This is a genomic window from Pseudomonas sp. R1-43-08 (genome assembly GCF_003852255.1).
GTDB lineage: Bacteria > Pseudomonadota > Gammaproteobacteria > Pseudomonadales > Pseudomonadaceae > Aquipseudomonas.
The window spans coordinates 5,430,095-5,544,108 of sequence record NZ_CP027734.1 but is presented as its reverse complement, the minus strand read 5'-3'; the positions used below and the strand labels follow the sequence as shown (position 1 = coordinate 5,544,108).

General features: G+C 61.8%; 100 protein-coding genes and 3 pseudogenes (2 of these 103 running past the window's edge). 47 read left to right on the top strand and 56 right to left on the bottom strand.

What is annotated here, in order from left to right; all coding sequences use genetic code 11:
• On the bottom strand, positions 1-894 hold the 5' portion of the coding sequence (locus tag C4J87_RS25605; RefSeq protein WP_124368858.1) for a D-hexose-6-phosphate mutarotase. The gene continues 6 nt to the left of window position 1, outside the view; 894 of the gene's 900 nt are visible here — the first part of the coding sequence; the start codon lies at positions 892-894; the stop codon falls past the left edge of the window.
• A gap of 58 nt (positions 895-952) precedes the next feature.
• Complete coding sequence (locus C4J87_RS25600; protein WP_003176975.1) at positions 953-1,357, bottom strand: acyl-CoA thioesterase; 405 nt, start codon at positions 1,355-1,357, stop codon at positions 953-955.
• Positions 1,358-1,762: 405 nt separating this feature from the next.
• Here C4J87_RS25600 and C4J87_RS25595 point away from each other — a divergent pair, with 405 nt between their 5' ends.
• Entirely contained in the window at positions 1,763-3,052 is a 1,290-nt protein-coding gene (locus C4J87_RS25595) for an MFS transporter (RefSeq protein ID WP_124365020.1), read from the top strand.
• A 48-nt stretch (positions 3,053-3,100) separates the two neighbouring features.
• On the opposite strand, the gene C4J87_RS25590 is transcribed toward C4J87_RS25595, so the two are convergent.
• Together C4J87_RS25590 and C4J87_RS25585 are read right to left on the bottom strand one after the other, a co-directional pair.
• Entirely contained in the window at positions 3,101-3,592 is a 492-nt protein-coding gene (locus C4J87_RS25590) for a type II toxin-antitoxin system VapC family toxin (RefSeq protein WP_124368857.1), read from the bottom strand.
• Entirely contained in the window at positions 3,589-4,647 is a 1,059-nt protein-coding gene (locus C4J87_RS25585; protein ID WP_124368856.1) for a helix-turn-helix domain-containing protein, read from the bottom strand. Before C4J87_RS25585 ends, C4J87_RS25590 begins: the two co-directional genes overlap by 4 nt.
• Before the next feature lie 372 nt (positions 4,648-5,019).
• Between C4J87_RS25585 and C4J87_RS25580 the strand changes: the two genes are divergently transcribed.
• From C4J87_RS25580 to C4J87_RS25550, 6 genes are all read left to right on the top strand, one after another.
• Complete coding sequence (locus tag C4J87_RS25580; protein ID WP_124365019.1) at positions 5,020-6,006, top strand: phosphate ABC transporter substrate-binding protein PstS; 987 nt, start codon at positions 5,020-5,022, stop codon at positions 6,004-6,006.
• Positions 6,007-6,489: 483 nt separating this feature from the next.
• Positions 6,490-8,523 carry an ABC transporter permease subunit gene (locus C4J87_RS25570; protein WP_164487700.1) on the top strand — a complete coding sequence of 678 codons (2,034 nt, stop codon included), beginning with the start codon at positions 6,490-6,492 and terminating at the stop codon, positions 8,521-8,523.
• Positions 8,524-8,538: 15 nt separating this feature from the next.
• The gene (pstA, locus tag C4J87_RS25565; protein WP_124368854.1) at positions 8,539-10,209 is read left to right on the top strand and encodes a phosphate ABC transporter permease PstA; all 1,671 of its coding nucleotides are present in this window, start codon (positions 8,539-8,541) and stop codon (positions 10,207-10,209) included.
• Positions 10,210-10,328: 119 nt separating this feature from the next.
• Positions 10,329-11,162 carry a phosphate ABC transporter ATP-binding protein PstB gene (pstB, locus tag C4J87_RS25560; RefSeq protein ID WP_048723523.1) on the top strand — a complete coding sequence of 278 codons (834 nt, stop codon included), beginning with the start codon at positions 10,329-10,331 and terminating at the stop codon, positions 11,160-11,162.
• 70 nt (positions 11,163-11,232) lie between these two features.
• On the top strand, positions 11,233-11,994 hold the full coding sequence (phoU, locus tag C4J87_RS25555; protein ID WP_065953276.1) for a phosphate signaling complex protein PhoU: 762 nt from the start codon (positions 11,233-11,235) through the stop codon (positions 11,992-11,994).
• Positions 11,995-12,161: 167 nt separating this feature from the next.
• Positions 12,162-13,064: a response regulator gene (locus C4J87_RS25550; protein ID WP_124368853.1), complete on the top strand. Its 903-nt coding sequence runs from the start codon at positions 12,162-12,164 to the stop codon at positions 13,062-13,064.
• Positions 13,065-13,185: 121 nt separating this feature from the next.
• Here C4J87_RS25550 and C4J87_RS25545 read toward each other — a convergent pair whose 3' ends face one another.
• The 3 genes from C4J87_RS25545 to phoB form a co-directional block, all read right to left on the bottom strand.
• Positions 13,186-14,526 (bottom strand): hemolysin family protein, encoded by a 1,341-nt coding sequence (locus C4J87_RS25545; protein ID WP_124365015.1) that lies wholly within the window; start codon positions 14,524-14,526, stop codon positions 13,186-13,188.
• A gap of 266 nt (positions 14,527-14,792) precedes the next feature.
• Positions 14,793-16,079, bottom strand: a complete 1,287-nt coding sequence (gene phoR, locus C4J87_RS25540; protein ID WP_256680104.1) for a phosphate regulon sensor histidine kinase PhoR — start codon at positions 16,077-16,079, stop codon at positions 14,793-14,795.
• Positions 16,080-16,164: 85 nt separating this feature from the next.
• Complete coding sequence (gene phoB, locus C4J87_RS25535; RefSeq protein ID WP_003195617.1) at positions 16,165-16,854, bottom strand: phosphate regulon transcriptional regulator PhoB; 690 nt, start codon at positions 16,852-16,854, stop codon at positions 16,165-16,167.
• A gap of 154 nt (positions 16,855-17,008) precedes the next feature.
• Here phoB and C4J87_RS25530 point away from each other — a divergent pair, with 154 nt between their 5' ends.
• On the top strand, positions 17,009-17,386 hold the full coding sequence (locus C4J87_RS25530; RefSeq protein WP_124368851.1) for a hypothetical protein: 378 nt from the start codon (positions 17,009-17,011) through the stop codon (positions 17,384-17,386).
• A gap of 119 nt (positions 17,387-17,505) precedes the next feature.
• Here C4J87_RS25530 and ubiA read toward each other — a convergent pair whose 3' ends face one another.
• Together ubiA and C4J87_RS25520 are read right to left on the bottom strand one after the other, a co-directional pair.
• Complete coding sequence (gene ubiA / locus C4J87_RS25525) at positions 17,506-18,396, bottom strand: 4-hydroxybenzoate octaprenyltransferase (RefSeq protein ID WP_124365012.1); 891 nt, start codon at positions 18,394-18,396, stop codon at positions 17,506-17,508.
• Positions 18,396-18,959 (bottom strand): chorismate lyase, encoded by a 564-nt coding sequence (locus C4J87_RS25520; RefSeq protein WP_124368850.1) that lies wholly within the window; start codon positions 18,957-18,959, stop codon positions 18,396-18,398. The genes ubiA and C4J87_RS25520 overlap by 1 nt, the downstream gene beginning before the upstream one ends.
• A gap of 195 nt (positions 18,960-19,154) precedes the next feature.
• On the opposite strand from C4J87_RS25520, the gene C4J87_RS25515 reads away from it, so the two are divergent.
• The 3 genes from C4J87_RS25515 to C4J87_RS25505 all read left to right on the top strand — a co-directional run bounded on the left by C4J87_RS25515 (position 19,155) and on the right by C4J87_RS25505 (position 20,973).
• Positions 19,155-19,322 (top strand): rubredoxin, encoded by a 168-nt coding sequence (locus tag C4J87_RS25515; protein WP_002555879.1) that lies wholly within the window; start codon positions 19,155-19,157, stop codon positions 19,320-19,322.
• 36 nt (positions 19,323-19,358) lie between these two features.
• Positions 19,359-20,507: an NAD(P)/FAD-dependent oxidoreductase gene (locus tag C4J87_RS25510; RefSeq protein WP_124368849.1), complete on the top strand. Its 1,149-nt coding sequence runs from the start codon at positions 19,359-19,361 to the stop codon at positions 20,505-20,507.
• A 190-nt stretch (positions 20,508-20,697) separates the two neighbouring features.
• Positions 20,698-20,973, top strand: coding sequence for an HU family DNA-binding protein (locus C4J87_RS25505; RefSeq protein ID WP_003195589.1), 276 nt, complete (start codon positions 20,698-20,700; stop codon positions 20,971-20,973).
• Positions 20,974-21,153: 180 nt separating this feature from the next.
• Here the strand turns inward: C4J87_RS25505 and C4J87_RS25500 are convergent, their stop codons facing one another.
• From C4J87_RS25500 to tssA, 12 genes are all read right to left on the bottom strand, one after another.
• The gene (locus tag C4J87_RS25500) at positions 21,154-21,594 is read right to left on the bottom strand and encodes a hypothetical protein (protein WP_124368848.1); all 441 of its coding nucleotides are present in this window, start codon (positions 21,592-21,594) and stop codon (positions 21,154-21,156) included.
• The gene (locus C4J87_RS25495; protein ID WP_164487675.1) at positions 21,591-25,976 is read right to left on the bottom strand and encodes an RHS repeat-associated core domain-containing protein; all 4,386 of its coding nucleotides are present in this window, start codon (positions 25,974-25,976) and stop codon (positions 21,591-21,593) included. The genes C4J87_RS25500 and C4J87_RS25495 overlap by 4 nt, the downstream gene beginning before the upstream one ends.
• Before the next feature lie 12 nt (positions 25,977-25,988).
• The gene (locus C4J87_RS25490; RefSeq protein ID WP_124368847.1) at positions 25,989-26,423 is read right to left on the bottom strand and encodes a DcrB-related protein; all 435 of its coding nucleotides are present in this window, start codon (positions 26,421-26,423) and stop codon (positions 25,989-25,991) included.
• A 14-nt stretch (positions 26,424-26,437) separates the two neighbouring features.
• On the bottom strand, positions 26,438-28,378 hold the full coding sequence (locus tag C4J87_RS25485) for a type VI secretion system Vgr family protein (protein WP_124365006.1): 1,941 nt from the start codon (positions 28,376-28,378) through the stop codon (positions 26,438-26,440).
• Between the two features lie 158 nt (positions 28,379-28,536).
• Positions 28,537-31,191, bottom strand: a complete 2,655-nt coding sequence (gene tssH / locus C4J87_RS25480) for a type VI secretion system ATPase TssH (RefSeq protein WP_124368846.1) — start codon at positions 31,189-31,191, stop codon at positions 28,537-28,539.
• Positions 31,184-32,227: a type VI secretion system baseplate subunit TssG gene (gene tssG / locus C4J87_RS25475; RefSeq protein WP_124365004.1), complete on the bottom strand. Its 1,044-nt coding sequence runs from the start codon at positions 32,225-32,227 to the stop codon at positions 31,184-31,186. Before tssG ends, tssH begins: the two co-directional genes overlap by 8 nt.
• Entirely contained in the window at positions 32,191-34,050 is a 1,860-nt protein-coding gene (gene tssF / locus C4J87_RS25470; RefSeq protein WP_124368845.1) for a type VI secretion system baseplate subunit TssF, read from the bottom strand. Before tssF ends, tssG begins: the two co-directional genes overlap by 37 nt.
• Entirely contained in the window at positions 34,047-34,562 is a 516-nt protein-coding gene (gene tssE, locus C4J87_RS25465; protein WP_042945974.1) for a type VI secretion system baseplate subunit TssE, read from the bottom strand. Before tssE ends, tssF begins: the two co-directional genes overlap by 4 nt.
• Positions 34,563-34,640: 78 nt before the next feature.
• Positions 34,641-35,129, bottom strand: coding sequence for a type VI secretion system tube protein Hcp (locus C4J87_RS25460; RefSeq protein WP_124368844.1), 489 nt, complete (start codon positions 35,127-35,129; stop codon positions 34,641-34,643).
• Between the two features lie 148 nt (positions 35,130-35,277).
• Complete coding sequence (tssC, locus tag C4J87_RS25455) at positions 35,278-36,774, bottom strand: type VI secretion system contractile sheath large subunit (protein WP_065953261.1); 1,497 nt, start codon at positions 36,772-36,774, stop codon at positions 35,278-35,280.
• 2 nt (positions 36,775-36,776) lie between these two features.
• The gene (gene tssB, locus C4J87_RS25450; protein ID WP_003195557.1) at positions 36,777-37,283 is read right to left on the bottom strand and encodes a type VI secretion system contractile sheath small subunit; all 507 of its coding nucleotides are present in this window, start codon (positions 37,281-37,283) and stop codon (positions 36,777-36,779) included.
• Between the two features lie 54 nt (positions 37,284-37,337).
• Complete coding sequence (tssA, locus tag C4J87_RS25445) at positions 37,338-38,357, bottom strand: type VI secretion system protein TssA (RefSeq protein ID WP_124368843.1); 1,020 nt, start codon at positions 38,355-38,357, stop codon at positions 37,338-37,340.
• 389 nt (positions 38,358-38,746) lie between these two features.
• Between tssA and tagH the strand changes: the two genes are divergently transcribed.
• The 13 genes from tagH (at position 38,747) to C4J87_RS25380 (ending at position 56,232) form a co-directional block, all read left to right on the top strand.
• Positions 38,747-40,075, top strand: coding sequence for a type VI secretion system-associated FHA domain protein TagH (tagH, locus tag C4J87_RS25440; RefSeq protein ID WP_124368842.1), 1,329 nt, complete (start codon positions 38,747-38,749; stop codon positions 40,073-40,075).
• A gap of 56 nt (positions 40,076-40,131) precedes the next feature.
• Entirely contained in the window at positions 40,132-40,641 is a 510-nt protein-coding gene (tssJ, locus tag C4J87_RS25435) for a type VI secretion system lipoprotein TssJ (protein WP_124368841.1), read from the top strand.
• Positions 40,642-40,659: 18 nt separating this feature from the next.
• Positions 40,660-41,994: a type VI secretion system baseplate subunit TssK gene (gene tssK, locus C4J87_RS25430; protein WP_124368840.1), complete on the top strand. Its 1,335-nt coding sequence runs from the start codon at positions 40,660-40,662 to the stop codon at positions 41,992-41,994.
• 6 nt (positions 41,995-42,000) lie between these two features.
• The gene (locus tag C4J87_RS25425) at positions 42,001-43,290 is read left to right on the top strand and encodes a DotU family type VI secretion system protein (RefSeq protein ID WP_124368839.1); all 1,290 of its coding nucleotides are present in this window, start codon (positions 42,001-42,003) and stop codon (positions 43,288-43,290) included.
• Positions 43,287-46,787: a type VI secretion system membrane subunit TssM gene (tssM, locus tag C4J87_RS25420; protein ID WP_124368838.1), complete on the top strand. Its 3,501-nt coding sequence runs from the start codon at positions 43,287-43,289 to the stop codon at positions 46,785-46,787. Before C4J87_RS25425 ends, tssM begins: the two co-directional genes overlap by 4 nt.
• Positions 46,784-47,437: a type VI secretion system-associated protein TagF gene (gene tagF / locus C4J87_RS25415; protein WP_124368837.1), complete on the top strand. Its 654-nt coding sequence runs from the start codon at positions 46,784-46,786 to the stop codon at positions 47,435-47,437. The genes tssM and tagF overlap by 4 nt, the downstream gene beginning before the upstream one ends.
• Positions 47,438-48,157, top strand: a complete 720-nt coding sequence (locus C4J87_RS25410) for a PP2C family serine/threonine-protein phosphatase (protein ID WP_124364994.1) — start codon at positions 47,438-47,440, stop codon at positions 48,155-48,157.
• Positions 48,154-51,132, top strand: coding sequence for a serine/threonine-protein kinase (locus C4J87_RS25405; RefSeq protein ID WP_124368836.1), 2,979 nt, complete (start codon positions 48,154-48,156; stop codon positions 51,130-51,132). Before C4J87_RS25410 ends, C4J87_RS25405 begins: the two co-directional genes overlap by 4 nt.
• A complete protein-coding gene (locus C4J87_RS25400) occupies positions 51,132-51,836 on the top strand; it encodes an ABC transporter ATP-binding protein (protein ID WP_124368835.1) in 705 nt (234 codons plus the stop codon). Before C4J87_RS25405 ends, C4J87_RS25400 begins: the two co-directional genes overlap by 1 nt.
• Positions 51,836-53,020 (top strand): ABC transporter permease, encoded by a 1,185-nt coding sequence (locus C4J87_RS25395; protein ID WP_124368834.1) that lies wholly within the window; start codon positions 51,836-51,838, stop codon positions 53,018-53,020. The genes C4J87_RS25400 and C4J87_RS25395 overlap by 1 nt, the downstream gene beginning before the upstream one ends.
• Positions 53,013-54,725, top strand: a complete 1,713-nt coding sequence (locus C4J87_RS25390; RefSeq protein ID WP_124368833.1) for an SUMF1/EgtB/PvdO family nonheme iron enzyme — start codon at positions 53,013-53,015, stop codon at positions 54,723-54,725. Before C4J87_RS25395 ends, C4J87_RS25390 begins: the two co-directional genes overlap by 8 nt.
• 84 nt (positions 54,726-54,809) lie before the next feature.
• Entirely contained in the window at positions 54,810-55,733 is a 924-nt protein-coding gene (gene tagQ / locus C4J87_RS25385) for a type VI secretion system-associated lipoprotein TagQ (RefSeq protein WP_124368832.1), read from the top strand.
• Positions 55,734-55,857: 124 nt separating this feature from the next.
• Positions 55,858-56,232 (top strand): hypothetical protein, encoded by a 375-nt coding sequence (locus C4J87_RS25380; protein WP_032803751.1) that lies wholly within the window; start codon positions 55,858-55,860, stop codon positions 56,230-56,232.
• Between the two features lie 120 nt (positions 56,233-56,352).
• On the opposite strand, the pseudogene C4J87_RS25375 reads toward C4J87_RS25380, so the two are convergent.
• The 8 genes and pseudogenes from C4J87_RS25375 to exbB form a co-directional block, all read right to left on the bottom strand.
• Positions 56,353-56,562 (bottom strand): annotated as a pseudogene (locus C4J87_RS25375) (histidine kinase); the annotation flags it as partial.
• A gap of 6 nt (positions 56,563-56,568) precedes the next feature.
• Positions 56,569-56,826, bottom strand: coding sequence for a DUF6124 family protein (locus C4J87_RS25370; protein ID WP_124368831.1), 258 nt, complete (start codon positions 56,824-56,826; stop codon positions 56,569-56,571).
• A gap of 493 nt (positions 56,827-57,319) precedes the next feature.
• Positions 57,320-58,720, bottom strand: a complete 1,401-nt coding sequence (locus C4J87_RS25360; RefSeq protein ID WP_124368829.1) for an aminoacyl-tRNA deacylase and HDOD domain-containing protein — start codon at positions 58,718-58,720, stop codon at positions 57,320-57,322.
• Between the two features lie 77 nt (positions 58,721-58,797).
• Positions 58,798-60,873 carry an ATP-dependent DNA helicase RecG gene (gene recG / locus C4J87_RS25355; protein ID WP_124368828.1) on the bottom strand — a complete coding sequence of 692 codons (2,076 nt, stop codon included), beginning with the start codon at positions 60,871-60,873 and terminating at the stop codon, positions 58,798-58,800.
• An 8-nt stretch (positions 60,874-60,881) separates the two neighbouring features.
• Positions 60,882-61,802, bottom strand: coding sequence for a hydrogen peroxide-inducible genes activator (locus tag C4J87_RS25350; protein ID WP_124368827.1), 921 nt, complete (start codon positions 61,800-61,802; stop codon positions 60,882-60,884).
• Positions 61,803-61,961: 159 nt separating this feature from the next.
• Positions 61,962-62,708 (bottom strand): energy transducer TonB, encoded by a 747-nt coding sequence (locus tag C4J87_RS25345; protein ID WP_124364984.1) that lies wholly within the window; start codon positions 62,706-62,708, stop codon positions 61,962-61,964.
• A complete protein-coding gene (exbD, locus tag C4J87_RS25340) occupies positions 62,705-63,130 on the bottom strand; it encodes a TonB system transport protein ExbD (RefSeq protein WP_003195519.1) in 426 nt (141 codons plus the stop codon). The genes C4J87_RS25345 and exbD overlap by 4 nt, the downstream gene beginning before the upstream one ends.
• A gap of 6 nt (positions 63,131-63,136) precedes the next feature.
• Entirely contained in the window at positions 63,137-64,093 is a 957-nt protein-coding gene (exbB, locus tag C4J87_RS25335) for a tonB-system energizer ExbB (protein WP_124368826.1), read from the bottom strand.
• Positions 64,094-64,282: 189 nt separating this feature from the next.
• Here exbB and C4J87_RS25330 point away from each other — a divergent pair, with 189 nt between their 5' ends.
• Positions 64,283-65,134, top strand: coding sequence for an SDR family oxidoreductase (locus tag C4J87_RS25330; RefSeq protein ID WP_124368825.1), 852 nt, complete (start codon positions 64,283-64,285; stop codon positions 65,132-65,134).
• 62 nt (positions 65,135-65,196) lie between these two features.
• Here C4J87_RS25330 and C4J87_RS25325 read toward each other — a convergent pair whose 3' ends face one another.
• The 6 genes from C4J87_RS25325 to C4J87_RS25300 form a co-directional block, all read right to left on the bottom strand.
• Positions 65,197-65,940 carry a hypothetical protein gene (locus C4J87_RS25325; protein WP_124368824.1) on the bottom strand — a complete coding sequence of 248 codons (744 nt, stop codon included), beginning with the start codon at positions 65,938-65,940 and terminating at the stop codon, positions 65,197-65,199.
• A gap of 56 nt (positions 65,941-65,996) precedes the next feature.
• On the bottom strand, positions 65,997-66,377 hold the full coding sequence (locus C4J87_RS25320) for a RidA family protein (RefSeq protein ID WP_003176922.1): 381 nt from the start codon (positions 66,375-66,377) through the stop codon (positions 65,997-65,999).
• 39 nt (positions 66,378-66,416) lie between these two features.
• Entirely contained in the window at positions 66,417-68,522 is a 2,106-nt protein-coding gene (gene spoT / locus C4J87_RS25315; RefSeq protein WP_124368823.1) for a bifunctional GTP diphosphokinase/guanosine-3',5'-bis pyrophosphate 3'-pyrophosphohydrolase, read from the bottom strand.
• 60 nt (positions 68,523-68,582) lie between these two features.
• Positions 68,583-68,846, bottom strand: coding sequence for a DNA-directed RNA polymerase subunit omega (gene rpoZ, locus C4J87_RS25310; RefSeq protein ID WP_003176920.1), 264 nt, complete (start codon positions 68,844-68,846; stop codon positions 68,583-68,585).
• Between the two features lie 167 nt (positions 68,847-69,013).
• Positions 69,014-69,634, bottom strand: a complete 621-nt coding sequence (gmk, locus tag C4J87_RS25305; protein WP_003213284.1) for a guanylate kinase — start codon at positions 69,632-69,634, stop codon at positions 69,014-69,016.
• Between the two features lie 10 nt (positions 69,635-69,644).
• On the bottom strand, positions 69,645-70,508 hold the full coding sequence (locus C4J87_RS25300; RefSeq protein WP_124368822.1) for a YicC/YloC family endoribonuclease: 864 nt from the start codon (positions 70,506-70,508) through the stop codon (positions 69,645-69,647).
• A 184-nt stretch (positions 70,509-70,692) separates the two neighbouring features.
• On the opposite strand from C4J87_RS25300, the gene rph reads away from it, so the two are divergent.
• On the top strand, positions 70,693-71,415 hold the full coding sequence (gene rph / locus C4J87_RS25295) for a ribonuclease PH (protein ID WP_124368821.1): 723 nt from the start codon (positions 70,693-70,695) through the stop codon (positions 71,413-71,415).
• 22 nt (positions 71,416-71,437) lie between these two features.
• A complete protein-coding gene (locus C4J87_RS25290) occupies positions 71,438-71,809 on the top strand; it encodes a DUF4870 domain-containing protein (RefSeq protein WP_124364976.1) in 372 nt (123 codons plus the stop codon).
• A 58-nt stretch (positions 71,810-71,867) separates the two neighbouring features.
• Here C4J87_RS25290 and C4J87_RS25285 read toward each other — a convergent pair whose 3' ends face one another.
• A complete protein-coding gene (locus C4J87_RS25285; RefSeq protein WP_003195493.1) occupies positions 71,868-72,647 on the bottom strand; it encodes an exodeoxyribonuclease III in 780 nt (259 codons plus the stop codon).
• Between the two features lie 82 nt (positions 72,648-72,729).
• Here C4J87_RS25285 and pyrE point away from each other — a divergent pair, with 82 nt between their 5' ends.
• The gene (gene pyrE, locus C4J87_RS25280; protein ID WP_003195489.1) at positions 72,730-73,374 is read left to right on the top strand and encodes an orotate phosphoribosyltransferase; all 645 of its coding nucleotides are present in this window, start codon (positions 72,730-72,732) and stop codon (positions 73,372-73,374) included.
• 204 nt (positions 73,375-73,578) lie between these two features.
• On the opposite strand, the gene argB is transcribed toward pyrE, so the two are convergent.
• From argB to coaBC, 4 genes and pseudogenes are all read right to left on the bottom strand, one after another.
• Complete coding sequence (gene argB / locus C4J87_RS25275) at positions 73,579-74,484, bottom strand: acetylglutamate kinase (RefSeq protein ID WP_124368820.1); 906 nt, start codon at positions 74,482-74,484, stop codon at positions 73,579-73,581.
• 19 nt (positions 74,485-74,503) lie between these two features.
• Positions 74,504-75,907 (bottom strand): annotated as a pseudogene (locus tag C4J87_RS25270) (phosphomannomutase/phosphoglucomutase); the annotation flags it as partial.
• A 257-nt stretch (positions 75,908-76,164) separates the two neighbouring features.
• Entirely contained in the window at positions 76,165-76,620 is a 456-nt protein-coding gene (gene dut / locus C4J87_RS25260) for a dUTP diphosphatase (protein WP_124368818.1), read from the bottom strand.
• A gap of 5 nt (positions 76,621-76,625) precedes the next feature.
• Positions 76,626-77,834 carry a bifunctional phosphopantothenoylcysteine decarboxylase/phosphopantothenate--cysteine ligase CoaBC gene (gene coaBC, locus C4J87_RS25255; RefSeq protein WP_048723622.1) on the bottom strand — a complete coding sequence of 403 codons (1,209 nt, stop codon included), beginning with the start codon at positions 77,832-77,834 and terminating at the stop codon, positions 76,626-76,628.
• A gap of 153 nt (positions 77,835-77,987) precedes the next feature.
• Here coaBC and radC point away from each other — a divergent pair, with 153 nt between their 5' ends.
• Positions 77,988-78,662: a DNA repair protein RadC gene (radC, locus tag C4J87_RS25250; RefSeq protein WP_124368817.1), complete on the top strand. Its 675-nt coding sequence runs from the start codon at positions 77,988-77,990 to the stop codon at positions 78,660-78,662.
• A gap of 48 nt (positions 78,663-78,710) precedes the next feature.
• Here radC and C4J87_RS25245 read toward each other — a convergent pair whose 3' ends face one another.
• Entirely contained in the window at positions 78,711-80,306 is a 1,596-nt protein-coding gene (locus C4J87_RS25245; protein ID WP_124364969.1) for an ABC transporter substrate-binding protein, read from the bottom strand.
• 458 nt (positions 80,307-80,764) lie between these two features.
• Between C4J87_RS25245 and rpmB the strand changes: the two genes are divergently transcribed.
• Together rpmB and rpmG are read left to right on the top strand one after the other, a co-directional pair.
• Entirely contained in the window at positions 80,765-80,998 is a 234-nt protein-coding gene (gene rpmB, locus C4J87_RS25240) for a 50S ribosomal protein L28 (protein ID WP_003176907.1), read from the top strand.
• Between the two features lie 11 nt (positions 80,999-81,009).
• Positions 81,010-81,165 carry a 50S ribosomal protein L33 gene (gene rpmG, locus C4J87_RS25235; RefSeq protein ID WP_003176906.1) on the top strand — a complete coding sequence of 52 codons (156 nt, stop codon included), beginning with the start codon at positions 81,010-81,012 and terminating at the stop codon, positions 81,163-81,165.
• A 127-nt stretch (positions 81,166-81,292) separates the two neighbouring features.
• Here the strand turns inward: rpmG and C4J87_RS25230 are convergent, their stop codons facing one another.
• Positions 81,293-81,655: a cupin domain-containing protein gene (locus C4J87_RS25230; RefSeq protein ID WP_124368816.1), complete on the bottom strand. Its 363-nt coding sequence runs from the start codon at positions 81,653-81,655 to the stop codon at positions 81,293-81,295.
• A gap of 232 nt (positions 81,656-81,887) precedes the next feature.
• On the opposite strand from C4J87_RS25230, the gene C4J87_RS25225 reads away from it, so the two are divergent.
• Positions 81,888-83,381, top strand: a complete 1,494-nt coding sequence (locus tag C4J87_RS25225; RefSeq protein ID WP_124368815.1) for an aldehyde dehydrogenase — start codon at positions 81,888-81,890, stop codon at positions 83,379-83,381.
• 97 nt (positions 83,382-83,478) lie between these two features.
• Here the strand turns inward: C4J87_RS25225 and C4J87_RS25215 are convergent, their stop codons facing one another.
• Together C4J87_RS25215 and C4J87_RS25210 are read right to left on the bottom strand one after the other, a co-directional pair.
• Positions 83,479-85,047, bottom strand: coding sequence for a phospholipase D family protein (locus C4J87_RS25215; RefSeq protein ID WP_124368813.1), 1,569 nt, complete (start codon positions 85,045-85,047; stop codon positions 83,479-83,481).
• Between the two features lie 62 nt (positions 85,048-85,109).
• Complete coding sequence (locus tag C4J87_RS25210; RefSeq protein WP_124368812.1) at positions 85,110-86,534, bottom strand: PLP-dependent aminotransferase family protein; 1,425 nt, start codon at positions 86,532-86,534, stop codon at positions 85,110-85,112.
• A 165-nt stretch (positions 86,535-86,699) separates the two neighbouring features.
• On the opposite strand from C4J87_RS25210, the gene C4J87_RS25205 reads away from it, so the two are divergent.
• Positions 86,700-86,924 carry a DUF1127 domain-containing protein gene (locus C4J87_RS25205; RefSeq protein WP_124368811.1) on the top strand — a complete coding sequence of 75 codons (225 nt, stop codon included), beginning with the start codon at positions 86,700-86,702 and terminating at the stop codon, positions 86,922-86,924.
• On the opposite strand, the pseudogene C4J87_RS25200 reads toward C4J87_RS25205, so the two are convergent.
• A pseudogene (locus C4J87_RS25200) lies at positions 86,925-88,216 on the bottom strand (NAD(P)/FAD-dependent oxidoreductase).
• A 114-nt stretch (positions 88,217-88,330) separates the two neighbouring features.
• Between C4J87_RS25200 and C4J87_RS25195 the strand changes: the two are divergent.
• Entirely contained in the window at positions 88,331-88,684 is a 354-nt protein-coding gene (locus tag C4J87_RS25195; protein WP_124364962.1) for a YkgJ family cysteine cluster protein, read from the top strand.
• Positions 88,685-88,808: 124 nt separating this feature from the next.
• Here C4J87_RS25195 and C4J87_RS25190 read toward each other — a convergent pair whose 3' ends face one another.
• Positions 88,809-89,297, bottom strand: coding sequence for an Lrp/AsnC ligand binding domain-containing protein (locus C4J87_RS25190; RefSeq protein ID WP_003176896.1), 489 nt, complete (start codon positions 89,295-89,297; stop codon positions 88,809-88,811).
• A 156-nt stretch (positions 89,298-89,453) separates the two neighbouring features.
• Between C4J87_RS25190 and dadA the strand changes: the two genes are divergently transcribed.
• From dadA to C4J87_RS25160, 6 genes are all read left to right on the top strand, one after another.
• Positions 89,454-90,755 carry a D-amino acid dehydrogenase gene (dadA, locus tag C4J87_RS25185; RefSeq protein ID WP_124368810.1) on the top strand — a complete coding sequence of 434 codons (1,302 nt, stop codon included), beginning with the start codon at positions 89,454-89,456 and terminating at the stop codon, positions 90,753-90,755.
• On the top strand, positions 90,727-91,080 hold the full coding sequence (locus C4J87_RS25180) for a RidA family protein (protein ID WP_124368809.1): 354 nt from the start codon (positions 90,727-90,729) through the stop codon (positions 91,078-91,080). Before dadA ends, C4J87_RS25180 begins: the two co-directional genes overlap by 29 nt.
• Before the next feature lie 76 nt (positions 91,081-91,156).
• Positions 91,157-92,230 (top strand): alanine racemase, encoded by a 1,074-nt coding sequence (gene alr, locus C4J87_RS25175; RefSeq protein WP_124368808.1) that lies wholly within the window; start codon positions 91,157-91,159, stop codon positions 92,228-92,230.
• Positions 92,231-92,346: 116 nt separating this feature from the next.
• On the top strand, positions 92,347-92,895 hold the full coding sequence (locus C4J87_RS25170; protein ID WP_003176893.1) for a cupin domain-containing protein: 549 nt from the start codon (positions 92,347-92,349) through the stop codon (positions 92,893-92,895).
• A gap of 181 nt (positions 92,896-93,076) precedes the next feature.
• Positions 93,077-93,487 carry a cytochrome c5 family protein gene (locus C4J87_RS25165; RefSeq protein ID WP_124369032.1) on the top strand — a complete coding sequence of 137 codons (411 nt, stop codon included), beginning with the start codon at positions 93,077-93,079 and terminating at the stop codon, positions 93,485-93,487.
• A gap of 138 nt (positions 93,488-93,625) precedes the next feature.
• Complete coding sequence (locus tag C4J87_RS25160; RefSeq protein ID WP_124368807.1) at positions 93,626-95,548, top strand: acetyl-CoA hydrolase/transferase C-terminal domain-containing protein; 1,923 nt, start codon at positions 93,626-93,628, stop codon at positions 95,546-95,548.
• Between the two features lie 108 nt (positions 95,549-95,656).
• On the opposite strand, the gene C4J87_RS25155 is transcribed toward C4J87_RS25160, so the two are convergent.
• A complete protein-coding gene (locus tag C4J87_RS25155) occupies positions 95,657-96,226 on the bottom strand; it encodes a xanthine phosphoribosyltransferase (protein WP_003176890.1) in 570 nt (189 codons plus the stop codon).
• A gap of 58 nt (positions 96,227-96,284) precedes the next feature.
• Positions 96,285-98,294, bottom strand: coding sequence for a DNA helicase Rep (gene rep / locus C4J87_RS25150; protein ID WP_124364957.1), 2,010 nt, complete (start codon positions 98,292-98,294; stop codon positions 96,285-96,287).
• A 265-nt stretch (positions 98,295-98,559) separates the two neighbouring features.
• Between rep and C4J87_RS25145 the strand changes: the two genes are divergently transcribed.
• The gene (locus tag C4J87_RS25145; protein WP_124368806.1) at positions 98,560-100,224 is read left to right on the top strand and encodes a bifunctional diguanylate cyclase/phosphodiesterase; all 1,665 of its coding nucleotides are present in this window, start codon (positions 98,560-98,562) and stop codon (positions 100,222-100,224) included.
• Between the two features lie 126 nt (positions 100,225-100,350).
• Here the strand turns inward: C4J87_RS25145 and C4J87_RS25140 are convergent, their stop codons facing one another.
• A complete protein-coding gene (locus C4J87_RS25140; RefSeq protein WP_124368805.1) occupies positions 100,351-101,754 on the bottom strand; it encodes a NorM family multidrug efflux MATE transporter in 1,404 nt (467 codons plus the stop codon).
• A gap of 151 nt (positions 101,755-101,905) precedes the next feature.
• On the opposite strand from C4J87_RS25140, the gene C4J87_RS25135 reads away from it, so the two are divergent.
• The gene (locus C4J87_RS25135) at positions 101,906-102,826 is read left to right on the top strand and encodes a LysR substrate-binding domain-containing protein (protein WP_124368804.1); all 921 of its coding nucleotides are present in this window, start codon (positions 101,906-101,908) and stop codon (positions 102,824-102,826) included.
• A gap of 178 nt (positions 102,827-103,004) precedes the next feature.
• Complete coding sequence (locus tag C4J87_RS25130; RefSeq protein WP_124368803.1) at positions 103,005-104,981, top strand: methyl-accepting chemotaxis protein; 1,977 nt, start codon at positions 103,005-103,007, stop codon at positions 104,979-104,981.
• Positions 104,982-105,014: 33 nt separating this feature from the next.
• On the opposite strand, the gene C4J87_RS25125 is transcribed toward C4J87_RS25130, so the two are convergent.
• Both C4J87_RS25125 and C4J87_RS25120 read right to left on the bottom strand, forming a co-directional pair.
• Entirely contained in the window at positions 105,015-106,511 is a 1,497-nt protein-coding gene (locus C4J87_RS25125) for a YifB family Mg chelatase-like AAA ATPase (protein ID WP_124368802.1), read from the bottom strand.
• A gap of 316 nt (positions 106,512-106,827) precedes the next feature.
• Complete coding sequence (locus C4J87_RS25120) at positions 106,828-107,091, bottom strand: accessory factor UbiK family protein (RefSeq protein ID WP_124368801.1); 264 nt, start codon at positions 107,089-107,091, stop codon at positions 106,828-106,830.
• 422 nt (positions 107,092-107,513) lie between these two features.
• Between C4J87_RS25120 and glnK the strand changes: the two genes are divergently transcribed.
• The 4 genes from glnK (at position 107,514) to sutA (ending at position 110,298) form a co-directional block, all read left to right on the top strand.
• Positions 107,514-107,852 carry a P-II family nitrogen regulator gene (gene glnK / locus C4J87_RS25115; RefSeq protein ID WP_002555808.1) on the top strand — a complete coding sequence of 113 codons (339 nt, stop codon included), beginning with the start codon at positions 107,514-107,516 and terminating at the stop codon, positions 107,850-107,852.
• Positions 107,853-107,886: 34 nt separating this feature from the next.
• Positions 107,887-109,227 (top strand): ammonium transporter, encoded by a 1,341-nt coding sequence (locus C4J87_RS25110; RefSeq protein WP_124364950.1) that lies wholly within the window; start codon positions 107,887-107,889, stop codon positions 109,225-109,227.
• A gap of 210 nt (positions 109,228-109,437) precedes the next feature.
• Entirely contained in the window at positions 109,438-109,863 is a 426-nt protein-coding gene (locus tag C4J87_RS25105) for a secondary thiamine-phosphate synthase enzyme YjbQ (RefSeq protein WP_124368800.1), read from the top strand.
• Between the two features lie 102 nt (positions 109,864-109,965).
• Positions 109,966-110,298 carry a transcriptional regulator SutA gene (gene sutA, locus C4J87_RS25100; RefSeq protein WP_124364948.1) on the top strand — a complete coding sequence of 111 codons (333 nt, stop codon included), beginning with the start codon at positions 109,966-109,968 and terminating at the stop codon, positions 110,296-110,298.
• A 272-nt stretch (positions 110,299-110,570) separates the two neighbouring features.
• Here the strand turns inward: sutA and C4J87_RS25095 are convergent, their stop codons facing one another.
• The 5 genes in view from C4J87_RS25095 to lysA are tightly spaced (at most 13 nt apart) and all read right to left on the bottom strand, a layout consistent with a single transcriptional unit that may run on beyond the window.
• Positions 110,571-111,266: an HAD family hydrolase gene (locus tag C4J87_RS25095; protein ID WP_124368799.1), complete on the bottom strand. Its 696-nt coding sequence runs from the start codon at positions 111,264-111,266 to the stop codon at positions 110,571-110,573.
• Positions 111,263-112,162, bottom strand: coding sequence for a tyrosine recombinase XerC (gene xerC, locus C4J87_RS25090; RefSeq protein ID WP_124368798.1), 900 nt, complete (start codon positions 112,160-112,162; stop codon positions 111,263-111,265). Before xerC ends, C4J87_RS25095 begins: the two co-directional genes overlap by 4 nt.
• Before the next feature lie 2 nt (positions 112,163-112,164).
• Complete coding sequence (locus C4J87_RS25085; protein ID WP_124368797.1) at positions 112,165-112,881, bottom strand: DUF484 family protein; 717 nt, start codon at positions 112,879-112,881, stop codon at positions 112,165-112,167.
• A gap of 13 nt (positions 112,882-112,894) precedes the next feature.
• A complete protein-coding gene (gene dapF / locus C4J87_RS25080; protein WP_124368796.1) occupies positions 112,895-113,725 on the bottom strand; it encodes a diaminopimelate epimerase in 831 nt (276 codons plus the stop codon).
• Between the two features lie 3 nt (positions 113,726-113,728).
• A protein-coding gene (gene lysA, locus C4J87_RS25075) for a diaminopimelate decarboxylase (protein ID WP_124368795.1) crosses the window boundary here: on the bottom strand, positions 113,729-114,014 show its end. The gene runs 962 nt beyond the window's last position; the window shows 286 of its 1,248 coding nt (coding positions 963-1,248); the start codon falls outside the window, past its right edge; it ends in the stop codon at positions 113,729-113,731.

The window sequence follows — 114,014 nt, the reverse complement described above, 5'->3', positions numbered from 1 at the left end:
GGCGATAGCATTGATGCTCACGCCGAGAGTGTGGCTTTCACCGGGTGCCAAAGTCACCACATCTTCCAGCACATTCGCCGTCTCGATGCACAGCATCCCCTGCCAGCCGTCGTCGGCCATGTCATCGAAGGCCTTGGCGCGTTCGGTCCAGGGGTTCCAGACCACCGTCGACTTCGAACCCTGGCTGGTGAGTTGCACACGGCGTCCCCAGTCTTTATCGACAATGCTCAGTTCAGCCGGCGTATCCAGATAGATGCGGTCGGTCTCGGCGGTGAAGTGCAGCAGGCCGGATTGTTGTTTCTCGGACCAGCCAGCGGCGGTGTCGATGTACGCCGACCCGTCCAGGCCTTCGACCTGCACGTTGCGCACATTGCTGACGGCGAAGTAGGTGTGCAGCGCCTGGCTGAGCGTCACCGTGTCAGTGCCACGGTTATGGCTGGTCAGGTGGATATGCAACTGATCGTCCAGCACCAGGCTCAGCTTCAAATCGACCGGATGGGGCCAACCAGGAAAGCCGCCGGCGGGTACCGGCAGCACAAGGTCTACCCGCAGCGCTTGGCCTTGCAACTCGGTCGCGGCTAATTCCCACAGCGCCGTACGCACAAAACCGTGGGCACCGGCCGGCTGATCGCTGTGGCGCATGGCCTTAACACTCTGCGGGTTGCGGTCGAATACGCCAAACCATGGCCAGCAAACCGGTACGCCGGTGCGGATGCCTTTGCCTTTTTTGAACACCGCTTCAGGATTCGGCCAGATCAGCGGCTGCTCGCCGTCGCGCTGGTAGCTGAAGAGATGCGCGCCCTGTTGGGCCACCATCAATTCGGCGCCGTTGTGGCGGATGCGCCAGCAGTCCAGCTCGTCGATTGTCACGGTTTCAACGTGGGGCGTCGGCATAACAAAGCACTCTCAGTGGCAGGCAATGGGGCAATTGACCGTCAAAACCCGGTGAGGTTTAACGCGCGCGCGACGGAACCGAGCGCGTGCGGCCACTGCCATCGATGGCGACGAACACGAATACCGCCTCGGTGACCTTGCGCCATTCGCTGGACAGCGGGTCGTCGCTCCACACTTCGACCATCATCTGGATCGAGCTGCGACCGATTTCCAGGGCCTGGGTATAGAAGGACAACTGCGCGCCCACCGCGACCGGTACCAGGAAGGCCATGCGATCAATCGCCACGGTCGCCACGCGCCCGCCCGCGACCTTGCTGGCCATGGCAGTGCCGGCCAGGTCCATCTGCGCGACCAGCCAGCCACCGAAAATATCGCCAAAACCATTGGTTTCACGCGGAAGCGCGGTGATTTGCAAGGCGAGATCGCCTTGCGGGATAGGATCTTCTTGTTCGAGTTCGATCATGCCGAGGGTGCCTCTGACCCGTGACGCTTCATGGGTATTTCAAGTGGATAGCCGTCTTCTGGAAAAACGTTTCAGCACCAACATACACCGCTCGATGCGTTTCTCGTAAGGCGAACTAAAGGGAAACTCTGCCAAATCGGCTGGATGGCGCCCAACAACGTTTTGGCACAGCAGCCCCTCAAGGCTGGGGTTTCTGCGCTTGCACGGGCGAGTATATCGAGACGCTGGCGCGACGACGACCACCTGAGGCTCATTTGGTCGGTAAATAGACGCTGTATCGGGGCTTTTGCGCGCAACTGTTCTCATGGCGCTGTGCTTTTTCAAGCGATTTGCTATCTTGCCAAACCCGCCGCAAGTCACAGGCGCGCAGTCCTTTACGATGACTACTATAAGAGAAGCCTTGCCATGTCCTCCGTGCCCGCAAGCAGCGCGCAACCTTCGCGCCCGCTGACCCGCAACGACTACAAAACCCTGTCGCTGTCTGCCTTGGGCGGGGCGCTGGAGTTCTACGACTTCATCATTTTCGTGTTTTTCGCCACGGTGGTCGGAAAACTGTTCTTCCCCGTCGACATGCCCGAATGGCTGCGCATGATGCAGACGTTCGGCATCTTCGCCGCCGGCTACCTGGCTCGCCCCCTGGGCGGGATTATCATGGCGCACTTCGGCGACCTGCTGGGCCGCAAGAAAATGTTCACCCTGAGCATCTTCATGATGGCCGTGCCGACCTTGATCATGGGCCTGCTGCCGACCTACGCGCAGATCGGCTTGTGGGCACCGCTCCTGCTCCTGCTGATGCGTATCATCCAGGGCGCGGCGATTGGCGGTGAGGTTCCCGGCGCCTGGGTGTTCGTCTCCGAACACGTGCCGCCACGCCATATCGGCTACGCCTGCGGCACGCTGACCAGCGGCCTCACCGCCGGTATATTGCTGGGTTCGCTGGTGGCCACGGCGATCAACTCGATCTACAGCCCGGAGCAGGTTTCAGAGTTTGCCTGGCGTATTCCGTTCCTGCTCGGCGGCGTGTTCGGCTTACTGTCGGTGTACCTGCGCCGCTGGCTGCATGAAACGCCGATCTTCGCCGAAATGCAGCAACGCAAGACCCTGGCCGCCGAGCTGCCGTTGCGCGCGGTACTGCGCGACCATCGTGGCGCCATCGTGTTGTCGATGCTGCTGACCTGGCTGCTGTCGGCGGGCGTCGTGGTGGTCATCCTGATGACCCCGACCGTGCTGCAGACCGTCTACCACTTCAGCCCCACGGTGGCGTTGCAGGCCAACAGCTTGGCCATTGTCACCCTGAGCCTGGGTTGCATCGCCGCCGGCGCACTGGCAGACCGCTTCGGCGCCGGCCGGGTGCTGATCAGCGGTTGCGCCTTACTGCTGGCCACGTCCTGGACGCTTTATCACAGCCTGATGGCCCATCCGGACTGGCTGTTCCCGCTGTACGCCTTGACCGGCCTGTTTGTAGGCACCATCGGCGTGGTGCCTTACGTGATGGTGAAAGCTTTCCCGCCGGTGGTGCGCTTCAGTGGCTTGTCGTTTTCCTACAACGTCGCCTACGCCGTGTTCGGCGGGCTGACGCCGCTGGCGGTGTCACTGCTGATGAAGGAGAGCCCGATGGGGCCGGCGTACTATGTGGCGGTACTGTGTGTGATGGGGATGGTGGTGGGTGGGTACCTGTGGAAACGCGGGCGTTGAGCGAGTAGGAAGCCTTCTATGTACACGGCTGTAGCTTCCAGTTGGGTTTTACAGGGGGCGCCATGTGGAGAGCCTTGTCTGGCACTCTGATGCTGGTAAACGAGCTCCTCCCGTGAGCATGTTATCCAGGGCCATTGCTGCGTCGCGGGTGTTGATTACTTGGTAGTCGACCATAAGATCGAGCAACCAAAGTGCACCGTGCACTTGCAGGCCGTCTCGAATTGCCTGGCGGCGGAGCTTCCCATCACCCGTCAGTAACGGCCTGCCGGTTGCTTGTGCCAGTAGGTAGCAGGAAACGTCAGCCAATGAGCTGTTGTTGTGTTCGACTTTGAGTTCTACGAGCTTTCTTACGCCTTTGTCATCGAATGATTCGACAAGCAGGCCCCGCGCGAGCAGCTCGTCACGGGGAAAGTCCTCCAGTTCGTGCATGACGAAATCAGTGCAACAAAGAGTGAATGGCAGTCTGAACATATGATCCAGCAATCCAGCGTTTCTGAAGTCAATCCAGATGTTGGTGTCGCTGATATAGATCAGGCTCATGCACTCTCCAGTGAGCCCAGAAAATTGGGATCCAGAGCTTTCACTGGACGACGCAGTAACTCAGCCGCTCGTGACTTGGTAATAAGACCCTCTGCCAACCCCCAAAATACCAGTGATTCGAAACGCTGAGGGGGGTTGCAAGGCAGCGGTTCAGGCTCCGCCTTTCGCCAGCCATTGCTGCTGAATTGAATAGTCAGGGACTTATAGCCACCTTCACCCAACAGGTTGAGGTCTTTCAAACGACGGAGCGCCGCATGCATGGAGAGCCCGTATTGCCGTTTGACGATCAAAAGCTCACGGGGGTGAACACGTGATCGCTGATGGCTGCCAAAGTCTCCGGTGACACTTTTAGCAGGATAAAGAAAAGCCCCTGCAAAGCGGTGGCAGCAGTTTTCCTTATCGCGCTCGGACATATCATCTGGCAGGCGCATCACCCAATGTCCCAATTCATGGGCTGCAGTGAAGCGAATGCGCTCACCGGGTCGTTGCGCATTCAATGCAATCAACACGTGTTGGCCGTCATGAGTAGCTGCACAGGCGCCATCAAAATCATCAGGGCCGTTCAGCATCACTACCTTGATGCCGTGCTCTTCCAACTGCTCGGTCAGATGGGCGATAGGATCTTCACCGATGTCCCAATATCGGCGGAGCTCATCTGCCGCCCGTTCAGCTTCGCCAATAGACGATACCGACAACATCTGCGCAGGCGTTTTAGCAGTTTGGATGTCCACCGGGTCGAAGCACTCTTCAAGGGCGATATAACGCTCCAGATGCTCTCGAATCTGCTCCTCGACTTGGACCTGACGGTATCGCGGCATCTTCGCCAGCTTACGAAATTCCAGCGGAGCGAGTGGCAATGCCTGGGTACGGAAAAAATACTCCGGGCTCACCTCCAGCGCCTTTGCCAATTGCAAAAGGCGCTGGGAGTTGGGGGTACTCGACCCTTTTTCATATTTGCTCAGACCTTGCTTGGTTATATCGCCAAGACTGAGCGCGAGCGCTTCCAGCGACATACCACGCAATAACCTTGCGCGGCGAATTCGATCATTAATCATGTGAGATCTCCTTAGGTTGACAAGGCTATGCTTTTGTATTTGTTTGTCAACCTAAGGCCTATGTTGGCTGTTCGAATCCCGGCGGGTGAGTTTGCGTTGGCGCGAGGGAGGTTAGTAAGGCCGGTTCCGAGCGACAACCCTAAATAGCTGTGGGAAATCTCCGGTTAACAATTACAGAGTGTTTCTAAACCATAGGCCCATGACGCTCATTTGCTCATGCAACCCAGTATTTCCGAGCGTTTGCCTCTCAAATGCCCGTCCTCTTCCAATACTGGCCTTTCATCTAATTGTCACATTCCAGACATAGAGTGTTCACACGGCCTACCGATACTTGGCCCCGATCCAACTATCCCTATCTGCTAGGAGTAAGGCATGAAACTGAAGCGTTTGATGGCGGCAATGACGTTCGTCGCTGCTGGCGTTGCAACTGCCAACGCGGTGGCTGCTGGTGTTGACCCGGCCATCCCGGCTTACGTGAAGACCACTGGTGTGTCGGGCAACTTGTCCAGCGTCGGTTCCGATACCCTGGCCAACCTGATGACCCTGTGGGCCGAGGGTTACAAAAAGGAATACCCGAACGTCAACATCCAGATTCAAGCTGCCGGCTCCGCCACTGCGCCACCTGCGCTGACTGAAGGCACCTCCAACCTGGGCCCGATGAGCCGCAAGATGAAGGACACGGAACTGGCGGCCTTCGAGCAGAAGTACGGCTACAAGCCAACCGCTATCCCGGTTGCCGTGGACGCCCTGGCGGTCTTCGTGCACAAGGACAACCCGATCCAGCACCTGACCATGGAACAGGTCGACGCGATCTTCTCCTCGACGCGTCTGTGCGGCGCCAAAGCCGACGTGAAAACCTGGGGTGACCTGGGCGTGACCGGCGATCTGGCCAACAAGCCGGTGCAACTGTTCGGTCGTAACTCGGTGTCCGGCACTTACGGCTACTTCAAGGAAGAAGCCCTGTGCAAGGGCGACTACAAGCCTAACGTGAACGAACAACCGGGCTCGGCTTCGGTCGTGCAGTCGATCAGCTCCTCGCTGAACGGCGTCGGTTACTCGGGCATCGGCTACAAGACCGCCAGCGTGAAGACCGTGGCGTTGGCCAAGAAAGGCAGCACTGACTTCATCGAAGACACTGAAGAAAACGCCCTCAACGGCAAGTATCCGCTGTCGCGTTTCCTCTACGTGTACGTCAACAAAGCTCCGAACAAGCCGCTGGCTCCGCTGGAAGCTGAGTTCGTGAAACTGGTGCTGTCCAAGCAGGGCCAGGAAGTGGTGGTCAAGGATGGCTACATCCCACTACCAGCCAAAGTGGCCGCCAAGGCCCTGGCTGACCTGGGTCTGAAAGAAGGCAACTAAGTAGCTGGGCGGGGTAAAACCGGCCTTCTGTAGGAGCGAGCTTGCTCGCGAAAGGCGACAGGGCGCCGCGTTTATCCAGAAACGGCGCGTTATCGTTGACGATCTTCGCGAGCAAGCTCGCTCCTACAGAAACTCCTAATTTTTTTGTCCGCTGCCAGCTTTGCTACGCGGCGGATTTCTTGCGTCACTGCATTGTCATCTTTCTGTCATACAGGATCGCTAGGGTGTGCGCATGAATGATCTGGCCAATTCCACCATGACGACGACTTCTCCCCCAAGCGCATTGATTTCAATACGCCTGAGCTGCAACGCAAGCGCCGCATTCGCGCGCTCAAGGATCGTTTCACCCGTTGGTATGTACTGGTCGGCGGTCTCGCTGTGCTGGCTGCCATCACCCTGATTTTCTTCTTCCTCGCCTATGTCGTTGCGCCGCTGTTTCAAGGCGCCTCGCTGACCAAGGAAGACGCGCTGACGCCCGCCTGGATGCAGGACGCCGGCAAGCCGTTGCTGATCTCGCTTGAAGAACAGAATCAGGTCGCCATGCGGGTTTCCGACAAGGGTCAGGCGCTGTTCTTTGAAGTCGACACCGGCGCTGAACTCAAGCGCGTAGACCTGCCACTGCCGGCCGGTACCCAGGTGGTGTCCATCGGCGAAGACCAGCCGGGCAGCCCTCTGGTGATCCTGGGTCTGTCCAACGGCCAGTCCATGGTGTTCCGCCACACCTACAAGGTGTCCTACCCGGACGGCAAGAAAACCATCAGCCCTGCGATCGAATACCCCTACGGTGAAACGCCGATCGTACTGGATGAGGCAGGCCGCCCGTTGGAGCACGTCGCGCTCAATGCCACCGATACCTCCCTGGTGGTGGCCGGCTCGGCCGGTTCGCACTTGAACGTGCTGACCCTGAGCCGTGAAGAAAACATGATGACCGGCGAAGTCACCAGCGAGCAGAAGCGTGTCGAACTGCCGCAAATGACCGAGCCGGTGAAGGCGATCTTCATCGACCCACGCCAGCAATGGTTGTATGTGATCAACGGTCGAGCCCTGGCCGATGTGTTCAGCCTGCGCGACAAGAGCCTCAACGGTCGCTACAAACTGCTTGAAGACGGCAATGCCGAAGTCACCGCCAGCACCCAGCTGGTGGGCGGCATCTCGTTGATCGTCGGTAACTCCAAAGGTGGCCTGGCCCAGTGGTTCATGGCCCGCGACCCGGATGGCGAACAACGCCTGAAGCAAATCCGGACCTTCCAGATGGGCACTGCGCCCATCGTGGAAATCACAGCTGAGGAACGTCGCAAAGGCTTCACCGCCCTCGACGCTTCGGGCCAGTTCGGCGTGTTCCACAGCACCGCGCACCGCACCTTGCTGGTCGACCCGGTGGTCGACGGCCAGGGCGTGTTCGGCCTGTCACCACGGGCCAACCGCGTGATCGTCGAGGCCGGTGGCAAGCTGCAACCGCTGCTGCTCGACAATCCGCACCCGGAAGTATCCTGGAGCGCGCTGTGGAGCAAGGTCTGGTACGAGAACTACGACGAGCCTAAATACGTCTGGCAATCGACCGCCGCCAACACCGACTTCGAACCCAAGATGAGCCTGGCGCCGCTGACCTTCGGTACGCTGAAGGCCGCGTTCTACGCGATGCTGCTTGCCGCGCCGCTGGCCGTTGCCGCCGCCATCTACACGGCTTACTTCATGGCCCCGACCCTGCGCCGCAAGGTCAAGCCGGTGATCGAGTTGATGGAAGCGATGCCGACGGTGATCCTCGGCTTCTTCGCCGGCCTGTTCCTGGCGCCTTATGTGGAAGGGCACTTGCCGGGGATTTTCAGCCTGCTGATGCTGTTGCCGATTGGCATCCTGGTGGCCGGCTTTGTGTTCAGCCGCTTGCCTGAATCGATCCGCCTGCGCGTTCCCGATGGCTGGGAAAGCGCGATCCTGATCCCGGTGATCCTGTTCGTGGGCTGGCTCTCGCTGTACATGAGCCCGTACTTGGAAACCTGGTTCTTCGGCGGTGACATGCGCATGTGGATCTCCCATGACCTGGGCATTACCTACGACCAGCGCAACGCCCTGGTGGTCGGTTTGGCTATGGGTTTTGCGGTGATCCCGAACATCTACTCCATCGCCGAAGACGCCGTGTTCAGTGTGCCGCGCGGCCTGACCCTGGGCTCCCTGGCCTTGGGCGCCACGCCATGGCAGACCATGACCCGCGTGGTCATCCTCACCGCCAGCCCGGGCATCTTCTCTGCCCTGATGATCGGCATGGGCCGCGCGGTTGGCGAGACCATGATCGTGCTGATGGCCACCGGTAACACGCCGGTGATGGAGATGAACCTGTTCGAAGGCCTGCGCACGCTGGCGGCCAACGTCGCGGTGGAAATGCCCGAGTCGGAAGTAGGCGGCAGTCACTACCGCGTGCTGTTCCTCTCGGCGCTGGTGCTGCTGCTGTTCACTTTCATCATGAACACCCTCGCCGAGCTGATTCGTCAGCGTCTGCGCAAGAAATACTCGTCGCTTTAAGAAAGGTAGAAGTCTGTGAAACAGAACTCCCTGAATGGATGGTTCAAGAGCGGCGCCCCCGGCGTCTGGATCAGCGGTGGCGCGGTGTCCATCGCGGTCATCATGACCCTGGGTTTGCTGGCGGTGATTGCGGTGCGCGGTTTGGGCCACTTCTGGCCGGCTGACCTGATCCAGGCCAACTACAACGTGCCGGGCCAGGAAAACCATATCGTCATCGGCGAAGTGGTGCAGAAGGAAGAAGTGCCCCGCGAGCGCCTGAAAAGCGCTGGCCTGCCGGTGCCCGACGAGGGCCCGGAGTTCATGACTCGCGAGCTGATCAAGGTCGGCAACCGCGACTTGAACGGCAACGATTTCACCTGGATCGTCGGCGAATGGTTGAAGGACCAGACCAAACCGGTGCAGTTGATGACCATCGAGCGACGTGAGTGGGGTAACTTCTACGGCACCCTGGTCAACGTCAAGCAGGACGGCAAGGTCATCGCCGAAGGCGAGGCCGCGTGGCCGGAGCTGCAAGCTCGCGTAGATCGGGTCAACAAGCTCGCCGCCCAGCTCAAGAGTCTGGAAAAAACCGATATCGGCGCGATCAACGCCGGGCTGGAGCGCGTCCGCCTGCACGGCCGCAAGTTGGAACTGGAAGGCAAGCTCGACGCCGCCGCCCAAGCCGACATGGACGCCGACCGCGCCGAACTGAATGCCCGCTATCAGGACATCGAAGCGCGCCTGGCCGACCTGCACGCGCAGTTCAACCGCGACGCGCTGACGGCCCGTGACGGCAACGGCAAGGAAATCGAAATCGGCATCGGCAAAGTGGTGCACGCCTACCAGCCGAACGCCATGGGCACGATGACCAAGATCGGCTTCTACTTCAGCAAGGTCTGGGAGTTCTTGAGCGATGACCCACGGGAAGCCAACACCGAAGGCGGGATCTTCCCGGCGATCTTCGGCACCGTGATGATGACCCTGATCATGGCGATGATCGTGACGCCGTTCGGCGTGCTGGCGGCGGTGTACCTGCGTGAGTACGCCAAGCAGAACGCCCTGACGCGGATCATCCGCATCGCGGTCAACAACCTGGCGGGCGTGCCGGCCATCGTTTACGGCGTGTTCGGCCTGGGCTTCTTCGTGTATGTACTGGGTGGCTCGGTGGACCGGCTGTTCTTCGCCGAAGCCTTGCCGGCGCCGACCTTCGGCACGCCGGGCCTGCTCTGGGCCTCGCTGACCCTGGCGCTGCTGGCGGTGCCGGTGGTGATCGTGGCGACTGAAGAGGGCCTGGCGCGGATACCTCGCACCGTGCGTGAAGGGTCCCTGGCACTCGGCGCGACCAAGGCGGAGACGCTGTGGAAAATCGTGCTGCCAATGGCCAGCCCGGCGATGATGACCGGCATGATCCTCGCCGTGGCCCGCGCCGCCGGTGAAGTGGCGCCGCTGATGCTGGTCGGCGTGGTGAAGCTGGCCCCGTCGCTGCCGTTGGACGGTAACTACCCATACCTGCACCTTGACCAGAAGATCATGCACCTGGGCTTCCATATCTATGACGTCGGCTTCCAGAGTCCCAACGTCGAGGCGGCGCGGCCGCTGGTGTACGCCACCGCGTTGCTGCTGGTGCTGGTGATCGCCACGCTCAACCTGTCGGCGGTGTGGATACGTAACCACCTGCGCGAGAAGTACAAGGCGCTGGACAGCTGACACGATCCAATGTGGGAGGGGGCTTGCCCCCTCCCACACTGGACCAAGCCATACACAGAATTTGAGTAAGCCGCCCCCGGCGGTTCAATGAAATGAATTGGTAGCACAGGGAGCATCCCATGCAACATGAAACCCATTCCCACGGCATCAACATGTCTGCCCTGGGTCGCGACAAGCAGAGCCTGAGCCTGGCCCAGGAAACCGTGGCCATCGAAGTGCCCGGCCTGAGCCTCTACTATGGTGAAAAGCAGGCGCTGTTCGACGTCAGCATGAACATCCCCAAGCAGCGCGTGACCGCCTTCATCGGCCCGTCGGGCTGCGGCAAGTCCACGCTGCTGCGCACCTTCAACCGCATGAACGACCTGGTGGACGGTTGCCGTGTGGAAGGCGCGATCAACCTCTATGGCACCAACATCTACCGCAAGGGTGAAGATGTGGCCGAGTTGCGCCGCCGAGTGGGCATGGTGTTCCAGAAGCCCAACCCGTTTCCCAAGACTATCTATGAAAACGTGGTCTATGGCCTGCGCATCCAGGGCATCAACAAGAAGCGCATCCTCGATGAAGCCGTGGAATGGGCGCTCAAGGGCGCCGCGCTGTGGGATGAGGTCAAGGACCGTCTGCACGAGTCGGCCCTGGGTCTGTCCGGCGGCCAGCAGCAGCGTCTGGTGATCGCGCGCACCATCGCCGTGGAGCCTGAAGTGCTGTTGCTCGATGAACCGTGCTCAGCGCTCGACCCGATCTCGACGCTTAAAGTCGAAGAGCTGATCTACGAGCTCAAGTCCAAGTTCACCATCGTCATCGTGACCCACAACATGCAGCAGGCGGCGCGGGTTTCCGACTACACCGCGTTCATGTACATGGGCAAGCTGGTGGAGTTCGGCGACACCGATACCCTGTTCACCAATCCGGCGAAGAAGCAGACCGAAGACTACATCACCGGTCGCTATGGCTAGGAAGCTGTGGTTCTGATTGCACTGACGCTGCGGTTCTCCGCACCTTACCGGACGCTCCAAGGACGCCAACATGATTAGCAAAGAAGGCCTTACCCACCACATCTCCGCGCAGTTCAACGCCGAGCTTGAGGAAGTGCGCAGCCACCTCCTGGCGATGGGCGGCCTGGTGGAGAAGCAAGTCAACGATGCGGTCACCGCGCTGATCGAGGCCGACTCGGGCCTGGCCCAGCAAGTGCGTGAGATCGATGACCAGATCAACCAGATGGAGCGCAACATCGACGAAGAATGCCTGCGCATTCTTGCCCGTCGCCAGCCGGCGGCGTCCGACCTGCGCTTGATCATCAGCATCTCCAAGTCGGTGATCGACCTTGAGCGTATCGGCGACGAAGCCACCAAGATCGCCCGCCGCGCCATCCAGCTGTGCGAAGAAGGCGAAGCGCCGCGTGGTTACGTGGAAGTGCGCCATATCGGCGACCAGGTGCGCAACATGGTGCGCGATGCCCTCGACGCGTTTGCGCGCTTCGATGCGGACCTGGCGCTGTCGGTGGCCCAGTACGACAAGGTCATCGATCGCGAATACAAGACCGCCCTGCGTGAACTGGCGACCTACATGATGGAAGACCCGCGCTCTATCTCGCGTGTCTTGAGCATCATCTGGGTGCTGCGCTCCCTGGAGCGCATCGGCGACCATGCGCGCAATATCTCGGAATTGGTGATTTACCTGGTGCGCGGCACCGACGTTCGGCACATGGGCCTCAAGCGCATGAAAGCCGAAGTTGAAGGCAATGCTGATCTTATCCCTAATGTTCCGGGCGAATCTGACGATAAGTAAGGTTGCCCGAGAAATTAACGCCCGGCCATTGGCCGGGCGTTTTCGTTTGCGGCGAGCGGAATTTATTGCGGATAGGGCCAAATAAGTCCTAACGTGACTGCAGAGTTTTGGCAAACTGCCATCAGTCAGGCGTACTGCCAGCAAAGGTTTTATAGGATGAAGGGTCGATGAGCAAAGTCAGTGTGTTGGTGGTGGATGACGCCTCGTTTATTCGCGACCTGGTGAAGAAGTGCCTGCGCAATTACTTCCCCGGGATCCAGATCGAAGATGCGGTGAACGGCAAGAAGGCGCAATCCATTCTGATGCGCGAGTCTTTCGACCTGGTGCTGTGCGATTGGGAAATGCCGGAGATGTCCGGGCTAGAGCTGTTGACTTGGTGCCGCGAGCAAGCCCATCTGAAGGCCATGCCGTTCGTGATGGTGACCAGCCGTGGCGACAAGGAAAACGTGGTGCAGGCGATCCAGGCCGGTGTTTCCGGTTACGTCAGCAAGCCGTTCACCAACGAACAATTGCTGAACAAGGTCAAGCAGGCCCTGCACAAGATCGGCCGCCTCGACGCGTTGATCGCCAGCGCGCCGACCAAGATGAACTCGGCCTTCGGCAACGACTCCCTGAGCGCGCTGACCGGTGGCAAGGCCGAAGCCGTCAAGCCGGCACCAGTGGCGGCAGCCCCGAGCAGAGGCCTGCTCAACAGCGCGCCTGTCACCGCTGCCCCGGCCCCTTCGCCTGCCGGCGGACGTGGTCAGGGCCAGTTGCGCCTGTCCAGCGGCACCCAGCAGTGCGTAATCAAGGCGCTGAGCATCAAGGAGGCGTTGTTGGTGGTGCGTCGCGGTGAGGTCCTGCCCCAGGTGCTGGAAAGCGCCGTGCTCGACCTCGAACAAGGCGAAAACGCTGAAGTGGCACGCCTCAATGGCTACCTGCACGCGATCGTTGCCTACGAGCCCAAGCCCGACAGCGACTGGCTGCAACTGACCTTCCGGTTTATCGACCAGGATGCGCAGAAGCTGGACTACATCTCCCGCCTGATCGCGCGGGGCACGGCCCAGAAGCATTTCGTGCCGGGTGCGTGATCCAAAGGATGGCCAGTAACCCATGTGGGAGGGGGCTTGCCCCCGATAGCGGAGTATCAGTCACTGTATCGGGTGGCTGACACACCGCTATCGGGAGCAAGCCCCCTCCCACAATGGGTAGTCAATCCAGCATCAACACCTTGGCCAGCACGATCTTCGGCCCTTTCATCTTCTTGATGATGATCCGCAAGCCTTCAACTTCCAGCACTTCTTCTTCTTCCGGCACCCGCTTCAAGGTGTCGTAGATCAGGCCGGCCAGGGTTTCGGCTTCGATGTGGTCCAGGTCGACGCCGAGCAGGCGCTCTACCTTGAACAGTGGGGTGTCGCCACGTACCAGCAGCTTGCCCGGCTGGTAAGCGAGGATGCCGCGCTCGGCCTTGCGGTGTTCGTCCTGGATATCGCCCACCAGCACTTCCAGCACGTCTTCCATGGTCAGGTAGCCGATGATCTTGCCATCGGCTTCTTCCACCAGGGCGAAGTGCGCGCCGCCTTTGCGGAACTGCTCCAGCAACTGCGACAACGGCATGTGGCGCGATACGCGCTCCAGCGGGCGGGTCAGTTCGGCCAGGTTGAACGACTCGGGGATATGGTCCAGGGCCGCCAGTTCCAGCAGCAGGTCCTTGATGTGCAACAGGCCCACAAACTCATTGCGCACCGCGTCGTATACCGGGTAACGGCTGAATTTATGGCGGCGGAACAGCGCGAGGATTTCCTTGAGGGGGGCGTTGAAGTCCAGGGTGACCAAGTCTTCCCGGGAGTTGGCCCAGTCCACCACTTCCAGTTCGCCCATTTCCACGGCGGAGGCGAGTACACGCATGCCTTGGTCGCTGGGGTCCTGGCCACGGCTGGAGTGCAGGATCAGCTTGAGTTCTTCGCGGCTGTAATGGTGTTCGTGATGCGGGCCGGGCTCGCCTTGACCGGCGATGCGCAAGATAGCATTGGCGCTGGCGTTGAGCAGGTAGATCGCCGGGTACATCGCCCAGTAGAACAGGTAGAGCGGCACGGCGGTCCACAGCGACAGCAATTCGGGCTTGCGGATGGCCCAGGATTTGGGGGCCAGCTCACCGACCACGATGTGCAGGTAGGAAATCACGAAGAAGGCGGCAAAGAACGACACGCCCTTGATCACTTCCGGCGACTCGACGCCTGCGGCGCCCAGCAATGGCTCGAGGATATGGGCGAAGGCCGGCTCACCGACCCAGCCCAGGCCCAGGGAGGCGAGGGTGATGCCCAGCTGGCAGGCCGACAGGTAAGCGTCGAGCTGGCTGTGCACGGTGCGCAGGATCTGCCCGCGCCAGCCGTTGGTGTGGGCGATGGCCTCGACCCGCGTCGAGCGCAGTTTGACCATGGCAAATTCCGCCGCAACGAAGAAACCGTTGAGCAGTACCAGGACCAGTGCAAATAGAATCATGCCGAAATCGGCGAAAAGTGTAGCGAGGGTGATACCAGGGGAAGGGTCCATGATGGGGTTTTGCAGGTTCCGTATGTTCAATAGGGGGGAAGCTGGCCTGAAAAGCAGGCGCAAGTCGGCCAATGTAGCGGCTGACGGGGCGCTTGCCTAGTGCCTGCTGCCGGGCGGGGCCTGGAATGCGCCCTTCAAGACACTGCAAGTCCAAATGTGGGAGGGGGCTTGCTCCCGATAGCGGTGGGTCAGTCGGCACTTCTCATACTGTTACACCGCTATCGGGAGCAAGCCCCCTCCCACCTTTATCTTGTGGCGTCTGCGGGTTATTCGTCGGTGCCGATCACCTGCGAGCGGGTCACCTGCGCGGGGGGGAAGTGGCAGGTAAACGTGCTGCCATGCCCCAGCACGCTGCTGATTTCCAGGCGGGCGCGATGGCGCAGCAGCACATGCTTGACGATCGCCAGGCCCAGCCCGGTGCCGCCGGTGTTGGAGTTGCGGCTGGAATCGACGCGGTAGAAGCGTTCGGTCAAGCGCGGCAGGTGCTTGGCGTCGATGCCGATACCGGAATCTTGCACGCTCAGGTGCGCGCCGTGTGCGTCAGCCCACCAGCGGATGCGGATATTGCCGTTGTCCTGGGTGTATTTCACCGCGTTGAACACCAGGTTGGAGAACGCACTGCGCAGCTCGCCTTCGCTGCCCTTGAGCAACACCAGCGGGTCGGCTTCCAGGGTAATGTGCTGGCCGCGCTCGCCGGACAGGGCCTTGGCGTCATTCTTGATGGTGTACAGCAGGCTCTGCACGGCCACGGGGTGGTTGTCCGACGGATAATCAGTGGCTTCAAGCTTGGCCAGCAGCAACAGGTCGTTGAGCAGGGTTTGCATGCGTGAGCCTTGCTGCTGCATTTGCTGCAGGGCACGGCTCCAACGCGGGTTGATCGCCTCGACATTGTCGAGCAGCGTCTCCAGATAGCCGCAGATCACCGTCAACGGTGTGCGCAGTTCGTGGGAAACGTTGGCGACGAAGTCTTTGCGCATCTGTTCCAACTGATGGATGCGGGTCACGTCGCGCACCAGCATCAAGTGCTCGTTGTTGCCGTAGCGCGTCAGGTACAGCTGGATACGCACGCGGTCGTTGGTGGGCGAGGGGATTTCCAGGGCTTCTTCATAGTTGTCCTGCTCGAAGTATTCCTTGAAGCGCGGATGGCGCACCAGGTTGGTCACCGGCTGGCCGCTGTCCTGGGGCGTCTTGAGGCCCAGCAGGGTCTCGGCGGCGCGGTTCCACCATTCCAGGTTGCCGTCGCTGTCGAGCATGATCACCGCGTCCTTGAGCGCGGCAGTGGACTCCTGTACCCGGTCGATCACCGCTTGCAGGCGCCCGCGCACCCGTTGGTCGCGGCGTTGCAGGTGGTAGATGCTGTCGAACACCTCGCCCCACAGGCCGTAACCGTCGGGCGGTGCTTCGTCGGGTTTGTGCTGGCGCAGCCATTCGTGCATGCGCAGCAATTGTTTGAGGGTCCAGCCCAGGTACAGGGCGATGCCGATGGCCAGGCTCCAGCCGTAATAACCACTGATCAGCCCGACCAGCAGGCAACCGGTGATCAGCAGGAGCATGTGGCGAATCAGGGTGCCATGCCAGTTTTGGTTCACTTGAACATGCGTCCTTGTCAGCTGTTAAGTCAGGAGACGGCGGGCCGGCTCAGCCCTTGGTGGAAAACCGGTAACCCGTGCCGCGCACGGTTTGTACCAGATTCTCATAGGCATCGCCCAAGGCTTTGCGCAGGCGGCGGATATGCACGTCGACCGTGCGCTCCTCCACGTACACATTGCCGCCCCACACCTGGTCCAGCAGTTGGCCGCGGGTGTAGGCACGTTCCTGGTGAGTCATGAAAAACTGCAGCAGGCGGTATTCGGTCGGGCCCATTTCGGCCGGCTTGCCGTCGATGGTCACCCGGTGGCTGATCGGGTCCAGGATCAGGCCGTCGACTTCGATAGGCGCTTCGCCATCGGTCGGGCCGGCCCGGCGCAGTACGGCTTTGAGGCGCGCGACCAGCTCTCGAGGGGAAAACGGCTTGGTGATGTAGTCATCGGCGCCGACTTCCAGGCCCTGGATCTTGTTGTCCTCTTCGCCCTTGGCGGTGAGCATGATGATCGGGATATCCCCGGTCAGCTCGTCACGCTTGAGGCGCCGGGCCAGTTCGATGCCGGAGGTGCCGGGGAGCATCCAGTCGAGCAGGATCAGGTCCGGCTTGCGGTCGACGATAATGGCATGGGCCTGCTGGGAGTTCTCCGCCTCCAGGCAGTCGTAGCCGGCCATTTCCAACGCAACGGCGATCATCTCGCGGATGGGCGCTTCGTCGTCAACAATCAGAATGCTCCTGCCAACCATGCTCAAAATCCTCTTGTCATTTAACTGTCTTGCGCCGCATTAGATAACGGAATTATTGCAGTCGTGTGACAGTAATTTAGACGCTTGGGCAATTCACGGCACTCTGGACTACCCTTTGGGTCCGAATCCTGACAACCACAAAAGGAAGGTTCCGATGACTTACAGCACGATTTCCTGGAAAGCCCTGCTGGTAGCGGCCGCATTGACGCTGCCGGGCCTGGCCTTCGCCGCAGAACCTGCGATGACGAAAGATGGGATGTTGGTCGATCACAAAGGCTTGACCCTCTACACCTTCGACAAGGATGCCGATGGCAAATCAGTGTGCAAGGACCAGTGCGCGACCAACTGGCCGCCACTGAAGGCGGAGTCTACCGATACCAAGGCTGGCGACTGGACAGTCATCACCCGCGACGACCAGACCAGCCAATGGGCCTACAAAGGCAAGCCGGTCTACACCTACAAGGATGACAAGAAGGCCGGGGACAAGACCGGTGATGGCAAGGGTGGGGTTTGGCACATCATCAAGCCTTGAGGCTGTTGCGCCTCTAAGACCATCGGGGGCAAGCCCTCTCCCACAATTGATTTGTGAACGCTTTCAAATGTGGGAGGGGGCTTGCCCCCGCTAGCGTCAGAACAGCCGCCGCAATCCTCTCATCGCAACCCGTAGTCAGCCACAATCCCCACGAAAATCGCCAACCCCGCCCAATGGTTGTGCAAGAAGGCCTTGAAGCACTTCATGCGATCCCTGTCCCGGGTGTACCAGAATTCCCAGGCAAAACAGCCCGCCGCCGCCAGCAGCCCGAGGTGGAACCAGCCGCCCAGCTCGAACCGAGCCCCCGCGAGCAACAGGCACACCAGCGCCAGGCCCTGCAGGGTGAGAATGATCACACGGTCAGCATCACCAAACAGAATCGCGGTGGATTTCACCCCGATCTTCACGTCGTCGTCGCGGTCGGTCATCGCGTAATAGGTGTCGTAACCCACTGTCCACAACAGGTTGGCGATGTACAGCAGCCACGCCTCGGCCGGCAGGTGGCCGGTCTCGGCCGTGAACGCCATCGGCATGCCCCATGAAAACGCCGCACCCAATACCACCTGCGGGTAATAGGTGTAGCGCTTCATGAACGGATAGCTCGCCGCCAGCGCCAGCCCGCCGAGGGACAGCAGGATGGTGCTGGCGTTGGTCAGCAGCACCAGCAGGAAGCTGACGCCCATCAACAGCGCAAAAAATACCAACGCCTCTTTCGAACTGATCCTGCCGCTGACCAGCGGACGTTGCTCGGTGCGTTTCACATGGCCGTCGACCTTGCGGTCGGCCCAGTCATTGATCACACAGCCACCGGCACGGGTCAGCACCACGCCCAGCACGAAAATCATGATATTGAGCAGCGACGGCGAGCCCTTGCCGGCGATCCACAGCGCCCATAGCGTCGGCCACAGCAGCAGGTAGATGCCGATAGGCTTGTCCATGCGCGTCAGCTGAATGAAATCCCAGGCCCTGGGGTTCAGGCGATTCAAGGATTTGAGTGCACGTTGGTACATCAGCGGTTCTCCGGATGGTCATGCAGTACCTGCCAGAAACTCGGCAGGAAGACTTCCGCCACCAGCACGCTCAGCGATCCGCGATCAAAGCGCGAGCGACGTGCCCACAGCCCGTCGGCCTGATCCGCCGTGGGTAGCCATGGCCCTGGGTAATGGCACACCTCGATCGGCTGGCGGGTAAAGGCGCGGTCGCAGAACAACAACTCGCCCAGCGACCGGCTGCCCAACTCATCCATATGCAAGCCGTCGCCCTGCAGCGCGTCGCGCGACGCGACACTGCGGGCAAATACCCAAGGTTGGCCATGCCCGCGCAAATACACCTCGCGTACCCAGCCGATAGTCGCCGGGGGCAGGTCCAGCGCCGCGCATTCATCGTCGCGCAACGCTTGCCAGCCCTCGAGCAGCGGCGTCACGCTGAAGCCGTTCTCGGACAGCCCCGTCAGCCGCCGCGTCAGCGAGCCTTCATCGAACAGCCAATCGAGGGTCAGGGGCGCAGGCATTGGGCTCAGCAGGCTCTGGGGCAGCCATCGGCAAGCATCGGAAGGGGCGATTGAGTGCGGCACGGCGAGTCAATATTGGCAGCAAAAGAGGCGGCGAGCTTACCATGACGACCTGAACTTTTGCCGCGCTGAACCGGCCGTTTGCGCCGATCGTGCTTGCATCTGCCGGCCGCGATCAGTACAAAACGCCCTGAGCCGAGCGGCAGCGCAGGTTTATCGACCGTCGGCCAAGATGCCTGGACCCTGAGGAAGCACGTAATGAAGAAGTGGCAATGTATCGTCTGTGGCCTGATTTACAACGAAGCGGATGGTTGGCCGGATGACGGAATCGCTCCTGGCACCTTGTGGCAGGACGTCCCGGAAGATTGGCTGTGCCCGGACTGCGGCGTGGGCAAAATGGATTTCGAAATGATCGAAATCGGCTAATTCGAAGTTTACGAACCGTACTACAAGGAGAAAGGAATGAACGCACCTGTCGTGATCATCGGCACAGGATTGGCCGGTTACAACGTAGCTCGGGAGTTTCGCAAGCTCGACGGCGACACCCCATTGCTGCTGATCACCGCAGATGACGGGCGCTCCTACTCCAAGCCCATGCTCTCCACCGGGTTTGGCAAGAACAAGGAAGCCGATGGCCTGAGCATGGCTGAACCTGGTGCCATGGCCGAGCAACTCAAGGCGCAAGTGCGCACCCACACGCGTATCAGCGGCATTGACCCAGGCCACAAGCGTCTGTGGATCGGCGAGGAATCGGTGGCCTATCGTGACCTGATCCTGGCATGGGGCGCAGAGACTGTCCGCGTACCCGTGGAGGGTGATGGCGCCGAGCTGGTTTTCCCGATCAATGATCTCGAAGACTACGCGCGCTTTCGCGCCGCAGCTGCCGGCAAACGCCGCGTGCTGCTGCTCGGCGCCGGCCTGATCGGCTGCGAATTTGCCAACGACCTGATCCTTGGCGGCTATGAAGTCGATCTGGTCGCGCCGTGCGAACAGGTTATGCCGACCCTGCTGCACCCGGCGGCTGCGGCTGCGGTGCAAGCCGGGCTGGAAGGGCTTGGCGCGCGTTTCCACCTGGGGCCGGTGCTCAACCGCCTGCTGCGCAGCGCTGACGGTCTCGAAGCCCATTTGTCCGACGGTGAAGTGATCCAGTGCGACCTGGTGGTTTCCGCCATTGGCCTGCGTCCGCGCATAGACCTGGCGGCGGCGGCCGGCCTGCAAGTCAACCGCGGCATCATGGTGGACCGTCACCTCAAGACCTCCCACGCCAATATCTACGCCTTGGGCGACTGCGCCGAAGTCGATGGCTTGAACCTGCTGTACGTCATGCCCTTGATGAGTTGCGCCCGCGCCTTGGCCCAGACCCTGGCCGGCAACGCCACGGCCGTCAGCTACGGGCCGATGCCGATCACCGTGAAAACCCCGGTCTGCCCGCTGGTGGTCTCACCGCCTCCACGCGGCAGCGAAGGCGTGTGGAGTGTCGAAGGCGAGGGCGCCGACATCAAGGCCCTGTGCCGCGACGCCAGCGGTCGCCTGCTGGGCTATGCGCTGACCGGTACCGCCGTCATGGAAAAACTGGCATTGAACAAGGAACTTCCGCCACTGCTGGCGTAAATGCCGGTCGTTCTGTCGGAATCAGCCCCTTCTTACCCGTATAAAGGTCGCGGCGAGACTGGCGGAGCGTGCGAGGGCATGCCATCCTCACTCCCGTCTGCCGCAGAGTAGAGCCTGCGGCGCCTTGGCGCTGCTCCACCAGAGAGCAGCACGGACATAACAACAAAAAACCGTCAAAGAGGCTTCATATATGCGTAAACCAGATCTCGCAGCCGCCATCGCTGAAAAAGCCGATCTCACCAAAGAACAGGCCAACCGCGTACTCAACGCCGTTCTCGAAGAAATCACCGGCGCCCTGCACCGCAAGGACAGCGTTACCCTGGTCGGCTTCGGCACTTTCCTGCAACGCCACCGCGGCGCCCGCACCGGCAAAAACCCGCAAACCGGTGAGCCTGTGAAGATCAAGGCCAGCAACACCGTAGCGTTCAAGCCGGGCAAGTCGCTCAAAGACAGCGTCAACCCGTAAAAAGCGGTGCCGTTCTCGAAGGGAGGCGGGGAGGGTAAGAAGAATGGGCACGCCAACTGGGTTGGGGTGCCCATTTTTAGTGGGCGTTAAATAAGGTCTGCGCGCTGATGACGGCTTTGTTTACTCGTTCCCGGCATTGGATCAGGATCAAGTTGGTCATAAAGCAGGTATTGCTTGGACTCAAGTATGGCCTGGTATCCAGAACAGGTTTTTACCACCGGACTTAATGATTCTCTCGACCAGTTCGGTGAAAGATTTTGCGATCAGTGTGCTTGCGTCGGCTGTCGGATAATTGTCCCAGAACGAGTCGTAGCAATAACCAAAATGGGGACCTGGCGTCAGGTCTATTGAAATCACCTGATCTTCGCATTTAACCAGCACGTACCAGTTTGCTGAGTCCGGATCTTCCAGATCCTCGTTCATTACGACAAGGTCGGAACGTTCAAGCGGTGGTGGCTGAATTATGAAGCTGTAACGTGCCTGTGGATAGAAAACTACGCTGCTGTAATGCTGATAAAAATCAGCTAAGTCATCGGGAACAGGTTGGCTTGGCAGCCCCGTGGAGGGAGTCTTCCGGCAGTCAGACTTTTCTATTAAATCAACGATATTTATCAGACTCATCTTCCGCATCCTTTACGCAGGTAATTTTTCATTGCCTTGTTGTACAAACGGCGTGAGGCCTTTGGGAAGCCTTTGGCTTCGGCGGCTGCAAACATTTTGTTGGACAGTCGGAGTATTTCGAATTTCGATACCTTCTTCCAATCGAAACCTTTAAAACCGCGCTTCCCGGTTTTCTTCTCAACCCAGTCTTTAGCGACGTCTTTGGTCGCGTTGTGTTGATCTACCGTCATCACTACGGTCGGCGTCTGGCCGTTTCGAGATACGTAATCCTTTATATTGTGCTTGGACCAAGCATCGAGTATCCCATGATGCTTTTCGAAGCCCGGAGCGCTTTTTCCATAATCAATAATGTCACCCGGTTTTGCCGGTGCCCACCCCAGTGGATCCATCCACGTAATGGGATTCGGTGAATATTGATAAAGGTTTATGCCGCCTAATAACCCAATCGGATCCGGCGTCGTAAACCGCCCCACATCCGGATCATAAAACCTGAACGTATTGAAATGCAGCCCTGTCTCCCGGTCAAGGTACTGTCCCTGAAACCGCACATTCTGCTCTTCAATGTAATAAGGCTCGCGCACCTCTTCCAGCGTATTGCCCCACACCCGATAGGTCGCCTGCCAGACGTTGTGTCCGTCGGCCTCGGTGAGCTGTTCCGGCAGGCCGTTCAGGTCGTTGTGGTAATAGCGAATTTTCTGCAGCGGCCCGCTTCCGTCGACGCGGGCCAGGGGCTCGTAGCCTTCGTCCTGATAAACATAAAGACTCGTCTGACTGTGCTTATTCTCCTGCAGCAACCGCAAACCATCCCAGGTAAACCGCGTCTCCCCCAGCGGATACCCATCGCTGCCGTGCTCGGTCTTCTCGATGCGTCGGCCCAGCGGGTCATACGTCATCCTGACGATGCTGCCATTGTCATTACGCACTTCAACCAATCGGCTTTCAGCGTCATACGCAAAGCGCTGCACGCCGCGCTTGGCACTGCGTTTCTCGATCATCCGCCCAAACGCGTCATAGCGGTAACGCTTGTCCTGATAGGTCAGCAGCTTGTTATGCACCACGAGCCCCGCACCGGCCTGCGGGCCGTCGAGCAGGTTGGCGGCGGCGTCATAGGCGAAGGTTTCGCGCTGGCCATGGAGGCTGTCCTGGCTGGCGATGATGCGGCCGGTGGCGTCGTAGTGCAGCAGCTGGCGGTGTTGTGCGGCGGGTTGCTGGTCGAGTTTGCCGATCAGGTTGTCGGTGGGGTCGTACTCGAAGTGCTTTTGCGCCGCTGCCGGCATCAGTGAGGGTTGGCTGGCAAGGCGGCGTTGGCGTGCGCGCAGGCGGCCGCTGCGGTCGTATTCGCTGCGGGTGCTGAGCTGGCCCTGGGTGCGCAGCACTTCGCGGTGCAGGCGGTCGCGTTCGAAGTCGCTGATGACCTGGCCGTCGAGGTTGATCTGGTGCAGGTGGCCGCTGCCGTAATACAGGCGATTGAGCCAACGGCCGTCCGGCAGTTGGGTCTGGATCAGGTTGCCGAGTTCGTCGTAGTGGTGTTGCAGGCTGCCTGCCGAGCTCTGTTCGGCAAGCAACTGGCCGAGCGGATCGTAACTGAACCCCAGGGCCTGGGCATTGCCTTGCAGGTCGGTGAAGGTGACGGCCGTCAGTTGATCCACTTCATCGTAGCTGTAGTCGGTACGACCATCGTCGGTGGTTTTAGCAACCAGTCGGCCGACCGCATCGCGCTCCAGCCGATGAACGATGGGGGCGGGTGGCGTTTCAGGAACAATCGCCAGTCCATTGCCAAACGGCGCAGGCATGGCCGTCACCGCAGTGACATTGTCGAGCGGGTCGTAGGCATAGCGTTTGGCGCTGCCGTCGAGGTCTTGCTGTTCAGCCAGCCGATCGCCGGCATCCCACGCAAATCGATAGCTTTCACCGTTCTCATTGACCAGCGCTTGCAATCGCCCGTAGCTGTCATAGCCGAACTGCACCTGTCGGCCATGGGCATCGGTGCGCTGGCGTACCTGGCCACGCCGGTTGTGTTGATAAAGCGTGGTGTGCCCGGCGGGATCGGTATAGCCCACCAACTGCCCGCTGGCATCACGCTGGAACTGTTCGGTGCGTCCGTCCGGCAGTTGGCTGCTGAGCAAACGGCCCTGGGCGTCATAGCTGAACTGCGTGCGCTCGCCGAGGGCATCGGTGATGACCTGCAGATAACCGCGCTCGTCGTAGCTGAACCGCGTTGGGTAACCCGAGCAATCGACATGCTCGACCAATTGCCCGAACGGGTTCCAGCGCAGCTTTTTGCGCTTGCCGGTAGCGTCGATGATGTCGACGACCTGCCCGTGGGCGTCATAGCGGTAACGCGTGACGTAGCCCAGCGGGTCGGTTTCGGCGATGCAGTTGCCGCGTTGGTCATAGCGATACTGCCAACTGTTGCCGGCGGCATCGGTTTCCACCAGCGGCAGCGCCCAATGCTCCAGCCACAAGGTGGAGTCGCTGCGGTCCAGCGGGTCGGTTTCACCGATAAGGTTGCCGGCGTCGTCGTAGCTGTATTCGTAGCGGCCCCCCAACGGGTCAGTCGCGCTGAGCAGTTGGCGTTCGTCGTTCCAGTCGAAAAGCCAGGTCTGGTCGAGGTTGTCGCTGTACCGAATGATCTGGTGCTGAGTGTTCCACTGGCGCGTGCTGAGGCGCTGCAAGCCATCGGTGATGCGGGTGAAGCCGGTCTGCAAGTCATAGTCGAACTGGTAAGCGTCGCCCTCATCGGTCCAGTGTCGAACGACTCGCCATTCCAGGCCTTCAACCAAGGCCCATTCATAGAAGCAGCGCAACCCAGTGGGCAACTGGTGCTCCACCATCCGGCGTCCGGCATCGTAGGCAAAGTGCCGTTGTACCTGCTCGGTTGCATCGCGAACCACGGCCAACTGACCGGCCGCGTCATAGCCATAGCTGACCAGCACTTCGCGACGTTGATCGGGGTACAGGCGTTCGATCCGGGTAACGCAGTCGAGCTCGCGAACCAGCTCAACCTGCACCAGGTCAAACGTATCGCGCAGGCGCAGCAGGCGCCCGGCTGCGTCATAGTCGACATAAATGCGGTTGTCATTGCGATCACCCAGCTGAACCAGGCGCAACCGCGCAGCATGGGTCGGCGTGGGTTCAAACAAGCGGTACAGGCCGTCATCACTTTCGATCAACAACTGCCCGTTGAGGTGTCTGCGCACCGCAAGCCCTTCACCGGCGCTGAACACTGCGCCACCCAAGGGAATGGAACCCATGTCGATGGGGCGTCCCTGCTCGTCGGTGTACACCAGCGTTTCACCGCCTTCGGGATGAGCACGGACCTCGACGCACACCTCATACGGCACGCTCCAGCCCACACCAAATAGGCTACCGGTCCGCTCGTCACGGCTGTTGTAGACGCGTTGCCAGTCAATCGGCAAGATGCCGGGCAGCACGAAGTCCAGCTCTTCATCGCCGCCCAACACTTTCGCACCCGTCGCCGCATGCACCGGATTCGATGAACCCATCGCCGCATTGGCCATCGCGCCCATCGCACTGCTGACGGCCATCGAGGTGGCGCCGCCGATCAGCATGCACGGCAGCTTGCTGAAGAACTTGCCCTTGCCGCCCTTGAGCATCAATAGCGCTGTGACCGCCAGCCCCACGCCTGGCGTCTTGCCGCTGCGAATCTCGCGCACCACCACTGAACCGCCGCCGATGGTCACGTTGGAGGAAATCAGCCCGGACGACACCACGGTCGCATCGCAGGTGCTGCGATCACCGCTGCGCACCGCCGGCTGGCCGTTGATCGTGACTTTGTCCGAGCCCTCGGCCAGAAACTGCGGCGGCATCGGCGGGTGCTTCATGCACACGACCAGGTCCAATGGCTTGGGCACGGCGCCGGGCGCTGGGGTGGCGACGGTCGGGCGCCACATCTGCGAGAAGAAACTCTCGGCCATGTCCAGGTAGCTGGATTCGGGTTCCGGCTCTGGAGCTTCCAGTTCGGTACCGGCCGGCGCGACATGGGAACTGATCGCCCCGGCGGCTCGGGCGGCGGGAATATTGTTGGTAAGCGTATCGGTGGAGCCGGTGAGAATATTTGCCTGCACCGTGGGAGGGAACAGGGCGTTGCTGAAGGCATCGCATAAATCCGTCAGCCCTTTGTCCGCCCCGCTCTTGCTCATGAGAAGGCCGACTATCGTGCCCACCACTGCGCCCAGCAGGAAGCATCCCAACCCGCCCGTAGCGACGGTAATGCCGGTCGCTGCGACCACGGCAAACGTGGCCACGGCGGTGATCGCGATATTCGCCGCCACCTCCAGCACCCCGCCGAGGATGTCGGCCATCATCGAAGTGTGGGCCAGCGCATCGCCCATTCGGGCTGCCCATAACGCGTCAGACATGCAGGCTGCTCATCAGGACACAGCGTCGAACGACAGCGAGTTTTTTATCAGTGCCCAATGCGCCGCCTCGGCATCACCCAGCGCGTCCGCCTTCACGTAACTCAAGGCAAGCATCTTGCGCGTGCCGGGAATCACCAGCGCCAACTGAAACTGGAAGACCTTGTCATTACCCTTGTTGAACTGGCTGCGCAGCTCGATGCCGTCCACCTCTTGATTCGCCCCCAAACGCACATCGACGCCGGGTTGATAGCGCAACTCCTGCACCTGTTTTTCCAGGCGCTGGAGCTGGTCGTTGAAGTTGCTGTGCAGGGTTTCGCCTTCGGCGAGCAAGCTACGGCTGACGATCAGGGACGTGCCCAGCTCGGGAAACTTGAGGATGTTGATCGTCGCGTCCTGCAGTTCGCCGGCAGGCAACTGAAACTGGAATTCATTGATTCGGTACGTCATAAAAACAGGTCTCGTCAGGAGCTTTTAGGCGTGGGAAACGCGGCTTTGATATTGGCGTCGATGCTGGCTTTCACGCCCTGGCCATCAGGCGTGGCGCCCGCGCCGCCACCGTTGTTGAGGTGCAGGACGCCGCCGGTGTTGAACTCGGCATCGCCGCTGGCGTAGAAGCTGATTTGCACACCGGTCAGGTTGATCTGCCCGCTGGCGTTGAGCTCGAGGATGCTTTCGCCACAGACCAGGCGCAGATTTTCGCCCACTTCGATCACGTAGCTCTGGCTGATGCTGTCGGTCTTGCGCTGGCCCACCGAGAGGATGTCCTCCTGCTTGACGATGCGCAGGCGATTATTGCCGATGGTCACCGTCTCGTTGTGCCCGATGCTTTTATTACGGTCATGCCCCACCGAATGGCTTTCATCCACCTCCACCACGATGTCCTGATTACGCTCGGCATGGATGTACAACTGCTCCAACCCCTTCTTGTCCTCCATGCGGATTTCATTGAAGTTGGCCGGCGTGCCGCCTTTGCTGGAGCGGCTTTTCATGCCGCTCTGGGTCGCGTTCTCCGGCAGGTCGTAAGGTACGGTTTGCTCAGCGTTGTACACGCGCCCGGTGATGATCGGTCGGTCCGGGTCGCCTTCGAGGAAGCTGACGATCACTTCCTGGCCGATCCGTGGGATCTGCATCGAGCCCCAGTTCTTGCCGGCCCAGGATTGCGACACGCGGATCCAGCACGAGCTGTTCTCGTTGGACTGGTCGTGGCGGTCCCAGTAGAAGTGCACCTTCACGCGGCCGTATTGGTCGGTCCAGATTTCTTCGCCCTTGGGGCCCACTACCAGTGCGGTCTGCGGGCCTTTGACGACGGGGCGGTGGGTGTTGGCCAGCGGGCGGAAGCTTTGCTGGGCGTCGATGCAGGTGAGGCTGCTTTCGAACTGCGCGCCGCCTGCGCCGCCGCCGCTTTCCAGGCTTTCCTGCACGATGTAGTAGCGACAGCCGACGATCAGGTATTCGCGGTTCTGGTCCTGGCGGCTGAAGCCGGTGAGGCTGAACAAGTGGCCCGAACCCAGGCCACGGGCATTGCCGGCGAACTCGATCTGTTCATGCAGGGTTTGCAGGGCTTCGATGCGGGTGCGCGCGTAGTGTTCGCCGTCGGCGCTCTGCACGTAGGTGCCGGGGTAGTCGTACAGCGGATAGTCGCCGGCGGTGTGCGGGCGCGGCATGGCCGAGCGCACGTCGATGCTGGCGCTGGGGCGCTGGAAATCGTAGTCGTTGAGCTCCAGCGACCCCGGCTGCACCTCCTGCGCCAGGTGCCAGTTGTGCATATGGTCGCGTTCGCGCTGCTGCTCGTCCTTGGGGTAATACGGGATCGACGCGTAGCCCGGCACCGTGGTGTGGGCGCCGTAGGCGTCGGCCAGCACCAGCACGTGACGGTCCTGCTCATGGCGGAAGAAGTAGTAGATGCCTTCCTGTTCCATCAGGCGGCTGACGAAATCGAAGCTGGTCTCGCGGTACTGCACGCAGTATTCCCACTCGCGATACGGCCGGCTCAGGGCATCTTCGAAGTCGGAAAAACCCAGGTCGCGGAACACCTGCTTGATGATCTGCGGGATGCTCAGGTTCTGGAAAATCCGGCAGTCGGAGGTGCGGCTGAGCAGCCACAGCCAGGGGCGCAGCGTCACCTGGTAACTGGCGAACTGGCCTTGGTCGATGTTCTGGCTGCAGCGCGCGACGATGCCGTGGAAGTGCCGCTCGCCACCGTCGGCCAGTTGCAGGCCGACGCTCATTGGCTTGCCCAGCAACTGGTTGAGGTCGATGTTGGCGTCCAGGGACGTCAGTTGCAGCTCATAGTTGAACAGCCTTCCTAACTCTTCACCGCCACCCATTTCATTGAGCAGCAGCACATCCGGCCCGAGAGGGCTGGTGATTTTGGCCAGGCGTGAGGCTTGGTTGAATAGCATCGATAGTCCCGTAAACGCCTTAATAACTGAAGAAACCGAATCCAAATGTGGGAGGGGGCTTGCTCCCGATAGCAGTGTGTCAGTTGATACATTGGGTGACTGGTGCACCGCTATCGGGAGCAAGCCCCCTCCCACATTTTGAGCAGCATTCCGTCAGGTTAATCGCTGAAGTCGTAGTGCAATTCATTATCCCGGCTGCTGATGCGCACCCCCGCCAGCGCCTTGCCTTCGAGCATGCGCGTGAGGAATTCACGGCTCATGTCCGGCAGCAGGCTGTTGGTCAGGATGGTGTCGATCATGCGCCCGCCGCTTTCGGTTTCGGTGCAGCGTGAGACGATCAGGTCGACCACCGCGTCGTCGTAGTCGAAGGCGACCTTGTGGGTATTCTCCACGCGCTTCTTGATGCGGTTCAGTTGCAGGCGAGTGATCGCCTTGAGCATCTCGTCGCTCAGCGGGTAATAGGGAATGGTTACCAGGCGGCCGAGCAGCGCGGGCGGGAAGATCTCCAACAGCGGCTGGCGCAGGGCCTTGGCGATTTCCTCGGGCTCGGGGATGTTCGCCGGGTCTTTGCAGACGCGGGAAATCAGCTCGGTACCGGCATTGGTGGTCAGCAGGATCAAGGTGTTCTTGAAGTCGATCACGCGGCCTTCGCCGTCTTCCATCACGCCCTTGTCGAACACCTGGAAGAAGATTTCATGCACATCCGGGTGGGCTTTTTCCACCTCGTCCAGCAGCACCACGCTGTAGGGTTTGCGCCGCACCGCTTCAGTCAGCACGCCGCCTTCGCCATAGCCGATATAGCCCGGTGGCGCACCTTTGAGGGTGGAAACCGTGTGGGCTTCCTGGAATTCGCTCATGTTGATGGTGATCACGTTCTGCTCGCCGCCGTACATGGCTTCGGCCAGGGCCAGGGCGGTTTCGGTCTTGCCCACGCCCGAGGTGCCGGCGAGCATGAACACGCCAATCGGCTTGCTCGGGTTATCGAGGCCGGCGCGGGAGGTCTGGATGCGCTTGGCGATCATCTGCAGAGCGTGGTCCTGGCCGATGATGCGTTTCTTCAGGTGTTGGTCGAGGTTGAGCACGGTTTCCAGTTCGTTGCGCGCCATGCGGCCCACCGGGATACCGGTCCAGTCCGCAACCACCGAGGCCACGGCCTGGTAATCCACGGTGGGCAGGATCAACGGGGTTTCGCCTTGCAGGGCGCTGAGGCGCTGTTGCAGGTCCACCAGTTGGGCGCGCAATTCATCGTTGCCGCTGTCGACGTCGCCGACTTTTTCGCGCAGCGTCGCGCGGGTGGCGAGCAGCTCATCCACCAAGGCTTTCTCGTCGGCCCAACGGTTTTCCAGAGTGGCCAGGCGCTCACGCTCGGCCGTCAGCAGCGCTTCGCTGTTGGTTTGACGCGCGCCAATCGCAATGCCGATCGCATGTTCCCGAGCGATGATTTGCAGCTCGGTTTGCAGCGCTTCGATACGGCGGCGGCTGTCGTCCACTTCGGCAGGCACGGCGTGCAGGCTGATGGCGACGCGGGCGCAGGCGGTGTCCAGCAGGCTCACGGATTTGTCTGGCAACTGGCGCGCGGGGATGTAGCGGTGGGACAGCTTCACCGAGGCTTCCAGGGCTTCATCGAGAATCTGCACCTGATGGTGTTTCTCCATGGTCGAGGCCACGCCGCGCATCATCAGCAGCGCTTTGTCTTCCGACGGCTCGGCAACTTGCACCACCTGGAAGCGGCGGGTCAGGGCCGGGTCTTTTTCGATGTGCTTCTTGTACTCGGCCCAGGTCGTCGCGGCCACGGTACGCAGGGTGCCACGGGCCAAGGCAGGCTTGAGCAGGTTGGCCGCGTCGCCCGTACCGGCAGCGCCACCGGCACCGACCAGGGTGTGGGCTTCGTCAATAAACAGGATGATCGGCTTGGCCGAGGCCTGCACGTCTTCGATGACCTGGCGCAGGCGCTGTTCGAACTCGCCTTTCATGCTCGCGCCGGCTTGCAGCAAGCCCACGTCGAGGCTGCGCAGTTCCACGTCCTTGAGCGCCGGCGGTACATCGCCGGCGACGATGCGCAGGGCGAAACCTTCGACCACGGCCGTCTTGCCCACCCCGGCTTCACCGGTGAGGATCGGGTTGTTCTGGCGCCGGCGCATGAGGATATCCACCAGTTGGCGAATCTCTTCATCGCGCCCCACGATCGGGTCGAGCTTGCCGCTGCGCGCCTGTTCGGTCAGGTCGACGGTGAAGCGCTTGAGCGCTTCCTGCTTGCCCATCGCGCTGGGGGCCATGGCGCCGCTGGCTTCGCCGGGAACACCGGCATTGAAACCATCGCTGGCGCCAAGGGCATTCTCAGGCGAGTCGCCGACGTATTCATCAAACCGCTCGCTCAAGGCCTCGGGCTTGATCTTGTCGAATTCGGCCGACAAGCCCAGCAGCGCATGGCGCAGGCTCGGGGTTTTCAGGATGCCCAGCACCAGGTAACCGGTGCGCACCTGGCTTTCGCCGAACATCAGGCTGCCATACACCCAACCGCGCTCCACCGCTTCTTCCACATGGGACGACAGGTCAGTGATCGAGGTCGAGCCGCGCGGCAGGCGGTCCAGGGCTTCGGTGAGGTCGCGGGCCAGGCGCGCCGGCTCCACGTTGAACTGGCGGATGATGCGGTGCAGGTCCGAGTCCTGCAGCTGCAGCAACTGGTGAAACCAGTGGGCCAGCTCCACATACGGGTTGCCCCGCAGTTTGCAGAACACGGTGGCGGCTTCGATGGCCTTGTAGGCCACGCTGTTGAGTTTGCCGAACAGTGCGGCGCGACTGATTTCACCCATGCTCTGGATTCCTTGAGGTGGTGGCGTGATCGGCGTAATGCCGGGCCAGGATTAGGTCGTTGGCGTCATGCGCAGGTTGGCCGAGCCAGGTATTGAAGCCCAGGCGGAACTGGCCGTTGAGTTGCAGCGCCGGGACTTCGGGTTGTTGCAGGACCAGGTTCAAGTCCCAGTCCAGTTCATGGCCCAGGTACTCGGCCACCCACGCCACCAGTTCGTTGAACGGCTGGTGGCCGGGCAGCATGCCCATGTAATCGTCGAGTTTCAGCGGCCCGAGGCGAATGCGGAATTTGTGCTGGCGGTCCCACACATGGCTGCCCAGGCAGAAATCCACGCCGAGCCGGTTGGCGCTGACGCCGACGCGGCTGCGTTCGGGCAATTCCAGCCATTGGCCGACGTATTCTTCGATTTCCACCGGCAAGCCGAAGTACTCGCTGAGGATGGCCTTCAAGCCATCCGGGTAACGGGTCTGCGCCGACAGGTGGCCGCTGTAATGCAGCTTCGCCGTGTCGGGGATCAAGCCCTGGTTGAGCAAGCTCGGCATGCCGCGGCCACTCAAGGCGGCGAGGCGTGCGGACCAGTAGTCATCGTCCGGGCGGTCATGGCTGACCGTCGGGCGTGCCTCGGCCCAGGCCCGGTAGAACAGGGTCAGCAGGCGATGGTGGAACACATCCAGGAACTGTTTGCTGGTGCTGTCGGCATTGTTGCGCTGGCGCTCGCGCACGTATTCGGTGATATGCAGCGGCAGCGGGCCGTTGGGGCCGCCGAGGCCGAAGAAGAATTGCTCCAGCCGCGCCGGCTTGCCGTCACCGCCGGGGTCGACCGAGGCCAGCGTAGCCGGGGCGAAGGTGCAATCGGCCCGTTGGCCCAGGCGCAGCGGGTCATCCGCCAGGCGCAGGGAATGGCCCAGGCGCGGCAGGTCCGGCGATTCGCACTCGATACGCCGCAGCGCCTGGAAGAAGTCGTATTCCCAGGGCTCCTGGTGCATCGCGTCCAGGGTACTCACAGGGTCGGACGACGTCCGGGCTTGGCTTTCCATCGCATGATCTCGCCGCGTTCGGTGGTACGGATCACCGTCTCGGTAAAACTGTTGATCGACACGTAGCGTGCCAGGAAGCGTTCCAGCACCGCACCGAGCAAGAACACACCGGTGCCGCGAAACGCGTTTTCATCGAATTCCAGGGTGATCTCCAACCCGCGGCCAAACACAATCGGGCCCGGCATCGGCAGGCGTCGGGTCACCGCCTTGCTGCTGACTTCGCGCAAGCCTTCGATCTGCAATTGCAGGGCGGCGTCGTTGCTGTCGCCGTACAGGCGCAACAGCTCACGCAAGGCGCCGGCGCCCTGGCCCTGTTCACTTAAGGAAAGGTAGTTGAGCGACAACTGGCTGATCAGCCGCCAGGCCTTGGCATCGTGGGCATGGCTGGGGCGCGGGCGGCTGGGGCCGGCGACGCACCGCACCGAGAGCACCGGGGCGCTGTCGGCCAGGGTGAAATCGGTCTTGCCGTTACCCACGCTCATGAACAGCGGCAGGTCGCGGTTGGTGCACAGCGCGGTCACGCCCAACTGGCGCAGGTCATGGCGGTACGGTGCTTGCTGGCTGTCCACCAGGCTGACGAAGGTTTCGCTGCCCACATAGGTGGAACGCGGGCCGTTGCGGCGCTGGTCGCTGGACAGCACACGCGGTTCGCGACGCACGGTGTAATAGGCCTGGTCGCGGCCGTAGCGGGAGGGATCGCGCACCGCATAAAACGGCAAAAACGGCTGCTCTGGCCCGGTGCCATGGCCGGTGAGGCCGCTCAACGAATGAATCTCGAAATCCATCGGCCGTGTGCGGTCAGCAATCACATGGTGTTCGTTGACCCGGTCGGACAGGTGGATGCGGTCCACGCGTTTGGGAAACAGGTTGATCGCCGGCGTGCAGAACGGCAGGAATTGCGCCGCGCCCACGCTGCCCTCCAGGCTCGGCTCGTGACGGTCGAACAGCACGATCAGTTCCAGCTCCTGGCCGTCGCAGCGTTTGACCGCACGGCTCAGTTCGGCGAATTCAACGAACAGGAAGCGGTGGGGCAGGGCGAAATATTCCTGCAACAACCGATAGCCCTGGAACGCACGCGCCACCACCGGCATGGCCGCGTCGGCGTCGTCAAAGCCCCGTGAGCGCAAGGCGTCCTGAGGCAAACGCTCAACCCAATCACCGCCGGGCTTGCGTGCGAACACCGCGCAGGCGTTGCCCAGCAATTGTTCATAGAGACGGAACGGCTGCTCATCGGCGCCGCTGAGGTACAGCGGCAGGTTATCCAAGTCGAGGCTGTTGAATGGCAACTCGGCGCCGGTGCGCAGGGTCAGGCGCAAACCGGCCTTGGCTTTCGGTTCGCTGGCGGCCAGGCGACCGAGCACGGCGGCAGGGTTGCCGAAGTATTCGGCATTGCTCACCTGCAACGGCCACAGCGTCACCGGGTGCGCCGTGCGGTACTCGCAGCAGGTCTGGGTTTCACGGCCCAGGGCGGCGCGCAGTACCGTGTCGCGGGGCAGGGGGAAGCCGCTGGCGAGGGAGCCTTCGTCGGGGTCGGTCTGCAGTTGCACCACGGTCATCGACGGCGTGGGCGCCAGGTAATGCGGGTAGGCGATTTCCAGCAGGTTGTGGGTGAAGGTCGGGTACTCGGCGTCGAGCTTGAGCTGCACGCGGGCGGTGAGGTAGGCAAAGCCCTCGAGCAGGCGTTCGACGTACGGGTCGGCGCAGTCCATGCCGGACAGGGTCAGCCGACTGGCGATCTTCGGGTATTCCTTGGCGAACTCGGCGGCGCTTTCGCGCACGTGGTGCAATTCCTGGTTGTACAGCTCCAGCAGGCGCGGGTTCATGGGCGCCTCCGTTGGTCGGCGTTCACTACACGCACATGGCCGGACTCCAGGTCCAGGTCGGTTTGCAGCAGCAGGCGCAACGGCACCGGCTGGGCCCACAGGTCGCCTTCGATCTCGAAACTCAAGGCGTTGTGGTTCATTTCACCCTGGCCGACGCGGGCTTTGACGCGCAGCGTGTGGCGCAGGATGCGCGGCTCGAACGTCGCGATGGCTTGGTAGATCAGCGCTTCCAGGGCCTTGATGTCCACGCTGGAAACGCTGTTGCCCGCCAGCGCCGGCAGGCCGTAATTGACCACCGAGGTGCCGGCCGGGGTGTGCAGCGTGGCATCGGCATCGAGCAACGACGTGGTGTTGAGCAGCCACGCCAGGTCGCGCAATACCGAGGCTTTCAATTGGGTCAGGGACAGCACGCGTTTGTCGGCGCTTTCCTTTGGATTGGTTGGGTCGTCGTCGGTCAGCCGGTCCAGCAGGGACGGTTGCAGACGGTCGCGGGAAGCGATTTCAGTTACCACCAAAGCAGCTCCACGGACGGGTTGCGAGAGGAACACAAGGTTTGCGACCGTGGCGTGAAACCACGGTCACAAGGGCTATCAGCGCTTGGTGTTGGAACGGATGTTCCAGCCAAATTTGATCGCGCCGCCGTCTTTGGTGCCGTCGGCTTTCTGCGGCTGGTAGTCGACCATCACTTGGGCGAAGTTCAGGGTGACGTTCTCGGTCAGGCGGTCATCGGTGCCCGAACCGCCGGTGCTCAGCGAGGTCACCAGGACTTCTTCCAGGTTGATCACCATGTACTCGACCTGGCTTTCGCCACCGGCCTTGCGCACGGTCAGCTTGACCTTGTCGATGTGCTTGCCGCTGGCGCAGTGCATCATCAGGTTCGGCGACGCCTTGTCGACGTATTTGGTCAGCGACAGGTCCTGGATATTCACCTTGCCCGCGCCGCCGCCACCGCCCACATGCATGTTGCCGGACTGGGCCATGCCCCAGCTCCAGTTCAACACGTCGATCTCGTCCTTGTGGGTCTTGTCCATGGACTCGCCCTTGATGTCGCCGATCTTGATGAAAATATCAACAGCCATGTTTTCTCCCTGTGTGGCCCAGGCCACTTGATTTGGTGATCGTTCCCACGCTCTGCGTGGTAACGCATCCTGTGACGCTCTGCGTTACTGGGACGCAGTGCGTCCCCGGGCGGCATTCCCACGCGGAGCGTGGGAACGAGCGAGTTACTTAAGCGCTCTTGGCCGAAGGCAGCTTCGATACCAGGCGCAACGACACCGTCAGCCCTTCGAGCTGGTAGTGCGGGCGCAGGTAGAACTTGGAGTTGTAGTACCCCGGGTTGCCTTCCACTTCTTCCACGATCACTTCGGCGGCTGCCAAGGGATGCTGGGCCTTGGTGGTTTCGGTGGAGTGCGCCGGGTCACCGTCGACATAGTTGAGGATCCAGTCCTGCAACCAGCGCTGCATTTCGTCCTTCTCTTTGAAGGAGCCGACCTTGTCGCGCACGATGCACTTCAAGTAGTGCGCGAAACGGCAGGTGGCGAACAGGTACGGCAGGCGCGCGGCCAGGTTGGCGTTGGCGGTGGCGTCCGGGTCATCGTATTCGGCCGGTTTCTGCAACGACTGGGCGCCGATGAACGCGGCGAAGTCGGTGTTTTTCTTGTGCAGCAGCGGCATGAAACCGTTCTTCGCCAGTTCCGCTTCACGGCGGTCGCTGATGGCGATTTCGGTCGGGCACTTCATGTCCACGCCACCGTCGTCGGTCGGGAAGGTGTGGGCCGGCAGGTTTTCCACTTCACCGCCGGACTCGATGCCACGGATGCGCGAGCACCAGCCGTAGTGCTTGAACGAACGGTTGATGTTCACCGCCATCGCGTACGCGGCGTTGGCCCAGGTGTACTTGGAGCTGTCGGCACCGTCGGTGTTTTCTTCGAAAGCGAAGGCTTCCACCGGGTCGGTCTTGGCGCCATACGGCAGGCGCGCGAGGAAGCGCGGCATGGTCAGGCCAATGTAGCGTGAGTCTTCCGATTCACGCAGCGAGCGCCAGCCGGCGTATTCCGGGGTGGTGAAGATCTTGGTCAGGTCGCGCGGGTTCGACAGTTCCTGCCAGGAGCCCATGCCCATCACGGTGGGCGAAGCCGCAGCGATGAACGGCGAGTGCATGGCGGCGCAGACTTTCGACAGCTCGCCCAGCAATTCCACATCGGGTGGCGACTGGTCGAAGTAGTAGTCGCCTACCAGGCAGCCGTAGGGTTCGCCGCCGAACTGGCCGTATTCTTCTTCGTACATCTTCTTGAAGATCGGGCTCTGGTCCCACGCCGTGCCTTTGAATTTCTTCAAGGTCTTGTGCAGGTCCGGCTTGGAGATGTTGAGCACGCGAATCTTCAGCTGCTCATCGCTCTCGGTGTTGTTGACCAGGTAGTGCAGGCCACGCCAGGCGCTTTCCAGCTGCTGGAAATCCTGATGGTGGATGATCTGGTTGACCTGGGCGGTGAGCTTGGCGTCGATGGCGGCGATGATCGATTCGATCGACTTGATCGCGTCGTTGGACACCAGGTCGGTTTGCGCCAAAGCCTGTTCGGCCAGGGTGCGCACGGCGGTTTCCACGGCTTCGCGGGCGCGCTCGGTCTTGGGCTTGAATTCTTGCATCAACAGCGAGGCGAACTCGCTGGTTTCTTCGGTGGCGCCCAGGTTGGACGCGCCTTCGCGAACGGTATTGTCAGTCATGCTTACTGCTCCCCTGCAGGCTTGGGCGCACTGGCAAGTGCCTGGAGCAGTGCCGGGTCCTTGATCGCCTTCATGATGATTTCTTCGGCGCCGGTCTTGCCGTCCATGTAGGTCAGCAGGTTGGCCAGCTGGGTGCGGGCTTCGAGCAGCTGGTTCAAGGAGTCGACCTTGCGCGCCACGGCGGCCGGGCTGAAGTCGTCCATGCTTTCGAAGGTGATGTCCAGGCTCAGGTTGCCTTCGCCTGTCAGCTCATTGGGTACGTGGAACGCCACGCGTGGCTGCATGGCCTTGAGGCGGGAGTCGAAGTTGTCGACGTCCACTTCAAGGAACTTGCGATCGGCCACGGGTGCCAGCGGCTCGGCAGGCTTGCCGGCGAGGTCGGCCATTACGCCCATGACGAAGGGCAGCTGGACCTTTTTCTCGGCGCCGTAGAGCTCGACGTCGTACTCGATCTGCACTCGAGGCGCGCGGTTGCGCGCGATGAATTTCTGAGAACTTTGCTTCGCCACGTTGCTGCTCCTGGTCGCTTGAGCGACGGTGTTGTTACTGCACGGTCCGGCGGCTTACTCGCTGTCCGGGCCGCGCAGGTTTTCAAATTGGGACATGCCGTCGGGAATCAGGTTGCGCACGATGGCCGCGAAATCGGCGTGCACCAGATTCTTCGCGCGGTTCAACAGAACCGGCAGCGGGCTCGAAGGTTCGTGCCGGGTGTAATACGCAAGGATTTTGTCGAGGCTGCGCAGCACCTCATCGCGGCTGGCGATATCGCCGGCAGGGCGGGGTGCTGCGGGGGCGGCGGCGTAGCCCACCGAGGGGGCGTTGTCTTCACTGACGGCCTCGGGTTCGCTGCTGCTGTCGGTGCCTGGCACCGCTTGGTTGAGCAGTTGCAGCGCCTGCTTGAGCGGCTGTTTCAACGCGCTGAGGTCCACGCCCCGGGCGGAACCGACCTGCTCGTTGACCTGTTGCTCGATGGCTTCGCAGGCGGCACGCGCCGCGCTCAAGGCGTCGCGGGTGGCCTGCAGTTGCTCCGGGTCGCTGTCGAGGAACGCGGCGCTGAGTTGCTGGGCGCCCAGTTGTTCATCGGGAAAGCTCAGCAGGCCGCTGGCGTTCAACGCGGCGCGCAGGCTCACCGGGCCAAAGGTGCGCGAACGCGTGAGGATGCTCTCGCGCAGCAGACGAATCGTGGTGTCGCCGGTCAAGCCGGACAGCGCGTTGATGCGCACGGTGGGGTCGTTATCGTCATCGGCATCCAGGCGCGGGTGCAGGTCGGCCCAGTATTGGCGCAATAACGCATCGATCAGGGTCAGGACGTCGGCCAGCCCGACCACGCCTTGCAGGGCGAGCGAACTTTGCAGCAGGAAATGGGTGATGCGCAGGTCTTTGCTGCGCTGCAGCAAGTCGAGGCTCTGCTGCTGGATGCTGCGCCATTCGGGTGGCTCAGCGGGCAGGATCGAATCGCCCATGCTGCGCTCGGGCTGGCCCTTGGCATCACGTTCCAATTGCAGAAATTGCGCGTCATATTCCATGTCTTCGCCACAGGGCGAGGACGCGGAAACGGCGGTGAGCAACAATGGCACATCCACTGAGTTCGATCTCCCTATCAGCCCGTTAGATGCCGGGCAATGCATGCATTAGTTGCGCGGTGAACTTTGCATGTTCTTGGTGATACCATCAGAGTGCCACTATCGTGCCATCATTGATGTTCAAGAAGTTGTGCATTTTTGGTGTAGTACTTATGCCTTGTCAAGGTAAGCTATTCGCCCTCTGTGACAGATGTGCGGTGTTTAACAACCTGCGCGACTGGTGGGTCGAACGGTGCGTCCGCAGAGGATTTTTGTCATGCAAGCCAGATAAGATCAGCGATCATGCTGGCAATTGCAGATTTAGACGGTCGTCCCCACGACCTGGCGGAGTATCCAGGCAAGCGTAGCCCTTGGATCTACCGCGCGCGATGTATCAGCAAGGAGGCAAGATGTCGCTGTGTTTGACTATCACTAGTTATCACAAGATTACCCCTGGGCAGTGCTCCGAAAAGTCCATGAACCAGGGCTCGATGGCGATCGGCCGCAGTTCGGAAAACGACTGGGTATTGCCCGACCCCGAGCGCCTCGTTTCCTCCCAACATTGCGTTATCCAATACAAAGACGGCCGTTATTATTTAACCGATAACAGTACGAACGGCGTGGAGTTGGTCAACGCCGGTATCCGTTTGCGCCGGGGTAACAGCGAGCCGCTGCAGGATGGCGAGCTGATCCGGATCGGCGATTACGAAATCCAGGCGCGCATCGATTTCAACCTGCAGGCCGTCGACAGCCAGCCGTTTGCCGGTGAGTCGCCGAACAGCTTTGAAGCGCTGATGGGCGCGGTGGCGAGCCCGCCCGCGCCGACGCCAATGATCGCGCCGCAGTTCCATGGCGCCTCGTCGATGGAAACCCTGCCGGACCTGTTCGACTTCCTCAGCCCCGCCGCCGTGCCACCGCCCACCGTGGCGGACCATGTGCCGTCCGAGCAGCACGACTTCCGTGCGCCGGCGCCGGTCGCCGTGCCGGTTGCCGACACACCGGTGGTGCAAGGTTCGGTGATTCCCGAAGACTGGGACCCGTTTGGCGACGCGCCCGCGCCGCTCATCAATGCTGCGCCAGCTCCCGCGCCGATTCCCCCACCGCCGCCCGTGGTTGAGCCTGTTGTGCGCCCCGTCGGCGACGCCCAGCCGCAGCCCGACCTGCTGCAAGCCTTCCTGCGCGGTGCCGGCCTCGATCAGCTGCGCCTGGACCCGGCCGCTGCCTGCGCCCAGATGGAAAGCATCGGCCGCAGCTACCGGCTGATGGTCGAAGGCCTGATCGACGTATTGCGTGCCCGCGCCAGCCTCAAGGGCGAATTCCGCATGCAGCAAACCATGATCCGCCCCGCCGAAAACAACCCATTGAAATTCGCCCCGAATGCCGACGAAGCGTTACTGCTGCTGCTTCGTCACGGCAACCAGGCGTTTATGGCGCCTGATGTCGCGGTACGTGACAGTTTCGACGACCTGCGCACCCACCAATTGGCGGTGATGGCCGGCGTAGAAGCCGCGCTCAAGCATCTGCTGCTGCGCTTTGAACCGGCGCAGTTGGAAGAACGCATGGGCAAGCCCGGTGGCCTCTCGAGTATTTTCAACGGCTCGCGCCATGCCCAGTACTGGCAGCAATTCACCGAGCTTTACAACACTATTTCCCGCGAGGCCCAGGAAGATTTCCAGGACCTGTTCGGCCGCGAATTCAGCCGGGCCTACGAAGAACACAGCGCACGACAGCGACGCTGAACCGCGTCGCACTGATGGATAAAACGGATAGCTAAGCACGTCATTGAGGACGCAGGATGATTCCCAGGTTTTTACTCGTAGCCGCCACCGCGCTGCTGCTGGCGGCGTGTGCCAAGGACGCGGCCAAACTCGAAGCCGCTGCCGAGGCTGAAGCGGACACGGCTGCCGTCGAATTGCATTTTCACGCGATTGCCGGGCTCAACCCCGGCGCCAATGGCCAGGCCGCCCCAGTACGGGTGCGTATTTTCGAACTGAAAAACGCCGCCACCTTCGCCCGCTCCGATTACTTCGCCCTGGCTGATCGTGCGCAATCCACCCTTGGCCTGGACCTGCTCGACCAGGACGAAGTGGTGATCCAGCCCGGCCAACAGCTGAGCATCCAGCGCGATCTCGACCCGGCCACGCGCCAGATCGGCTTGCTGGTGGGCTACCGCGAGCTGGACCGCGCGCAATGGCGCACCGTTATCAACGTGCCGCCACGCCAATACACCGAATATCAGATCAGCCTTGATGTGCGTGCCGTGCGCGCAGACGTCGTGGCTACCCCCGCCAGCCCAGCCCCATAACAAGCAATCGGAGCCCCCATGTCCTGGAACAATCGCGTGGTCTGGTCGGAAGGCATGTTCATCGGAACGCAGCACTTCCAGCAGCATGACCGTTACCTGGAAAACCTGATCGACGCGCGCAGCCGTCCCCTGTCCGCTGGCGCCTGGGGGTTTTCCGAGTTGCTGATCGACCAGGGCCTGCTCGCCCAGGGCAAACTGGCCATCGTGTCGGCGCGTGGCCTGTTGCCTGACGGCACGCCATTCAATATTCCCCAGGACGACCTGGCGCCGAGCCCGCTGAATATCGACGATAACCTGCGCGACGGCCTGGTGTACCTGGCCCTGCCGCTCAAACGCGCCGGCGCGCGTGACACCGTGGATGCCGGCGAAGCTCTCGAAGCTGCGCGCTACGTGAGCCAGGTGCGGGAAGTGCGCGACGACAACGCACCCTTCGAAAACCGCGCGCCGGTGGCCGTGGGCTCGCGGGCGTTGCGTTTGCTGACCGCCCAGGACGGCATCAGCGACTACGCCGCCATTGGCCTGGTGCGCATCAAGGAAAAGCGCGCCGACCGCGCACTGGTGCTCGATGACAGCTACATTCCGCCGGTGCTGGACGTGGCCGCGAGCAAACCGCTGAGCGCATTTCGCAGTGAGCTGCTCGGCCTGTTGCACCAACGTGGCGAAGCCCTGGCCGGTCGTGTGGTGGCCTCGGGTGCCGGTGGCGCTTCGGAAATCGCCGACTTCATGCTGCTGCAACTGGTCAACCGCGCCCAGCCGCTGATCCAGCATTTCAGCCAGTTGAGCCCGCTGCACCCGGAACGCCTCTTCAGCGAGCTGGTTAGCCTTGCCGGTGAGTTTTCGACGTTTTCCACCTCCGGCCGGCGCCCCCAGGAATACCCGCACTACCAGCACGACGACCTGGCCCTGAGCTTCGCCCCGGTGATGGCGGCCCTGCGCGAAGCGTTGTCGATGCTGATCGACAGCAAGGCCACGCCGATCCCGATCGTGGAAAAGGCCTACGGCATCCATGTGGCGATGCTGGCCGACAAGACCCTGCTCGACAACGCCAGCTTCATCCTCGTGGTGCGTGCCGACGTGCCCGGCGAAACCCTGCGTGCGCGCTTTGGCCAGCAGAGCAAGGTCGGCTCGGTGGAGCACATCCGCGACCTGGTCAACCTGCAATTGCCGGGCATCGGCCTGCTGCCGTTGCCGGTGGCGCCACGCCAGTTGCCGTATCACGCGGGCAGCACCTATTACGAGCTGGACCGGGGCAGCGAGCACTGGCAGCAGTTGAGCAATTCCGGCGGTTTCGCCTTTCACATCGCCGGGCAGTTCCCGGGCTTGAACCTGGCCTTCTGGGCGATCCGAGGATAAACCGCGATGCATCCCAATGATGATGACCGCACTCAGTTCATGCCGCGCCCAGGCGGCCGTGCGCCGGAACCTGCGCGTGCGGAGCCGGCGCCCTTGTCGATGCCGGCCGCGCCGATGCTCACCGGCAAAAGCCAGGGCCTGAACCCGCTGGAAAGCGCCGCCGGCCCGCTGCTGGCCTTGCTGACGCGATTGCGCAACACCATCGCGCACCCGGCGCCGGCCAGCCTGCGCGCGCAATTGCTGGCCTATCTGCGCCAATTCGAAGAGCGCGCCGAAGCCGCCGGTGTGGCGCGCAACGAAGTGCTGCTGGCCCGTTACGCGCTGTGCACCGCCCTGGATGAAGCCGTGTTGAGCACGCCCTGGGGCAGCACCAGCGATTGGGGCAAACAGAGCTTGCTGATCACCGTACACAACGAAGCCTGGGGCGGCGAAAAGGTCTTCCAATTACTGGACCACTGCCTGCAAAGCCCACGGGAACGCCTGTACCTGCTGGAGCTGTTGTACCTGTGCATGTGCCTGGGGTTCGAAGGCCGCTACCGCGTGATGACCGACGGGCGCAGCCAGTTGGAAGCCTTGCGCGAGCGCACCGCCGCCGCGATTCGCACTGCGCGGGGCGAGCACGAGCGTGAGCTGTCGCCGCACTGGCGCGGCGTGACCGTGGCCCGCGATCGCCTGGCGCAATTCATGCCGCCGTGGATTGCCGTGGCGATCGGCCTGGCGCTGCTGCTGGCGTTGCTGTTTGGCCTGCGCATGCTGCTGGCGTCGCAGGCTGAACCGGTGTTCAAGAATATCCATGCCCTGGGCGAGATCCCGGTGCAGGCCATCGACCGTCCGGTGGCGCAGCCAAAAGTGATCGAACGGCCGCGTCTGGCCGGGTTCCTGGCCGAAGACATCAAGGCCGGCCGCGTGGCCGTGGAAGACAAGGTTGATCGCTCGGTGGTGACAATTCGTGGCGATGAACTGTTTGCGTCCGCCAGCTCCAGCATCGTCGATGACTACCAGCCGCTGATGCTGCGCATCGCCGACGCGATCCGCAAGGTCAAGGGCCAGGTGCGGGTGACCGGCCACAGCGACAATCGTCCGATTGCCACGCTGCGCTTCCCGTCGAACTGGGCGCTGTCCGAAGGGCGGGCCAAGTCGGTACTGGAAATCCTTGCCGCCAAGACCGGCCAGGCCGAGCGCTTCAGCGCCGAAGGCCGCAGCGACACCGAGCCGTTGGCGACCAATAGTACGGCCGAAGGCCGTGCCCGCAATCGCCGGGTTGAAATCACCGTATTGGCGGAGGGCGTCGAGTGAAGGCGTTGTTCAGTTTCATGATTCGCTGGGTGATCCCCGTGCTGGGTTTGATCGCCCTGGGCTTGATCATCTGGTTCGTCGGGCCGTTGCTCGATGTGTTGGTGCCGGAAGGGCGCCGCTGGGCGCTGATCATCCTGGTGTTTGCGCTGTGGATCGCCTATCGCGTGCTGCGCATCATCCAGGCGCGCCGTCAGGCCGCCGAAGTGATGCGCAGCCTGGCCGCAGAAACCCCGGCCGACCCCAACAGCGTGGCCACCGCCGAAGAGCTCAGCACCCTGCGCCAGCGCATGGACGAAGCCCTGGCGCTGCTCAAGAAGGCCAAGCTGGGTGGCGACGAACGCCGCAATCTCTATGAGCTGCCGTGGTACGTGATCATCGGCCCACCGGGTTCGGGCAAGACCACCGCGCTGGTCAATTCCGGGCTGCACTTCCCGTTGGCTGCGCAGTTGGGCGCCGGTGCGGTGCGCGGCGTCGGCGGCACGCGCAACTGCGACTGGTGGTTTACCGACCAGGCCGTTTTGCTCGACACCGCCGGGCGCTACACCACCCAGGACAGCAACTCCACGGTGGATAAGGCCGCCTGGCTGGGCTTTCTCGACCTGTTGAAAAAGCAGCGTTCACGCCGCCCCATCGACGGCGCGTTCATTGCCATCAGCCTCTCGGATCTGCTGCTCGGCACCGACGCCGAACGCGCCGCCCACGCGGCCGCGATTCGCTTGCGTATCCAGGAGCTGTACACCCAGCTGGGGGTGCGTTTCCCGATCTACCTGATGCTGACCAAGCTCGACCTGGTGCCGGGCTTCATGGAGTTCTTCGACAACCTGAGCAAGGAAGACCGCGCCCAGGTGTGGGGCATGACCTTTGCCCTGGACGACGGTAAACACAGCGACAGCCCGCTGGCCCATCTGCAGAGTGAATTCTCCGGCCTGGAGCAACGCCTCAACGAGCGCCTGGTGGAACGCCTGCAACAAGAGCGCGACCCGGCGCGCCGCGACCTGATCTATGGCTTCCCTCAGCAGTTCGGTGCGCTGAAAGACTGCCTGCAGAGTTTCCTCGAAGGGGTGTTCAAACCCAACGCCTTCGAAGAGCGCGTGCTGTTGCGCGGCGTGTACTTCACCAGCGGCACCCAGGAAGGCAGCCCGATTGACCGCCTGATCGGCGCCATGGCCCAGAGCATGAACCTGGACCGTCAGCACCTGGCGCGCCAGAGCGGCACCGGGCGCAGTTACTTCATCGAAAAGCTGTTCACCGCCGTGGCTTTCGCCGAGCGCGGCCTGGTGGGGGTGAACCCGAAAGTCGAGCGCCGCCGCAAGTGGATCGCCCGGGGTGTGCTGGCCGCCACTGTGGCCACCGTGGTGGTGGTCAGCGGCCTGTGGTGGGTGAGTTATCGCGCCAACCAAGCGTATATCGCCCAGGTCGATCAGAAGGTTGCGCCCCTTGGCCAGGCCGTGCAGAACCTCAGCCCGGCGCAGCGTGAAGTCTTGGCCGTGCTGCCGCTGCTCAACGCGGTGAAGAACCTGGCGGGTGACTCGCCAAGCTGGTCCGAAGGGCTGGGGCTGTACCAGGGCGACATGCTCGAAGCCGAGTCCGCGAGCGTCTACCGCAAGTTGTTGATTGCGGTGTTCGCGCCGCGGCTGGTTACGCGCATCGAAGAACAGCTGCATGGCGGCGGCAACTCGGACTTTCTCTACGAAGGCCTCAAGGCCTACCTGATGCTGGCCGACAGCGAGCATTACGACCCGGACTTCATCAAGGCCTGGATCGCCCTCGACTGGGACCGCAACCTGCCACGCGACCTGCCGGCCGATCAGCGCCAGGCGTTGACCGGGCATTTGCAGGCACTGTTTGACCGCCACCCACCGAATGCGCGCCTTGACCCACGCCTGATCGATGACCTGCGCCGTCAACTGCAACAACTGCCGGTGGCCCAGCGCGTCTACGACCGGGTCAAGCGCCAGAAACTGCCCGACGGCATCCCGGACTTTCGCCTCAACGAAGCGGCCGGCCGCGATGCCGCACTGGTGTTCAGCCGCAAGAGCGGCAAGCCGTTGGGCGAACCGCTGAGCGGGTTTTTCACGGCCAAGGGCTATCGCCAGGGGTTTTTGCTGAGCAGCCTGAACCAGACCGGTACCCTGGCTGAAGAACAATGGGTGCTCGGCCAGGCACAGGCCGATCAACAGAACGTGGTGAGCCTGGCCGCCGATGTGCGCCGCTTGTACTTCCAGGATTACCAGCGCCAATGGGATGCGTTGCTGGCGGACATCGACTTTGTGCCGATCACCAGCGTGGCCCAGGCGGCCGATGTGCTGCGCGTGATCTCGGGGCCGACCTCGCCGCTGAAAAAGCTGCTGGTGGCGGTGGCCAGGGAGACTGACCTGCAAGCCGAAGAGCGCCAATTGGCCGCCAAGGGCGTGCCGGTAGAAGGTGGCGTCGACAAGCTCAAGGAGCGCCTGGGCAGCCTGCTCGGCCAGGAGCAAGCGAGCGCCAATACGCCCGCAGCTGCGGATGATCCGGTCACCGCGCACTTTGCCGAACTCAACAGCATCGTCAGCAAAAACGAGGGCGAGCCGGCGGCGATCGACGGCCTGCTATCGGACATGAACGCGCTGTATGTGCAGGTCAGCGCCATGGTCGGCGCCAGCGGCGATGCCTTGCTGGGCGAGGCGAAGAACCAGGCGGCAGCGGCGGCCACGCGGGTCAGCCTGAACGCCGAGCGCCAGCCTGCGCTGGTGCAGGGCATGGTCAAGTCGGTGGTCAATTCCACCACCAACAGCATGATGGGCGGCGTGCGCAACCAGCTGAACGCGGCCTGGGTCAGCGAAGTGGTCAACGTGTATCGCCAGTCCCTGGCCGGGCGCTACCCGATGTCGCCAGGCAGTGCGCGGGACGCGACCCTGGATGACTTCGGCCAGTTCTTCGGCGTCGGCGGGGTGATGGATAACTACTTCCGCAAGTACCTGCAGCCCTACGTCGACACCTCGGCCCAGACCTGGCGCTGGCAACCGGGCGCGGCGCAGAAGCTCGGCATCGCGCCGGGCGTGCTGCAAACCTTCCAGCGCGCGGCGACGATCCGTGACGCGTTCTTCAGATCGGGTGGCACCCAGCCCATCGTGCGCTTCGAACTCAAGCCGGTTTCGATGGACCCGACCATCACCCAGTTCCTGCTTGATCTCGATGGCCAGCAACTGAGCTACGACCACGGCCCGAGCCGGCCGGTGGCGATGCAATGGCCGAATCCCGGCAGCAGTGGCGTGGTGCGTATCTCGATCATGCCGCCAGCGGCCAGCGGACGCTCCGGCGTGACCCTCGACGGCCCCTGGGCCTGGTTCCGCCTGCTGGAACAATCGGACCTGACCGCCGGCAACTCGCCGGACCGCTTCAATCTGCGCCTGCGGGTCGACGGCGCGAGCATTGCCTACGAGCTGCGCGCCAATAGCGCCTTCAACCCGTTCAAGAGCCGTGTGCTCAGCGGCTTCAGCCTGCCGGAGCGGCTATGACCACGCTGGGTTTCTACGGCAAGTTGGCCAGCCGCGGTGATTTCATCAGCCGCGCCTTGCCCCAGAGTTTTATCGGCCCATGGGACAGCTGGCTGGCGGCAGGCTTGCTCGCCAGCCAGAACAGCCTGGGCGCTGATTGGCTCAACGCTTATCTGGTCAGCCCGCTGTGGCGCTTCGTACTCGCGCCAGGCGTGTGCGGGCCGGACGCGGCGGCGGGTGTGGTGATGCCGAGTATCGATCGGGTCGGGCGTTATTTTCCGCTGGCGGTGGTGGCGGTGCTCGATCACGACACTAACCCCGCTGCGCTGGTGGGCGGGCCGGATGCCTGGTTCGAACAAACCGAAGAGCTGCTGCTCAGCACTCTGGACGCGGGCGCGACGTTCGAAGGGTTCAACGAGGGCCTCGACCGCCTGGGCGTGCCGGCGACCGAACCGCGTGCGCTCGACAGCCGTTTCGCCGGCCTGCAACGGGTGGCCGCCAGCGTGCCCCTCGGGCGCATGGCGGCGCTCGCCGAACAGGCCTGCGAAGGGGCCAGCCTCTGGTGGGGCCGGGGTTCGCAGCGTATTTCCCCCGGTTTATTACGGTGTCAGGGCTTGCCTGCCGCCAGCGATTTTGCGCAGTTTTTGCTCGGACAAGAAGGTGTGGTGTAGATGGGGGCGACGTATCAATCGGCGAGCAAAAGCCATGTGGGCATGGTGCGCCAGGTCAATGAAGACGCATGCCTGGACCTGCCGCAAAACCGCCTGTGGGTGGTGGCCGATGGCATGGGCGGGCACGCGGCGGGGGATTATGTCAGCAGCCTGATTGTCGACAGCCTGCGCAATGTGCCGGTTGGGCGCTCCCTTGAGGAATACGCGGCGGCCTTGCGCAACGACCTGATCCGCATCAATGCGGCGGTCCGTGAAGAAACCGCCAATCGGGGCGTGACCATGATGGGCAGCACCGTCGTGGTGCTGGCGGCGCGCGGCTTGCGCGGGGTGTGCCTGTGGGCCGGCGACAGCCGCCTGTACCGCCTGCGCGACGGCGAGTTGGAAAGCATCTCCCGCGACCACAGCTACGTGCAGGACCTGCAAGACAGCGGCCTGCTCAGCGAAGCCGATGCCCGTGTGCACCCGCGCGCCAATATCGTGACCCGTGCGGTGGGCGTGGAAGCGCAACTGGACGTGGCGGCGGTCGATCTGCTGATCGCCCCCGGCGACAGTTTCCTGCTGTGCAGCGACGGCCTGACCAAGACCGTCGAGGACCACGAAATCCGTGAGGTCCTCGGCCACGACGCGCCGGATGAAATCGTGCGCAGCCTGGTGCACCTGGGGCTCAATCGCGGCGCACCGGACAACATCACCACCATCGTCGTGAAGGTCTCGCCATGAACATCGTCATCCCGGGCTATGACATCGAGGGCGAGATCGGCGAAGGCGCCATGGCCAACGTGTACCTGGCGACCCAGCGCTCGCTGGAGCGCAAGGTAGCATTGAAGGTGATGGCGGCGGCGCTGGCGGCCGACCCGAGCTTCTGCGAGCGCTTCCTGCGCGAAGGCAAGACCCTGGCGCGCTTGTCGCACCCGCACACGGTGACCATCCATGACATCGGCAATGTCGATGAGCTGTACTACATGGCCATGGAATACCTGCCCAACGGCACGCTCAAGGAGCGCATCGCCGCCGGGCTGACCCCGGAGCAGGGCGTGACGCTGATCCGCCAGATCGCCTCGGCGCTGGGTTATGCCCATGCCCAGGGCCTGGTGCACCGCGACGTGAAGCCGGCGAACATTCTGTTCCGCGCCGATGGCACGGCGGTGTTGTCGGACTTCGGCATCGCCAAGTCCCTGGACGACCGCACCCAATTCACCCAGGCCGGCTTTGCCGTGGGCACGCCCAGCTACATGAGCCCGGAACAGGCACGCGGCCAGGAGATCGACGGGCGCGCCGACCTGTATGCGCTGGGCGTGGTGCTCTACGAGATTCTGGTCGGCGAGCTGCCTTACCGTGGAACCGATGCGCTTTCCACGGCCCTCGCACACCTGACTGAGCCGTTGCCGGAGTTGCCGGTGCACCACGGCCGTTACCAGGAGGTGCTGCGCAAGTTGTTGGCCAAGGACCCGGCGGAGCGTTTCGCGGATGCCGATGCATTACTGCGGGCCCTGGACAACCTGCCGGCGGAGTCGCCGGAGGCCACCTTGGTGCGGCCGCTGCCGATTCCACTGAGTTTTGACCTGGCGGGCATTACGCCTGTTACCGTCGACATACCCACCGACAAACCACAGCCGCAGCCGATAGTGCGCCAACCGGTCGTGACGCCAACGCAGCACAATGCCCCGTCCGAACAGCGCCGTGGGCCGGTGTTGGCATTGGCCGCCGTGGCGGTTGCGGTGGCACTGGCCATTGGTGGTGCCAGCTATTGGTGGTTGAGCAGTAGCGATGAGCCTGCCCAACCACCGGCTGCCGTAGTTCCCAAGGTGACGCCGCCCGCAGCCGTCGCTGAAGTGGACGGTGGTCAACGACCGTTGCTGATGGCGGGCAAGAAAACGCTGTTCCAGCGCGTGCTCAGCAAGCCCGGCGCCAAGCTTTCAGCGGACGCCGGCAGCGCGCCGGGCAAGGCGCTGCCGGCGTTTTCCGTGCTCTACGTGTACCAGCGCAAAGATATCGACGGCAGCTCTTGGGTGCGTGTCGGCGCCGCTACCGACGGACGCAGCGACGGTTGGTTGCCGGCCTCGCAGGTCAGTGACTGGAAGCAAAGCCTGGTGCTCAAATTCACCGAGCGCTCAGGCCGTGCCCCGGTGATGTTCCTGCGCCAGTCCGCTGAGGTGGAAAAACTGCTGGCCGATCCGGCTGCGGCGAAAGCTGTGTTAGCCAAGGCGCAGAACAACCGCGAAGACAATCAGCAAGTGCTGGCCCTGGAGCCCACCGCCAGCGCGGTACCGCAGAACCAGTTCTACCTGTTGCCGATCTTCGATGCCAAAGAGAGCTTCGACGAAAACGGCCAGCCGGTGCAGCTGCTCAATGTCGCCTCCATCGACCCTGGCAGCAGCGCGGTCGCCAAGCCGGCGACGCCTGTGACCAGTGCCAATGCCGACGCCTTCCGCACGGCGGTGGTGCTGGTGGTCGATACCACCGTGTCGATGCAGCCGTATATCGATCAAGTGCGCGACGTAGTACACGAGCTGCAAACCCGTATTGCCGAGCGCGGCGAGCTGGACAGCGTCAGCTTCGGCCTGGTGGGCTTTCGCAACAGCATCAAGAAAACCCCCGGCCTGGAATACGTGGCCAAGACCCTGATCACCCTCGACCAGGGCCGCGATCCGCAACGCTTTCTCGACATGGCGCGGCAGGTCAAGGCCTCGACGGTGTCCAGCCATTCGTTCAACGAAGACGCGTTTGCCGGGGTGATGCAGGCTGTGGACGGCATGGATTGGTCCGGCTACGGCGGGCGCATCATCCTGCTGGTCTCCGATGCCGGTGCGTTGCGCAAGAACGACCCGTTCGCCGCCACCCAGATGAACGAAGCCGAAGTGCGCCAGGCGGCGCTGGGCAAGCAGATCAAAATCTACGCGCTGCATCTGCGCACCGACGCCGGCAAGAAAACCCATGCCGGCGCCGAAAGCCAGTACCGCATCCTGACCGCCGACGCCAACCCACGAATCGGCGACCTGTACACGCCGGTGCCCGGTGGTGACGTGCACAAGCTCGGTGAGCGCGTCGACGAGATTGGCACGGTGTTCGCCAACCTCGTGCATCAGGTGCGCAGCAACACGCCGCAGCCGGTGCCGCTGCTCAGTGCCACTCCGAGCCTGGCGGATAAATCCGCCGCGGTCGGTTATGCGATGCACATGGATTTCCTTGGTCGCAAAACCGCGAGCCAGGCGCCCCAGCTGGTCAGCGCCTGGACTGCCGACCGCGACCTGACCAACCCGGCGCTGCCGGCGTTCCAGGTGTGCGTGATGCTGACCAAGCTGCAATTGAACGACCTGCAGCAGTCGCTGAAACTGATCGTCGATGCGGCGCGCAAAACCCAAAGCTCACCCAAGGACTTCTTCCAGGAAATCGCCAGCGCCTCGGCCTATATGAGCCGCGACCCGCAAGCCCTGCGCAAGGGCGGCAACCTGGCCGACGGCGGCCTGCTGGGCGAATACCTGGAAGGCCTGCCGTATCGCAGCAAGTCGCTGAACATGACCCAGGACCTGTGGTTGTCGTTGAGCGTGGCCGAGCAGGAAGACTTTATCGACGAGCTGGATTCGAAAATCCGCCTCTACGAGACCTTCCACAATGACCTGGCCAACTGGGTGCGTTTCGGCGATGCCGAACCGGGCGATGCGTTGTACCGCGTGCCGTTGTCGACGTTGCCGTGATGCTGAGCCTGAACGCGGTGCACAAAAGCCGGGGCGTCGGCAGCCAGCGCTATAGCCTGGTGATTCCGGCGCTGCAGCTGCGCGCAGGTGAACAACTGGCGATTGTCGGGCCCAGCGGCTGCGGCAAGAGCACCTTGCTGGATATGTTGGCGCTGGTGTTGGCGCCGGATCGGATCGGCCAGTTTGAGTTCAACCAGCTCGACATCGGCGGGCTTTGGCGCGCAGACAGTCAAACCGCCTTGGCCCAGTTGCGCAGCCGGCATTTGGGCTATGTGCTGCAGACCGGCGGGCTGCTGGGGTTCCTCGATGTGCGCGGCAATATCGCCTTGTCCCGCCAGTTGCTGGGGTTAAAGGACGACGGCAGCGTGGCGCGCCTGGCCGAGCAACTGGAAATCAGTGACCAGTTGGACAAACGTCCGGCCGCGTTGTCGGTGGGCCAGCGCCAGCGCGTGAGCTGTGCCCGCGCCTTGGCCCATGCGCCGCAACTGGTACTGGCCGATGAGCCGACCGCATCCCTCGACCCGCTCAATGCCGAGCGCGTGATGCAGGCGCTGCTGGCCCAGGCCCGTGAACACCGCGCCGCCTGCGTGATCGCCACCCATGATGAACCCTTGGCCCGCGCCAGTGGCTTGCAGGTGCGCCGCATCGGCTGCCGTCGCGATGCGGACGGCGGCGTCACGGCGACGCTTGGGGAGGCGTGCTGATGCGCATCGGCCTGGTCTCGTCGCTCGCCTGGCAGGACTACCGCAACGATGCGTGGCTGTCGGCGTGTTCGGTGCTGGCGCTGGTGGCGGTCATCGCGCCATTGCTGGTGTTATTTGGCCTGAAGTTTGGACTGGTTAGCAGTTTGACCCAACGCTTGGAGACCGACCCCGCCACCCGTGAAATTATTCCGTTGGGCGGCGGTCGATTCAGCAGCGCCCTCGTCGAGCAGCTTGGCCAGCGTAGTGATGTGGCGTTTGCCATCCCGCGTACGCGGCAGATTGCGGCGACCGCGCAGGTGGGCACCGTGGTAGTGGAGATGCTGCCGACCGCTGCGGGCGACCCGTTGTTGGCTGGCTTGCCGATGCCGAAGGGCCTGGACCAGATCGTGCTCAGCCATACCGCCGCCGAAAAGCTCGCGGCGCGGCCTGGCGACTGGCTGGAGCCCCGCTTTGCGCGGCAACTGGCAGGGCGCGTCGAGGTGCAGCGCACGCGGGTACAGGTGCTGGCGGTATTGCCGTTGGAAGCCTTCGCTCGTGACGGGTTGTTTGCTGACCTGTCATTGCTGGAGGCGGTGGAAGATTATCGCGATGGCCGCGCAGTGCCGGCGTTGCAGTGGGAGGGTGAAGCGGCGGGTGTGGGCGAGCAGCGGGTGTACCCGGCGTTTCGTTTGTATGCGCGCACGCTCAGCGATGTGGAACGGCTGCGGCTGTATTTCGCCGGGCAGAATGTGCTGGTGTCGACCCAGGCGCAAACCATCGCCCAGGTGCAGTCGTTGAGTCGCAACCTGTCGCTCGTATTCTGGATCATCTGCGGGTTGGCGTTGGCCGGTGCGTTTGCGGCGACCTTCGCCGGGGCGTTGGCGGCGGTGGCGCGCAAGCGCCGGGAGTTGTCGGTGTTGCGCTTGCTGGGCTTTTCCACCGCTGCGCTGTTGCTGTTCGTCGTGATGCAGGCGCTGTACAGCGCAAGTTTTGCCGCCGTGCTCAGTGCCGGGCTGTATAGCCTGGCCGAGGCGGGTTTGAACCGATTATTCGTGCAGGTGCCGGGCGAATACGCCAGCCATCTGTTGGCGCGTCACTACGGCCTGGCCCTGGCGGCTGTGCTCGGCGTCAGCGCCGTGGCGGCGGCATGTGGCGGTTGGCGAGTGGCGCGTATCCAGGCTTCTGAAGGAATCAGAGATGTTTAAGTTACTGGGCGCCTGTGTGGCGCTGAGCCTGGCCTCGCTGGCCTGGGCCGATGAGGCAAGCGACAAGCTCGACAACCCCAAGCCGTTGCCGGACGACGTGAGCCTGCCGCTGCCATGCGAAGGCAATATGGTGTTCCGCTACGCCTATGTGCTGGCCCAGGGCACCCTGGACGACCGTGAGGTGAGCCTCGGCTATCCCTTTGCCGAAGGCGAGGCGGGCTACCAGCAATCGTTTATCTCCGGTTACCGGCGCGACTTCATCAACGGCCAGTTCACCCTCAAGGACCTGCCCAAGGACTGGAACACCGTCATCGCGCCGCTGATGCCGAAGACCGACGCCAAGACCCCGCTCAAGCCCATGCTGTACTTCATCGGCAAGTACGAAGTGACCGCCCGCCAGTACGCCCAAGTGATGTCCCAGGCGCAGTCCCTTGCCAGCGGCGAGCCGGCGCCGGCCTGTGATGCGCCTGAGGGTATGGCCGGGCGCTTGCCCAAAGTGAAACTGTCGCGCTTTGAAGCCGAGCGCTTCTCGGCGGTGTACAGCGCCTGGCTGATGAAATACCACCGCGAGTTGCTGCCGGTGAGTGGGCGCGGGGCCTCGGCCGAAGACGGCGGCCTGGGCTTTGTGCGCTTGCCCACCGAAGTGGAATGGGAATTCGCCGCGCGCGGTGGCCAGGCAGTGAGTCGCCAGGACTTGGAAGGCCGCCTGTTTCCGCGCCGCGTCGAGGGTAGTGAAAACGACGGGCCACTGAGCGATTACGCGGTGTTCAACCAGGTCGCCGGCGGCACCGGCCAGGCGGCACGGCTGATGCCTATCGGCACCAAGCTGCCCAACCCGATCGGGATGTTCGATGTGATCGGCAACGCTGCGGAAATGGTCCAGGAATCCTTCCAACTGGTGCACGCCGGGCGCCGCCAGGGCACCTATGGCGGCTTCGTGGTCAAGGGCGGCAATTACCTGGAAGGCGAAGGCACCTTGTTCACCGGCATGCGCCGCGAGTACCCGCTGTTTGCCGCCGATGGCACCGAGCAAAGCAACGAGACCACCGGTTTTCGCGTGGCGATTGGCGCGCTGTCGGCGCCGCGCTCGCGCTACAAGGAGCTGTTTGCGCAGTGGCAGAAAGAAGGCCGCCTGGCGTCGCTGACCGACGCCATCGACGACGCCCAGGACCCGACCAAGCGCCTGGACAGCATCATCGCCGCCAGCGTCGACCCCAAGCTGCAAGCCGAACTGGGGCTGGTCAACGAAGAGCTCAAGCGCAACGTTTCGCTGATCGCCCAGCAGCGCGAGGAAGCGGCAGGCAACCTGATTCAGTCCGCCGCGTTGGTGGCCGAGACCATCAGCAACTACAACATTCGCCTGGCCAACCTGCAGAAGAGTCGCCAGCAGGCCGTGGATAACAAAGACCAGGCCAGCGCGCAGCTGTTCGACATGGCCATCGCCAACGGGCGCAGCGCGCTGGACGGCGCGGTGGCGATCTACATCGACAACCTGGCTACCGGCACGCGCTACACCGATGCGGTGATCCAGGCCCAGTTTCAACGAATCAAGGAAGAGTTGGATCGCAAGCCGGTGCTCGGCAAGAGCCTGGTGACGCGCGCGACACTGTTCGTTCGCCATGTCGGCAACTACCGCAAGCAACAGCGGGCCGACCCGGCGACGATCTTGAAGGAATTGCTCGCAGCGAGCGGTCAGCGGTCTTGATCGTTGGCTGTCTAGCGAGCTTGGAAGGGACTCAGGCGGCGGTGGGCCGTGCTGGGCAAGTCAAACTTAATAGAGATCACACCTATGCTTTTTTCCCGTAAGTCGGTTTCCAAGCGTCACCTGCTGCTGATTGCGGCCGGTTTCAGCACCGTGTTGACCGGTTGCGCAACGTCGCCTGCGTCCAAGGTCGCGTCGAGCACCAAGGTTGAGTACTACCCCAACTGCTACGAGCCGGTGCAGCACCTGCGTGCTACCGATTCGAACATGACCAAGTCGGTGGTGACCGGCGCAGCCATCGGCGCGGCCGGCGGTGCCTTGCTGGGCGCCCTGACCGGCGACAAGGAAAAGCGCGGCCGCAACGCCGCTATCGGCGCAGCGGGCGGCGCCCTGGCGGGTGGCGCGGCGGGCTACTACACCGAGCGTCAGAAGCAGATCAGCGATGACAACCAGCGCATCGCTTCCTACTCCACCGACTTCAACAAAAGCGCCTCGGACATCGACCGCAGCACCGCCTATGCCAAGGCCTCGCAACAGTGCTACCAGAGCGCATTCACCAAGCTGGTCGCAGACCGCAAGGCCAAGACCGTCAACGACACCGAGGGCCGCAAGCGCCTGGCGGAAATCGTTGCGGGCCTGAAGGAATCCAATGACCTGATCGTTGCAGTCAACGGCAAAGCCAGCGAAGACCTCAACAACTACACCCAGGCCTACGAGAAAGACCTGCAGCAGGTTGGCGTGCAGCGTAGCGACGTGGTGACCGTGGCCACCGCCGACACCACGCCTGTGGTCACTCCGGCCAAAGGCAAGAAAGCCGTGAAGCCGGCCAAGAAACCCGTGCTCCCGACTGTGCCGAAAGAAGCGGTGACCACCGAGAAGAGCATCCAGACCGTTCAGGCCAAGCAGGCTGAAAGCAAGCAGGTCGCCAGCTCCGGCAAGGCTCAGCTCGAAGGCAGCTGCCGCGATCCAAACCTGGCCGACTGGGCCCCGGTTCCTTGCCCTAACGTTTAAGTAACCTGTTGCTATAAGCGTTAAACGTCAACCGATCTCCCGCTAAAGCGCGAGATCGGTGGCGTTCTGTTTGCAAATCGTTACACTGCTGCGGCCACTCAATAATTACACCGAGGCCGTGTGCATGAAATTTCGTCTTCTCCTGTGGGTGCTGGGCCTGATGATGGGCAAAGCCAGCCGCACCAACCCCGCCTTCCAGCAGCAGCTAGGTGACAAAGACCTGGCCTTCCAGTTGCAGACCCTCGACGGCAAGGTTGCCCGTCACTTCATCGTCAAAGACCAGCGCATCACCAGCCGCTCGGGTGTACACCCTGAGCCTGCCTTTGCGATTGCCTTCAAAGACGCCGCCTACGGCTTCGCCACGATGCAGGCGAAGAACAAGCAACTGGCGTTCATGACGGGGATTCAGGACAAGTCGATCCAGATCAAGGGCAACCCGGCGCTGGTGATCTGGTTTCAGGGGTTGACCAAGTATCTGAAGCCGAAGAAAAAGAAGTAGGCGTGATCGTTCCCACGCTCTGCGTGGGAATGCCGCTTTGGACGCTCCGCGTCCGCTCTTAAGTGGTGACGCGGAGCGTCACGGGATGCATTCCCACGCGGAGCGTGGGAATGATCAGGTTCAGTGCTGGCTGAACTGCGAGGCTAGTTCGCGCAACAACACTTCGGCATCCAGCACCTTGCCAACCACGTCTTCAGCCTTTTCCCGGCTCAAGCCCAGGCGCTCGAGCAGTGCATCCGGGATGGTTTCATCCGGCCCGGAACCGATTCCTCGGCTGCGCAACAGGCGCACGGCCAGGCACACCAGGTTCGGGTGTTCGGCGTACTGCCCGACATCTCATGGGTTTACTTGCCCCGAGACAGTGAGTACTCGATCAGCCAGCAACTGTGCCAGTTCGATTAACTGCGTAACGCCCAGCAGTTCCTCTCGTTTCGGTCCTTCAAGGTCAAAGGCCAGGTCGCAACTCAGCGCATTGGCCGAGGCCAGTGTTTCGCTGAGGTTGACCAGTAGGTCTTGCGTGGGGATGCCGTCTTTCACGGTGAATAGCACGCTAGGTGCTGGATCGATTGGGGGATTTGGGGTGGGTTTGATCATGGTGAAACTCCGGAGATATTAAAGGAGCTGCCATTGATCGCCGCGACGCGATGGGGGTGGCAGCTGTACGCAGGTTCGCGGACCGACTCTCCAGAACATCGGCATACCCGAAGGTATCCCGCGCACAGCCGCCATAGCGCCGCACAGTAGACGACAAAAAAGCGCCAACTGAAAGGACACGATGACGCTTTTGCGTCTGAAGAAATACGGGCCGCGACGCCCGACCGCTGATTGTGCAACGGTGCACTGAGACTAGAGATTGAGTGTCCTAGCGGCAACCTCAACGCCTTGTAAGACGTTTCTGTTTCTAGCCGAACGGACAGTTGTTTGGCTTTGCGCCAGCCAAGCCGAAGAAAAAGAAGTAAGCGTTCAGTTAAACCGAGGTGGATTCATCGGGGGCAAGCCCCCCCACATTCGACCGCATTCCACAGCTGGAACTCGGTTAAGTGTGGGAGGGGGCTTGCCCCCGATAGCAGTGTGACTGTCGACAGATTCAATGCTGGCTGAACTGCGAGGCTAGTTCGCGCAACAACACTTCGGCATCCAGCACCTTGCCAACCACGTCTTCAGCCTTTTCCCGGCTCAAGCCCAGACGCTCAAGCAGTGCATCCGGGATGGTTTCATCCGGCCCGGAACCGATTCCTCGGCTGCGCAACAGGCGCACGGCCAGGCACACCAGGTTCGGGTATTCGGCGTACTGCCCGTCATAGCTCGGGTCATGCTGGAAGCGCAGGGCGGTGGACAGTTCGTCCGGCATGTCCCAGTAACGCATCAGCCAGGCGCCGATCTGCTCGCGGCTGATGCCCAGCAGGTGTTGTTCCACGTAGCTGTGGCACAGGTGCGGGTTGACCTCCAGGTGGCGGCAGATCAGCGAAAAGTGCGGCGGGAACACATGGGCCAGCAGCAGGTAACCAAAGTTGTGCAGCAACCCTGCGAGGTAGGTCAGGCCGGCTTCCGGGCGCTGGGCGCGGGGCATGGCGCGGGTCAGGCCTTCGATCACGGCGGCGGTGTAGATCGACTGGTGCCAGTACGGCGTGGACGGATGCGGGCGGTCCTTGGGCAGGCTCAGGGTTTTACCCAGGGCCAGGCCCAGCGCCAGATTGATCACCAGATCGAAGCCCAGCACGCGCACGATGGCGTCTTCCACCGAGCGGATCTTGCCCGGCGAAGCGTAGTAGGGCGACGCCGCCCAACTCACCACCTGGGCGGCCAGGGCCGGGTCGGTTTCCACCACGCCGGTGATGTCGTCGATGGTGGCGTTGGGGTCGACGCGCAGCTTGATGATCTTCTGCGCGGTGTCGGCCAGTGGCGGAATCTCGATGGTCGCTTCCAGGCGTTGCTGAATACGGCGGGCAGTGAATGCCTGCATCGCCTGGGTGATTTCCTCACGGTCATCATTGGGACGGTCGAGGTTGGGGCGAATGTTGCTCAGGGGCTCGCCGAACTGAGCCGCACTGGCCTTGGTCAGCATGGTCTTGAAGTGCTCGCTGGCGATTTCCAGCAGCAACCCGGCTTCGCCCGAATGCACCAATAAACTCGGCTCGTTGAGCAAGCTGCCTTCATACAGGCACGGCGAACTGGTGAGCGGCGGCAGGCCCGGCAGCAGGTTCAGCTCATGCTTGCCCAGCATGCGCTCGACGCGCTCCGGCGCCACGGCGGTGAGGCGGCGACCGGTGAGCTCGGTAAGGCGGTTGAGGTCGAGCAACTGGCTCTGGGGGAACAGCACCATGAGCGCGCCGACGGCATCTTCGAGCAGTACCGCCTGGACCTTTCGCGCAGGGTTCAGGCCCGTCTGTTCGGCGACTTCCGTGTAGGGGATGGCGAGCTTTGCGAGCAACGCCCGAATGACCGGCGGGGCGGTCAGTGGGGCGGTAGCGAGGGCAACTTCTGACATGGCCTGATCCAATTTTTTTCATTCATTGGAGTATAACCAGCTTGGTAGAGGTGTAGGTCGGATAAGTGAGTCGGCTGTCACACTTGGCCGTATTGCTGCCCGTGCCGCAGCCAACGGTTGAGCAGCGGGCTGACATGCTCAGGCCAGCGTTCCAGCAGCGCCTGCGCCGCATCGCGCACTGCGGGCAACAGGTCGGCGTCGCGCATCAGGTCGGCGACCTTGAATTGCAGCAAACCGGTTTGGCGGGTACCGAGCATTTCTCCCGGGCCGCGCAGCTCGAGGTCTTTTTCAGCGATGACAAAGCCGTCGTTGGTTTCGCGCATGATGCCCAGCCGTTGGCGGCCGATCTGCGACAGCGGCGGGTGATACAGCAGCACGCAGTGGCTGGCGGCGCTGCCCCGCCCGACACGGCCGCGCAATTGGTGCAGTTGGGCCAGGCCCAGGCGTTCGGGGTTCTCGATGATCATCAGGCTGGCGTTGGGCACGTCCACGCCGACCTCGATCACGGTGGTGGCCACGAGCAATTGCAGGTTACCGGCCTTGAACTCGGCCATCACTGCAGCTTTTTCGGCAGGTTTCATACGGCCGTGGATCAGCCCGACCTTGAGCTCACCAAGGGCACTGGTGAGGTCTTCATAGGTGGTTTCGGCGGCCTGGCAGGTCAGCTCCTCGGACTCTTCGATCAGCGTACACACCCAGTACGCCTGGCGGCCTTCGGCGCAGGCGCCGCGCACGCGTTCAATCACTTCGACGCGTCGCGTGTCGGTGACCAGCACGGTGTTGACCGGCGTACGGCCGGGCGGCAGTTCGTCGAGAATCGAGGTGTCGAGGTCGGCGTAGGCACTCATCGCCAGGGTGCGCGGGATGGGCGTGGCGGTCATGATCAACTGGTGCGGGTTCATGCGCCCACCCACGCCTTTCTGGCGCAGGGCCAGGCGCTGTTGCACGCCGAAGCGGTGCTGTTCGTCGATGATCACTAGGGCCAGGTTCTTGAACTGCACTTCATCCTGGAACAGCGCATGGGTGCCCACCACCATCGGTGCGCCGCCGGCAATCTGCTCCAGCGCCGCTGCGCGCGTCTTGCCCTTGAGCTTGCCGGCCAGCCACGCGACTTCCAGGCCCAGCGGCTCGAGCCAGCGTTTGAAGGTGATGAAGTGTTGCTCAGCGAGAATTTCCGTGGGCGCCATCAACGCGACCTGGTAACCGGCTTCCAGGGCCTGCAAGGCGGCGAGGGCGGCGACCACGGTCTTGCCCGCGCCCACATCGCCCTGGATCAGGCGCAGCATCGGTTCCTGCTGGCTGAGGTCATAGGCGATTTCATTGCCGACGCGTTGCTGCGCGCCGGTCGGTGCGAAGCCCAGGTTGGCCAGGTATTGCGCGGGCAGGCGCGTGGCTTTGGGCATCGCCGGTGCGCGCAGCGAGCGCATGCTTTCGCGCAGGCGCTGCTGGGACAGTTGATGGGTCAGCAGCTCTTCAAAGGCCAGGCGATGCTGCGCCCAGTGATGGCCGAGGGCGAGTTCGTCGACATCGGCGTCAGCCGGCGGGTGATGCAGGTAGCGAATCGCATCCGCCAGAGGCGCCAGTTGATAGTCGCGGGCCAGCTCCAGCGGCAACCAGTCGGGCAGGCTTTGCGGGCCGAGCATCGTCAGGGTTTGCATGCACAACTGGCGCAGGCGTTGCTGGGTGAGGCCTTCGGTCAGCGGGTAGATCGGCGTGAGGGTGGTGTCCACCGGCGGTGGTTCGTCGCCGGTAATGGCGCGGTACTCCGGGTGGTAGATCTCCAGGCCCGAGGCCCCCGGACGCGCTTCGCCGTAGCAACGCACGCGGGTGCCGCGCTTGAGGCCTTCTTTCTGCGCATTGCTGAAATGGTAGAAGCGCAGGCTCAGGCCACCGGTGCCGTCCTGCAGGCGCACCACCAGGCTGCGGCGCTTGCCCATCACCACGTCGGCGCCGCTGACGGTGCCTTCGATCACCGCGTCCTGGCCGGGACGCAAGTGGCCGATGGGCACGACGCGGGTGCGATCCTGATAGCGCAGCGGCAGGTGGAACAGCACGTCCTGAAGGTTTTCCAGGCCGACCTTGGCGAGTTTCTCGGCCATGGCCTCACCGACACCCTTGAGTGCCGTCACCGGCACCTGCGACAGCTCAGTCATACCGTTACTCAGCTCGCAGCAGACGGTTTGGCCACCGAGCACAGGCGGATCGAGTCGGCGAGGATCTCGATGGCTTTTGGCCGTGGAAAGCTGGCGCGCCAGGCGATTGCCACGGTACGGAAGGGCACCGGCGGCGTAAGTGGGCGCACTTCGATTACGCCGGGGGCGTAGTGATGGCTGTCTACCGCCGACAACGGCAGGATCGAAATACCCAGGCCGGACGCGACCATGTGGCGAATGGTCTCCAGGGAGCTGGATTCCACCGTGGTGTGCTTGGCGCCGTCGTTGCCTTTGGTCAGGGTCGGGCAGGCTTCCAGCACCTGGTCGCGGAAGCAGTGGCCTTCACCGAGCAGCAGCAGGCTCTTGTCATTGAGCAGGCCGGCGTCGATGGTTTCCTTCTGGGTCCATGGGTGCGAGGCGGGCATCAGCACGTAGAACGGCTCGTCGTAGAGCGGCAGGGTCAGCACGTCCGCCTCATTGAACGGCAGGGCGATGATGATCGCGTCCAGCTCGCCGTTGCGCAGTTTGTCGCGCAGCACGTGGGTGAAGTTTTCTTCGATATACAGCGGCATCTGCGGCGCGACGCGGTGCAGTTGCGGGATCAGATGGGGGAACAGGTACGGGCCGACGGTGTAGATGGCGCCGACCTTGAGCGGTGCGGTCAGCTGGTTCTTGCCGGCCTGGGCCAGCTCGCGAATGCTTTGCGCTTGTTCCAGCACCTTCTGGGCCTGGGCAACGATGCCTTCGCCCACCGGGGTGAGGCGCACGGCGCTCTTGCTGCGCTCGAAAATCAGCACACCGAGTTCGTCTTCGAGCTTTTTCACGCCCACCGACAGCGTCGGCTGGCTGACGTGGCAACGCTCGGCCGCGTGGCCGAAGTGCTGTTCTTGGGCGAGGGTCACGATGTAGCGTAATTCTGTAAGAGTCATAGCGGGCGTCCATGAGGTTGCGGGCCAAGCATACCGGCTGCAATCGATAGACGCACGTTATCAGAACTTTGCTGGGGATTGAGCGAGGACTGTCGGTAATTTTGCTGATTCGCTGCCGTTGAATGTGGAAGGGAGCCAGCCCCCCTCCACATTGCCCTGCTAGCGGCGACGTTTATCGATGTTGTAAACAAACGGTGCGACGAGTTCCACACTGCCGTTTTTCAACAGGTCGGCCGGTGGTTTGGGCAGGGGTTGAGCCTTGCGGATCATCTCCAGCGTGGCGCGGTCCAGGTCGGCGTTGCCGGAGCGGCCCTCCAACTCGTAGGACAGCACATTGCCTTCGCCATCGACCACGAAGCGCAAGCGGTTCATGCCTTCCTTGCCACGTTGCTGGGCGCCCGGCGGGTACTTCTTGTACTTCTGCAGGTGCGCCAGCAGGGTGCTTTGCCAGGAGGCCTGGGCGGCAAGCTGTTGCGCCGACGGGCCCGGAGCGGGCTGGGCGGATTTCTGCGCAGGCGCGTTGCTCGGCGGCGTGTCGCTCGGTGGCTCCTCGGAAGGTTTCTCCTTGGGCGGCTCGGGCTTCTTCTCCACCGGCTTGGGCGGTTGTGGCTTGGGCTTTGGCTTGACCGGCTTAGGCACCTGGATCGTCGGCTTGGGCGCCTCGGCCAACTTCGGCAGCGGCAGCTCTTCGACCGGTGGTGGCGGTGGCGCAACGACCTTGGGCGGTGCAGGCGGCGGCGGTGGCGCCGGCAGGGGCGCCAGGTCGATGACCATCGCGGCCGGAGGCAACGGGATCGCCTGCGGCGCGGACCATTTAAGCGCGATGATGATCGCGACGGCATGCACGCCCAGCACGACTGCGAGGCTGCTGCCATAACGCGTCAGTTTGTGGCGCGTCGTGATCATTTCTTGGCTGCCGTCTCAAGTCCGACCAGGCCTACCTTGAGGTAGCCGGCTGCCCGCAAGGCGTCCATCACGCTCATCAGGTCGCCGTAGTCCACGCCCTTGTCGGCCTGGAAGAAGATCGTCGTGTCTTTCTTGCCTTGGGTCTTGGCATCGAGCACCGGTCCCAGGGTTTCAGCCTTGACTTCTTCTTCGCCCAGGAACAGGCGCTGGTCGGCCTTCACGCTGAGAAAAATCGGCTTCTCCGGGCGTGGCGCCGGCTTGGCGCTGGACGCGGGAAGGTCAACCTTGATGTCCACGGTAGCCAACGGTGCCGCCACCATGAAGATGATCAGCAGCACCAGCATCACGTCGATAAACGGCGTGACGTTGATTTCGTGATTCTCGACGAGCTCGTCGTCGCCTTGATTCAAATGCAGGCCCATGGCCGATTACCCCACTTTCACCATGTGCGGTTGCGAGCTGCGCTCGGTAGGCAGGTGATCGAGGTCGCGGCTGACCAGCAGCAGGACTTCTGCCGACGCGTCCGATACCTGGGCCTTGTAGCCGGCGATCGAACGGGCGAAGACGTTGTAGATCACCACCGCTGGGATCGCGGCAACCAGGCCCAGGGCCGTAGCCAGCAAGGCTTCGGCGATGCCGGGAGCAACCACGGCGAGGTTGGTGGTCTGGGTTTTGGCGATGCCGATGAAGCTGTTCATGATGCCCCACACGGTACCGAACAGGCCGACGAAGGGGGCGGTGGAACCGATGGTCGCCAGCACGCCGGTGCCACTGCTCATGTTGCGACCGCACGCGGCCACCAGGCGCTCCAGGCGGAAGCTGACGCGTTCCTTGATGCCTTCTTTTTCGCGGGTGTTGGCCGACAGGCGCATTTCTTCCAGGGCGTCATGCACCAGCAGGTTGGCCAGGGTGCCCTTCTTGGTGGCGGTTTCACTCGCTTCCTTGAGGGTGGCGGCCTTCTTCAAGTGGACGATTTCAGTGCGCAGACGACGCTTGGCGCCCAGCAGCTCGAAGCCTTTGGCGATCCAGATGGTCCAGGTAATGATAGAGGCGATAGCCAGGCCGATCATCACGGCTTTCACCACCACGTCGGCGTTCTGGTACATGCCCCACGGGGACAGGTCATGGGCCATGCCCAGGGTGTTGTCTTCTTCCAGCACTACGCCAGTGCCGTCGGCAGGAGCTGCAGCCTGGGCCGGGTCGGTTGGCGCAGCCGGGGTGGCGGTATTCTGCTCGGCAGCGGCTGGCGCGGCAGGTGCGGTGGCATCAGCGAAGGCGGCGGTCGGCGCCAGCAGTACGCTGAACAGCATCGCAGCAATCGCACGCCAGGCGCGGGATGGGCTGTGAGGCTTGGTTGGCGAAGCGGGGTTTGTATGACGTGTCATGCTGGCCGGACCTGAGAGAAAATAATGGGTGATCGTCCTGCCAGACCCCTGTGGGTCGAGGACAAATGGGTGGTTATTATTGCAAGTAATTCTTGTTAACTAAAGTGGCACTGTTACTTTATTTCGCTTTTTACTGGCCGTTGATCCTCTCGCGCGGCTAATCTGCGCCTTTGAGAATGGAGTTTTATGATGTCTGCGCCTTCTGTTGTGATTGCCGGTTGCGGCGATGTGGGTAGTCGGCTGGCTAGCCAATTGCTGGCCGCAGGCTGGGAGGTGCATGGCCTGCGCCGCGATATTTCGCGCCTTCCCGCCGGCGTGATCGGCATCGCCGGTGATCTGTTCGATAAAGCCTGTCCCGACACTTGGCCGATCGGCGGAGTGGATTACCTGGTGTACTGCGCTGCGGCCACCGACCACGATGAGGCCGGTTACCGCGCTGCCTACGTGCAAGGGTTGCAGCATGTGCTGGAGTGGCTGGGCGATTACGGCCAGGCGCCCAGGCATTTGCTGTTTGTGTCCAGCAGCAGCGTATATGGGCAGCAGAATGGCGAGTGGGTCGACGAAACCTCTGAAACACAGGCGAAGGGTTATTCCGGCCAAGTCATGCTCGAAGCCGAGCAAGTGGCACTCAATGGTGGCATCCCCGCGAGCGTCGTGCGGCTGACCGGCATTTATGGCCCGGGCCGCGAGTGGCTGCTGACACAGGTTCGGCAGGGTTATCGCGTAGCCGTCGACCCGCCTTTATATGGCAACCGGATTCACGCCGATGACGCGGCGGGCTTGTTGGCGTTTTTGTTGCGGTATGTGGAGCAGGGCGGTTCGCTGGACAAGGTTTATATCGGGGTCGACGATGCGCCGGCGCCATTGGCCGAGGTGGTGGGTTGGTTGCGCGAGTATCTGGGCGTGACGGAGTGGTCCGAGGACGCCAGTGTGCGGCGTGCGGGCAGCAAGCAGTGCAGCAATGCGCGCATCAAGGCGCTGGGCTGGAAGCCGACGTATCCGACTTATCGCGAAGGCTATGCAGCGATCCTGAAGGGCTGAACTCGATTAAAAATGTGGGAGGGGGCAAGCCCACTCCCACATTTGGATCTGTGTCGCAGCGGTTATTGCTTTTCAAGCAGCCATTGGCGCGGGCCTGGCGTGAACTGGGGCACTTCATCCGCCTGCGCGGTGTTGATCGCCTGGAAGATTTCCAGCTGCTTGCCTTTGCGCGCAAAGATCCACGGGTTGCCCACGCCATTCTCCTGCAGCCAAAGGCTGTCGTAGCCGCCGCTCATGGAGGCGCAATCCCCGGCCAGGCACAGCGAATACTGATCAGCGCCAGGCAGGCCGGCGACTTTGCCGTTGGCCTGGAACTGTACCGTGGCGCCATTACCGACACCGTCGGTGATCTTCCAGTCTACGCCCAAGTACGCCGCATAAAGCGCCCGCTCGAAGTTGGCGCCCAGTGGCGCGCCCTCCGGAGCCGGGTCCTTGGAGCGCGTGAACAGTTGCTCAGGCTCGTTGTCGTTGGCCACCTGCAGCAGCTTTTTGCCTCTGCGCTTGAGCTCGGTGGCAGAGCTGCCGTAGAAGTCCACGCTCCAGGCGCCGGGCTTTTGCGCCAGCAACTTGCCTTCCGCCACTTCAAAACCGTTGTAGTAGCGTGCCTGCAGGGCCTTGGTGTTGACCTCCCATTCGAGGTTCGGGCCAAAGGTCTGCAAGGCTTCACGCAAAGGGCCGCCCTTGGCTGCCGCATCGATGGCGGCCTGGTTGATCCAGGTACCGCTCACATCCAGATTGGCAGGGTTGCTGGCACAGCCGCCGAGCAGCAAGGCGAGCAACGAAGAGGCAATAAGCGCTTTGCGCATGACTAAATCCTTCTGAAACAAAGTCGGCGCAGCGGTTGAGGCTGCGCCGGGTGCTTTTACTCGATGACCAGAATCGCGTCCATTTCAACCTGCGCGCCCTTTGGCAGGGCAGCGACGCCGATGGCGGCGCGGGCTGGGTACGGCTGTTCGAAGTACTTGCCCATGATCTCGTTGACCTTGGCGAAGTGGCTCAGGTCGGTGAGGAAGATGTTCAGCTTGACGATGTCTTTGAACGAACCGCCAGCCGCTTCAGCCACGGACTTGAGGTTTTCGAAGACCTGTACGGTCTGTGCTTCAAAGCCTTCCACCAGTTCCATGGTCTTTGGGTCCAGCGGGATCTGGCCGGACATGTAGACGGTATTGCCCGCCTTGATCGCCTGGGAATAAGTACCGATGGCGGCCGGGGCTTTGTCACTGGTGATTACTGTCTTGGTCATGAATGACTCCTTGTAATAGGCGATGGCTTGTTTGAAGAACTACGCACGCATGCGGGTGATGCGAATCACCCCGGTCAAGGCACGCAGTTTCTTGATCACGCGGGCCAGGTGCACGCGGTCGTGCACGCTGACCACCAGCTGGACCACGCTGATGCGCCCATCGCGTTCGTCCATGCTGATTTTCTCGATATTGCCGTCGGCCGCGTTGACGCTGCTGGCCAGCAGCGCGATCAGGCCACGCTGGTGCTCCAGCTCCACGCGCAGCTCGACATTGAATTCGCCGGTGACATCCTTGGCCCACGAAAGCTGGATGCATTTTTCCGGGTTGTGCCGGATTTCGCTGATATTGCGGCAGTTGTCCAGGTGCACCACCATGCCTTTGCCCGCCGACAGGTGGCCGACAATCGGGTCGCCCGGGATCGGAGTGCAGCATTTGGCATAGCTGAGCACCAGGCCCTCGGTGCCGCGAATCGCCAGCGGGCCTTCGGGGCTTGGCAACTGTTCGCCTTCGCCGAGCAGGCGGCGCGCAACCACGTAGGCCATGCGGTTGCCCAGGCCGATGTCTTCGAGCAGGTCCTCGATGGTTTCCTGGCGATACTCGTGAAGCATCGCTTGCACGCGCTCCTGCGGAACCTTGTCCAAGGCGCTGTCAAAACCGTTGAGCACCTTGTTCAGCAGGCGTTCGCCCAGGCTGATGGATTCGGAACGCCGCTGCAGTTTCAAGGCGTGGCGGATGTGCGTACGCGCCTTGCCGGTCACGACGAAGTTGAGCCAGGCCGGATTCGGTCGCGCGCCTGGGGCACTGACGATCTCCACCGTGGAGCCGCTTTGCAGCGGTTCGGACAGCGGCGCGAGACGACGATTGATCCGACAGGCGATGCAGCTGTTGCCCACATCGGTATGCACGGCGTAGGCAAAGTCGACCGCCGTGGAGCCTTTGGGCAGCTCCATGATCCGGCCTTTGGGCGTGAACACGTAGACCTCGTCCGGGAACAGGTCGATCTTTACGCTTTCGATGAATTCCAGGGAGTTGCCGGCACGTTGCTGCATCTCCAGCACGCCCTTGACCCACTGGCGGGCACGGGCATGGGTGCCTTTGGGCTGCTCATCGCCGCTGGATTTGTACAGCCAATGGGCAGCGATGCCGTTGTTGGCCATCTCTTCCATTTCGCGGGTGCGGATCTGGATCTCGATCGGCACGCCGTGCATACCGAACAGCGTGGTATGCAGCGACTGGTAGCCGTTGGCCTTGGGAATCGCGATGTAGTCCTTGAAGCGCCCCGGCAGCGGTTTGTACAAATTATGTACAGCGCCCAGCACGCGGTAGCAGGTGTCGACCTTGTCGACGATGATCCGGAACGCATACACGTCCATGATCTCGTTGAAGGCCCGACGCTTGCCGCGCATCTTCTTGTAGATGCCGTAGATGTGTTTCTGCCGCCCGCTGACTTCGCCTTCGATCTCGTCGATCGCCAGGCAATGGCTCAGGGACTCTTCGATCTTGTTGACGATTTCCTTGCGGTTGCCCCGGGCGCGCTTGACCGCCTGGTAGATGCGCGCAGAGCGCATCGGGTGCATGGCCTTGAAACCGAGGTCTTCGAACTCGATACGAATGGCGTGCATGCCCAGCCGGTTGGCGATGGGCGCGTAGATTTCCAGGGTTTCCTTGGCGATTCGCCGGCGTTTTTCGCCGGAGAGCACTTCCAGCGTGCGCATGTTGTGCAGCCGGTCGGCCAGCTTGACCAGGATCACGCGGATATCGCGGGCCATGGCCATGGCCATCTTCTGGAAGTTTTCCGCCTGGGCTTCGGCCTTGGTCTCGAAGTTCATCTGGGTCAGTTTGCTGACCCCGTCGACCAGCTCGGCCACGGTTTCGCCAAATTGCGCGCTGAGCGCTTCCTTGGCGATGCCGGTGTCTTCGATCACGTCATGCAGCATCGCGGCCATCAAACTCTGATGGTCCATGTGCATGTCGGCAAGAATGTTTGCCACGGCAAGAGGATGCGTGACATACGCCTCGCCACTGCGGCGGCGTTGGCCGTCGTGGGCTTGTTCGGCGTAGAAATACGCTCGGCGGATCAGGTTGACCTGGTCGGGGCCGAGGTAGGCCGATAAGCGATCGGCGAGGGCGTCTATGCTCGGCAAAGTGTGAACTCCTGCCGAAGGCTGTGACCCCGCGCCGTGCTACGTCGACCAGGCATAGGCTTAGACGGCCTCGTTGGACTCGTCCTCGAACGCTGCGAACAGCGGTTCGTCTTCAACGATTTCAGCGTTGGCGATGAACTCATAGCTCATCAGGCCTTCTGCGATTTCACGCAGGGCTACAACGGTAGGCTTGTCGTTTTCCCACTGGACCAGGGGCTCTTTGCCGCCAGTGGCCAGTTGACGGGCACGCTTGGTAGAGAGCATGACCAGCTCAAAGCGGTTATCCACGTGTTCTAGGCAGTCTTCAACGGTTACGCGGGCCATGGTATTCCTCGGAGCGAATGCAAGATGCGCGCTGCCCGGTTGGGCGAGCGGACTGAGCAGTTTAAAAAATCACCAGCGTTTAGGGAAGCGCTGATTTTTCGCAGACCCTCGCAAAACCGCTGCAAGTGCCAATGTAAAGCCCTTGCAGCGGTTTTGGGAAGGGCCAATCAGCCGAGCAGTTCGGCGAGTAATTTGCCGAAACGCTGCTGTTGACGCTTTTGCTGCAGCTGGTTGGCGCGGAAAATCGCCTTTAAATCATCCAGCGCGTGGGCAAAATCGTCGTTGATGATCAGGTAGTCGTAGTCGACGTAGTGGCTCATTTCGCTGACGGCTTCGCGCATGCGGCCCTCGATGATCTCGTCGCTGTCCTGGCCGCGGTTGGTCAGGCGCTGGTGCAGGGCTTCAAGCGAGGGCGGCAGGATGAAGATCGAGCGCGCCTTGGGCATCAGCTGGCGCACTTGTTCGGCGCCCTGCCAGTCGATTTCCAGAATCAGGTCATGGCCTTCATCCAGTGTCTGCTGCAGATGGCTTTGCGAGGTGCCATAGAGGTTGCCGAACACTTCGGCGCGCTCCAGGAAGTCACCGTGCTCGATCATCTTGACGAACTCGGTACGCTCGACGAAGTGATAGTGCACGCCGTTCACTTCACCCGGGCGCATGGCGCGCGTGGTGTGGGAAACCGAGATGCGGATCTGCTCGTCAGCGTCGGTCAGGGCCTTGACCAGGCTGCTCTTGCCCGCGCCCGAAGGGGCGGAAATGATGTAAAGGGTGCCGGTGCTGTGGGTCATGGAGGGTGCCTTACTCAATATTCTGTACTTGTTCGCGCATTTGCTCGATCAACACTTTGAGGTTGACCGCAGCCGTGGTGCTGCGCGGATCGAACGCTTTGGAGCCCAGTGTATTGGCTTCGCGGTTGAGTTCCTGCATCAGGAAGTCCAGGCGCCGACCGGCGGCACCACCGGACTGGAGCACCCGGCGCACTTCGAGGATGTGGGTGCTCAGGCGATCGAGCTCTTCGGCGACGTCACTCTTTTGTGCCAGCAGGACCATTTCCTGCTCCAGGCGCACCGGGTCGAGGTCGGCCTTCATGTCGGCGAAGCGGTCCAGGACCTTCTGGCGCTGGGTGGCGAGCATCTGCGGCACCAGCTCACGCAGGGTGACGACGTCTTCTTCGATTGAGCTCAAGCGCTCGCTGATCAACCGCGCCAGCTCGGCGCCTTCACGCTCGCGGCCGGCCTTGAGTTCCTTGAGGCCCAGGTTGAACAGGGCCAGGGCCTCGGCGTTGAGGGCTTGCGGGTCGGTGGCGTCGGCCACCAGCACGCCGGGCCAGGCCAGCACTTCCAGGGGGTTCAGCGCGGCCGGCTGCTTGATCAGGCTGGCGATGGTTTCAGCGGCAGCCACCAGTTGCGCGGCGCGGTCGCGGTCGACCTGCAAGGGTTTGCCGGTGGTTTCTTCGGTAAAGCGCAGGGTGCATTCCAGCTTGCCGCGGGAAATGCCCTGGCGCAGCGCTTCACGCACGGCGCCCTCGAGGTCGCGGAACGACTCCGGCAGGCGCAGATGCGGCTCCAGGTAGCGGCTGTTGACCGAGCGCAGTTCCCAGCTCAGGGTGCCTTGTGCGCCGGCTTTTTCGACGCGGGCAAAGGCGGTCATGCTGTGCACCATGGAGGTACCTCGCGTTACAGTCCCGCAAACACGGGCTGGTGGTTAAGAAGGCGCAGGATTGTAGCGCAGTGCGCAGGAGGCGCCCAAACATGCGCATTCGTAACCGGATTTTAAGAAGTGCCCCGAATCGACTGGCGGCTCTATAATGCTCGGCAGTTTTTCGTCCTCAGTACAGGTATTCCCTATGAAACGTCCAAGTGGTCGCGCTGCCGATCAGCTCCGCTCGATCCGCATCACCCGCAACTACACCAAACACGCCGAGGGGTCCGTACTGGTCGAGTTTGGCGATACCAAGGTCATCTGCACCGTCAGCGTCGAGAACGGCGTGCCGCGCTTCCTCAAAGGCCAGGGCCAGGGTTGGTTGACCGCTGAATACGGCATGCTGCCGCGCGCCACTGGCGAGCGTAACCAGCGTGAGGCCAGCCGTGGCAAGCAGGGCGGGCGTACCCTGGAAATCCAGCGCCTGATCGGCCGTTCCCTGCGCGCAGCCCTGGACATGACCAAGCTGGGCGACGTGACCCTGTACGTCGATTGCGACGTGATCCAGGCCGACGGCGGCACCCGCACCGCCTCGATCACCGGCGCCATGGTGGCCCTGGTTGATGCACTGAAAGTGATCAAGAAGCGTGGCGGCCTCAAAGGCGGCGACCCGCTCAAGCAAATGATCGCCGCCGTCTCGGTGGGCATGTACCAGGGCGAGCCGGTGTTGGACCTGGACTACCTGGAAGACTCGGCCGCCGAGACCGACCTGAACGTGGTCATGACCAGCACCGGTGGTTTCATCGAAGTGCAGGGCACCGCCGAAGGCGCGCCATTCCAGCCAGCTGAACTGAACGCCATGCTGGCCTTGGCGCAGAAAGGCATGAACGAAATTTTCGAACTGCAGAACGCCGCACTGGCTGACTGAGCCGATCTCAAGGAGAAACGCCATGAATGACAACAGCCAAATGCCGGTGCCTGCGCCTTCCTATGAAGTGCGGCAGGGGGCAATGTTGTGCCATCTCGCGGCGTTTCTGGGATTCGTGTTCCCTTTCGGCAGCGTTGTGGGGCCACTGATCCTCTGGCAGATGAAGAAGGAGCAGGATGCGTTTATTGATGATCAGGGCAAGGAAGCCCTGAATTTCCAGATCACCGTCGCCATCGCCTGGATCGCTTGCATCGTGCTGGCCTTCGCAGTGATTGGTTTCTTCCTGATGATTGCCCTGGCGATTGCCACGGTAGTGCTGACCATCATCGGCAGTATCAAGGCCAACAAGGGGATCGCCTATCGCTATCCTCTGACCTGGCGTCTGGTCAAATAATAGCCATCCACAAAAAAACCGACATCGCTGTCGGTTTTTTTGTGCCTGGAAAAAGACCTCAGATGGTCAAGGTCCAGTCGTAGTCCACGATCAGTGGTGCGTGCTGCGAGAAGCGCGGCTGGCGCGGCAAGCGGGCACTGCGTACGAACCGGCGCAGACCTGGGGTCAGCAGCTGGTAGTCGAAACGCCAACCCAGGTTGAGCATTTCAGCCTGTTCGTTATCCGGCCACCAGCTGTACTGGTCGCCTTCGCGGCTGACTTCGCGCAGGGCATCGACATAGCCCATGTTGCCGACAATCTCGTCCATCCAGGCCCGTTCCGGCGCCAGGAAACCCGGGGATTGCTGGCTGTCGCGCCAGTTCTTGATATCCAGCTTCTGTTGCGCCACGTACAGCGAGCCACAATAAATGTACTCGCGACGTTTGCGTCGCTGTTTATCCAGATAACGGGCGAAGTCGTCCATTAGCTTGAATTTCTGGTTCAAGTCTTCATCGCCGTTCTGCCCCGAAGGAAGCAGCAAGGTCGCGATGCTGACCTTGTCGAAATCGGCTTGCAGGTAGCGCCCGTAGCGGTCGGCTGTCTCGAAGCCGAGGCCGCTGATGACCGCCTTGGGTTGCAACCGCGAGTACAAAGCCACGCCACCTTGGGTGGGCACTTCGGCATCGCAGGCATAAAGGAAGTAGCCATCCAGTTGGAAGGCTGGGTCGTCCAGTTCAAAGGCGGAGGCGCGGGTGTCCTGCAGGCAGATGACGTCGGCATTCTGTGCTTGCAGCCAACTGAGCAAACCACGCTCGACTGCAGCCTGAATACCATTAACGTTCACACTGATGATCCGCATAAATGGCCCCAAAAATCGCGTGCGTGTATGATACACGCCGTCTACCTAATTAGCTAAATCCGTGGTATCTGAGGCTTTTTTCATGCAGGCGTATCAACGCGATTTCATTCGTTTTGCCATCGATCGCGGGGTTTTGCGCTTCGGTGAGTTCACCCTCAAGTCCGGGCGCACCAGCCCGTATTTCTTCAATGCTGGCCTGTTCAACTCGGGTTCGGCCCTGGCTCAACTGGGGCGTTTCTACGCCGCGGCCATTGTTGAAAGCGGTATTTCCTTCGACGTACTGTTTGGCCCGGCCTACAAGGGCATTCCCCTGGCTGCGGCTACTGCGGTGGCGCTGGCGGAACATCATGGGCAGGACCTGCCGTGGTGCTTCAACCGCAAGGAAGCCAAGGCCCACGGCGAAGGCGGCAGCCTGGTGGGCGCGCCGCTCACGGGCGATGTGCTGATCATCGATGACGTGATTACCGCCGGCACCGCGATCCGTGAAGTGATGCAGATCATCGCTTCCCAGGACGGCGCCAAGGCCGCGGGTGTGCTGATCGCACTGAACCGCCAGGAGCGTGGCAACGGTGAGTTGTCGGCGATCCAGGAAGTGGAGCGTGACTTCGGCATTCCGGTGGTGAGCATTGTGTCGTTGAACCAGGTGTTGCAGTTCCTGGAAGATGATCCGCAGCTTAAGCAGCACTTGCCGGCGGTGCGGGCGTATCGCGAGCAGTTTGGCGTCTGACACAGAACTTCATGCCGGTGAGGGCTCATGTGGGAGGGGGCTTGCTCCCGATGGCGGTGTATCAGCCGGTATATCCAGCACTGAGCCACCGCTATCGGGAGCAAGCCCCCTCCCACATTTGGATTACCGCAGTTCAACTTAATCGCCTACATAAAAAAGGCCCCGCTCAATTCGATTGAGCGGGGCCTTTTTGTTTTCTGGAACCTAAGAACGCTTGCGATTGCTGATCAACGTACCCACACCGGTATCGGTAAAGATTTCCAGCAGGATTGCATTTGGCACCCGGCCGTCGAGGATCAGCGAGCTGCCGACGCCGCCTTGCACGGCTTCCAGCGCGCAGCGGATTTTCGGCAGCATGCCGCCATAGATGGTGCCATCGGCGATCAGTTCGTCGACTTGTTGCGTAGTCAGGCCGGTCAACACCTTGCCTTGCTTGTCCATCAGGCCGGCGATGTTGGTCAGCAGCATCAGCTTTTCAGCTTTCAGTGCCTCTGCCACCTTGCCCGCTACCAGGTCGGCGTTGATGTTATAGGACTCACCGTTGACGCCCACGCCGATGGGCGCGATCACCGGGATGAAGTCACCCTTGACCAGCAGGTTGAGCAGATCGGTGTTGATGCCGATCACTTCCCCCACCTGGCCGATGTCGATGATTTCCGGCTGGGTCATCTCCGGCGTCTGACGGGTCATGGTCAGTTTTTTCGCGCGGATCAGTTCCGCATCCTTGCCGGTCAGGCCGATGGCGCTGCCGCCGTGGCGGTTGATCAGGTTGACGATGTCTTTGTTGACCTGGCCACCGAGCACCATCTCCACCACGTCCATGGTCTGCGCGTCAGTGACGCGCATGCCATCGATGAAGTGACTCTCGATCGACAAGCGCTTGAGCAGATCGCCGATTTGCGGTCCACCACCGTGGACGACAACCGGGTTGATCCCCACGGCTTTCATCATCACGATGTCGCGGGCAAAGCCGGTTTTCAGCTCGTCGCTTTCCATGGCATTGCCGCCGTACTTGATCACCAGCGTCTTGCCGACGTAGCGTCGAATGTAAGGCAACGCTTCGGACAGGACCTTGGCGGTGTTGGCAGCGGCTTCGCGTTCGAGGGTCATTCAGGGCTCCGGTAAAAAATCAGAACGGTAATTGGAGATCAGGGGCAACACGTTTCAACTGGACGTGGAAGACGTCCTTGATGCGCTGCAACTCAGCCTCGGTATCCGCCTCGAAGCGCAGCACCAGCACCGGTGTGGTGTTGGACGCGCGAACCAGGCCCCAGCCTTTGGCGTAATCGACTCGCACACCATCAATGGTGGTCAGGTTGGCGCCTTCACCCCATTGCGCATCGTGCAGTGCGTCAATGATGCTGAATTTGCTCTCCTCGGTCACATGGATATTGATCTCTGGCGTAGAAATATCGTTGGGGAAAGTCTGAAACAGCTCTTGCGCCGTGGATTTTTCCTTGCTGAGGATCTCCAGCAGGCGCGCAGCGCTGTAAATGCCGTCGTCGAAACCGAACCAGCGCTCCTTGAAGAACACGTGACCGCTCATTTCGCCGGCCAGCAAGGCGCCGGTTTCCTTCATTTTCTTTTTGATCAACGAATGTCCGGTTTTCCACATCAGCGGGCGACCGCCGTATTCCTTGATCAGCGGCGTGAGGCGGCGGGTGCACTTAACGTCGAAGATGATTTCGGCGTTGGCATTGCGCGCCACCACGTCACGGGCAAACAGCATCAACAGGCGGTCCGGGTACACGATCTCGCCGGTTTCGGTCACCACCCCTACACGGTCGCCGTCGCCGTCGAAGGCCAGGCCCACGTCGGCGCCCACTTCCTTGACCTTGGCGATCAGGTCCACCAGGTTTTCAGGCTTGCCTGGGTCCGGGTGATGGTTGGGGAAGTTGCCATCGACCTCGCAGAACAGCGGGATCACTTCACAGTTCAGGGCTTCGAGCAATTGCGGTGCGATCACGCCGGCCGCGCCGTTGCCGCAGTCCACCACCACTTTCAGGCGGCGGTCGAGCTTGACGTCGCGGGTGATTTCGTCGGAGTAGCGCTGCAGGATGTCGACCTTGGTGATGCTGCCGGTGCCGCTGGTCAGGTCGTTGGTTTTCAGGCGCGTGTGCAGGGCCTGGATCTGTTCGTTGGCGAGGGTGTCGCCGGCGATGACGATCTTGAAACCGTTGTAGTCCGACGGGTTGTGGCTGCCGGTAAGCATGACGCCGGATTTACCGGCCAGCACGTTGGCGGCGTAGTACAACGCAGGCGTGGGCACCAACCCGACGTCGCTGACATGGCAACCGCTGTCTGCCAGGCCCTGGATCAGTTGCTCCACCAGCTCCGGGCCGGACAGGCGGCCGTCACGGCCCACCGAAACATTCGGTTCGCCCTGGGCCAGGCTCTGCGCGCCGATGGCGCGGCCGATCCAGTAGGCGGTTTCGGCGGTCAGGGTTTTGGGCACCACGCCGCGAATGTCATAGGCACGAAAGATGCTATCGGGAAAAGTCGGGGCTACACGGGCTGCGGTACTCATCGCGGGAAGAACTCCATCTGAAAGGGGGCAAGGCTGGCCTGGTGTGGCTGGCCGGCAGGCTCAAACTGAAGGGTATGACGGCGTTTTCGGCAGAGAGTTCGTGGTGTAAAAGTGCCATCGGCGCTTCGGCGGCGTGCTTATGTGTACGTAATCCTTTGATTTTATTGTAGAAAAATCGCTGATGCCGTATGCGTATTCTTCATCCTGAAAAGCCGGGCGGTGGCGTCTGGCCGGACAATCGCATCCGGCCAGGTTCAGCTTAGTCAGTGGCTGCCGGAATGCCCGAAACCGCCGGCGCCCCGCTGGGTTTCGTCGAATTCCTGCACCAGTTCGAAATGTGCCTGTACCACCGGCACCAGTACCAGTTGGGCAATACGCTCGCCGACAGCAATGTTGAACGCGGTCTGGCCGCGGTTCCAGCACGACACCATCAACTCGCCCTGGTAGTCGGAGTCGATCAGGCCCACCAGATTGCCCAGCACGATGCCGTGTTTATGGCCCAGGCCGGAGCGCGGCAGGATCAGGGCTGCCAAGCCTGGGTCGCCGACGTAGATCGACAGGCCGGTGGGGATCAGAAGGGTCTGGCCCGGCTCAAGGACAGTGTCTTGCTTGAGCATGGCGCGCAGGTCCAGGCCAGCGGAGCCTGGGGTAGCGTAGGCCGGCAGTGGGAATTCACTACCGATGCGGGGGTCGAGGATCTTGGCTTGCAAAGCGTGCATGGACATTAAACCTGGTTCAGCCGTTGGGCGATAAAAGAGATCAGTTGGCGGGCGATCTTGCCCTTGCTGGTCTGGGCGAAAACGGTGGCGTGCAACTCGCGGTCGATCACGCTGATGGCATTTTCCTCGCTGTTGAAGCCGATGCTCGGGTTGGCGACGTCATTGGCAACGATCAGATCAAGGTTTTTGTCTTTCAATTTGCGTGCGGCGTAGTCCAGCAAATGTTCAGTCTCGGCGGCAAAACCGACGCTGAACGGACGATCCGGACGGGTGGCGATGGTGGCCAGGATGTCCGGGTTGCGCACCATTTGCAGGAGCAGGCCATCACCGCTTGTAGGGTCTTTCTTGAGCTTTTGCGGCGCAACGACTTCCGGTCGGTAGTCTGCAACCGCTGCCGAGGCGATGAACAGGTCGCACGGAATGGCAGCCTCACAGGCCGCCAGCATGTCCCGGGCGCTGACTACGTCGATTCGCGTCACCCGATCAGGCGTCGGCAGATGCACCGGGCCGGTGATCAGGGTGACACGTGCGCCTGCCTCAACCGCGGCTTCAGCCAGGGCAAAGCCCATTTTTCCTGAGCTATGGTTGGTGATGTAGCGCACCGGGTCGATGTTTTCCTGGGTCGGGCCAGCGGTGATCAGTACATGTTTGCCGGTCAGGGCCAGGTGCTGGAAGCACTCGGCAGCGCACAGCGCCAGGTCGGTGGCTTCGAGCATGCGGCCCATGCCGACGTCGCCGCAGGCCTGGCTGCCGGACGCCGGGCCGAAGACCTTGAGGCCACGGCTTTGCAGAAGCTGGGTGTTGGCCTGGGTGGCCGGGTCGCGCCACATGGCCTGGTTCATCGCCGGGGCGATGGCGACGGTGGCGTCGGTGGCCAGTACCAGGGTGGTCAGCAGGTCATCGGCGATGCCCTGGGCCAGGCGCGCGATCAGGTCGGCGGTGGCCGGCGCGATCAGTACCAGGTCGGCCCATTTGGCCAGTTCGATATGGCCCATGGCGGCTTCGGCCGCCGGGTCCAGCAGGTCCAGGTGAACCGGGTGGCCGGACAAGGCCTGCATGGTCAGCGGGGTGATGAACTCACTGCCACCACGGGTCATGACCACGCGCACTTCGGCGCCTTGGTCCAGGAGCCTGCGAACCAGCTCTGCGCTCTTGTAGGCGGCAATGCCGCCGCCGACGCCGAGAACGATGCGTTTCCGATACAGACGCTGCATTGGTTTGCCTTTCCAGTTCAGTGAAGCCAGTTCAGTGACGCCTGCGATGACCCCTCCCCAGGTGAAATCGCATGCAAAAAGAGGGCCTACGATAACACAGCGTCCGTCTGGCAACAGCGGCGCATGCGGCGTACATCATGGAGAGGAGGTGGGATGAGTATTCGCGATTGGCCTGCTGCCGAGCGGCCGCGAGAGAAGCTTTTGGAGTGGGGCGCGGCCAGTCTGTCCGATGCCGAATTGCTGGCGATCTTCCTGCGCACCGGAGTTTCTGGCAGGAGTGCGGTGGACCTGGCGCGCCATTTATTGGCGCAATTCGGCGGCCTGCGCCCGCTGCTGGAAGCCAGCCAGGCGCTGTTCAATCAGCAGTTGGGCCTGGGGCCGGCGAAGTTTGCCCAGTTGCAGGCGGTGCTGGAAATGTCCCGGCGCCATATGGCCGAGCGCCTGCGCAACGATTCGGTGCTGGAGAGTCCGCTGGCCGTGCGCGAATACCTCAAGGCGCTGCTGCGTCATGAAACTCACGAGGTGTTTGGCTGCCTGTTTCTCGACTCCAAACATCGAGTGCTGGGTTTCGAAGCGCTGTCCCACGGCACTATCGATACCGCTGTGGTCTATCCCCGGCAAGTGGTCAAGCGCGCGCTGGCGTACAACGCGGCGGCATTGATCCTGTGCCACAACCATCCTTCGGGAAGCGCGGATCCAAGCGCCGCTGATCGGAAGTTGACCAAAGTTCTCCAGAAGGCCTTGGAAATGGTGGACGTGCGGGTGCTGGATCACATCATCGTGGGCGATGGTGATCCGTTGTCGATGGCGGAATATGGATGGATGTAGAGGGGCAGCTGCAAGCCACAAATCGGCTTGCAGCTTGCAGCTTGCAGCTTAAGGCTTGACGCTGACTTTGGAATAATCCTGGCGACCAAACGGGCTGACCTGGTAGCCGTCGACATTTTTGCGTGTCAGGGCAAACGCCATGGGGTGCGCCAAGGGCAGCCACAGGGCCTGCTGCTGGATCTGCGCCTGCGCCTGCTGGTAAAGCTTGCTGCGCACGCCTTGTTCGCTGGTGGTCTTGCCAGCGCTGATCAGCTTGTCCAGCGCAGGGTCGCAGTAGCGGGCGAAGTTGGTGCCGGACTTGACTGCCGCGCAGGAAAATTGCGGGGTGAGGAAGTTATCCGGGTCGCCATTGTCACCGGCCCAGCCCATGAAGAGCAGGTCATGCTCGCCGGCTTTGGCGCGGCGAATCAACTCGCCCCATTCGATCACACGGATGTCGGCCTGGATGCCGACCTTGGCCAGGTCGGCCTGCAACAGTTGAGCGCCAAGATTTGGGTTGGGGTTCAACAGGCTGCCGGTCGGGCGGGTCCAGATAGTGGTCTTGAAGCCATCCTTGAGGCCGGCGCGGTTGAGCAGCGCCTTGGCTTTGGCCAGGTCCTGTGGGTAACCCGACAGCTCTTTGGCGTAGCTCCAGGTATTGGGTGGGTAAACACCGTTGGCCGCTTCGGCGGTGCCTTCGAAGACGGCCTTGAGGTAGCTGCCTTTGTCGAAGGCCAGGTTGATCGCCTGGCGTACTTCGGGCTTGTCCAGCGGCGGATGCTGGCTGTTGATGGCGACGAACGCGGTCATGAAGGCTGCGGTTTTTTCCACCTTCAGGGCCGGGTCTTTTTCGGCCTCGCCCACATCCAGGGGTTTGGGCGACAGGGCGATCTGGCATTCATCGCGATGCAGTTTCTGCAGGCGCACATTGGCATCCGGCGTGATCGCGAAGATCAGGTTGTCCACCGTCGGTTTGCCGGCGAAATAGTCCGGGTTGGCCTTGTAGCGCACCACCGCATCCTTCTGGAATCGCACAAAAACGAAGGGCCCGGTGCCAATGGGCTGGCTGTTGAGTTTTTCCGGGGTGCCGGCCTTGAGCAGTTTGTCGGCATATTCGGCCGGGTAGATCGAGGCAAAGCCCATGCTCAATGCGGCAAGAAACGTGGAATCGGCGTGATCGAGGGTGAAGCGCACGGTCAGCGGGTCGAGTGCGTCGATCTTCTTGATCAGCGTGGGCAATTGCAGGGATTGCGCGTGAGGAAAGCCGCTCTGGGCGATCTTGTGCCACGGGTTGGCTGGGTCGAGCATGCGTTCGAAGCTGAAGCGCACATCTTCGGCGGTCAGGGTACGGCTCGGGGTGAAATACTCGGTGCGATGGAATTTCACATTCGGGTGCAGCTTGAAGGTGTACGTCAGGCCGTCTGGCGAGACGTCCCAACTGTCCGCCAGGCTCGGCACCAGTTTTGCGCCGGTTGCGTCGTAGTCCACCAGACGGTTCATCAGCACGTCCGCCGAGGCGTTGGTGGTGGTCAATGAGTTGTACTGCACCACGTCGAACCCTTCGGGGCTGGCCTCGGTGCAAACGCTCAGATTGGTGGCGGCAACGGCCATCGTCGGCGCGATTAAGAGGGGGGCTAGCAATAGCGGTAGGGCAGCGAGGCGCATATTAGGTTTCCTGTGCAAATCGAAGGCCCATCTGCGAGTGCAGTCTGGAAAAGGCCTACCGTAGTGGCCTGTTGGTTAAATGACTAGCCTATTTTTGCCTGTGCTTTTGGCTCAAATGCTGTTTTGATGGCGCCTCAGCGCGTTTCACCTTGCAGGTCCGAGTACTTGCGGGCGCTGAAAATCATTCTGTGCGACGAGCGGTCGGCTGTTGTAGCGGCCCCTCCTGGCAACGGTTCAGGCGCCAATAGCCGAGATTTACCCAGGTAAAAACACACTCGCTGTTGTTGCATCTGGGTCTTTCTGGTATAAAGCAGCGCTCTTTTCTAGGGGCCCGGTTCCTTCGCTTGTAGGTGTAGCCGGTAAGACCCTAAAGAAACGCGGCGCCTGGCGCCAAATGACTGAGAGATTAAGCGGCCAACCCATGCCGGGTTGGGCATGTGGTTTTAGAGGGCTGAGGCATGTCGAGAGTCTGTCAAGTTACCGGTAAGGGTCCGGTGACTGGGAATAACATTTCCCACGCAAATAACAAAACCCGTCGTCGTTTCCTGCCGAACCTGCAGCATCACCGCTTCTGGGTTGAAGAAGAGAAACGTTTTGTTCGCCTGCGTGTATCTGCCAAAGGCATGCGTATCATCGACAAGCGTGGCATCACTGTCGTGCTGGCCGAAATCCGCGCCGCCGGCAAGATCTAAGGAGCTCTATCATGCGTGAATTGATTCGAATGATCTCTAGCGCCGGTACTGGTCACTTCTACACTACCGACAAGAACAAGCGTACTACCCCGGACAAGCTCGAAAAGAAAATGTTCGACCCGCGCGTTCGCAAGCACGTGATCTACAAAGAAGGCAAAATCAAGTAATTGATTTCCTTCCTTGTGAAAAAAAGCCCGTATCTCACGATACGGGCTTTTTTTTGCCTGTGATGATCGTTCCCACGCTCTGCGTGGTAACGCCGCCTCGGACGCTCCGCGTCCCGCTGCTCATTGATCAGGCTTTCTGTTCGAACACCACATAGATCTTGCGGCACGCTTGCAGCACTTCCCAGGTGCCGCTGAAGCCGGCAGGGATCACGAAGCGGTCGCCGGCGCGCAAGGTTTTGGCGTTCCCCTCGGCATCGCGCAGCACAGACACCCCCTGCACGATCTCGCAGTATTCATGTTCGGTGTAATTGACTGTCCACTGCCCGACATCGCCTTCCCAGACGCCCGCGTTCATTTGTCCGCATGGGCTGTTGTAGTGGTTGTAGATCGTCTGTTCGGGATCGCCCTTGAGGATTTTTTCGGGGGCAGGGCGATAGCGTTCGGGGGCGGTGTTGGCTTGGCTGAAATCGACGATGTCCTGGATGCTCATGGGCTTATCCCGTCTGGCCTGCGGTTGGAAAGCTCAAAGTCTATGTTTATTAAAATGAACATCGCAAGGGCGTTTTCCGCCGTTATGTCAAATATATTGAAACTTCCCCAGTCGCTGGTTTAGGGTGGCAAGTGCCTTGAGCCGAACAGCAGGCTGGCCAGGCAAGAATTCGTGGAGGCGCCGGGATCAAATCTCCCAGGCCCTTGTATCCAAATAAGAGGAGGACACTTGCATGACCACCCTGACCCGTGCCGACTGGGAACAACGCGCCAAGGACCTGAAGATCGAAGGTCGCGCGTACATCAATGGCGAATACACCGCCGCCGCTTCCGGTGACACCTTCGAGTGCATCAGCCCGGTCGATGGCCGTCTGCTCGCCACCGTAGCCAGCTGTGACGCCGCCGACGCCCAGCGCGCCGTGGAAAATGCCCGTGCCACCTTCAATTCCGGTGTCTGGTCGCGCCTGGCGCCGGCCAAGCGCAAGTCCGTCATGATCCGTTTCGCCGCGCTGCTCAAGGCCAATGCCGAAGAGCTGGCCCTGCTTGAAACCCTGGACATGGGCAAGCCGATCAGCGACTCCCTGAACATCGACGTACCCGGCGCGGCGCAGGCGCTGAGCTGGAGCGGCGAGGCCATCGACAAGATCTACGATGAAGTGGCGGCCACTCCCCATGACCAACTGGGTCTGGTGACCCGTGAGCCCGTGGGCGTGGTCGGTGCGATCGTGCCGTGGAACTTCCCGCTGATGATGGCCTGCTGGAAACTCGGCCCGGCGCTGTCGACCGGTAACTCGGTCATCCTCAAGCCGTCCGAAAAGTCTCCATTGACCGCCATCCGCATCGCTGTCCTGGCCGTTGAAGCCGGCATTCCAAAAGGCGTGTTCAACGTGCTACCAGGCTACGGCCACACCGTGGGCAACGCGCTGGCGGTGCATATGGACGTGGATACCCTGGTGTTTACCGGTTCCACCAAAATCGCCAAGCAGCTGTTGATCCGTTCCGGCGAATCGAACATGAAGCGCGTGTGGCTGGAAGCCGGCGGCAAGAGCCCGAACATCGTGTTTGCCGATGCGCCGAACCTGCAAACTGCCGCCGAGTCCGCCGCCAGTGCCATCGCCTTCAACCAGGGCGAAGTCTGCACCGCCGGTTCGCGCCTGCTGGTGGAACGTTCGATCAAGGACACTTTCCTGCCGCTGGTGATCGAGGCGCTCAAGGGGTGGAAGCCAGGTAACCCACTGGACCCTGCCACCAATGTGGGCGCGCTGGTGGACACCCAGCAAATGAACAACGTGCTGTCGTACATCGAATCGGGTCATGCCGATGGCGCCAAGCTGGTCGCCGGTGGCAAGCGCACCCTGGAAGAGACCGGTGGCACTTACGTCGAGCCGACCATTTTCGACGGCGTGACCAACGCCATGAAGATTGCCCAGGAAGAGATCTTCGGCCCGGTCCTGTCGGTGATCACGTTCGACAGCGCCGAAGAAGCCATCGCCATCGCCAACGACACCCAATATGGCCTGGCCGCAGCGGTGTGGACGGCGGATATCTCCAAGGCACACCTGACTGCCAAGGCTTTGCGTGCGGGCAGCGTGTGGGTCAACCAGTACGATGGCGGCGACATGACCGCACCGTTCGGTGGCTTCAAACAGTCGGGTAACGGTCGCGATAAATCGCTGCATGCGTTCGACAAATACACCGAGCTGAAGGCGACCTGGATCAAGCTCTAACAAATGTGGAGGGGGCTTGCTCCCGATAGCTTAGTGTCAGTCGCTGCATCTGGTGACTGATACACCGCAATCGGGAGCAAGCCCCCTCCCACACGTTTTAGAGCATGCGCTCCAGGCCGACGCTGGTGGCGAACCAGGCATTGAACCGGCGCCACCAACTGCCCTGTTCCCGGGTCAGGGTGTGCAGCTGGCCGTTATCTTCGGTCACCCACACGATCTGCCCGTCCTGCAGCTTCGCCTCGTAGCTCAACGCCGGCGCCATACCTTGCAGCGCCAGGTTACGCACATGCTCCGCCAGTTCCGGGCTGTCCACCAGCACGCCGACTTCGGTGTTCCATAGCACTGAGCGTGGATCGAAATTGAACGAGCCGATAAACGACTTCTCCCGATCGAAAATCATCGCCTTGCTGTGCAGGCTGGAGTCGGAACCGCGCAAGCCGCCTCGACGAAACAGTTGCGGACCGCTGCTTGCGCTGGGGTCGCCCGGTTGTCGACGCAGTTCATAGAGTTTCACGCCATGCTCCAGCAGCGCCTTGCGATAGGGTGCGTAGCCGCCGTGCACCGCCGGTACATCAGTGGCTTCGAGGGAATTGGTCAGCAGACTCACCGACACGCCCGCGTCGGCGCGGCCGGTCAGGTACACCAGCCCAGGCGGGCCCGGAACGAAGTACGCGGAAATCATGATCAGCTCACGGCTGACGCCTGCCAACTGCGGCGCCAGTTGCGTGGTGAGCAGCAATTGCGGGTCCGGGTCGGCCTTGGCCAGTACCTTGCTCGGCGCATCCCACAGCGCCTGGTTCCAGGCCCAGATCAACTCGCGACGCCAGATGTCCATGCGCGGCTGGGTCTGGTAGGTGCGCAGGCGGTTATACAGGGCGTGGTTCTGCTGGCGCGATTGGGCCAGTGACGCCTCCAGGCGTCCGCGCGCAACAGCCAGGTCGACCTTGGAGGGCATGGTTGCGACAAACTCATCGATAGGCTTGCTCAGCGCGCTGTTCCAGTACTGATCGAAACTGTGGCCCAGTTGCTCAGCCACCGGCCCGACGCTGAGCATGTCGATATCGGTGAAATTCAGGTTGGGTTCGGCGTCGAAATATTCATCCCCCAGGTTGCGCCCGCCCACGATCGCGACGCTGTTGTCTGCCAGCCAGAGTTTGTTATGCATGCGCCGGTGTTGCAGCGACAGGTTGAACAGGCGCCCCATGGCGCGTGTCACGCCCGTGCTGCGGCCCAGATGCAGCGGGTTGAACAGGCGAATTTCGATCTTGGGATGGGCGGCAAGGGTCGCGATGATCTGGTCGAGCCCGTCGCTGGTGGTGTCATCCAGCAGGATGCGCACACGCACGCCGCGGTCGGCGGCCTTGAGCAGTTCATCAACCAGCATGCGCGTGCTGATGCCGTCATGCACGATGTAGTACTGCAGGTCGAGGCTGGCCTGGGCGTTGCGGATCAACTCGGCGCGGGCCATGAAGGCTTCGCTGCTGTTGGGCAGCAAACGAAAGCCCGAGCGGCCCTGATACGGCGCCGCCTGGGCCTGGATCGAGCGGCCGAAGGCAGACTGTGCCGCTGCCAGGGCATCACTGGGCACGCGCGGTGTGTGGGCCGTCGCACAGCCACCCAGTGCCAGCGCTCCCAACAGGAAAAGCGATAAAAGCCGTTGAGTCATCAAGGAAGCGCCATCCAGGTCAGGGCGGTTGTCGGCATATGACGGCAATTGCTCGGAAAAGGTCAGTCCGCCGATTCGGCCAGCAGGGTGCGCGCAGCGGCACCGACCTTGCGCACGGCCTCTTCAATCTGCGGCGTCGGTTTGGCAGCGTAGTTCATGCGCAGGCAATTACGGTATTTGCCGGATGCAGAGAAAATGCTGCCTACCGCCACCTGTACGCCCTGTTCCATCAGCACACGGTTGAGCTTCAGGGTGTCGAAGCCCTCCGGCAATTCTATCCACAGCATGAAACTGCCCTGGGGCCGGCTGGCCCGCGTGCCGGCAGGGAAGTAGCGGCTGACCCAGTCGAGCATCAGGTCGCGATTGCGCTGGTATTGCGTACGCATCCTGCGCAAATGAGGCTCGAAATGCCCGCTTTTGAGAAATTCGGCTATCGCAATCTGCGGCTGCGTGGCGGTAGAGCCCGTGCTGATGTATTTCATATGCAGCACCCGTTCCAGGTAGCGCCCCGGCGCGACCCAGCCAATGCGCAGCCCAGGCGCCAGGGTTTTGGAAAACGAGCTGCACAACAGCACCCGGCCGTCCTCGTCGAAGGATTTGATCGTGCGCGGGCGCGGGTAGCTGTAGGCCAGTTCGCCATACACATCGTCTTCGATGATCGCCACGTCAAAGCGCTGGGCCAGGGTCAGCAGTGCGCGCTTGCGCGCCTCCGGCATGATGTAGCCCAAGGGGTTGTTGCAGTTGGGGGTCAGCTGGATGATTTTGATCGGCCACTGTTCCAGCGCCAGTTCCAGGGCTTCAAGGCTGATGCCGGTGATCGGGTCGGTGGGGATTTCCAAGGCTTTCATGCCCAGGCCTTTGAGGGTCTGCATGGCGCCGTGGAAACTCGGTGAATCCACCGCAACGATATCGCCGGGCGCACAAATGGCGCGGATGCTGGTGGAAAGGGCCTCGTGGCAGCCCGTGGTGATGACGATGTCTTCGGCAGTCAGTTGGCAACCGGAATCCAATGACAGTCGCGCAATCTGCTCGCGCAATTCCATACAGCCCAGGATGTTGTCGTAATACAGCCCCGGCAGATCCTGGCGACGACTGACGCGGGCCAGGCTGCGAAGCAATGGCTTGATAGTCGGCGACAATACATCCGGCATGCCACGGCCCAACTGTATGACGTCCTTGCGCGGCACGGCACGGATCAACTCCAGCACCTGGTCCCACTGGGAAATTTCCACCGGCCGTTGGGCGGGGCGACCCACCTCGGGCAGCGCCGGCAGTTCACGGCCCACCGGTACAAAATAGCCGGACTTGGGCTTGGGCATCGCCAGGCCATTGTCCTCCAGCAATCGATAGGCATGCTGCACGGTGCTCAGGCTGACCCCATGCTCCACGCTCAAGGCCCGCACGGAGGGCAGTCGGTCGCCGGGGCGGTAGAAGCCTTGTTCGATGCGGGTACCCAGCAATTCCGCGAGGTTGACGTACAGGGTCACGGCGGCCACTCCCAGCAGACCAATACAGATAGATGGAAAATACAGGATTCAGCCGTTCATAGCAGCATCTGTATGGATTTAATAAAGGTAGGTTGAATCTGTATTGGTTTTGCTCGCGCGCTCATCCTAGTCACTCAAGGCGGCACGCTAACGAGGGGACGGTAAATGAACGGCATGAGCGATGTACGGCTGGCATTACATGGCCAGGAACTGGAAGCAGCGCAGGAGCGGACGTTGTCGATGCCTGCCGACAATCGCTGGAGCCTGTTCTGGCGCCGCCGTCATACCCGCAAGGCGTTGCTGACGCTGACCCGCGAGCAGTTGCGCGACGTGGGCCTGACGGCAGAACAGGCGCGCCATGAAGGCTTGAAACCGTTCTGGCGCGATTGATCAGGCCAGTTCCTTGAGGCGGTGCCAGAGCATCCCCAGGGCCAGCAGCGGCGAGCGCAGGTATTTGCCGCCAGGGAAAGTCATGTGCGGCACCTGGGCGAACAGGTCGAAGCGCCCTTGCTGCTGGCCGCTGATGGCTTCGGCCAGCAACCTGCCCGCCAGGTGTGTGGCGTTGAGACCATGGCCGGCATAGGCCTGGGCGTAATACACATTGGGTTGATCCTCCAGGCGTCCGATCTGCGGCAACCGATTGGCGCCGATGCCGATCATGCCGCCCCATTGGTAGTCGATCTTCACATCGGCCAATTCCGGGAATACCTGCAACATCTTTGGCCGCATGTAGGCGCCGATGTCTTTCGGATCGCGCCCGGAATAGTGGCAGGCACCGCCGAACAACAGGCGGCGGTCGGCGGACAGGCGGAAATAGTCCACCGTTACCCGCTGGTCACACACCGCCATGTTCTGCGGCAACAGGCGGGCGGCTTGCGCTTCACTCAAGGGCTCGGTGGCGATGATGTAGCTGCCTGCGGGCAATATTTTGCCGCTCAAGTGTGGGTTGAGGTCGTTGAGGTAGGCGTTACAGGCCAGCACCAGAGTGTTGGCCTGTACCTGGCCCTGGGCGGTGTGCACCTTGACCTGCGAGCCGTAGTCGATGCGCGTCACTTGCGACTGCTCGAATAACTTCACGCCCAGTTGCTGCGCCGCGCCGGCTTCACCCAGGGCGAGGTTCAGCGGATGCAAATGTCCGGAGCCCATGTCGATCATCCCGCCCACATAGCGGTCGGAGCCAATCACGCTGGCCATTTCGCTGGCTTGCAGCAGGCGCACTGGATGGCGATAACCCAGGCTGCGCAGCTCTTCGGCGTCTGCGGCGAGGCCCTGCAGGTCGCGGGGTTTGTTGGCCAGGTCGCAGTAACCCCAGGTCAGGTCGCAGGGGATCTGGAAGCGTTCGACACGCTCGCGCACGATCTCCACCGCTTCCAGGCCCATCAGTTTCATCTGGCGCACGCCGTCGGTGCCGATCACATTGGCGAACTGGTCAAGGCCATGGCCGACGCCGCGAATCAGTTGCCCGCCGTTACGCCCGCTGGCGCCCCAGCCGATTTTGCGCGCTTCCAGCAGCACCACGCTGAAGCCGCGCTCGGCCAGTTCCAGGGCGGTATTGAGCCCGGAATACCCCCGCCAATCACGCAGACATCGGCGCGCACCTCGCCCGTCAACGCCGGGTAATCGGGGTGCGGCACGCTGCTGGCGGCGTAGTAGGACGCGGTGTGCCGGGCGCTGGCGGTCATGGGGGCCTCCCTGTTTGGAAAATTTGACGCAGGATACAACGGTCCGACAGAGCTGTCTGCGCGGGCGATTTTACGGCAGAATCCAGGCCTGTTCTCGGTGGGGTGTAGGTGTCGATGAGTTGCAACAGTCAGAAAGTCAGCGCCTTGCGCCGACAGATTCCTTCGTTCGAGTGTGTCCCTGGCTGCCACGACTGCTGTGGGCCGGTCACCACGTCGCCCGAGGAAATGTCGCGCCTGCCACGCAAGACGGCCGCCGAGCAGGAAGCTGCAATGGATGAGCTGAACTGTGTGCACCTCGGGCCGAACGGTTGCACGGTTTACGACGAGCGCCCGTTGATCTGCAGGCTGTTTGGCACCACCAAGACCCTGCCATGCCCCAACGGTCGGCGACCGGTGGAGCTGATTCATCCACGGGTGGAAAAGCAGATCCATGAGTACATGGCGAGCACCCGGCAAGTACTGGTGTAGCAGGTGTACTCGGTCAATGTGGGAGGGGGCTTGCCCTCGATAGCGGTGTGTCAGTCATTCTGCGATGCCTGACACACCGCTATCGAGGGCAAGCCCCCTCCCACATTTGAATGAGTTGTGTCAGTCAGTCCGGAATCGGCAGGTTCAGGCTTTCCTTTACTTCTTCCATCACGATATAGCTCTTGGATTCGCGCACATGGGGCAACTTGAGCAGGATATCGCCGAGTAGTTTGCGGTACGAAGCCATTTCGGAAATCCGCGCTTTCACCAGGTAGTCGAAGTCCCCGGACACCAAATGGCACTCCAGCACATGGGGCAGTTTGAGTACGGCGCGTCGGAACTCTTCGAACGTATCGCCAGACTTGTAATCCAGGCTGATCTCGACAAATACCAGCAAACTCCCCTTCAAATGCTGCGGATTGAGCCGCGCGTTGTAGCCCATGATGATCCCCTCGCGCTCCAGCCGGCGTACCCGCTCGGTGCACGGCGTCGTCGACAGCCCGACCTTCTCGCCCAGTTCCGTGAACGAAATGCGCCCATCGGTTTGCAGGATGCGCAGGATATTTCGGTCGATCTTGTCCAGCTCCCGCTTGGTCTGGGTGTTGGTACGCATAGGGGATACGCCTCTGTTAAAACGGTTTGTGCCGAGAATTGTCGCCAAATATAGGCATTTATATAGTGAAATGCACTGGCGATTGTTTTTTACACTGCGTCCATCATTGCTCGAATAACACACGTCAGCGGCTCAGCCCGTGGTGAGGATATAAAAATGCGCGTTCTGGTCTTGGGTAGCGGCGTCATTGGGGTGACCAGTGCCTATTATTTGGCGCGGGCCGGCTTTGAAGTCGTCGTGGTCGACCGCCAACCCGCTGCCGCCATGGAAACCAGTTTCGCCAACGCCGGCCAGGTATCCCCAGGCTACGCGTCGCCATGGGCCGCGCCGGGCGTGCCGCTCAAGGCGATCAAGTGGCTGCTGCAGCGCCATGCGCCGCTGGCAATCAAGGCCACTGCCGATATCGACCAATACCTGTGGATGGCGCAGATGCTGCGCAACTGCACCGCCAGCCGGTATGCGGTGAACAAGGAGCGCATGGTCCGCCTCTCTGAGTACAGCCGCGACTGCCTTGACGAATTGCGCGCTGAAACCGGGATTGCCTACGAAGGGCGCAGCCTGGGGACTACCCAAGTATTCCGCACCCAGGCCCAGCTCGATGGTGCGGCCAAGGACATCGCCGTGTTGCAGGAGTCCGGCGTGCCCTTCGAGTTGCTTGACCGTGCCGGCATCGCTCGGGTCGAGCCAGCCCTGGCCAGCGTCACCGATATTCTCGCCGGCGCCCTGCGCCTGCCCAACGACCAGACCGGCGACTGCCAGATGTTCACCACGCGCCTGGCGCAGATGTGCGAGCAGTTGGGCGTTGAGTTTCGTTTCGAACAGGACATCCAGCGCCTCGATCATGCAGGCGACCGCATCAATGGCGTGTGGATCGACGGCAAGTTGGAAACCGCCGACCGCTACGTGCTGGCCCTCGGCAGTTATTCGCCGAAGCTCCTCAAGCCGCTGGGGATCAAGGCGCCTGTGTACCCTCTCAAGGGCTATTCACTGACGGTGCCGATCACCAACCCGGCAATGGCGCCTACCTCGACGATCCTCGACGAAACCTACAAAGTCGCGATCACCCGTTTCGACAACCGCATTCGCGTCGGCGGCATGGCTGAGATAGCCGGTTTTGACCTGTCGCTCAACCCGCGCCGGCGTGAAACCCTGGAGATGATCGTCAACGACCTTTATCCTCAGGGCGGTGATTTGGCCCAAGCCAGTTTCTGGACCGGCCTGCGCCCGACCACACCCGATGGCACACCAATTGTCGGCGGCACCCCATTCAAGAACCTGTTCCTGAATACCGGCCACGGCACCCTCGGCTGGACCATGGCATGCGGCTCCGGTCGTTTGCTGGCCGATCTGATGGCGAAGAAAACCCCGCAGATCAGCGCCGAAGGCCTCGCTATTTCCCGTTACGGCAACCACCAGGAGTCCGCACGACATGTCAATCCAGCGCCAGCTCACCAATGAGCGCATGAGCCAGATCGTTGTTCACAGCGGCACCGTGTACCTGGCAGGCCAGGTCGGCGATGACATGAATGCCGGCATCGAGCAGCAGACCCGTGAAACCCTGGCCAACATCGAGCGTCTGCTGGACCTGGCCGGCACCGACAAGACCCGGTTGCTGTCGGTGACGATATATTTGAAAGACATCGATGCCGACTTCGCTGGTATGAACGCGGTGTGGGATAAGTGGCTGCCCAAAGGCGCCGCGCCCGCTCGCGCTACGGTTGAAGCCAAACTGTGTGAGCCGAACATTCTGGTAGAGCTGTCCGTCGTGGCTGCGCTGCCTTAACCTGAATCCCTCTCCCGGCGCCGACGTTGTTGGTCGGCACCGGTTTTTTTACTCTGCCGCCTAGAAGCCTGCCGCCATGCGTCCTGCCCGTGCCCTGATCGACCTTCAAGCCCTGCGCCACAACTACCAACTGGCCCGCGAAGTCAGCGGGGCCAAGGCCCTCGCCGTGATCAAGGCGGATGCCTACGGGCATGGCGCGGTGCCCGTGGCTCAAGCGCTGGAGGCCGAGGCTGACGGGTTCGCGGTAGCGTGCATCGAAGAAGCCCTGGAACTACGCGCCGCCGGGATACGTGCGCCGGTGCTGCTGCTGGAAGGTTTTTTCGAAGCCGACGAGCTGCCGCTGATCGTCGAGCAGAACCTGTGGTGCGTGGTGCATTCACTATGGCAACTCGACGCTATCGAGCAGGCCACCCTGAGCCAACCGTTGACCCTCTGGCTCAAGCTGGACTCGGGCATGCACCGTGTCGGCCTGCATCCCAAGGATTTCCAGGAGGCGTATAAGCGCCTGCTGGCCAGCGGCAACGTCGCAAAGATCGTGTTGATGAGCCACTTCGCCCGCGCCGACGAGCTCGATTGTGTGAGCAGCAACGAACAAGTGGCGGTATTCGAAGCGGCCCGCCAAGGGCTGGCGGCGGAGGTGAGCCTGCGCAATTCACCGTCCGTCATGGGGTGGCCGAGTGTGCCCAGCGACTGGGTGCGCCCAGGCATCATGCTCTACGGCGCCACGCCCTTTGGTGACGACCAGGCCATCGCTGCCCGCTTGCAGCCGGTGATGACCCTGGAGTCCAAGATCATTTGCGTACGCGAACTGCCCGCCGGCGAGCCCGTGGGCTACGGCGCCAGGTTCGTCACGCCCAAGCCGATGCGTATCGGCGTGGTTGCCATGGGCTACGCCGATGGCTACCCGCGCCACGCGCCTACGGGCACGCCGGTGCTGGTCGCCGGTCAGCGCAGCCAGTTGCTGGGCCGGGTGTCCATGGACATGTTGTGCGTCGACCTGACGGATGTGCCCCAGGCGGGCCTGGGTTCCACAGTGGAATTGTGGGGCAAGCACATCCTCGCCAGCGAAGTCGCGACCGCCGCTGACACCATCCCTTACCAGATCTTCTGCAACCTGCGCCGGGTGCCAAGGCTCTATTGCGGCGCTTGATCGCCCGGTACGAATACAGCTGTCCGGGATTTAGGCCCAAGTGTTGTAAATACTGAACGCTGTCGCCATGATAACGCTCAATTACAACAAAGCCTGAATCCTAGGAGGCTCCTGCATTGGACGTCGGCGAACGACTGCAATCCATCCGTAAACTCAAAGGTCTTTCCCAGCGCGAGCTTGCCAAGCGCGCGGGCGTCACCAACAGCACCATTTCGATGATCGAGAAAAACAGCGTCAGCCCCTCGATCAGTTCCCTGCGCAAGGTCCTTGGCGGCATTCCCATGTCCATGGTCGAGTTCTTTTCCGAAGAGATCCTCCAGGAAATACCGACGCAGATCGTCTATAAAGCCAATGAGCTGATCGACATCTCTGACGGTGCCGTCACCATGAAGCTGGTAGGCCGAGCGCACCCGAGCCGGGCCATCGCGTTTCTCAACGAAATCTACCCGCCAGGCGCCGACACGGGCGAAGAAATGCTCACCCACGAAGGCGAAGAAACCGGGATTCTGGTGGAAGGGCGTTTGGAACTGGTGGTCGGCCTTGAAACTTTTGTGCTCGAAGCAGGCGATAGCTACTACTTTGAAAGCACCAAGCCCCATCGTTTTCGCAATCCGTTCGACGTGCCGGCGCGACTAATCAGCGCAGCCACACCCGCGAACTTTTAAAACAGAGGCGCCCTGCCAGCGTTGCAGAGGTTCGCGCAGCTGTACACCGTGAGGCCGAATCTCCCTTTATTTAATAGGGTTGTTTCGGCCGGGCGGGCTAACCGCTATACTTTCGCCGCCTGTGAAACCGTGGCCGCAGGCGTGAATAGCCACCATTGAGGGTGAACGCGTGAACCTAATTATGAAAATGCTGGCTGCACCAGCAACCGTACTGGCCCTATGGGCTGTCAGCGCTCAAGCTGCGACCAACGATGACATCGCCAAGCGCCTGGAGCCTGTGGGCCAGGTGTGTGTCCAGGGCCAGGAATGCAAGGGCATGGAAGTCGCGGTCGCGGCGGGCGGCGGTGGGGCGAGAACCCCGGACGACATCATCGCCAAGCACTGCAATGCTTGCCACGGCACCGGTTTGTTGGGAGCGCCGAAAGTTGGCGATACCGCCGCGTGGAAAGAGCGCGCCGATCACCAGGGCGGCCTTGACGGCATCCTCGCCAAGGCGATCACGGGCATCAATGCCATGCCGCCCAAGGGCACTTGCGCGGATTGCTCGGATGACGATCTGAAGGGTGCGATCAAGAAGATGTCCGGGCTCTAACCCGTCGATCTTCGCCAAAAAGGCCGCTCACGAGCGGCTTTTTTGTGCCCGCGATTTGCGTTTCGTGGCTGTTCATTGCAGCAAAGACCCGGCAAGCTCGGTCCAACCCCAATTCATGGAATGTTCGGGAGCAGTCGGATGGTGCAGTTGTGTTCAATCGAGCAAGCAGTTGACGACGTACTGGCCCGCTTGCCAGCGCATATTCACCTGGGTATGCCCCTGGGGCTGGGCAAGCCCAACCTGTTCGTCAACGCGCTATACCGGCGCGTCGCCCAGTTGCCCGAGCGGGCGCTGACGATCTACACCGCGCTGAGCCTGGGTCGTCCCGCCCTTGGCGACGGTTTGCAGAAGCGCTTTCTTGAACCTTTTATCGAGCGGGTATTCGGCGATTACCCCGAGCTGGATTTCCTCGCTGACCTGCACACGGACAGCCTGCCGAAAAACATCCGCGTGCAGCAGTTCTTCATGCAGCCCGGCAGCCTGCTCCACAGCGCTGCGGCGCAGCAGGACTACGTCAGCAGCAACTACAGCCATGCCGCGCGGGACATCAACGCCGCTGGCCTGAACCTGGTGGCGCAACTGGTTGCCAGCAGCGCCGAGCACCCCGACCGCCTGAGCCTGAGCTGCAACCCCGATATCACCCTCGACCTGCTGCCGATGATCGCCAAGCGGCGCGCAGCGGGTGAGACGATCCTGATCGTCGGCCAGGTCCATAGCGACTTGCCCTACATGCCCGGCGATGCCGAGTTGGGCATGGACGCATTCGACTACCTGCTCGATGAGAAAGACAGCACCACGCTGTTCTCCACGCCAAACATGCCGGTGGGCTTCCAGGACCACTTTATCGGCCTGCATGCCAGCACGCTTGTGCGTGATGGCGGCACCTTGCAGATCGGTATCGGCTCCATGGGCGACGCGCTGACCGCCGCATTGCTGGCGCGCCAGGCCGACAACGAAGCCTATCGATTGCTGCTGACCGACCTGGATGTGTATCAATGGGCGCCCTTGATCAGCCGTGAGGGCGGCGTTGAGCCATTCGCTCGTGGCCTTTACGGTTGCAGCGAAATGTTCGTCAACGGCTTGCTGGTGCTGGCCGATGCCGGAATCATCCGGCGCAAGGTGTACCCGGATGTGGCAACCCAGGAGCAGGCCAACGCCGGGCTGCTCGACGATGCGGCGCAGCCCGATGGCATCTCGATCCATGGCGGTTTCTTCCTCGGCCCGCGCAGTTTCTACCAGCGCTTGCAGGAGATGAGCCACGCCAGGCGGCTGGCATTCAACATGACCCGCATCAGCTATATCAACGAGCTGTACGGCCAGGAAGAGCTCAAGCGTTTACAGCGCCAGGACGCACGGTTTATCAACAGCGCGATCATGGTCACCTTGCTCGGCGCCGGTGTGGCCGACCAATTGGAAGATGGCCGCGTGCTCAGCGGCGTGGGCGGGCAGTACAACTTCGTTGCCCAGGGCCACGCGCTGGAAGGCGCGCGCTCGGTCCTGATCCTGCGCAGCTGGCGCGAGTCGGCCGGGGAGGTCAGTTCGAATATCGTCTGGGAGTACGGCCATTGCACCATTCCCCGGCACCTGCGGGATATCGTCATTACCGAGTACGGGATTGCCGATTTGCGCGGTCAGACGGATGCCCAGGTAATTGAGGCGTTGCTCAATATCACTGACTCGCGCTTCCAGGACGACCTGATTGAGCAGGCGCAAAAGGCCGGTAAGTTACCCAAGGATTTCAAGCTGGACCCGCGTTTTGCCGACAACACACCGCAGCGGCTCCAGGCGATTCAGGCCAAGCATCGACGGCTGTTCCCGGAATACCCGTTGGGCAGTGATTTCACGGATGAGGAGCGGGACCTGTTGCGTGCTCTGAATTGGCTCAAGAGCAAATTCAAGCTCACGGAGATGCTGGAACTGGGCAAGGCGGCGCTGGAAGCACCGGAGCCGGAAGCGTTTCCCGAACATTTGAAGCGGATGCGGTTGGATCAGCCGGAGGGGTTGAAAGAGGATCTGTATCAGCGCCTGTTACTCGCCGGCCTTCAGGCCACCGCGCACTAAAAGCCAACATCAGACAAAATGTGGGAGGGGGCTTGCCCCCGATAGCGGTGTATCAGTCACCAAAAAGGTTGGCTGACCCACTGCCACCACATTTTGAGCTGTGTTGAATCAGATAAAGGTCACAACCCCACCCGCCAGCGACTTCACCCGCGCCAGCGACTCAACCCTATAACCCTGCGCATCCAGCTCCGCACGGCCACCTTGAAACGACTTCTCGATCACGATGCCCAGGCCGGCGACGGTCGCGCCCGCTTGCTTGATGATCGAAATCAGCGCCTGGGAGGCCTTGCCGTTGGCCAGGAAGTCATCGATGACCAGCACGCGGTCGCTGCTGGTCAGGTGGCGTGGGGAAATTGCCACGGTGCTTTCGGTTTTTTTGGTGAAGGAATACACCGTCGCCGACAGCAGGTTTTCGGTCAGTGTCAGGGACTGCTGCTTGCGTGCGAAGATCACCGGCACGCCGAGGTTCAGGCCGGTCATGATCGCCGGGGCGATGCCTGAGGCTTCGATGGTGACGATCTTGGTGATGCCCGAGTCCTTGAACAGCGCGGCGAATTCGTCGCCGATCAGTTTCATCAGCGCCGGATCGATCTGGTGGTTCAGAAAGGCATCAACCTTGAGTACCTGATCGGAAAGCACGATGCCTTCTTCGCGAATTTTCTTGTGCAGTGCTTCCACGGAAAGCTTCCTCTGTTAGCGCAACAGGCGCCGAAAGTAGATTAAAAAGTAGTCGATTCTAGCGCTTTAACATCGCGCGTATATCAGCCAAGGCGCTGTTGCCGCGAACGGCCTTCACCTCAGTCGGGGTGTCGTCGTTGCCTTCCCAGGCCAGGTCATCCGGCGGCAGCTCATCGAGGAAGCGGCTGGGGGCACAATCGATGATCTCGCCGTATTGCTTACGCTTGGCAGCGAAGGTGAAGGCCAGTGTCTGACGCGCACGGGTAATGCCCACGTAGGCCAGGCGCCGTTCTTCCTCGATGGTGTCGGCTTCGATGCTGGAGCGATGCGGGAGGATTTCCTCTTCCATGCCCATGATGAACACGTAGGGAAATTCCAGACCCTTGGATGCATGCAAGGTCATCATCTGCACACCTTCGGCGCCGTCTTCCTCTTCCTGCTGGCGCTCGAGCATGTCGCGCAGTACCAGCTTGCCGATGGCGTCCTCAACGGTCATTTCACCGTCTTCGTCTTTTTCCAGGGTGTTCTTCAGGGCTTCGATCAGGAACCAGACGTTACCCATGCGGTAGTCCGCGGCTTTGTCGCTGGAACTGTTGGTGCGCAGCCAGTTTTCATAGTCGATGTCCATGACCATGCTGCGCAGGGCGCTGATCGGGTCTTCACCGGCGCATTGCTCGCGTACCTTGTCCATGAAACGCTTGAAGCGCGACAGGCGGTCGGTGAAGCGCGTGTCCAGGTGTTCGCCCAGGCCGATTTCGTCGGTGGCGGCGTACATCGAGATCTTGCGTTCAGTGGCGTAGTTGCCAAGCTTTTCCAGGGTCGTCGAACCGATTTCCCGACGTGGGACGTTGATCACGCGCAGGAAGGCGTTGTCATCATCCGGGTTCACGATCAGGCGGAAGTAGGCCATCAGGTCTTTCACTTCCTGGCGCCCGAAAAAGCTGTTGCCGCCCGACAGGCGATACGGCACCTGGTGGTGCTGCAGTTTCAGCTCGATCAGCTTGGCCTGGTAGTTACCGCGATACAGGATCGCAAAGTCGCTGTAAGGCCGGTCGGTGCGCAGGTGCAGGCTGAGGATTTCCACGGCCACGCGCTCGGCTTCGGCGTCTTCGTTGCGGCAGCGGATCACGCGGATTTCGTCGCCATGGCCCATCTCGCTCCACAGTTGTTTTTCAAACTCGTGGGGGTTGTTCGAGATCAGCACGTTGGCACAGCGCAGGATACGGCTGGTGGAGCGGTAGTTTTGCTCCAGCATCACCACTTTCAAAGATGGGTAGTCATCCTTGAGCAGCATCAGGTTTTCCGGGCGCGCACCGCGCCAGGCGTAGATCGACTGGTCGTCGTCGCCCACCACGGTGAACTGGTTGCGTGTACCGATCAGCAGTTTCACCAGCAGGTATTGGCTGGCGTTGGTGTCCTGGTATTCGTCCACCAGCAGGTAGCGCACCTTGTTCTGCCACTTTTCCAGGATGTCCTTGTGTTCCTGGAACAGTTTGACCGGCAGCAGGATCAGGTCGTCGAAGTCCACCGCATTGAACGCCTTGAGCGTGCGCTGGTAGTGGGTGTAGACGATGGCGGCGGTCTGTTCCTTGGGGTTGCGTGCGGCTTCCAGGGCTTCGGCGGGCAGGACCAGGTCGTTTTTCCAGGCGCCGATCATGTTCTTGATCTCGTCGACGCCGTCGTCGCCCGCGTATTCCTTCTGCATGATGTCGGTCATCAGGGCTTTGACGTCGGCCTCGTCGAAGATCGAAAAGCCCGGCTTGTAGCCCAGTCGCGCATGTTCCTTGCGGATGATGTTCAGCCCGAGGTTGTGGAAGGTACACACGGTGAGGCCACGGCCTTCGCCACCCTTGAGCAGGGTGCCGACGCGCTCTTTCATTTCCCGCGCCGCCTTGTTGGTGAAAGTCATGGCGACGATGTACTGGGCGCGGATGCCGCAGTTCTGGATCAGGTGCGCGATCTTGCGGGTGATCACGCTGGTCTTGCCGGAGCCAGCACCGGCGAGCACCAATAGAGGGCCGCCGACGTAGTTCACGGCTTCTTGCTGCCGGGGATTGAGTCGGGACATACAGAGTTCGGGGAGTCGTCGTTCAAAAGGGCGGGCATTTTAACAGGCTGGCAAGTTTCTGCTGCCCTGGATCGACGGTGTGACGTACCACTCGATCTAAATTTGCCGGTTTTGCTACTTTGACGCAGGATGTGCGGGGTATTGCGACTATTTTTCACAGTCGGCGTGTTTGATAGCACCTATCATTTGTCAGGCATTGGTCATTGTCAGACCGCACGTCATAATGCCACCGCCAACGAATTCTTGCCGAGTCTAGGGAGCTAGCTTGTCTACGCCTGTCGAACCCTTGCGTTTGCTGCTGCTGGCCGATGAGCCTGAGTGGGCAGCGTTGTTGCGCGAGTGCCTGGCGCCGATGGGCGACGGGGCTGTGCTGATCAGCGCGCCCAACTGGGACTCGGTGAGTCGTCTGTTCGACGATGACCACGGTGCGGTGCTCCTGACCACGCCCCCTCTGCAACCCGGCCCGGGCCGGTGCAGCTTGCCGTGTGTATTGTTGCTGGAACAGGAACCATTGGTTGCGCCGCTCGGTGTCAGCGATTGGCTGGTCCATTCCGTGCTGGACGCCGATACCTTGCGCCGCTGCCTGCGCCATGTGCGCGAGCGTGGCGTACTGGAGAACACGTTGCAGCGCCTGGCCGAACAGGACCCGCTCACCGGTATCGCCAACCGCCAGGGTTTCCAGACCTTGCTGGCGGCGCGGCTGGCGGATAACGAAGGTCGCGGCCTGGCCCTCGGTCACCTGGACCTGGACAATTTCCGTCACGCCAACGATGCCCTCGGTCATCAGGCCGGCGACCGTTTGATCCTGCAGGTGGTATCGCGGCTCAAGAGCCAGCTTGAAGCCGGTGACCAATTGGCGCGCCTGGGCAGCGATGAGTTCGCGCTGCTGATCGACACCCGCCGTGCGCCCCAGCGCGCCGAGTGGATGGCCGAGCGCATCACCGAAGTCATGGCCGAGCCTTACTGGGTGGACGGTGAAAGCCTGCTGATCGGCTGCAGCCTGGGTGTGGCGCATGCCCGCGCCCGCGCCGGGGCCGACCCGTTGATGTGGCACGCCCATATCGCCATGCAGCAGGCCAAAAGCACCCAGGGCTGTACCTTTCATATCTTCAACGAACGCATCAACCGCAACGCGCGCAGCCTGGCCGACCTGGAAAGCGAATTGCGCCGTGCGCTGCGCCGCGATGAGCTGGAGCTGCACTACCAGCCGCGCCTGGACCTGGACGATGGGCATATTGTGGGCCTGGAAGCCTTGGTGCGTTGGCGCCACGGCGAGCGTGGCCTGTTGCCACCGAGCGAGTTCGTGCCCCTGGCCGAGCAGAGCGGCCTGATCGTGCCGTTGGGGTATTGGGTGATTTCCCGCGCCCTGCGCGACATGCAGGACCTGCGCGAACGCGGCCTGCCGGCGTTGCACATGGCGGTCAACTTGTCGTTTCGCCAATTTCAGGACAGTCAACTGCTCTCGACACTCAGTCGGCTGATTGCCGAGCGTGGCGTGGAAGCGCAATGGCTGGAGTTCGAGTTGACCGAAACCGCCGTGATGCGTCGCAGCGACCTGGTCAAACAGACCATGGACGCCCTCGGTCGCCTCGGCGTGCGGTTTTCCCTGGATGACTTCGGCACCGGGTTCTCATCGTTCGTGCACCTCAACAGCCTGCCGATTGCCTTGTTGAAGATCGACAAGAGCTTCGTCGGCGGCATGGAAGAGCGCGAAGAGAATCGCAAACTGGTGCACGCCATGATCAACCTGGCCCACAACCTCAACCTGGAAGTGGTGGCCGAAGGCGTGGAGACCGCCGAGCAGCTTGCGCTTTTGAGGCTGTTTGGTTGCGATCAAGCCCAGGGCTACTTGATCAGTAAACCGTTGCCATTGGCCGAGCTGGTGGAGTACCTGACGTTTGGCAAGGGCCAGCAGGCGTTGTTGGGCTGAATAAACTCAATCTAAAAATGTGGGAGGGGGCTTGCTCCCGATGGCGGTGTATCAGTCAACACATCCGGTGACTGACACGCCGCCATCGGGGGCAAGCCCCTCCCACATTTCTAATCGAGTAGGCCCTTAGTGCGTCTGTGCGGTCTGGAAACCAGTTTGTATTTCCGGCTCCTGTCGAATCATGCGTTTCATCTTCGCCTCAAACGCCCACGTCAGGCTCACCGCCGCACAGGCAAGGCCCAGCGCCAGGCCCCACCACACGCCGGTCGGCCCCCAGCCTAACGTGAACGCCATCAACCAGGCCGATGGCGCGCCGATCAGCCAGTAACAACCGAGCCCCACCAGGAAGGTGGTCTTGGCGTCCTTGAGGCCACGGATGCAGCCCATGGCAATGGTCTGCACACCGTCGAACAGTTCGAACCAGGCCGCGACGGCCAGCAGGCTGACGGCAAGCACGATCACCTCGTGAAAGGCCGGGTCGTCATGGTCGAGGAACAGTCCGATCAGCGGGTCGGAAAACAGCCAGAACACCACGGCAAACCCCAGCATGACCATGGCGCCGAACCCTATACCGACCCGCCCGGCCAGGCGCGCGCTCAACAACCGCCCGGCGCCATAGTGCTGGCCGATACGCATGGTCACCGCGTAGGACATCCCTGCCGGGACCATGAACGCCACCGAGACGATCTGCAGGGCAATCTGGTGCGCCGCCAACTGCGTACTGCCCATGGTGCCCATGCACAGCGCCGCAAACGCGAACAGCCCGACTTCCACTGCATAGGTGCCGCCGATCGGCAGGCCCAGGCGCCACAGCTCGCGCAGATACTGGGTATTGAGGCGCAGCAGGCCGGTAGTCAGGGGGTAGGCGGCGTAGGTCCGGTTGCTGCGGATGTACCACATCAGCGCCAACGCCATGCCATTGGCGACGATGGCCGTCACCAGGCCAATGCCCATCAGCCCGAGCTTCGGCAGGCCGAACATGCCTTCGATCAGCGCGTGGTTGAGCAGGTAATTGACCACCGTGCCGCACAGGCTGATCACCACCACTGGCGTGGCTTTGCCGATAGCGCTGGTGAAACCGCGCAACGCCATGAAGCTCAGATAGCCGGGCAGGGCGAATGGCAGGAGGGTCAGGAACTGCCCGGCGGCCTGCACGTTGGTTTCGGTCTGGCCGAACAGCAGCAGCACTGGCTTGAGGTTCCACAGCAGCAGCGCCGCCGCCAGGGCCATCAACCACGCCAGCCACAGCCCGGACTGGGTCAGGCGGGTGGCGCCGTCGATGTCGCCCGCGCCGTGACGGATCGCCACCAGGGTGCCCACCGCCGCAATCACACCGATGCAGAAAATCGCCACGAACGAATAGCTCGCCGCGCCCAGGCCACCGCCGGCCAGGGCTTCGGGGCTCAGGCGGGCCATCATCAGGGTGTCGGTCAGCACCATCAGCATGTGCGCCAACTGTGAGGCAATCAACGGCCCCGACAGCCGCAGAATGGCCCAGAGTTCGGTACGTACCGGATGCTGCATGATCATCACGCTCGACAGGTCAGGGTGGTGGAGAGGGCTGATTCTCGGCGCTTTGGGCGCATTGCACAAAAGGATAAAAGCGATCGTTTGCATGATTAAAACTCATGCCTGATCTATTCTGGTAGGGTTTGCGGATTGCGCTGTCGGAGCTTTCAGAATGTCCCGTCGTCTTCCTCCGCTTTACGCCCTGCGGGCGTTCGAGGCCGCGTCTCGTCACCACTCCTTTACCCGCGCGGCAGAGGAGTTGTCGATTACCCAAAGTGCGGTCAGCCGGCATATTCGTACGCTCGAAGAGCATTTCGCCTGCCGGCTTTTCCAGCGCAGCGGCCGCACCCTGCAGCTCACGGAGGCGGCGCGCTTGTTGCTGCCCGGCGTGCGCGAAGGTTTCGCCGCCCTGGAGCGTGCCTGCCATACCCTGAATGCCGAAGATGACATCTTGCGTATGAAAGCGCCGTCCACCTTGACCATGCGCTGGCTGCTGGCGCGGTTGAGTCGCTTTCGGGCCTTGCAGCCGGGCAATGAGGTGCAGCTCACCAGTGCGTGGATGAACATCGACGAAGTGGACTTCAACCAGGAGCCGTTCGATTGCGCGGTATTGCTCAGTAACGGGCACTTTCCCGCAGACTGGGAAGCCAGTTACCTGTTTGCCGAAATGCTGATTCCGGTTGGCGCGCCCAATCTGTTGGATGACGGCCCCTGGGACGTGACGCGGCTGGCAACGGCTGAACTGCTGCATCCGACACCGGACCGCCGCGACTGGCGCTACTGGTTGGAACGCATGGGGTTGGCGTCCCGGGTTTCGCTCAAGGGTGGGCAGGTGTTCGATACGCTGGAGTTGGGCATGATCGCCGCCGCGCGGGGTTATGGGGTGTCCATGGGTGACCTGCTGATGGTGGCCGAGGACGTCGCCCAGAAACGCCTGAGCCTGCCTTGGCCAACGGCCGTCGCCAGCGGGGAAAGCTATTACCTGGTGTGGCCCAAAACCCGCCCCGGTGGTGAGCGCCTGCGGCGTTTGGCGGAGTTTCTCCAGGGCGAGGTGCATGCGATGGTTTTGCCCGAAGTGGCCCGCCTTGAATGAAGGGTTTGGCATGTGTACGGCAATCGTTTGCGCGATACCCCTGTGAATCGCTCAAGTATTGTAAAACCCCGCCGAAGTAGGAGTGTTGGAACCATCGTGCACTTACGTTTCCCACCAGATAATTCGCCGAGCAGCGCTAAGAGATCAGGATGATCCTGGCCTCGGCTCAGGAGCTGTCATGTCTCAACCTCGCGCTCGGATCGCCTCCCAGTTAGGCCTCGCATTGGCCGTGATTCTTGCTGTCGTAATCAGCGGCAGTACCGTTTTCGCTCTACGCTCCCTCGACACCGCCAACCTCGCCACCCGCGAGGAACACTTGGCCAGCGAGGCGCGCCTGCTCGCCGACCAACTCAATACCTTCCACAGCACCTTGCGCGAGAGCACCCAGCGTTTGAGCGGGCTGTTTGAAAAGCGCTTCGGCGCCGGCTTGAGCGTGCGTGCGGACCAGCCAGTCGCCGTGGCCGGTGTGCAAACCCCAAGCCTCTACCTGGGCAGCCAGTTGCTGAACAACAACTTCAGCGAAGTGGATGAATTCAAGGACATGTCCGGCGGCGTGGCCACGGTATTCGTGCGCAGCGGCGATGACTTTGTCCGCATCAGCACGTCCCTGACCAAGCAGGATGGCAACCGCGCCATCGGCACCGTGCTGGACCGCCAGGGGCCGGCCTACCAGCGTGTGTTCAGCGGGCAGACCTACATCGGTCGGGCAGTGTTGTTCGATCGCTCGTACATGACCCAGTACAGCCCGGTGCGTGACGCCAGCGGAAAAGTCATTGCGGTGCTGTTCATCGGTTTCGACTACACCGACGAGCAGAAAGCCCAGTTCGACAACCTCAAGCGCTTCCGTATCGGCCAGACCGGCTCTCTCTCGTTGCTGGATGAACAGAAGCACTGGCTGGTGCCGCCGGCCGGTGTACAAGCCTTGGATCAAGCCATTCCGGTGATGCTCGACCTGGCGAAGAAGCCGGGTGAAGGGCGCTTCTGGAGCGATAAAAACGAAGATTTCTACAGCGTTTCGGTACCGTTCGAGGGCGGCCCCTGGGCGGTGGTGGCGAGCATGCCGAAGGCTGAGATTCGTGCAGTGACCTGGGACGTCGGCCTGCGCCTGGTGATCGGCAGCGTGCTGGCCATGCTGTTGGCGGTGGGCGCCACCGTGTGGCTGTTGCGCAGCAAGCTCGCGCCCCTGAGTGACCTGGTGCGCCAAGCCGAAGCGCTCGGTGCGGGCGACCTGAGCGCGCGCCTGAACGTCTCCAGCCATGATGAAATCGGCCAGTTGGCGCGCAGCTTCAACCAGATGGGCGAAGCGCTGTCGACCATGGTTTCGCACATCCGCAAGGCGGCTGAAGAGGTCAACAGCCGTGCCCAGGCGTTGTCCGGTTTGTCTGGCGGTGCCTATGAAGGCATGGAACAGCAGTCCGGCGAGATCACCAGCATGGCGGGCGCGGTGGAAGAATTCAGCGCCACCTCGCTGAATATCGCTGACAACATGGGCAGCACCGAGCGCCTGGCCCAGGAAAATGCCCAGCAGACCCGCATCGGGCGTGCCTCGATGCAGGAGGCGTCGTCGTCCCTGGAACATATCGCCACCGCCCTGAACAGCACCGCTACAGTGATCAACACCTTGGGCCAGCGTTCCCAGGAAATCGGCGGCATCGTCGGCGTGATTACGTCGATCGCGGAACAGACCAATTTGCTGGCGCTGAATGCTGCCATCGAAGCTGCCCGCGCGGGCGAGCAAGGCCGTGGCTTTGCCGTGGTCGCCGACGAAGTGCGCAATCTGGCCTCGCGCACCCGCCAGGCCACCGATGAAATTTCCGGCATGATCCAGAGCATCCAGCAGGAAACCGGGAATGCCATCAGCACCATGGAACACGGCAATGTGCTGATGCAGGAAGGCCTGTCGCGCAATGCCGACGTGGCTTCGGCCCTGGCGCGCATCGACGAGCAGAGCCGCTCGGCCGGCCAGCAGTTCGCCGCCATCACTACCGCCACCCAGGAGCAGAGCAGCACCGCGACCTTGCTCAGCAGCAACCTGCAAAGTATTGCGCTGGCTAACAGCGAGCAGCGTGAAGTGGTGTCGAACCTGGCGATCACCGCCAAGGAACTGGAGACCCTGGCGGCGGGCCTGCGGCATGAAGTAGACCGGTTCCGCTAAGCCACCGCCATTCAGAATGCGCAGGCGCATGGCTCAAGTGCTCGCCGCCGGACGGTACTGCAAGGCCTCTTGCAGATGGTGGCGGGCGATGTTCTCTGTTTGTTCCAGGTCCGCCAGGGTACGCGCTACCTTGAGCAACCGATGGGCCGCCCGCAGCGACAGCGTCAGTCGTTCGCATGCGCTTTCCAACCAGCCTTCATCGACCTTTGCCAGCTTGCAGTACTTGCGCAACCCCGGCAGGTCGAGGAAGGCGTTGGCGCATCCTTGGCGGCGTTGCTGGCGTTCCCGTGCATCGGCCACTGCTGCGGAAGCTTTCGCAGTGTTGTCACCGGTCTGTTGTGCCGGGCTCAGTGCCGTGGCCTCCCGCGCCACGGTCAGGTGCAGATCGATTCGATCCAGCAACGGCCCGGACAGCTTGTTGCGATAGCGTTGGATCTGCTCCGGTGTGCATCGACAACGGCCGCTGGGTTCGCCCAGATAGCCGCAAGGGCAGGGGTTCATCGCCGCGACCAATTGGAAGCGTGCCGGGAAGCTTACCCGGTCGCGGGCGCGGGAAATCACGATATGCCCCGACTCAAGTGGCTCACGCAGCACCTCCAGGACTTTGCGATCGAACTCCGGCAATTCGTCGAGGAACAATACGCCGTGGTGGGCCAGGGTGATTTCCCCCGGTTGTGGTTTCGATCCGCCGCCGACCAGCGCGGGGCCAGACGCCGAGTGGTGCGGCTGGCGAAACGGCCGTTGCGGCCAATGGCTCAACGGCGCCAGGCTGACCACCGATTGAATCGCCGCGACTTCCAGCGCTTCGTGCTCACTCAGTGGTGGCAGCAACCCCGGCAGGCGGCTGGCGAGCAAGGTCTTGCCAGTGCCGGGCGGCCCGCTGAATAACAGGTTGTGCGCCCCCGCAGCCGCGATCAGCAAGGCACGCTTGGCGGCCAACTGGCCCTGTACTTCACTGAGGTCCGGGTAAGGTTTGTTCAAATACAGCAAGCCGTCCGCCTGGTAGGGCTCGATCGGTACATGCCCGTTCAGGTGCGCCACCACTTGCAGCAAGTGGTCCACCGCAATCACCTTCAATCCCGATGCCAGGCACGCTTCCTCAGCGTTCGCCCTGGGCACTATCAAGGTGCGCCCGGCCTTGCGCGCCGCCAATGCGGCAGGCAACACGCCTTTCACCGCGCGTACCTCGCCGGACAGCGCCAACTCGCCCAGGCACTCAACATCATCGAGCATCAACGCCGGCACCTGCATACTGGCCGCCAGGATCCCCAGGGCAATTGCCAAATCAAAACGCCCGCCGTCCTTGGGCAGGTCGGCGGGCGCGAGGTTGAGGGTGATGCGACGCGGCGGATATTGCAGGGCCGAATTGAGAATGGCGCTGCGTACACGGTCCTTGCTTTCCTTTACCGCCGTCTCAGGCAAGCCCACCAGCGTCAGTGATGGCAAGCCATTCGCCATATGCACTTCAACCGTGACGACGGGGGCTTCAACGCCGATCTGGGCGCGACTGTGGACGATGGCGAGGGACATGCTCGATCCTTGAATGGGGCCGCTTCCTGCGGGTTATTCAAGGGTAGACGAGGGTGGGAAAAGCAAAGCGGGGGAGGTTTTACAGAACGTATCAGGCCAAGACGCCGGACAAATGTGGGAGGGGGCTTGCCCTAATGTCAGTCAGTTAAGCGAAAGTGGTCCACTGTAGGAGCGAGCTTGCTCGCGAAAAACGCCCAGGCAACGCGTTCATTCTGAATAAACGCGGAGGCACTGAGTTCTTCGCGAGCAAGCTCGCTCCTACAAAAAGCCTTAACTGACTGGCATTAGGGCTTGCCCCCTCCCACACTGATTGCGTTCACTCGGCAGAGGGCGGCGTCAGCCGCGCTTCCAGTTCCGCCATTTTTGCCTCCAGGCTTTCCAGCCGCGCACGCGTGCGGGCGAGCACCACCATCTGGCTGTCGAACTCTTCACGGCTCACCAGATCGAGCTTGCTGAAGCCACTTTGCAGCAGTGCCTTGAACTGGCTTTCGATTTCATTGCGGGGCAGCGGAGTGTCGCCGCTGAACAGGCGAGAGGCGTGGCCGCTCAGGGCGTCGAGGAAGTCTTTGGGCGCGAGCATGGGAAATATTCCGGAAAACTGTTGGCAGGCAGTGTATCACGCAGCGTCTATAGTCTTTTCACGGCCCTGGCGCGCACGCTTTTCGCGCATCGGGATGGGCGCTTGCGCACTGTTTTGATGCGCATCGCCACCGCCGGAACGCCCCGCAGGTGGGCATGAGTGGGCAATGGACTGATTTCAGTGAGTTTTACGGAGATGGCAAGGTTTCTGCTTAGACGATCATGACCCATGCACTGATGCAGTCGCTGTGACGAATGCAGTGCGCCGACGGATCAGGGGTACAGGTTTCGTCACCAGTGGTTCGCTGGCGTCGCTACGGTAAATGCCGAGGCGACGATGCGTTACAAAGCCAGGCACTGCGCTTAGACTTGAGACGGGTTTGTTTTCCTGGGGCAAGTCCACCAATTCGGGAGAGAGTTTTCATGAAGCTAGTCACTGCCATCATCAAGCCGTTCAAGTTGGACGACGTACGCGAGTCACTGTCCGAGATCGGCGTGCAGGGCATTACCGTTACTGAGGTCAAGGGCTTCGGTCGGCAGAAGGGTCATACCGAGCTGTATCGCGGCGCGGAATATGTGGTCGATTTCCTGCCGAAGGTGAAGATTGATGTCGCCATTGACGACAAGGATCTTGACCGGGTTATCGAGGCGATAACCAAGGCCGCCAACACCGGCAAGATCGGTGACGGCAAGATCTTCGTGGTCAATCTGGAACAGGCTATCCGCATCCGTACCGGCGAAACCGATACCGACGCAATCTAAGCCGCCAAACCCCAACGCCCCAGGAGAAAACACTATGACTCTGCGTACATTCGCAGGGCTCGGAGCCCTGTTGTCCATCGTAATGCCAAGCCTTGCAATGGCGGCAGACGAAGTGGCGGCTCCAGTCCTCAACTCCGGCGACACTGCCTGGATGCTGACCGCCACCGCACTGGTGCTGTTCATGACCATTCCTGGTCTGGCGCTGTTCTACGGCGGCATGGTCCGCTCCAAGAATATTCTGTCGGTGATGATGCAGTGCTTTGCCATCACTGGCCTGATCAGCATCCTGTGGGTCGTCTACGGTTACAGCATTGCGTTCGATACCACCGGTATGGAGCAGGGCGTCGTCAACTTCAACTCCTTCTTCGGCGGCATGGGCAAGGCATTCCTGGCAGGGGTCACTCCAGCCAGCATTACCGGGCCTGCGGCGCTGTTTCCGGAAGCGGTGTTCATCACCTTCCAGATGACGTTCGCCATCATCACTCCGGCGCTGATCGTCGGTGCCTTCGCCGAGCGCATGAAGTTCTCCGCGATGCTGATTTTCATGGGCATCTGGTTCACCCTGGTCTATGCGCCGATTGCGCACATGGTCTGGAGCGGCAACGGCGGCCTGATGTGGGACTGGGGCGTGCTGGACTTCGCCGGTGGCACCGTGGTGCACATCAACGCCGGTGTGGCTGGCCTGGTGGCGTGCCTGGTGCTCGGCAAACGTAAAGGCTTCCCGACCACCCCGATGGCCCCGCACAACCTGGGTTACACCCTGATCGGCGCGGCCATGCTGTGGATCGGCTGGTTCGGCTTTAACGCCGGTTCCGCTGCCGCAGCCAACGGCACGGCCGGCATGGCGATGCTGGTTACCCAGATTGCTACCGCTGCTGCGGCGCTGGGCTGGATGTTCGCCGAGTGGATCACCCACGGTAAGCCGAGCGCACTGGGCATCGCCTCGGGGGTGGTGGCCGGCCTGGTTGCGATCACTCCGGCGGCTGGCACCGTGGGCCCGATGGGCGCCCTGGTCATTGGCCTGGCGGCGGGCGTGGTGTGTTTCTTCTGCGCCACTACCCTCAAGCGCAAGCTGGGCTACGACGACTCCCTGGATGCCTTCGGCGTGCACGGTATCGGCGGTATCCTCGGCGCGATCCTGACCGGCGTGTTCGCGGCTCCGTCGATGGGTGGCTTCAACGCCGCTACCACTGACATCGCCGCCCAGGTGTGGATCCAGTGCAAAGGCGTCGGCTTCACCGTGATCTACACGGCGATCGTCACCTACGTGATCCTCAAGGTGCTGGACATGGTCATGGGCCTGCGCGTCACCGAAGAGGAAGAGGCGGTCGGTCTCGACTTGGCGCAACATAACGAGCGCGGCTACAACCTGTAAGTACGCAAAAAAAAGATGCCCGGCTTGCCGGGCATTTTTTTGTCTGGCGTTTGTCTCTGCCTATAAGTGGCATGGGTTTTTCGTCAACTTTGTGATGGGATCCACACGGCACTTTTAAGGGTGCGAATGTCTTACAGACATGTAGGCGTATTCGGCACTTTGTTTTTTTCCAGAGCGCGCTAGAATGCGCGCCGATGGGCGGAGAACTGTATGTGGCAACAGACCCTGATTACCCTTCGGGCCAAGCCCCGGGGCTTTCACCTGGTGACCGACGAGTTGCTTGCCGGCTTGCCTGAATTGAAGGCGTGTCGCGTGGGCCTGTTGCATCTGTGGCTGCAGCACACCTCGGCCTCGTTGACGGTCAACGAGAATGCCGATCCGGCGGTTCGCCGTGACTTCGAGCGTTTCTTCAACTTGCTGGTGCCGCAAGGCCATGCAGGGTTCGAACACAACGACGAAGGTCCGGATGATCTGCCGGCGCACTTCAAGGCCAGTCTCCTGGGCTGCCAGCTGAGTTTGCCGGTGAAGGCTGGCCGCTTGGCGATGGGGACCTGGCAAGGTGTTTATCTGGGCGAGCACCGTGATCACGGCGGTGCTCGTAAAGTCCTCGCCACCTTGCACGGTGAAGGGGCATAAGCCACTGGTGATCCAGTGGATGTTGATTTTTTTCCGGCGACCTCGACAGAGGGTGAAGCTGGGCTATAACTAATCTGCTTTTCGCAAGTCATGAGGTAGAACATGAGCGACGATGATCTGGAAAACGACGACCTCGAAGTAGGTGACGAAGACGACACTGAGGAAAGTCTTGAAGCGGCGGCTGATGACGTTGCTGAAGACCTTGATGACAGTGCTGGCGATGATGTCGCGCCCAAAGCCAAAGGCAAGGCCAAGGCGGCTGTTTCGGTAGACGAGCTGCCCAGCGTTGAAGCCAAGAACAAAGAGCGCGATGCCCTTGCCCGTGCGATGGAAGAATTCCTCGCCAAAGGCGGCAAAGTGGTCGAAGTCGAGCCCAACGTGGTGGCTGATCCACCGAAGAAGCCGGATAACAAATACGGCAGCCGTCCTATCTGAGGTCAGCTACCTGCTTGTAAGAAAGAACCCGCCGTCGCTGCGGGTTTTTTCATGCCTGCTGATTTATTCGAGCGTTGTGGTGATCCAGATGTGGGAGGGGCAAGCCCTAATGCCAGTCAGTGAAGGCTTTTTGTAGGAGCGAGCTTGCTCGCGAAGAACTCAGGGCTCCCTCGTTCATCCAGAATGAACGCGTTGCCTGGGCGTTTTTCGCGAGCAAGCTCGCTCCTACAGGGAACCCCTTTAAGGCCCCTCCCACATTTGGATCTCTGTCGTTACTGCCAGCTGCGGAGCAATTGCGGTAGCTCCGTCAGGCTGCGAATTTGCGCATCCGGGAGTTTATCCCCTTCCCACGCCTTGCCCGCCGGGTTGAACCAGACGGCGCGCAGCCCCGCCTGTTGCGCCCCGGCAATGTCATCGCCCGGATGATCGCCAACATGCACCGCCGCTTCGGCCTTCACGCCGCCGCGCTGCAATGCCTCCTGAAACAACCGCGCATCCGGCTTGGCGATGCCGATATCCTCGGCACGCAAGGCAAAGTGAAAGTAGTCCGCCAGGCCTACGCGTTGTACGTCGGCATTGCCATTGGTGATCACCCCGAGCAGGAAGTGCTGGCGCAGGGCTTTGAGCATCGGCTCGGCTTCGGGGAAGACGGTGAGTTGATGCCGCGCATGAATGAACGCTTCAAAACACACGTCGGCCATTTCCGTGGCTTCAGGCTGTGGATAACCTGCCTCCTCAAACGCATGCATCAACACCCGATGGCGCAGGATACTGATGCGGTGTTTGAGTTCAGGATGACGTTGCAGCACCTGTTGGCGCAGGCTGGCGAAATGTTCCAGGGGCAAGTCGCCGACCTTGGATGCGTTGAGCGCCAACCATTCGCGCATTGACGCTTCGGCGCTGATGATGACGGGTACGTTGTCCCAGAGCGTGTCGTCCAGGTCGAAGGTGATCAGCTTGATGCTCATGAGTCGCCGCCCTTGATGCGTTTGGCCCGTGGATGGGCGCTGTCGTACACCGTTGCCAGGTGCTGGAAGTCGAGGTGGGTGTAGATCTGCGTGGTCTTGATGTCGGAGTGGCCGAGCAGCTCCTGTACCGCGCGCAGGTCCTGGGACGACTCCAGCATATGGCTGGCAAAGGAGTGCCTGAGCATATGCGGGTGCAGGTTCTGCCCCAGTTCGCGCTCGCCGGCGGCTTTTACGCGCAACTGAATGGCCCGTGGCCCCAGGCGTCGGCCCTGTTGGCTGATAAATACCGCGTCGTCTTGCGGATTGGCCAGCGCCCGCAACGGCAACCATAGTTGCAGGGCTTCACGGGCTTTTCTGCCGACGGGCAGCACCCGCGTCTTGCTGCCTTTACCCAGCACCTGCACCAGCCCATCCGCCAGGTCGAGTTGATCGAGGTCCAGTCCGGTCAGCTCGGACAGGCGCAGGCCCGAGGAATAGAACAACTCGAGGATCGCCTGGTCGCGGTGCGCCAGGAAGTCATCCTCGACCGCACCATCGAGCAGTTGCAGAGCGCGGTCGGTGTCCAGGGTCTTGGGCAGGCGGCGCTCGCCTTTGGGCGGCGACAGGCCATTGGCCGGGTCGTGGTCACACAGGCCTTCGCGGTTCAGGTAGTGATAGAGGCCGCGCACCGCCGACAGCAGGCGCGACAAACTGCGCGAGGACTGGCCTTGCTGGTGCAGCCGTGCGACCAGGCTGCGCAGGCTCTGGATATCCAGGGCTTTCCAGCTGGCGATCTGCTGCTTTTCGCAATAGGCCAGGACCTTGTTCAAGTCCCGCCGGTAGGCTTCCAGGGTATGAGGCGACACCTGGCGCTCGTTGCGCAGGTGAGCGCAGTAAGCGTCCAGTTGCCGTTCCATGGCTAGCGCACCGCGCGCAGGGCAGTGGTGAAACGCGGCAATACGCGGCCCAGCACTTCGGCGATGTAGGTCAAAAACAGGGTGCCCACCGAGCTTTTGTAATGCGCAGGATCGCGGCTGGCGATGGCCAGTACGCCATGCAGGCCTTGATGGCTGAGGGCGACCACGGCGGTGGAGCCGATCTGTTGGCGCTGTTCGGCACCAAACAGGAAGTCCAGTTCATGCTCGCGCAGGGTGCCGCTGATGGTCTTGCCTTCGGAAAGCAGGCCGCCGATGGCGGTTTGCGCTTCGCCACCGCTGACCCAGCGACCCACCGGCATCGGGTTATCGCTGAACAGGATCAGGCTGACAAACGGCACCTGGAAGTCCTGGCGCAGGCTGTCTTCCACAGCTATCACCGTTTCTTCCAGGCTGGCGGCGTCCATCAGGGTCAGGATCAGGCGACGAGTCTTGTCGAACAGGCGATCGTTGTCGCGGGCCACATCCATCAGGTGCGAGAGCCGGTGGCGCATTTCGATATTGCGCTCGCGCAGGATCTGCATTTGCCGCTCCACCAACGACACGGTATCGCCGCGCTGGTGAGGGATGCGCAATGCCGGGAGCAATTCTTCGTGCTCGACGAAGAAGTCCGGATGAGCCTCAAGGTACGCCGCGACTGCAGCGGCCTCCAGGCTTTCACTTGGGGTGATTTGTGCGGGTACTTGAGGCTTATCGGTCATTAGTTTGGCTCACTCATAGACGGACCTGTCCTTCGTATACACGCGAGGCCGGCCCGGTCATCATCACCGGGTGGCCAGGGCCTGCCCATTCGATGGACAAGCGCCCACCCGGCAGGTCGATCAGCAGCGGTGAATCCATCCACCCCTGGCTGATCGCGGCCACGGCAGCGGCGCAGGCACCGGTGCCGCAGGCCTGGGTTTCGCCGGCGCCGCGCTCCCACACACGCAATTGCGCGCGGGAACGGTCGATCACCTGCAGGAAGCCCACATTGACCCGCGCCGGAAAGCGCGGGTGATGCTCGATCTTCGGCCCCAGTTCATGCACGGGCGCATTGTTGATGTCATTGACCCGCAGCACCGCATGGGGATTGCCCATGGACACGGCGGCGATATCCACGCGGGTACCGTCCACCTCCAGCGCATAACTGAGGGCCTGCTCGGGCGCCTGGAACGGAATGTCCGCCGGCACCAGGCGTGGCGCGCCCATGTTGACGCTGATCTGGCCGTCACTGCGGATATCCAGTTCGATCACGCCGCCCTTGGTTTCGACGCGAATCTGGCGCTTGGCGGTCAGGCGCTTGTCCAGCACGAAGCGCGCAAAGCAGCGCGCACCGTTGCCGCACTGTTCCACTTCAGAGCCATCGGAGTTGAAGATCCGATAACGGAAATCCACCTCCGGGTTGGTCGGCGCTTCCACCAGCAATAATTGGTCGAAGCCGACACCGGTATGCCGGTCGCCCCATTGTTTGGCGTGCTTGGGCAGGATGTGTGCGTGCTGGCTGACCAGGTCGAGAACCATGAAGTCATTGCCCAGCCCGTGCATCTTGGTAAAACGCAGCAGCATGGCTTACTCCGGCAGCAGGCTTTCGCCAGCATACAACTCGGCTACCGTCTCGCGGCGACGCACTTCGAACGCTTGATCACCGTCCACCAGCACCTCGGCGGCTCGCCCGCGCGTGTTGTAGTTGGAACTCATGACAAACCCATAGGCACCGGCCGAATGCACGGCCAGCAGGTCGCCTTCCTCCAGGGCCAGTTGACGATCCTTGGCCAGGAAGTCGCCGGTCTCACAGATCGGGCCGACGATGTCGTACGCGCGCGTTTCGCTGTCGCGAGGGACCACGGCGCTGACA

Excerpts from the sequence above, each read along its gene's own strand:
- C4J87_RS25110 (WP_124364950.1), top strand. The coding sequence starts at position 107,887 with ATGACTCTGCGTACATTCGCAGGGCTCGGAGCCCTGTTGTCCATCGTA.
- C4J87_RS25225 (WP_124368815.1), top strand. The coding sequence starts at position 81,888 with ATGACCACCCTGACCCGTGCCGACTGGGAACAACGCGCCAAGGACCTG.
- C4J87_RS25570 (WP_164487700.1), top strand. The coding sequence starts at position 6,490 with ATGCAGGACGCCGGCAAGCCGTTGCTGATCTCGCTTGAAGAACAGAAT.
- C4J87_RS25120 (WP_124368801.1), bottom strand. The coding sequence starts at position 107,091 with ATGCTCGCGCCCAAAGACTTCCTCGACGCCCTGAGCGGCCACGCCTCT.
- C4J87_RS25550 (WP_124368853.1), top strand. The coding sequence starts at position 12,162 with ATGAGCAAAGTCAGTGTGTTGGTGGTGGATGACGCCTCGTTTATTCGC.
- C4J87_RS25390 (WP_124368833.1), top strand. The coding sequence starts at position 53,013 with ATGTTTAAGTTACTGGGCGCCTGTGTGGCGCTGAGCCTGGCCTCGCTG.
- C4J87_RS25600 (WP_003176975.1), bottom strand. The coding sequence starts at position 1,357 with ATGATCGAACTCGAACAAGAAGATCCTATCCCGCAAGGCGATCTCGCC.
- C4J87_RS25345 (WP_124364984.1), bottom strand. The coding sequence starts at position 62,708 with ATGATCACGACGCGCCACAAACTGACGCGTTATGGCAGCAGCCTCGCA.
- C4J87_RS25290 (WP_124364976.1), top strand. The coding sequence starts at position 71,438 with ATGAATGACAACAGCCAAATGCCGGTGCCTGCGCCTTCCTATGAAGTG.
- C4J87_RS25505 (WP_003195589.1), top strand. The coding sequence starts at position 20,698 with ATGCGTAAACCAGATCTCGCAGCCGCCATCGCTGAAAAAGCCGATCTC.
- C4J87_RS25425 (WP_124368839.1), top strand. The coding sequence starts at position 42,001 with ATGCATCCCAATGATGATGACCGCACTCAGTTCATGCCGCGCCCAGGC.
- tssF (WP_124368845.1), bottom strand. The coding sequence starts at position 34,050 with ATGAACCCGCGCCTGCTGGAGCTGTACAACCAGGAATTGCACCACGTG.
- C4J87_RS25500 (WP_124368848.1), bottom strand. The coding sequence starts at position 21,594 with ATGAGTCTGATAAATATCGTTGATTTAATAGAAAAGTCTGACTGCCGG.
- pyrE (WP_003195489.1), top strand. The coding sequence starts at position 72,730 with ATGCAGGCGTATCAACGCGATTTCATTCGTTTTGCCATCGATCGCGGG.
- C4J87_RS25460 (WP_124368844.1), bottom strand. The coding sequence starts at position 35,129 with ATGGCTGTTGATATTTTCATCAAGATCGGCGACATCAAGGGCGAGTCC.
- C4J87_RS25595 (WP_124365020.1), top strand. The coding sequence starts at position 1,763 with ATGTCCTCCGTGCCCGCAAGCAGCGCGCAACCTTCGCGCCCGCTGACC.
- exbB (WP_124368826.1), bottom strand. The coding sequence starts at position 64,093 with ATGACACGTCATACAAACCCCGCTTCGCCAACCAAGCCTCACAGCCCA.
- C4J87_RS25485 (WP_124365006.1), bottom strand. The coding sequence starts at position 28,378 with ATGCTATTCAACCAAGCCTCACGCCTGGCCAAAATCACCAGCCCTCTC.
- tssC (WP_065953261.1), bottom strand. The coding sequence starts at position 36,774 with ATGACTGACAATACCGTTCGCGAAGGCGCGTCCAACCTGGGCGCCACC.
- C4J87_RS25130 (WP_124368803.1), top strand. The coding sequence starts at position 103,005 with ATGTCTCAACCTCGCGCTCGGATCGCCTCCCAGTTAGGCCTCGCATTG.
- C4J87_RS25410 (WP_124364994.1), top strand. The coding sequence starts at position 47,438 with ATGGGGGCGACGTATCAATCGGCGAGCAAAAGCCATGTGGGCATGGTG.
- rpmG (WP_003176906.1), top strand. The coding sequence starts at position 81,010 with ATGCGTGAATTGATTCGAATGATCTCTAGCGCCGGTACTGGTCACTTC.
- pstB (WP_048723523.1), top strand. The coding sequence starts at position 10,329 with ATGCAACATGAAACCCATTCCCACGGCATCAACATGTCTGCCCTGGGT.
- C4J87_RS25585 (WP_124368856.1), bottom strand. The coding sequence starts at position 4,647 with ATGATTAATGATCGAATTCGCCGCGCAAGGTTATTGCGTGGTATGTCG.
- tssK (WP_124368840.1), top strand. The coding sequence starts at position 40,660 with ATGTCCTGGAACAATCGCGTGGTCTGGTCGGAAGGCATGTTCATCGGA.
- C4J87_RS25095 (WP_124368799.1), bottom strand. The coding sequence starts at position 111,266 with ATGAGCATCAAGCTGATCACCTTCGACCTGGACGACACGCTCTGGGAC.
- tagF (WP_124368837.1), top strand. The coding sequence starts at position 46,784 with ATGACCACGCTGGGTTTCTACGGCAAGTTGGCCAGCCGCGGTGATTTC.
- radC (WP_124368817.1), top strand. The coding sequence starts at position 77,988 with ATGAGTATTCGCGATTGGCCTGCTGCCGAGCGGCCGCGAGAGAAGCTT.
- C4J87_RS25490 (WP_124368847.1), bottom strand. The coding sequence starts at position 26,423 with ATGACGTACCGAATCAATGAATTCCAGTTTCAGTTGCCTGCCGGCGAA.
- C4J87_RS25495 (WP_164487675.1), bottom strand. The coding sequence starts at position 25,976 with ATGTCTGACGCGTTATGGGCAGCCCGAATGGGCGATGCGCTGGCCCAC.
- rph (WP_124368821.1), top strand. The coding sequence starts at position 70,693 with ATGAAACGTCCAAGTGGTCGCGCTGCCGATCAGCTCCGCTCGATCCGC.
- C4J87_RS25590 (WP_124368857.1), bottom strand. The coding sequence starts at position 3,592 with ATGAGCCTGATCTATATCAGCGACACCAACATCTGGATTGACTTCAGA.
- rpoZ (WP_003176920.1), bottom strand. The coding sequence starts at position 68,846 with ATGGCCCGCGTAACCGTTGAAGACTGCCTAGAACACGTGGATAACCGC.
- rpmB (WP_003176907.1), top strand. The coding sequence starts at position 80,765 with ATGTCGAGAGTCTGTCAAGTTACCGGTAAGGGTCCGGTGACTGGGAAT.
- exbD (WP_003195519.1), bottom strand. The coding sequence starts at position 63,130 with ATGGGCCTGCATTTGAATCAAGGCGACGACGAGCTCGTCGAGAATCAC.
- C4J87_RS25285 (WP_003195493.1), bottom strand. The coding sequence starts at position 72,647 with ATGCGGATCATCAGTGTGAACGTTAATGGTATTCAGGCTGCAGTCGAG.
- C4J87_RS25325 (WP_124368824.1), bottom strand. The coding sequence starts at position 65,940 with ATGCGCAAAGCGCTTATTGCCTCTTCGTTGCTCGCCTTGCTGCTCGGC.
- sutA (WP_124364948.1), top strand. The coding sequence starts at position 109,966 with ATGAGCGACGATGATCTGGAAAACGACGACCTCGAAGTAGGTGACGAA.
- xerC (WP_124368798.1), bottom strand. The coding sequence starts at position 112,162 with ATGGAACGGCAACTGGACGCTTACTGCGCTCACCTGCGCAACGAGCGC.
- tagQ (WP_124368832.1), top strand. The coding sequence starts at position 54,810 with ATGCTTTTTTCCCGTAAGTCGGTTTCCAAGCGTCACCTGCTGCTGATT.
- C4J87_RS25140 (WP_124368805.1), bottom strand. The coding sequence starts at position 101,754 with ATGATCATGCAGCATCCGGTACGTACCGAACTCTGGGCCATTCTGCGG.
- dadA (WP_124368810.1), top strand. The coding sequence starts at position 89,454 with ATGCGCGTTCTGGTCTTGGGTAGCGGCGTCATTGGGGTGACCAGTGCC.
- dut (WP_124368818.1), bottom strand. The coding sequence starts at position 76,620 with ATGCACGCTTTGCAAGCCAAGATCCTCGACCCCCGCATCGGTAGTGAA.
- C4J87_RS25195 (WP_124364962.1), top strand. The coding sequence starts at position 88,331 with ATGAGTTGCAACAGTCAGAAAGTCAGCGCCTTGCGCCGACAGATTCCT.
- C4J87_RS25180 (WP_124368809.1), top strand. The coding sequence starts at position 90,727 with ATGTCAATCCAGCGCCAGCTCACCAATGAGCGCATGAGCCAGATCGTT.
- C4J87_RS25400 (WP_124368835.1), top strand. The coding sequence starts at position 51,132 with ATGCTGAGCCTGAACGCGGTGCACAAAAGCCGGGGCGTCGGCAGCCAG.
- C4J87_RS25545 (WP_124365015.1), bottom strand. The coding sequence starts at position 14,526 with ATGGACCCTTCCCCTGGTATCACCCTCGCTACACTTTTCGCCGATTTC.
- tagH (WP_124368842.1), top strand. The coding sequence starts at position 38,747 with ATGTCGCTGTGTTTGACTATCACTAGTTATCACAAGATTACCCCTGGG.
- C4J87_RS25135 (WP_124368804.1), top strand. The coding sequence starts at position 101,906 with ATGTCCCGTCGTCTTCCTCCGCTTTACGCCCTGCGGGCGTTCGAGGCC.
- C4J87_RS25530 (WP_124368851.1), top strand. The coding sequence starts at position 17,009 with ATGACTTACAGCACGATTTCCTGGAAAGCCCTGCTGGTAGCGGCCGCA.
- C4J87_RS25405 (WP_124368836.1), top strand. The coding sequence starts at position 48,154 with ATGAACATCGTCATCCCGGGCTATGACATCGAGGGCGAGATCGGCGAA.
- C4J87_RS25300 (WP_124368822.1), bottom strand. The coding sequence starts at position 70,508 with ATGGTGCACAGCATGACCGCCTTTGCCCGCGTCGAAAAAGCCGGCGCA.
- C4J87_RS25515 (WP_002555879.1), top strand. The coding sequence starts at position 19,155 with ATGAAGAAGTGGCAATGTATCGTCTGTGGCCTGATTTACAACGAAGCG.
- C4J87_RS25085 (WP_124368797.1), bottom strand. The coding sequence starts at position 112,881 with ATGACCGATAAGCCTCAAGTACCCGCACAAATCACCCCAAGTGAAAGC.
- recG (WP_124368828.1), bottom strand. The coding sequence starts at position 60,873 with ATGACTGAGCTGTCGCAGGTGCCGGTGACGGCACTCAAGGGTGTCGGT.
- C4J87_RS25165 (WP_124369032.1), top strand. The coding sequence starts at position 93,077 with ATGAAAATGCTGGCTGCACCAGCAACCGTACTGGCCCTATGGGCTGTC.
- phoB (WP_003195617.1), bottom strand. The coding sequence starts at position 16,854 with ATGGTTGGCAGGAGCATTCTGATTGTTGACGACGAAGCGCCCATCCGC.
- C4J87_RS25580 (WP_124365019.1), top strand. The coding sequence starts at position 5,020 with ATGAAACTGAAGCGTTTGATGGCGGCAATGACGTTCGTCGCTGCTGGC.
- C4J87_RS25360 (WP_124368829.1), bottom strand. The coding sequence starts at position 58,720 with ATGTCAGAAGTTGCCCTCGCTACCGCCCCACTGACCGCCCCGCCGGTC.
- C4J87_RS25105 (WP_124368800.1), top strand. The coding sequence starts at position 109,438 with ATGTGGCAACAGACCCTGATTACCCTTCGGGCCAAGCCCCGGGGCTTT.
- phoR (WP_256680104.1), bottom strand. The coding sequence starts at position 16,079 with ATGCTCCTGCTGATCACCGGTTGCCTGCTGGTCGGGCTGATCAGTGGT.
- C4J87_RS25510 (WP_124368849.1), top strand. The coding sequence starts at position 19,359 with ATGAACGCACCTGTCGTGATCATCGGCACAGGATTGGCCGGTTACAAC.
- C4J87_RS25380 (WP_032803751.1), top strand. The coding sequence starts at position 55,858 with ATGAAATTTCGTCTTCTCCTGTGGGTGCTGGGCCTGATGATGGGCAAA.
- C4J87_RS25320 (WP_003176922.1), bottom strand. The coding sequence starts at position 66,377 with ATGACCAAGACAGTAATCACCAGTGACAAAGCCCCGGCCGCCATCGGT.
- C4J87_RS25370 (WP_124368831.1), bottom strand. The coding sequence starts at position 56,826 with ATGATCAAACCCACCCCAAATCCCCCAATCGATCCAGCACCTAGCGTG.
- argB (WP_124368820.1), bottom strand. The coding sequence starts at position 74,484 with ATGACCCTCGAACGCGAAGCCGCTGCCAACACCGCCAAGGTCCTGTCC.
- phoU (WP_065953276.1), top strand. The coding sequence starts at position 11,233 with ATGATTAGCAAAGAAGGCCTTACCCACCACATCTCCGCGCAGTTCAAC.
- C4J87_RS25395 (WP_124368834.1), top strand. The coding sequence starts at position 51,836 with ATGCGCATCGGCCTGGTCTCGTCGCTCGCCTGGCAGGACTACCGCAAC.
- C4J87_RS25190 (WP_003176896.1), bottom strand. The coding sequence starts at position 89,297 with ATGCGTACCAACACCCAGACCAAGCGGGAGCTGGACAAGATCGACCGA.
- C4J87_RS25245 (WP_124364969.1), bottom strand. The coding sequence starts at position 80,306 with ATGCGCCTCGCTGCCCTACCGCTATTGCTAGCCCCCCTCTTAATCGCG.
- dapF (WP_124368796.1), bottom strand. The coding sequence starts at position 113,725 with ATGCTGCTGCGTTTTACCAAGATGCACGGGCTGGGCAATGACTTCATG.
- C4J87_RS25205 (WP_124368811.1), top strand. The coding sequence starts at position 86,700 with ATGAACGGCATGAGCGATGTACGGCTGGCATTACATGGCCAGGAACTG.
- coaBC (WP_048723622.1), bottom strand. The coding sequence starts at position 77,834 with ATGCAGCGTCTGTATCGGAAACGCATCGTTCTCGGCGTCGGCGGCGGC.
- C4J87_RS25230 (WP_124368816.1), bottom strand. The coding sequence starts at position 81,655 with ATGAGCATCCAGGACATCGTCGATTTCAGCCAAGCCAACACCGCCCCC.
- C4J87_RS25350 (WP_124368827.1), bottom strand. The coding sequence starts at position 61,802 with ATGACTCTTACAGAATTACGCTACATCGTGACCCTCGCCCAAGAACAG.
- tssH (WP_124368846.1), bottom strand. The coding sequence starts at position 31,191 with ATGGGTGAAATCAGTCGCGCCGCACTGTTCGGCAAACTCAACAGCGTG.
- alr (WP_124368808.1), top strand. The coding sequence starts at position 91,157 with ATGCGTCCTGCCCGTGCCCTGATCGACCTTCAAGCCCTGCGCCACAAC.
- tssG (WP_124365004.1), bottom strand. The coding sequence starts at position 32,227 with ATGGAAAGCCAAGCCCGGACGTCGTCCGACCCTGTGAGTACCCTGGAC.
- C4J87_RS25215 (WP_124368813.1), bottom strand. The coding sequence starts at position 85,047 with ATGACTCAACGGCTTTTATCGCTTTTCCTGTTGGGAGCGCTGGCACTG.
- gmk (WP_003213284.1), bottom strand. The coding sequence starts at position 69,634 with ATGACCCACAGCACCGGCACCCTTTACATCATTTCCGCCCCTTCGGGC.
- C4J87_RS25330 (WP_124368825.1), top strand. The coding sequence starts at position 64,283 with ATGTCTGCGCCTTCTGTTGTGATTGCCGGTTGCGGCGATGTGGGTAGT.
- C4J87_RS25125 (WP_124368802.1), bottom strand. The coding sequence starts at position 106,511 with ATGTCCCTCGCCATCGTCCACAGTCGCGCCCAGATCGGCGTTGAAGCC.
- tssJ (WP_124368841.1), top strand. The coding sequence starts at position 40,132 with ATGATTCCCAGGTTTTTACTCGTAGCCGCCACCGCGCTGCTGCTGGCG.
- ubiA (WP_124365012.1), bottom strand. The coding sequence starts at position 18,396 with ATGTACCAACGTGCACTCAAATCCTTGAATCGCCTGAACCCCAGGGCC.
- glnK (WP_002555808.1), top strand. The coding sequence starts at position 107,514 with ATGAAGCTAGTCACTGCCATCATCAAGCCGTTCAAGTTGGACGACGTA.
- C4J87_RS25160 (WP_124368807.1), top strand. The coding sequence starts at position 93,626 with ATGGTGCAGTTGTGTTCAATCGAGCAAGCAGTTGACGACGTACTGGCC.
- rep (WP_124364957.1), bottom strand. The coding sequence starts at position 98,294 with ATGTCCCGACTCAATCCCCGGCAGCAAGAAGCCGTGAACTACGTCGGC.